Origin of the sequence: Pseudomonas quebecensis, assembly GCF_026410085.1 — a bacterium.
GTDB classification, from domain to species: domain Bacteria; phylum Pseudomonadota; class Gammaproteobacteria; order Pseudomonadales; family Pseudomonadaceae; genus Aquipseudomonas; species Aquipseudomonas quebecensis.
Genome location: NZ_CP112866.1, coordinates 2046379 through 2159759 on the forward strand (window position 1 = coordinate 2046379; position 113381 = coordinate 2159759).

105 protein-coding genes, 1 tRNA gene and 3 pseudogenes (2 of these 109 only partly in view) are annotated in these 113381 nt (G+C 61.8%); 61 read left to right on the forward strand and 48 right to left on the reverse strand.

Features of this window, described 5'->3' with window-relative positions; genetic code table 11:
- Positions 1 to 209 carry the 5' end (the start) of a DUF2062 domain-containing protein gene (locus OSC50_RS09630; protein WP_181076681.1) on the reverse strand. Its footprint begins 307 nt before the window's first position, so only the first 209 of its 516 coding nucleotides appear in the window; the start codon lies at positions 207 to 209; the stop codon falls past the left edge of the window.
- Between the two features lie 135 nt (positions 210 to 344).
- Between OSC50_RS09630 and OSC50_RS09635 the strand changes: the two genes are divergently transcribed.
- The 8 genes from OSC50_RS09635 to murB all read left to right on the forward strand — a co-directional run bounded on the left by OSC50_RS09635 (position 345) and on the right by murB (position 7191).
- On the forward strand, positions 345 to 2570 hold the full coding sequence (locus tag OSC50_RS09635; protein WP_266247797.1) for a DNA internalization-related competence protein ComEC/Rec2: 2226 nt from the start codon (positions 345 to 347) through the stop codon (positions 2568 to 2570).
- A 99-nt stretch (positions 2571 to 2669) separates the two neighbouring features.
- Positions 2670 to 3305, forward strand: a complete 636-nt coding sequence (locus tag OSC50_RS09640) for a MotA/TolQ/ExbB proton channel family protein (RefSeq protein ID WP_159936015.1) — start codon at positions 2670 to 2672, stop codon at positions 3303 to 3305.
- Complete coding sequence (locus OSC50_RS09645; protein ID WP_181076685.1) at positions 3302 to 3730, forward strand: ExbD/TolR family protein; 429 nt, start codon at positions 3302 to 3304, stop codon at positions 3728 to 3730. The genes OSC50_RS09640 and OSC50_RS09645 overlap by 4 nt, the downstream gene beginning before the upstream one ends.
- Positions 3730 to 4740 carry a tetraacyldisaccharide 4'-kinase gene (lpxK, locus tag OSC50_RS09650; RefSeq protein WP_181076686.1) on the forward strand — a complete coding sequence of 337 codons (1011 nt, stop codon included), beginning with the start codon at positions 3730 to 3732 and terminating at the stop codon, positions 4738 to 4740. The genes OSC50_RS09645 and lpxK overlap by 1 nt, the downstream gene beginning before the upstream one ends.
- 24 nt (positions 4741 to 4764) lie before the next feature.
- Positions 4765 to 4950 carry a Trm112 family protein gene (locus OSC50_RS09655; protein WP_003174668.1) on the forward strand — a complete coding sequence of 62 codons (186 nt, stop codon included), beginning with the start codon at positions 4765 to 4767 and terminating at the stop codon, positions 4948 to 4950.
- Positions 4947 to 5711, forward strand: a complete 765-nt coding sequence (kdsB, locus tag OSC50_RS09660; RefSeq protein ID WP_181076688.1) for a 3-deoxy-manno-octulosonate cytidylyltransferase — start codon at positions 4947 to 4949, stop codon at positions 5709 to 5711. The genes OSC50_RS09655 and kdsB overlap by 4 nt, the downstream gene beginning before the upstream one ends.
- The gene (locus OSC50_RS09665) at positions 5711 to 6175 is read left to right on the forward strand and encodes a low molecular weight protein-tyrosine-phosphatase (protein WP_266247801.1); all 465 of its coding nucleotides are present in this window, start codon (positions 5711 to 5713) and stop codon (positions 6173 to 6175) included. Before kdsB ends, OSC50_RS09665 begins: the two co-directional genes overlap by 1 nt.
- Positions 6172 to 7191 (forward strand): UDP-N-acetylmuramate dehydrogenase, encoded by a 1020-nt coding sequence (gene murB, locus OSC50_RS09670; RefSeq protein WP_266247803.1) that lies wholly within the window; start codon positions 6172 to 6174, stop codon positions 7189 to 7191. The genes OSC50_RS09665 and murB overlap by 4 nt, the downstream gene beginning before the upstream one ends.
- 61 nt (positions 7192 to 7252) lie before the next feature.
- Here murB and OSC50_RS09675 read toward each other — a convergent pair whose 3' ends face one another.
- Positions 7253 to 7924, reverse strand: coding sequence for a Bax inhibitor-1/YccA family protein (locus tag OSC50_RS09675; protein WP_003174664.1), 672 nt, complete (start codon positions 7922 to 7924; stop codon positions 7253 to 7255).
- Positions 7925 to 8076: 152 nt separating this feature from the next.
- Between OSC50_RS09675 and OSC50_RS09680 the strand changes: the two genes are divergently transcribed.
- The 7 genes and pseudogenes from OSC50_RS09680 to OSC50_RS26155 form a co-directional block, all read left to right on the forward strand.
- Positions 8077 to 8167: transfer RNA gene (locus tag OSC50_RS09680), tRNA-Ser, on the forward strand.
- Positions 8168 to 8407: 240 nt separating this feature from the next.
- A complete protein-coding gene (locus OSC50_RS09685) occupies positions 8408 to 8851 on the forward strand; it encodes a GNAT family N-acetyltransferase (RefSeq protein ID WP_253508184.1) in 444 nt (147 codons plus the stop codon).
- 304 nt (positions 8852 to 9155) lie between these two features.
- Positions 9156 to 9776, forward strand: coding sequence for a hypothetical protein (locus tag OSC50_RS09690; RefSeq protein WP_253508182.1), 621 nt, complete (start codon positions 9156 to 9158; stop codon positions 9774 to 9776).
- A gap of 1755 nt (positions 9777 to 11531) precedes the next feature.
- Positions 11532 to 12260: a hypothetical protein gene (locus OSC50_RS09695; protein WP_266247809.1), complete on the forward strand. Its 729-nt coding sequence runs from the start codon at positions 11532 to 11534 to the stop codon at positions 12258 to 12260.
- 132 nt (positions 12261 to 12392) lie between these two features.
- Positions 12393 to 12662 (forward strand): hypothetical protein, encoded by a 270-nt coding sequence (locus tag OSC50_RS09700; protein WP_181076734.1) that lies wholly within the window; start codon positions 12393 to 12395, stop codon positions 12660 to 12662.
- Positions 12663 to 12800: 138 nt separating this feature from the next.
- Positions 12801 to 13565: pseudogene (locus OSC50_RS26150) on the forward strand (PAS domain-containing protein); the annotation flags it as partial.
- A gap of 111 nt (positions 13566 to 13676) precedes the next feature.
- Positions 13677 to 14114: pseudogene (locus OSC50_RS26155) on the forward strand (methyl-accepting chemotaxis protein); the annotation flags it as partial.
- A gap of 59 nt (positions 14115 to 14173) precedes the next feature.
- On the opposite strand, the gene OSC50_RS09710 reads toward OSC50_RS26155, so the two are convergent.
- Positions 14174 to 14455 carry a hypothetical protein gene (locus tag OSC50_RS09710; RefSeq protein ID WP_181076738.1) on the reverse strand — a complete coding sequence of 94 codons (282 nt, stop codon included), beginning with the start codon at positions 14453 to 14455 and terminating at the stop codon, positions 14174 to 14176.
- 225 nt (positions 14456 to 14680) lie between these two features.
- On the opposite strand from OSC50_RS09710, the gene OSC50_RS09715 reads away from it, so the two are divergent.
- The gene (locus OSC50_RS09715) at positions 14681 to 16798 is read left to right on the forward strand and encodes a TonB-dependent receptor family protein (RefSeq protein ID WP_266247813.1); all 2118 of its coding nucleotides are present in this window, start codon (positions 14681 to 14683) and stop codon (positions 16796 to 16798) included.
- 87 nt (positions 16799 to 16885) lie between these two features.
- On the opposite strand, the gene OSC50_RS09720 is transcribed toward OSC50_RS09715, so the two are convergent.
- Positions 16886 to 18715, reverse strand: a complete 1830-nt coding sequence (locus OSC50_RS09720) for a sigma-54-dependent Fis family transcriptional regulator (protein WP_253508173.1) — start codon at positions 18713 to 18715, stop codon at positions 16886 to 16888.
- A gap of 277 nt (positions 18716 to 18992) precedes the next feature.
- Between OSC50_RS09720 and OSC50_RS09725 the strand changes: the two genes are divergently transcribed.
- From OSC50_RS09725 to OSC50_RS09760, 8 genes are all read left to right on the forward strand, one after another.
- The gene (locus OSC50_RS09725) at positions 18993 to 20087 is read left to right on the forward strand and encodes an ABC transporter ATP-binding protein (protein ID WP_181076741.1); all 1095 of its coding nucleotides are present in this window, start codon (positions 18993 to 18995) and stop codon (positions 20085 to 20087) included.
- Positions 20087 to 21184 (forward strand): ABC transporter ATP-binding protein, encoded by a 1098-nt coding sequence (locus tag OSC50_RS09730; protein WP_181076742.1) that lies wholly within the window; start codon positions 20087 to 20089, stop codon positions 21182 to 21184. The genes OSC50_RS09725 and OSC50_RS09730 overlap by 1 nt, the downstream gene beginning before the upstream one ends.
- On the forward strand, positions 21181 to 22047 hold the full coding sequence (locus OSC50_RS09735; protein ID WP_034098582.1) for a carbohydrate ABC transporter permease: 867 nt from the start codon (positions 21181 to 21183) through the stop codon (positions 22045 to 22047). The genes OSC50_RS09730 and OSC50_RS09735 overlap by 4 nt, the downstream gene beginning before the upstream one ends.
- Positions 22048 to 22057: 10 nt before the next feature.
- The gene (locus OSC50_RS09740; protein ID WP_266247821.1) at positions 22058 to 22858 is read left to right on the forward strand and encodes a carbohydrate ABC transporter permease; all 801 of its coding nucleotides are present in this window, start codon (positions 22058 to 22060) and stop codon (positions 22856 to 22858) included.
- Between the two features lie 11 nt (positions 22859 to 22869).
- On the forward strand, positions 22870 to 23142 hold the full coding sequence (locus tag OSC50_RS09745; protein WP_003232363.1) for a DUF2160 domain-containing protein: 273 nt from the start codon (positions 22870 to 22872) through the stop codon (positions 23140 to 23142).
- A 33-nt stretch (positions 23143 to 23175) separates the two neighbouring features.
- Entirely contained in the window at positions 23176 to 24918 is a 1743-nt protein-coding gene (locus OSC50_RS09750) for an ABC transporter substrate-binding protein (RefSeq protein WP_034114134.1), read from the forward strand.
- 349 nt (positions 24919 to 25267) lie between these two features.
- Positions 25268 to 26647: an iron-containing redox enzyme family protein gene (locus tag OSC50_RS09755; RefSeq protein WP_181076745.1), complete on the forward strand. Its 1380-nt coding sequence runs from the start codon at positions 25268 to 25270 to the stop codon at positions 26645 to 26647.
- Positions 26648 to 26658: 11 nt separating this feature from the next.
- Complete coding sequence (locus OSC50_RS09760) at positions 26659 to 27603, forward strand: methyltransferase (protein WP_253508166.1); 945 nt, start codon at positions 26659 to 26661, stop codon at positions 27601 to 27603.
- Positions 27604 to 27610: 7 nt separating this feature from the next.
- On the opposite strand, the pseudogene OSC50_RS09765 reads toward OSC50_RS09760, so the two are convergent.
- The 4 genes and pseudogenes from OSC50_RS09765 to OSC50_RS09780 all read right to left on the reverse strand — a co-directional run.
- Positions 27611 to 28195 (reverse strand): annotated as a pseudogene (locus OSC50_RS09765) (amino acid permease); the annotation flags it as partial.
- A gap of 81 nt (positions 28196 to 28276) precedes the next feature.
- Complete coding sequence (locus OSC50_RS09770) at positions 28277 to 31510, reverse strand: DEAD/DEAH box helicase (RefSeq protein WP_266247824.1); 3234 nt, start codon at positions 31508 to 31510, stop codon at positions 28277 to 28279.
- A 62-nt stretch (positions 31511 to 31572) separates the two neighbouring features.
- Entirely contained in the window at positions 31573 to 32001 is a 429-nt protein-coding gene (locus tag OSC50_RS09775) for a hypothetical protein (protein ID WP_253508162.1), read from the reverse strand.
- Positions 32002 to 32074: 73 nt separating this feature from the next.
- Entirely contained in the window at positions 32075 to 33313 is a 1239-nt protein-coding gene (locus OSC50_RS09780) for an MFS transporter (RefSeq protein ID WP_253508160.1), read from the reverse strand.
- A 70-nt stretch (positions 33314 to 33383) separates the two neighbouring features.
- Between OSC50_RS09780 and OSC50_RS09785 the strand changes: the two genes are divergently transcribed.
- A complete protein-coding gene (locus OSC50_RS09785; RefSeq protein ID WP_253508158.1) occupies positions 33384 to 34073 on the forward strand; it encodes a helix-turn-helix domain-containing protein in 690 nt (229 codons plus the stop codon).
- Positions 34074 to 34081: 8 nt separating this feature from the next.
- On the opposite strand, the gene OSC50_RS09790 is transcribed toward OSC50_RS09785, so the two are convergent.
- The gene (locus OSC50_RS09790; RefSeq protein WP_181076755.1) at positions 34082 to 34870 is read right to left on the reverse strand and encodes an AraC family transcriptional regulator; all 789 of its coding nucleotides are present in this window, start codon (positions 34868 to 34870) and stop codon (positions 34082 to 34084) included.
- 85 nt (positions 34871 to 34955) lie between these two features.
- Between OSC50_RS09790 and OSC50_RS09795 the strand changes: the two genes are divergently transcribed.
- The 3 genes from OSC50_RS09795 (at position 34956) to OSC50_RS09805 (ending at position 37700) form a co-directional block, all read left to right on the forward strand.
- On the forward strand, positions 34956 to 35954 hold the full coding sequence (locus tag OSC50_RS09795; protein ID WP_181076757.1) for a bile acid:sodium symporter family protein: 999 nt from the start codon (positions 34956 to 34958) through the stop codon (positions 35952 to 35954).
- A gap of 204 nt (positions 35955 to 36158) precedes the next feature.
- Entirely contained in the window at positions 36159 to 36401 is a 243-nt protein-coding gene (locus OSC50_RS09800; RefSeq protein WP_409567469.1) for a hypothetical protein, read from the forward strand.
- Positions 36402 to 36512: 111 nt separating this feature from the next.
- On the forward strand, positions 36513 to 37700 hold the full coding sequence (locus tag OSC50_RS09805) for a sugar transporter (protein WP_266247825.1): 1188 nt from the start codon (positions 36513 to 36515) through the stop codon (positions 37698 to 37700).
- A 27-nt stretch (positions 37701 to 37727) separates the two neighbouring features.
- Here the strand turns inward: OSC50_RS09805 and OSC50_RS09810 are convergent, their stop codons facing one another.
- A complete protein-coding gene (locus OSC50_RS09810) occupies positions 37728 to 38342 on the reverse strand; it encodes a hypothetical protein (protein ID WP_266247826.1) in 615 nt (204 codons plus the stop codon).
- Positions 38343 to 38386: 44 nt separating this feature from the next.
- The gene (locus OSC50_RS09815; RefSeq protein WP_080758750.1) at positions 38387 to 38797 is read right to left on the reverse strand and encodes a hypothetical protein; all 411 of its coding nucleotides are present in this window, start codon (positions 38795 to 38797) and stop codon (positions 38387 to 38389) included.
- Positions 38798 to 39027: 230 nt separating this feature from the next.
- Between OSC50_RS09815 and OSC50_RS09820 the strand changes: the two genes are divergently transcribed.
- Both OSC50_RS09820 and glsB read left to right on the forward strand, forming a co-directional pair.
- Entirely contained in the window at positions 39028 to 39372 is a 345-nt protein-coding gene (locus tag OSC50_RS09820) for a hypothetical protein (RefSeq protein WP_253508150.1), read from the forward strand.
- Between the two features lie 55 nt (positions 39373 to 39427).
- Positions 39428 to 40336, forward strand: a complete 909-nt coding sequence (glsB, locus tag OSC50_RS09825) for a glutaminase B (RefSeq protein WP_032889526.1) — start codon at positions 39428 to 39430, stop codon at positions 40334 to 40336.
- Between the two features lie 37 nt (positions 40337 to 40373).
- Here the strand turns inward: glsB and OSC50_RS09830 are convergent, their stop codons facing one another.
- From OSC50_RS09830 to OSC50_RS09855, 6 genes are all read right to left on the reverse strand, one after another.
- Entirely contained in the window at positions 40374 to 40613 is a 240-nt protein-coding gene (locus tag OSC50_RS09830; RefSeq protein WP_181076765.1) for a DUF6124 family protein, read from the reverse strand.
- A 475-nt stretch (positions 40614 to 41088) separates the two neighbouring features.
- On the reverse strand, positions 41089 to 41856 hold the full coding sequence (gene mddA, locus OSC50_RS09835; protein ID WP_266247827.1) for a methanethiol S-methyltransferase: 768 nt from the start codon (positions 41854 to 41856) through the stop codon (positions 41089 to 41091).
- Positions 41857 to 42075: 219 nt separating this feature from the next.
- Positions 42076 to 43320, reverse strand: a complete 1245-nt coding sequence (locus OSC50_RS09840; protein ID WP_181076769.1) for a saccharopine dehydrogenase family protein — start codon at positions 43318 to 43320, stop codon at positions 42076 to 42078.
- Between the two features lie 28 nt (positions 43321 to 43348).
- Positions 43349 to 44446, reverse strand: coding sequence for a carboxynorspermidine decarboxylase (locus tag OSC50_RS09845; RefSeq protein WP_181076771.1), 1098 nt, complete (start codon positions 44444 to 44446; stop codon positions 43349 to 43351).
- 227 nt (positions 44447 to 44673) lie between these two features.
- Positions 44674 to 45144 carry a GNAT family N-acetyltransferase gene (locus tag OSC50_RS09850; protein WP_266247828.1) on the reverse strand — a complete coding sequence of 157 codons (471 nt, stop codon included), beginning with the start codon at positions 45142 to 45144 and terminating at the stop codon, positions 44674 to 44676.
- Positions 45145 to 45164: 20 nt separating this feature from the next.
- On the reverse strand, positions 45165 to 46808 hold the full coding sequence (locus tag OSC50_RS09855; protein ID WP_253508142.1) for a sensor domain-containing diguanylate cyclase: 1644 nt from the start codon (positions 46806 to 46808) through the stop codon (positions 45165 to 45167).
- A 190-nt stretch (positions 46809 to 46998) separates the two neighbouring features.
- Here OSC50_RS09855 and metE point away from each other — a divergent pair, with 190 nt between their 5' ends.
- The gene (gene metE / locus OSC50_RS09860) at positions 46999 to 49287 is read left to right on the forward strand and encodes a 5-methyltetrahydropteroyltriglutamate--homocysteine S-methyltransferase (protein WP_266247829.1); all 2289 of its coding nucleotides are present in this window, start codon (positions 46999 to 47001) and stop codon (positions 49285 to 49287) included.
- Positions 49288 to 49361: 74 nt separating this feature from the next.
- On the opposite strand, the gene OSC50_RS09865 is transcribed toward metE, so the two are convergent.
- Complete coding sequence (locus OSC50_RS09865) at positions 49362 to 50516, reverse strand: acetyltransferase domain-containing protein (protein WP_266247830.1); 1155 nt, start codon at positions 50514 to 50516, stop codon at positions 49362 to 49364.
- A 111-nt stretch (positions 50517 to 50627) separates the two neighbouring features.
- Here OSC50_RS09865 and OSC50_RS09870 point away from each other — a divergent pair, with 111 nt between their 5' ends.
- Both OSC50_RS09870 and yfcF read left to right on the forward strand, forming a co-directional pair.
- The gene (locus tag OSC50_RS09870; RefSeq protein WP_266247831.1) at positions 50628 to 51188 is read left to right on the forward strand and encodes a DUF924 family protein; all 561 of its coding nucleotides are present in this window, start codon (positions 50628 to 50630) and stop codon (positions 51186 to 51188) included.
- Between the two features lie 95 nt (positions 51189 to 51283).
- The gene (gene yfcF, locus OSC50_RS09875; RefSeq protein ID WP_266247832.1) at positions 51284 to 51916 is read left to right on the forward strand and encodes a glutathione transferase; all 633 of its coding nucleotides are present in this window, start codon (positions 51284 to 51286) and stop codon (positions 51914 to 51916) included.
- On the opposite strand, the gene OSC50_RS09880 is transcribed toward yfcF, so the two are convergent.
- Complete coding sequence (locus OSC50_RS09880) at positions 51891 to 52163, reverse strand: hypothetical protein (RefSeq protein WP_181076782.1); 273 nt, start codon at positions 52161 to 52163, stop codon at positions 51891 to 51893. The two genes, yfcF and OSC50_RS09880, sit on opposite strands and share 26 nt — an antisense overlap.
- Positions 52164 to 52293: 130 nt before the next feature.
- Between OSC50_RS09880 and OSC50_RS09885 the strand changes: the two genes are divergently transcribed.
- Together OSC50_RS09885 and OSC50_RS09890 are read left to right on the forward strand one after the other, a co-directional pair.
- Complete coding sequence (locus tag OSC50_RS09885; RefSeq protein ID WP_266247833.1) at positions 52294 to 52938, forward strand: ATPase; 645 nt, start codon at positions 52294 to 52296, stop codon at positions 52936 to 52938.
- Between the two features lie 34 nt (positions 52939 to 52972).
- On the forward strand, positions 52973 to 53314 hold the full coding sequence (locus tag OSC50_RS09890; RefSeq protein ID WP_181076785.1) for a hypothetical protein: 342 nt from the start codon (positions 52973 to 52975) through the stop codon (positions 53312 to 53314).
- A gap of 48 nt (positions 53315 to 53362) precedes the next feature.
- On the opposite strand, the gene OSC50_RS09895 is transcribed toward OSC50_RS09890, so the two are convergent.
- On the reverse strand, positions 53363 to 54109 hold the full coding sequence (locus OSC50_RS09895) for a creatininase family protein (RefSeq protein WP_181076787.1): 747 nt from the start codon (positions 54107 to 54109) through the stop codon (positions 53363 to 53365).
- 30 nt (positions 54110 to 54139) lie between these two features.
- Positions 54140 to 54853 (reverse strand): murein L,D-transpeptidase catalytic domain family protein, encoded by a 714-nt coding sequence (locus OSC50_RS09900; protein WP_181076789.1) that lies wholly within the window; start codon positions 54851 to 54853, stop codon positions 54140 to 54142.
- Positions 54854 to 54892: 39 nt separating this feature from the next.
- Between OSC50_RS09900 and OSC50_RS09905 the strand changes: the two genes are divergently transcribed.
- A complete protein-coding gene (locus tag OSC50_RS09905) occupies positions 54893 to 56494 on the forward strand; it encodes a L,D-transpeptidase family protein (protein WP_181076790.1) in 1602 nt (533 codons plus the stop codon).
- A 167-nt stretch (positions 56495 to 56661) separates the two neighbouring features.
- On the opposite strand, the gene OSC50_RS09910 is transcribed toward OSC50_RS09905, so the two are convergent.
- The 3 genes from OSC50_RS09910 to OSC50_RS09920 are packed head-to-tail and all read right to left on the reverse strand — an operon-like array spanning position 56662 to position 59143.
- On the reverse strand, positions 56662 to 57162 hold the full coding sequence (locus OSC50_RS09910) for a P-loop nucleotide/nucleoside kinase family protein (protein ID WP_253508128.1): 501 nt from the start codon (positions 57160 to 57162) through the stop codon (positions 56662 to 56664).
- Between the two features lie 33 nt (positions 57163 to 57195).
- Complete coding sequence (locus OSC50_RS09915; protein ID WP_266247834.1) at positions 57196 to 58338, reverse strand: PAS domain-containing sensor histidine kinase; 1143 nt, start codon at positions 58336 to 58338, stop codon at positions 57196 to 57198.
- Positions 58328 to 59143: an alpha/beta fold hydrolase gene (locus OSC50_RS09920; RefSeq protein WP_266247835.1), complete on the reverse strand. Its 816-nt coding sequence runs from the start codon at positions 59141 to 59143 to the stop codon at positions 58328 to 58330. The genes OSC50_RS09915 and OSC50_RS09920 overlap by 11 nt, the downstream gene beginning before the upstream one ends.
- A 129-nt stretch (positions 59144 to 59272) precedes the next feature.
- Here OSC50_RS09920 and OSC50_RS09925 point away from each other — a divergent pair, with 129 nt between their 5' ends.
- Positions 59273 to 60472: a TPM domain-containing protein gene (locus tag OSC50_RS09925; RefSeq protein ID WP_266247836.1), complete on the forward strand. Its 1200-nt coding sequence runs from the start codon at positions 59273 to 59275 to the stop codon at positions 60470 to 60472.
- Between the two features lie 57 nt (positions 60473 to 60529).
- Here OSC50_RS09925 and OSC50_RS09930 read toward each other — a convergent pair whose 3' ends face one another.
- Positions 60530 to 61021 (reverse strand): GNAT family N-acetyltransferase, encoded by a 492-nt coding sequence (locus OSC50_RS09930; RefSeq protein WP_181076798.1) that lies wholly within the window; start codon positions 61019 to 61021, stop codon positions 60530 to 60532.
- 356 nt (positions 61022 to 61377) lie between these two features.
- On the opposite strand from OSC50_RS09930, the gene OSC50_RS09940 reads away from it, so the two are divergent.
- Together OSC50_RS09940 and OSC50_RS09945 are read left to right on the forward strand one after the other, a co-directional pair.
- Positions 61378 to 61845 (forward strand): GNAT family N-acetyltransferase, encoded by a 468-nt coding sequence (locus tag OSC50_RS09940; RefSeq protein ID WP_253508116.1) that lies wholly within the window; start codon positions 61378 to 61380, stop codon positions 61843 to 61845.
- A gap of 150 nt (positions 61846 to 61995) precedes the next feature.
- Positions 61996 to 62472, forward strand: a complete 477-nt coding sequence (locus tag OSC50_RS09945) for a DUF488 domain-containing protein (protein WP_181076800.1) — start codon at positions 61996 to 61998, stop codon at positions 62470 to 62472.
- Here the strand turns inward: OSC50_RS09945 and OSC50_RS09950 are convergent.
- Together OSC50_RS09950 and OSC50_RS26345 are read right to left on the reverse strand one after the other, a co-directional pair.
- Positions 62429 to 63190, reverse strand: coding sequence for a DUF8757 domain-containing protein (locus OSC50_RS09950; RefSeq protein ID WP_266247837.1), 762 nt, complete (start codon positions 63188 to 63190; stop codon positions 62429 to 62431). The genes OSC50_RS09945 and OSC50_RS09950 overlap by 44 nt on opposite strands.
- Positions 63105 to 63326, reverse strand: coding sequence for a DUF8758 domain-containing protein (locus tag OSC50_RS26345; protein WP_491568566.1), 222 nt, complete (start codon positions 63324 to 63326; stop codon positions 63105 to 63107). Before OSC50_RS26345 ends, OSC50_RS09950 begins: the two co-directional genes overlap by 86 nt.
- A gap of 295 nt (positions 63327 to 63621) precedes the next feature.
- Between OSC50_RS26345 and OSC50_RS09955 the strand changes: the two genes are divergently transcribed.
- A complete protein-coding gene (locus tag OSC50_RS09955; protein WP_181076801.1) occupies positions 63622 to 63951 on the forward strand; it encodes a DHCW motif cupin fold protein in 330 nt (109 codons plus the stop codon).
- Positions 63952 to 63993: 42 nt separating this feature from the next.
- On the opposite strand, the gene OSC50_RS09960 is transcribed toward OSC50_RS09955, so the two are convergent.
- Together OSC50_RS09960 and OSC50_RS09965 are read right to left on the reverse strand one after the other, a co-directional pair.
- Positions 63994 to 64461, reverse strand: a complete 468-nt coding sequence (locus OSC50_RS09960; protein ID WP_266247838.1) for a copper chaperone PCu(A)C — start codon at positions 64459 to 64461, stop codon at positions 63994 to 63996.
- Positions 64461 to 65066 carry an SCO family protein gene (locus OSC50_RS09965; RefSeq protein WP_181076803.1) on the reverse strand — a complete coding sequence of 202 codons (606 nt, stop codon included), beginning with the start codon at positions 65064 to 65066 and terminating at the stop codon, positions 64461 to 64463. Before OSC50_RS09965 ends, OSC50_RS09960 begins: the two co-directional genes overlap by 1 nt.
- Positions 65067 to 65260: 194 nt before the next feature.
- Between OSC50_RS09965 and OSC50_RS09970 the strand changes: the two genes are divergently transcribed.
- Both OSC50_RS09970 and OSC50_RS09975 read left to right on the forward strand, forming a co-directional pair.
- Positions 65261 to 65644 carry a DUF2946 domain-containing protein gene (locus tag OSC50_RS09970; RefSeq protein WP_266247839.1) on the forward strand — a complete coding sequence of 128 codons (384 nt, stop codon included), beginning with the start codon at positions 65261 to 65263 and terminating at the stop codon, positions 65642 to 65644.
- 62 nt (positions 65645 to 65706) lie between these two features.
- The gene (locus OSC50_RS09975; RefSeq protein ID WP_253508107.1) at positions 65707 to 66228 is read left to right on the forward strand and encodes a putative natural product biosynthesis protein; all 522 of its coding nucleotides are present in this window, start codon (positions 65707 to 65709) and stop codon (positions 66226 to 66228) included.
- 33 nt (positions 66229 to 66261) lie between these two features.
- On the opposite strand, the gene OSC50_RS09980 is transcribed toward OSC50_RS09975, so the two are convergent.
- The 4 genes from OSC50_RS09980 to OSC50_RS09995 all read right to left on the reverse strand — a co-directional run bounded on the left by OSC50_RS09980 (position 66262) and on the right by OSC50_RS09995 (position 72367).
- Positions 66262 to 70605 (reverse strand): dermonecrotic toxin domain-containing protein, encoded by a 4344-nt coding sequence (locus OSC50_RS09980; RefSeq protein WP_266247840.1) that lies wholly within the window; start codon positions 70603 to 70605, stop codon positions 66262 to 66264.
- Entirely contained in the window at positions 70514 to 71125 is a 612-nt protein-coding gene (locus OSC50_RS09985; protein WP_266247841.1) for a hypothetical protein, read from the reverse strand. The genes OSC50_RS09980 and OSC50_RS09985 overlap by 92 nt, the downstream gene beginning before the upstream one ends.
- Before the next feature lie 423 nt (positions 71126 to 71548).
- Positions 71549 to 71824 carry a hypothetical protein gene (locus OSC50_RS09990; RefSeq protein ID WP_253508103.1) on the reverse strand — a complete coding sequence of 92 codons (276 nt, stop codon included), beginning with the start codon at positions 71822 to 71824 and terminating at the stop codon, positions 71549 to 71551.
- Between the two features lie 69 nt (positions 71825 to 71893).
- Positions 71894 to 72367: a PA2171 family ribosome-binding persister protein gene (locus OSC50_RS09995; protein ID WP_181076811.1), complete on the reverse strand. Its 474-nt coding sequence runs from the start codon at positions 72365 to 72367 to the stop codon at positions 71894 to 71896.
- 293 nt (positions 72368 to 72660) lie between these two features.
- Here OSC50_RS09995 and OSC50_RS10000 point away from each other — a divergent pair, with 293 nt between their 5' ends.
- Complete coding sequence (locus OSC50_RS10000) at positions 72661 to 72867, forward strand: PLD nuclease N-terminal domain-containing protein (protein ID WP_181076813.1); 207 nt, start codon at positions 72661 to 72663, stop codon at positions 72865 to 72867.
- 61 nt (positions 72868 to 72928) lie between these two features.
- Here the strand turns inward: OSC50_RS10000 and OSC50_RS10005 are convergent, their stop codons facing one another.
- Both OSC50_RS10005 and OSC50_RS10010 read right to left on the reverse strand, forming a co-directional pair.
- Entirely contained in the window at positions 72929 to 73489 is a 561-nt protein-coding gene (locus OSC50_RS10005; RefSeq protein ID WP_181076814.1) for a type 1 glutamine amidotransferase domain-containing protein, read from the reverse strand.
- 86 nt (positions 73490 to 73575) lie between these two features.
- Positions 73576 to 74079, reverse strand: a complete 504-nt coding sequence (locus OSC50_RS10010) for a DUF4142 domain-containing protein (RefSeq protein ID WP_266247842.1) — start codon at positions 74077 to 74079, stop codon at positions 73576 to 73578.
- A gap of 195 nt (positions 74080 to 74274) precedes the next feature.
- Here OSC50_RS10010 and OSC50_RS10015 point away from each other — a divergent pair, with 195 nt between their 5' ends.
- From OSC50_RS10015 to OSC50_RS10025, 3 genes are read left to right on the forward strand one after another with little or no spacing between them, the layout of a single operon-like run.
- The gene (locus tag OSC50_RS10015) at positions 74275 to 74499 is read left to right on the forward strand and encodes a hypothetical protein (protein WP_253508101.1); all 225 of its coding nucleotides are present in this window, start codon (positions 74275 to 74277) and stop codon (positions 74497 to 74499) included.
- A 2-nt stretch (positions 74500 to 74501) separates the two neighbouring features.
- Entirely contained in the window at positions 74502 to 74933 is a 432-nt protein-coding gene (locus OSC50_RS10020; protein WP_253508099.1) for a DNA methylase, read from the forward strand.
- A complete protein-coding gene (locus OSC50_RS10025) occupies positions 74930 to 75670 on the forward strand; it encodes a DUF72 domain-containing protein (RefSeq protein WP_266247843.1) in 741 nt (246 codons plus the stop codon). Before OSC50_RS10020 ends, OSC50_RS10025 begins: the two co-directional genes overlap by 4 nt.
- Positions 75671 to 75937: 267 nt before the next feature.
- Here the strand turns inward: OSC50_RS10025 and OSC50_RS10030 are convergent, their stop codons facing one another.
- Complete coding sequence (locus OSC50_RS10030) at positions 75938 to 76864, reverse strand: alpha/beta hydrolase (protein ID WP_181076822.1); 927 nt, start codon at positions 76862 to 76864, stop codon at positions 75938 to 75940.
- Between the two features lie 141 nt (positions 76865 to 77005).
- Here OSC50_RS10030 and OSC50_RS10035 point away from each other — a divergent pair, with 141 nt between their 5' ends.
- The 5 genes from OSC50_RS10035 (at position 77006) to OSC50_RS10055 (ending at position 81756) form a co-directional block, all read left to right on the forward strand.
- Positions 77006 to 77593 (forward strand): NUDIX domain-containing protein, encoded by a 588-nt coding sequence (locus OSC50_RS10035; protein ID WP_266247844.1) that lies wholly within the window; start codon positions 77006 to 77008, stop codon positions 77591 to 77593.
- 96 nt (positions 77594 to 77689) lie between these two features.
- Positions 77690 to 78280, forward strand: coding sequence for an antibiotic biosynthesis monooxygenase (locus tag OSC50_RS10040; RefSeq protein WP_266247845.1), 591 nt, complete (start codon positions 77690 to 77692; stop codon positions 78278 to 78280).
- Positions 78277 to 80115, forward strand: a complete 1839-nt coding sequence (locus OSC50_RS10045) for an amidohydrolase (RefSeq protein WP_266247846.1) — start codon at positions 78277 to 78279, stop codon at positions 80113 to 80115. The genes OSC50_RS10040 and OSC50_RS10045 overlap by 4 nt, the downstream gene beginning before the upstream one ends.
- A 22-nt stretch (positions 80116 to 80137) precedes the next feature.
- The gene (ycaC, locus tag OSC50_RS10050) at positions 80138 to 80755 is read left to right on the forward strand and encodes an isochorismate family cysteine hydrolase YcaC (RefSeq protein WP_181076830.1); all 618 of its coding nucleotides are present in this window, start codon (positions 80138 to 80140) and stop codon (positions 80753 to 80755) included.
- Between the two features lie 119 nt (positions 80756 to 80874).
- Positions 80875 to 81756 carry a LysR family transcriptional regulator gene (locus OSC50_RS10055; protein ID WP_266247847.1) on the forward strand — a complete coding sequence of 294 codons (882 nt, stop codon included), beginning with the start codon at positions 80875 to 80877 and terminating at the stop codon, positions 81754 to 81756.
- Here OSC50_RS10055 and OSC50_RS10060 read toward each other — a convergent pair.
- Positions 81743 to 82780 (reverse strand): AraC family transcriptional regulator, encoded by a 1038-nt coding sequence (locus OSC50_RS10060; protein ID WP_266247848.1) that lies wholly within the window; start codon positions 82778 to 82780, stop codon positions 81743 to 81745. The two genes, OSC50_RS10055 and OSC50_RS10060, sit on opposite strands and share 14 nt — an antisense overlap.
- 1 nt (position 82781) lies before the next feature.
- A complete protein-coding gene (locus OSC50_RS10065) occupies positions 82782 to 83696 on the reverse strand; it encodes a GGDEF domain-containing protein (RefSeq protein ID WP_266247849.1) in 915 nt (304 codons plus the stop codon).
- Positions 83697 to 84243: 547 nt separating this feature from the next.
- Between OSC50_RS10065 and OSC50_RS10070 the strand changes: the two genes are divergently transcribed.
- The 5 genes from OSC50_RS10070 to OSC50_RS10090 all read left to right on the forward strand — a co-directional run bounded on the left by OSC50_RS10070 (position 84244) and on the right by OSC50_RS10090 (position 90737).
- Complete coding sequence (locus OSC50_RS10070; RefSeq protein WP_266247850.1) at positions 84244 to 86757, forward strand: TonB-dependent receptor; 2514 nt, start codon at positions 84244 to 84246, stop codon at positions 86755 to 86757.
- 130 nt (positions 86758 to 86887) lie between these two features.
- Positions 86888 to 88753, forward strand: coding sequence for a phytase (locus tag OSC50_RS10075; RefSeq protein ID WP_266247851.1), 1866 nt, complete (start codon positions 86888 to 86890; stop codon positions 88751 to 88753).
- 63 nt (positions 88754 to 88816) lie between these two features.
- Positions 88817 to 89509: a protein TolQ gene (tolQ, locus tag OSC50_RS10080; protein WP_253508086.1), complete on the forward strand. Its 693-nt coding sequence runs from the start codon at positions 88817 to 88819 to the stop codon at positions 89507 to 89509.
- Positions 89510 to 89523: 14 nt separating this feature from the next.
- Entirely contained in the window at positions 89524 to 89970 is a 447-nt protein-coding gene (gene tolR / locus OSC50_RS10085; RefSeq protein ID WP_181076844.1) for a protein TolR, read from the forward strand.
- Entirely contained in the window at positions 89967 to 90737 is a 771-nt protein-coding gene (locus OSC50_RS10090) for an energy transducer TonB (protein ID WP_181076846.1), read from the forward strand. The genes tolR and OSC50_RS10090 overlap by 4 nt, the downstream gene beginning before the upstream one ends.
- A gap of 931 nt (positions 90738 to 91668) precedes the next feature.
- On the opposite strand, the gene OSC50_RS10095 is transcribed toward OSC50_RS10090, so the two are convergent.
- From OSC50_RS10095 to OSC50_RS10105, 3 genes are all read right to left on the reverse strand, one after another.
- Positions 91669 to 92214 (reverse strand): thioesterase family protein, encoded by a 546-nt coding sequence (locus OSC50_RS10095; protein ID WP_181076848.1) that lies wholly within the window; start codon positions 92212 to 92214, stop codon positions 91669 to 91671.
- A gap of 176 nt (positions 92215 to 92390) precedes the next feature.
- On the reverse strand, positions 92391 to 92777 hold the full coding sequence (locus OSC50_RS10100; RefSeq protein ID WP_266247852.1) for a hypothetical protein: 387 nt from the start codon (positions 92775 to 92777) through the stop codon (positions 92391 to 92393).
- A gap of 145 nt (positions 92778 to 92922) precedes the next feature.
- Entirely contained in the window at positions 92923 to 93645 is a 723-nt protein-coding gene (locus OSC50_RS10105; RefSeq protein ID WP_266247853.1) for a pirin family protein, read from the reverse strand.
- Positions 93646 to 93824: 179 nt separating this feature from the next.
- On the opposite strand from OSC50_RS10105, the gene OSC50_RS10110 reads away from it, so the two are divergent.
- Together OSC50_RS10110 and OSC50_RS10115 are read left to right on the forward strand one after the other, a co-directional pair.
- Positions 93825 to 94775: a GlxA family transcriptional regulator gene (locus tag OSC50_RS10110; RefSeq protein ID WP_253508080.1), complete on the forward strand. Its 951-nt coding sequence runs from the start codon at positions 93825 to 93827 to the stop codon at positions 94773 to 94775.
- 150 nt (positions 94776 to 94925) lie between these two features.
- Positions 94926 to 96398 carry an ATP-binding protein gene (locus OSC50_RS10115; protein WP_266247854.1) on the forward strand — a complete coding sequence of 491 codons (1473 nt, stop codon included), beginning with the start codon at positions 94926 to 94928 and terminating at the stop codon, positions 96396 to 96398.
- Here the strand turns inward: OSC50_RS10115 and OSC50_RS10120 are convergent.
- Both OSC50_RS10120 and OSC50_RS10125 read right to left on the reverse strand, forming a co-directional pair.
- Positions 96345 to 99116, reverse strand: coding sequence for an ATP-binding protein (locus OSC50_RS10120; protein WP_266247855.1), 2772 nt, complete (start codon positions 99114 to 99116; stop codon positions 96345 to 96347). The two genes, OSC50_RS10115 and OSC50_RS10120, sit on opposite strands and share 54 nt — an antisense overlap.
- A gap of 58 nt (positions 99117 to 99174) precedes the next feature.
- Entirely contained in the window at positions 99175 to 99573 is a 399-nt protein-coding gene (locus OSC50_RS10125; protein ID WP_181076857.1) for a helix-turn-helix domain-containing protein, read from the reverse strand.
- Between the two features lie 214 nt (positions 99574 to 99787).
- Between OSC50_RS10125 and OSC50_RS10130 the strand changes: the two genes are divergently transcribed.
- The gene (locus OSC50_RS10130) at positions 99788 to 100696 is read left to right on the forward strand and encodes a LysR family transcriptional regulator (RefSeq protein WP_253508074.1); all 909 of its coding nucleotides are present in this window, start codon (positions 99788 to 99790) and stop codon (positions 100694 to 100696) included.
- A gap of 87 nt (positions 100697 to 100783) precedes the next feature.
- Here OSC50_RS10130 and tkt read toward each other — a convergent pair whose 3' ends face one another.
- Positions 100784 to 102838, reverse strand: a complete 2055-nt coding sequence (gene tkt, locus OSC50_RS10135) for a transketolase (RefSeq protein WP_266247856.1) — start codon at positions 102836 to 102838, stop codon at positions 100784 to 100786.
- Positions 102839 to 103013: 175 nt separating this feature from the next.
- On the opposite strand from tkt, the gene OSC50_RS10140 reads away from it, so the two are divergent.
- Positions 103014 to 103238, forward strand: coding sequence for a DUF465 domain-containing protein (locus OSC50_RS10140; protein WP_253508070.1), 225 nt, complete (start codon positions 103014 to 103016; stop codon positions 103236 to 103238).
- 74 nt (positions 103239 to 103312) lie between these two features.
- On the opposite strand, the gene hglS is transcribed toward OSC50_RS10140, so the two are convergent.
- On the reverse strand, positions 103313 to 104689 hold the full coding sequence (hglS, locus tag OSC50_RS10145; RefSeq protein WP_266247857.1) for a 2-oxoadipate dioxygenase/decarboxylase HglS: 1377 nt from the start codon (positions 104687 to 104689) through the stop codon (positions 103313 to 103315).
- A gap of 196 nt (positions 104690 to 104885) precedes the next feature.
- Between hglS and OSC50_RS10150 the strand changes: the two genes are divergently transcribed.
- Entirely contained in the window at positions 104886 to 107549 is a 2664-nt protein-coding gene (locus tag OSC50_RS10150) for an MGH1-like glycoside hydrolase domain-containing protein (RefSeq protein WP_409567592.1), read from the forward strand.
- Positions 107550 to 107615: 66 nt separating this feature from the next.
- Here the strand turns inward: OSC50_RS10150 and OSC50_RS10155 are convergent, their stop codons facing one another.
- From OSC50_RS10155 to OSC50_RS10165, 3 genes are all read right to left on the reverse strand, one after another.
- On the reverse strand, positions 107616 to 107930 hold the full coding sequence (locus OSC50_RS10155) for an SCP2 sterol-binding domain-containing protein (RefSeq protein ID WP_253508067.1): 315 nt from the start codon (positions 107928 to 107930) through the stop codon (positions 107616 to 107618).
- A 56-nt stretch (positions 107931 to 107986) separates the two neighbouring features.
- A complete protein-coding gene (locus OSC50_RS10160) occupies positions 107987 to 108697 on the reverse strand; it encodes a histidine phosphatase family protein (RefSeq protein ID WP_181076867.1) in 711 nt (236 codons plus the stop codon).
- Between the two features lie 134 nt (positions 108698 to 108831).
- A protein-coding gene (locus tag OSC50_RS10165) for a hemagglutinin repeat-containing protein (RefSeq protein WP_266247858.1) crosses the window boundary here: on the reverse strand, positions 108832 to 113381 show its 3' portion. Its footprint extends 130 nt past the window's final position; 4550 of the gene's 4680 nt are visible here — the last part of the coding sequence; its start codon lies off the right edge, out of view — the gene reads right to left on this strand; the stop codon is at positions 108832 to 108834.

Below are 113381 nucleotides of genomic sequence, written 5' to 3' on the forward strand. Positions count from 1 at the left end.
GTGATGGCGAGGATCGCTGCGAGCAGCATCTGCAAGGGAATCGGAATGAACGCCGCGAACAGGCCCACGGCCATGGCCCGCGCCACCGAGTGTCGGTTGAGGTGCCAGAGGTTCGGATCATGCAGCAACGTACCGAGAAACTGTAATGACTTGTGTTCCCTGATACTGGTGGGGTCGGGCATGTACCGTTTGAATAAGCGCCGAGGCATAAGGGGTCCAGGTCGGTTCGAGGGGCAAGTATGCCCGCATTCTATAAACAGGAAATTCAGACTTTGTGACAAAACATCATAGGCCTTGTCGCAGGCCCGTCTAAGACTGAGTGGATCACTTGAAAAGGATGATTCATGAGGACAGGGATGTGTGCGCTTGCGTTGGGGCTGCTGGCGGTGGTGTTCCTACCCACGCTGCCTGCCACGGGATGGCTGATAGGCATGCTGGCGCTGGCGTTGATGCTGTTGCCATTTCGAACCTACCCACTGGCGTTTTTCCTGCTGGGACTGAGTTGGGCGTGTATCGGCGCGCAGTGGGCCCTGAATGACCGGCTGTCGCCGGCGCTGGATGGGCAGACCCGTTGGGTAGAAGGCCGGGTGACGGGGTTGCCGCAACAAACCGAAGAGGCGGTGCGTTTCGAACTGACCGACGGACGGTCGCGGGCGGGTCGATTACCCAAGCGTATTCGCGTGTCCTGGCGTGACGGCCCGCCGGTACGCAGCGGCGAACGATGGCGTTTGGCAATTACCTTGAAACGGCCTGCCGGTCTGCTGAATTTCCATGGCTTTGACCGCGAAGCCTGGCTGCTGGCCCAGCGTGTCGGTGCGACCGGTTCGGTGAAAGACGGCCAACGCCTGGCGCCAGCGCACAATGCCTGGCGCGACGGCGTGCGCCAGCGGCTGCTGGCGGTGGATGCCCATGGTCGCGAGGCGGGCCTGGCCGCTCTGGTGCTGGGCGATGGCTCCGGCCTCACCACTGAGGACTGGCAGGTCTTGCAGGACACCGGCACGGTGCATCTGTTGGTGATTTCCGGGCAACACATCGGCCTGCTGGCAGGCCTGATCTACGGGCTGATCGCCGGGCTGGCGCGTCGGGGCGCCTGGCCGCGAGGCTGGCCGTGGCTGCCATGGGCCTGTGGCCTGGCGTTTGCCGCCGCCCTGGGTTACGGATTGCTGGCCGGCTTCGGCGTGCCGGTGCAGCGTGCGTGTGTGATGGTAGGGCTGGTGCTGTTGTGGCGTTTGCGTTTTCGTCACCTGGGCGTGTGGTGGCCATTGTTGCTGGCATTCAATGGGGTGTTGATCCTGGAGCCGTTGGCCAGCCTGCAGGCAGGTTTCTGGCTGTCGTTTGCGGCGGTGGCGGTGCTGATCCTGGCGTTCAGCGGGCGTCTGGGGCCGTGGAGCCTCTGGCAGGTATGGACGCGGCCGCAATGCGCGATCGCCGTTGGGCTGTTTCCGGTACTGCTGGTGCTGGGGTTGCCCATCAGCCTGAGTGCGCCGCTCGCCAATCTGGTGGCCGTGCCGTGGATCAGCCTGGTCGTACTGCCATTGGCGCTGTTGGGCACCGCCCTGTTGAGCGTGCCAGTTGTAGGGGAAGGGCTGTTGTGGCTCGCGGGCGGCGCATTGGATGGGTTGTTCGTCGGCCTGGCCTGGCTCGCAGGGCACATGCCCGCCTGGCTGCCGGCCCAAGTGCCGTGGGCTGCCTGGCTGGTCAGCCTGCTCGGCGCGGTGGTGCTGTTATTGCCCCGCGGCGTGCCGCTGCGGGGGCTGGGTTGGCCGATGCTGCTGCTGGCGGTATTCCCTCCGCGCGCGCCGGTGCCCCACGGTCAGGTCGATGTGTTGCAACTGGATGTAGGGCAAGGGCAAGCGCTGATTCTGCGTACCCGCAATCACACGTTGCTCTACGACGCCGGGCCGCGTGCGGGAGCGTTCGACCTGGGCGCGCGCGTGGTGCTGCCGTCGTTGAAGAAACTTGGCGTCGCCAAACTGGACCTGCTGCTGCTCAGCCATGCCGATGCCGACCATGCGGGCGGCGCGGTGGCGATCGCGCGAGGCATGCCGGTTGACCGCGTGATCAGCGGAGAAACGCAAAGGCTGCCGGCCCTGCTCGGCGCGCAGGCGTGTGTCAGTGGCCGGCAGTGGGTATGGGACGGGGTGGCTTTTGAATTATGGCAATGGCCTGAGGCTATCAGCGGCAACGCGAAATCCTGTGTCCTGCAAGTGCAGGCCAACGGGGAGCGCCTATTGCTGACCGGCGATATCGATCACGCCGCCGAGCGGGCGCTGCTCGACTCGCCGCTGGCGGTGCCGACCGACTGGCTGCAAGCGCCGCATCATGGCAGCCACAGCTCGTCCTCCTGGGCCTTTCTGGAGCGCCTTGCGCCCCGTTCGGTGCTGATCTCGCGCGGGCGCGGCAACGCGTTCGGACATCCCCATCCGCAGGTCATGGAGCGCTATCGGGCCCTGGGCAGCCGGGTCTACGACAGCGCCGAGCAAGGCGCCGTGCGTCTGCAATTGGGCGCTTTTGCGACCCCGGAGGTTGCGCGCGGTCAACGGCGTTTCTGGCGCGAACGGTTACCCTGACCCGGTATGCGCGACGAGCCTGGGCAATGCCAGGGTCGACGAGCCCCGCTGTCGAACCTATATGGTAAAGTGGCGCACTTTTTCGAGGGGACATTCACTGTGTGGGAATTGGTCAAATCCGGCGGCTGGATGATGTTGCCGATCATCTTGAGCTCCATCGCCGCACTCGGCATCGTCGCCGAACGCCTGTGGACCCTGCGCGCGAGCCGTGTCACCCCCGAGCATCTGCTGGGGCAGGTGTGGGGCTGGATCAAGAACAAACAGCTGGACAAGGAAAAGCTCAAGGCACTGCGCGCCGATTCACCGCTGGGTGAAATCCTCGCCGCCGGCCTGGCCAACTCCAAGCACGGCCGCGAGATCATGAAAGAGTGCATCGAAGAGGCCGCCGCGCGGGTGATCCACGAACTGGAGCGTTATATCAACGCTCTCGGCACCATCGCCGCCATGGCGCCGCTGCTCGGTTTGCTGGGTACGGTGCTGGGCATGATCGATATTTTCAGCTCGTTCATGGGCGCGGGTATGACCACCAACGCGGCGGTGCTGGCCGGCGGCATTTCCAAGGCACTGATTACCACCGCGGCAGGCTTGATGGTGGGGATTCCCTCGGTGTTCTTCCATCGTTTCCTGCAGCGCCGCATCGATGAACTGGTCGTGGGCATGGAACAGGAAGCCATCAAATTGGTGGAAGTGGTGCAGGGCGATCGCGACGTGGATCTGGTTGGAGGCAAAGCGTGAAATTTCGCCGCAAGCAACGGGAAAATGTCGATATCAACCTGGCGTCTTTGATCGACGTAGTGTTCATCCTGCTGCTGTTTTTTGTCGTCACCACCACGTTTACCCGGCAGACCGAGTTGCGGGTCGACTTGCCCGAAGCGGTCAGCGGTTCGCCGGCCGAAGACCAGCAGGTCAAGCAGTTGGAGATCGCCATCAGCGCCGAGGGCGTGTTTTCGGTGAATAACCAGGTGCTGGAGAAAAACGACCTCAACAGTCTTATGGACGCGTTGCAGAAAGAATCCGGCGGCGATACGAAAATGCCGTTGTCCATCAGCGCCGATGGCAAGACCCAGCACCAGGCCGTGGTCACCGCGATGGATGCCGCCGGCAAGCTGGGCTTCAGTCATTTGCGCATGAGCACCGTCGAGGCGGCGAGCCAACCCTGATGGCCATGTCCGATCGATTGCTCAAAGGCTGGTATGAAGGTCATCCGGCTCTGCTGTTGCTGCGGCCGCTGGAAGCCCTGTATCGCCGGGTGGTGCAGCGCAAGCGTGCGCGCTTCCTGGCGGGCGAGGGCGAAATTTATCGGGCGCCCGTGCCAGTGGTGGTGGTCGGTAATATCACCGTCGGCGGCACCGGCAAGACGCCGTTGATCCTATGGCTGATTGAGCACTGCCGTCGCAGCGGCCTGCGTGTAGGCGTGGTCAGCCGAGGCTATGGCGCCAGGCCGCCGCAATTGCCGTGGCGGGTCGAGGCCAGCCACAGCGCCGAGACGGCGGGTGACGAACCCCTGCTGATCGTGCAGCGCTGCGGCGTACCCCTGATGATCGATCCGGACCGCGGCCGTGCGGTCAAGGCGCTGCTGGACAGCGAACCCCTGGACCTGATCCTTTCCGACGACGGTTTGCAACACTACCGCCTGGCCCGTGACCTGGAGTTGGTACTGATCGATGCCGCGCGTGGCCTGGGCAATCGCCGCTGCCTGCCTGCCGGGCCTCTGCGCGAGCCGGCGGAGCGACTGCTGAGCGTCGACGCGCTGCTCTACAACGGTGCCCCCGATGATCGGGACGGTGGCTTTGCCTTCAGCCTGCAACCCACCACGCTGGTCAACCTGCAGACCGGTGAGCGCCTGCCGGTGGATCACTTTGCCAAGGGCCAGGCCGTGCATGCGGTCGCGGGCATCGGCAACCCGCAACGTTTCTTCAACACCCTTGAAACGCTACACTGGCGGCCGATACCCCATGCGTTTGCCGACCATGCGTCGTACAGCGCTGAAGTCTTGAGTTTTACACCGTCGTTGCCGCTGGTCATGACTGAGAAAGACGCGGTGAAGTGCCGCGCCTTCGCCCAGCCCGACTGGTGGTACCTTGCGGTGGATGCGCGGCCATCGCCGGCATTTGTCGCCTGGTTCGACAACCAGTTGATGCGCCTGCTGCCCGCCCGTTTTTTGCCTTAAAACGCTTCTTTCCAGGACATATTCATGGACACCAAACTGCTCGATATCCTCGCTTGCCCGATCTGCAAAGGCCCGCTCAAGCTCAGTGCCGACAAAACCGAGCTGATCAGCAAAGGCGCCGGCCTGGCATATCCGATCCGTGATGGCATCCCTGTGATGCTGGAGAGTGAAGCCCGCACCCTGACCACCGACGAGCGTCTGGATAAATGACCACTGCCTTTACCGTTGTCATTCCCTCGCGCTATGCCTCGACCCGCTTGCCCGGTAAGCCGCTGCAACTGATCGGCGACAAACCGATGATTCAGCTGGTGTGGGAACAGGCCTGTAAAAGCAGCGCCGAGCGGGTGGTCGTGGCCACCGACGACCCGCGGATCATCGAGGCCTGCAAGGGTTTCGGTGCCGAAGCGGTGCTGACGCGAGAAGACCACAACTCCGGCACCGATCGCCTGGCGGAAGTGGCCACGCAACTGGGCCTGGCACCCGACGCCATCGTCGTTAACGTGCAAGGCGACGAGCCACTGATTCCGCCGAGCGTGATCGACCAGGTGGCCGCCAACCTGGCCGCCCATGCCGAAGCGCGCATGGCGACCCTGGCCGAACCGATCGAAGACATCGAGACCCTACTCAACCCGAACGTGGTCAAGGTGGTCAGCGACATCAATGGCCTGGCCCTGACGTTCAGCCGTTCCACGTTGCCGTGGGCGCGTGACGCGTTTGCCAAGCGGCCTGACGTATTGCCGGAAGGCGTGCCTTATCGCCGTCACATCGGTATCTACGCCTATCGCGCCGGTTTCCTGCATGACTTCGTCGGTTGGGGCCCGTGCTGGTTGGAAAACACCGAATCCCTGGAGCAACTGCGGGCCCTGTGGCATGGCGTGCGCATTCATGTGGGCGATGCCCTCGAAGCGCCGCCGGCCGGTGTCGATACCCAGGAAGACCTTGAGCGCGTTCGTCGTTTGCTGGGGGCTTGATGGAAGTTTTGTTCGTCTGCCTGGGCAATATCTGCCGTTCGCCGACTGCCGAAGGTGTGCTGCGCCATAAATTGCGTGAGGCCGGGCTGGCGGGACAGGTCGAGGTGGCGTCGGCCGGCACCGGCGACTGGCACGTCGGCAACCCGCCCGACCAACGCAGCCAGCGGGCCGCGCTGCGGCGTGAGTATGACCTGTCGGCCCAGCGCGCCCAACAGGTGTCGCGCGCCGATTTTGCCCGCTACGATCTGATCCTGGCCATGGACCACAGCAACCTGCGCAACCTCAAGGCGATGCAGCCCGCGCAGGGCAAGGCTGAACTGGACCTGTTCCTGCGTCGCTACGAAGGGGTGGTGGATGAAGTGCCAGACCCTTATTACGAAGGTGAACAAGGCTTTGAGCGGGTCCTGGACTTGATCGAGACCGCCTGCGATTTACTGGTGATCGAATTGAAGGGGCGCTTATGACCTTGCATATGCGAGCGCAGGCGTCGCTCAAGCCATTCAACAGCTTTGGCATTGATGTGCGTGCTCAGCTGTTTGCCGAAGCCCGCAGCGATGATGATGTGCGCGAAGCGCTGGCCTATGCCGCGACGCACGCGCTGCCACTGCTGGTGATTGGCGGCGGTAGTAACCTGCTGTTGACCCGGGATATTCCAGCGCTGGTGCTGCGCATGGCCACCCAAGGTATCCGGGTATTGCACGATGATGGTATGCAGGTGGTGGTCGAGGCCGAGGCAGGCGAGGCCTGGCACCCCTTTGTGCTGTGGACCCTCGCACACGGCTTTGGCGGCCTGGAAAACCTCAGCCTGATCCCTGGCACCGTCGGTGCGGCACCCATGCAGAACATCGGCGCCTATGGCGTAGAGATCAAGGACGTGTTCGCCGGCTTGACCGCCCTGGATCGCCACACGGGTGAGTTGCGCGACTTCAGTCTGGAGGAGTGCCGCTTCGCCTACCGCGACAGTGTGTTCAAGCACGAGACCGGTCGTTGGCTGATCCTGCGCGTGCGCTTCGCCCTCAGCCGTGCCAGCCACCTCAAACTCTATTACGGCCCGGTTCAGCAGCGCCTGGCCGGGCAAGGCATCACCGAAGCCACGCCGAGTGATGTGAGCCGCGCAATCTGCAGCATTCGCCAGGAAAAACTACCGGACCCGGCAGTGCTGGGCAATGCCGGCAGCTTCTTCAAGAACCCGCTGGTGTCCAAGGCGCTGGCAGAGGAACTCAAGGCGTTGTATCCGGATCTGGTGGCATATCCACAAGCCGATGGGCAAATGAAGCTCGCCGCCGGCTGGCTGATCGACAAGGCCGGCTGGAAGGGCTTCCGGGATGGCGACGCAGGCGTGCACGCGCTGCAGGCGCTGGTGCTGGTCAACTATGGCGGCGCCTCAGGGCACGACATCGCCAACCTGGCCCAGCGCATCCAGCATGATATCGCTGAGCGCTTCAAGGTTGAGCTGGAAATGGAACCCAACCAGTATTGAACCCCTGAAAACAAAAATGCCCCGCATCTTTCGATACGGGGCATTTTTTTTCCGCTGTGAATCAGTCGTCGCGGCTCATGATGCCGAAGATCTGCAACAGGCTGATGAACAGGTTGTAGATCGATACATACAGGCTCACGGTCGCCATGATGTAGTTACGCTCACCGCCGTGGATGATGGCGCTGGTCTGAAACAGGATGCACACCGAGGAGAACAGCACGAAACCGGCGCTGATCGCTAGCTGCAAGCCGCTGATCTGGAAGAACATGCCTGCGACCACAGCCGCCAGCAACACGAAGAAACCAGCGGTGATAAAGCCGCCCAGGAAGCTCATGTCCTTACGGGTAATGAGAACGTAGGCCGACAAACCACCAAATACCAGCGCGGTCATCGCAAACGCCGAACTGACCACTTCCGCCCCGCCGGCCATGCCGAGGTAACGGTTGAGGATCGGGCCGAGGATAAAGCCCATGAAGCCGGTCAGGGCAAACGCCGACACCAGGCCCCAGGCCGAGTCGCGCAGCTTGTTGGTGAGGAAGAACAGGCCATAGAAACCGATCAGCACCACGAAGATATTCGGGTAGCCCACACGCATTTGCTGCGCTACGAACGCCATCACGCCACTGAAGGCGAGGGTGAGGGCGAGCAGGCCATAGGTGTTGCGCAACACGCGGCTGACTTCAAGCTGCTCAGCCTGCGCGTTGCCATTCACTGCGTAATTCTGTTCGCGCATGGCGACACTCCTTGGGTTTTGAAACGTTCAGTCGCAAAGATCATAACAGACGCTCTGTAACAAGCGATGGCGAGAGTTTGACAGTGTGTTTCATTCGGGTATTATGGCGCCCGCTGAGACGGGATGGGCTATTATCATCCGTTATCGCACAAGGGAAATTGGCAGAGTGGTTGAATGCACCGGTCTTGAAAACCGGCGGACGTTAATAGCGTCTCCAGGGTTCGAATCCCTGGTTTCCCGCCAAGATTCACACGAAAGCCCCGCTATTGCGGGGCTTTTGCGTTTCTGGGGTTTGGGTCGATAACGCCGGTTTTTGATAGGCGTTCCGAAACGTTGAGGTAGGGTTTCCGAAAACTTGTCTATTTTGACGGCAGTGGCGCCCATCTTTGATGTGCAGCAGTCGCTCAGCGCAGTGGTTCGCGAGCTTTGCGAAAGGCCAGGTGCGCCATATCATCCGGTCTCGTTCAATCAGGGGCTAATGGAATGGCAATACGACTAAGGCAAGCACGCGTGACTGATATCCCAGCGATCTACCGAGGCGAGGAAAGCTATATTCGGTGTTGGGAGCCAGAGCATGAAATTGCGTGGCGCTTGCAGCTGGAGCGACATCTGACGTGCTGGGTGGAAAATTTTGAACGGCTTACAATTGCTCTCATAGGTGATGACTTCGCTGGATACTCGCTTTGGGCGCCGTGTCAAAACCACGCGGAACTTAGCACCATTCACGTAGTGGCGGAGCATAGACGTAGCGGCGTAGGAATGGCGCTTCTGGAGGCGTGCGCGTTGGACGCGGCAGGACAGGGATTCACTCAAATGCATTTAAGTGTACGACCTGACAACCCTGCGAAGTTTATGTACCAGAAAGCGGGTTTTTTTTGCACCGGGACGGGAGCGCATGGATACCTCACGTATGAGCGGCATGCTTGATGGCGCGTCGGTAACGCGCCAGAAGCCGGTAGCCGCCCATGGCATACGATGGCGTCGAGTGCAGATACAGGCGAAAGCCGGGTTACCACCAGCTGAGTTCTCCCTATCCTTGGGGGTGCGAAACCATTGCCGAAATTGTGGTCACGCTGTCAAAGCTAGATCCAGAAATAGGTAAGCGTCCAATCAAGTCATTTACCGATCCGGCTACAAGCACGAGCATGACTGTTTGCCGCCCATGCCGTAAGGTTCGCTACCAAAATCACCACAGCGTTCAAGTGGTGGCATACAGCAAGGAGAGCGAACAATGAACACCTTCAAATCATCAATCCAAAACGTAGCTGCGGCCATAGGCTTCATCGCGGCGTTGACAGTCGGGGGATGCGTGATGATCCCTTACGACACGCCGGAATCAAAAGCCCAAATCCAGCGCGATCTGAAAATCGCACCATCGGATATTCAAGCCGTGTCGGAAACGAACTGGTGCTTGTTCCCATATGGAAGCGAAGGCAGCTGCAGAGCCACTCAAGGCTTGGGAGTGTTGACCAGCAAAGGCCTGATCCTCAGCCTCTACAACAACCACACCTACACTGAAACCGCACGCATCCTCCCAGAGCAAGTGCAATGCGTGAAGACGGTTGGTGGTCGCACTGGGGTCGAGCCGTTCGTTGTTTTCACCAAAGACCGAGCGATCATGCTCGCCGTCATTACGCCGGGTGGGCAAATGAATTTGCCTGTGAAAGTCAGTTTTTTTGATTATCTGACGAAGCCGGGGCAGCACGTCTTCACTGGAACGGATGGCGGCTATGTACGCAAGTCGGGTCGACAGCAAACCGTAGGCGGAATGGTGTCAGGCACTGCCATCCCGTGGCATACAACGGTCGACGTAACCGAGGTTTTTAACCCTTGCCCGCAGGTTACAGATTAACGAGGAGTGGTGCGTTCCCTCGCAAGCGCTGTGCGCAGGTCGAAGCCCTTATGCGTGAAGGATGAATGCCCGAAGGGTGGTGCCGCCCCGGCGGCTCGGCTCGCGACGGCCGCCCTCAAAGAGGCACACCCTCAGAAAGCATGTACAGGCTTTCAGCATCCACTCGAGCATCTGATGTCTCAGGTCGACAGTTGCGCTACCCATTGACAATAAGTGGCAAGAGAACCAGATCCGGCTCTGGGCGTTGGAGTGCAAGAACTGGCTCTTGACAGGGTCGCTACGCGACGGCGAGCAGTCGGATATTGGGCGCGAGTGGTGGAAGTTGGGGTTTGAAGAGTATCTGAAGAGCAAGTCGCTATTTAGCTAATAATCAAGCGCTTCAGGCGGTGTTATGGGGTCCGGCGCGAAACTGCAGTGGATCGAGCTTGGGTATCTGCTCGGCGTTTTTTCGACGACTGACGTGTCTGGATCAACGGTTCTGGGGTTTTTTGGGTTGTCACCTGCGCATTTGGCGACTACCCTGAAAATGTATGAATTGTTACGAACAATTTCGGAAGCGCCTTTTTTCAGGTGCGTTACTTCAGGACGAGGAACGAAAAAATGTTTTCACACGAAGGTCCCGCGCTAGAGCTGTTGATGGGCGTTTTTGCATTTTCGGCACTGCTTCTGATCGTCTGGTGTGTTCATCACCAATACGAGAGAAAGAATCGAAAAAATGTAAAAAAACCACAAAATCTCGGAAACGGGCAGTCAACCTAACGCGACTCCTGCCTCATTGCTTCGAGCCAGTCATTCGCGGCTGGCTCCATCCAATACATCGGGCGTGGATAAGCACCAGTGCCATCTAGGGAATGGGAAGGGAAGAGGTGCCGACGACCGGCCATCGAGCCAGGCCGTCAGCAGAATGGAGTTACTCTACGATACAAATCCAGCGATGATTACGCCGATAAGGTGCGCGCGTGAAGTGCACATCCGACACTAGATTAAGGCCACGTTTCTGCAGTGCTTCGGTCAGTTGTACGAGTGTCTCTGCTTGGATAGTCATTGCTGTTACCTCATCAGATTACTGCGTTCATAATTCTTGACCCGATGGACAACCGGCTAATTCAAATTTTCTACGGTGGTGATAGATGACGGTGGGAAGTGGCGTTTTATTCGCGCGCCTCAGCGATTAACTTGAACTGCTGTTCGCTGCAGCAACCCAAGTCATAACCACCCAGAGGATGCGTCCATGACTGACGAAAAGCAGAAAAAACCCGAGCAGGAAACACCAGCGCACGCTACTGAAGAGGAGCGCGAGCGTTTGAAAGATTTCAATAAGGACGGCATTCCGCCAGGCGCATGCTGATCAGATAGGCTGAGCGTCGCCGTACTCAGCCACGGGCGACGCTTTCCTTTATTCGACACCTTTGCGTCGCTGTGATGCCAACGTGTAGGGCAGCCTGGTTACTTTCCAATCAACAAAAAAGCTGAGCCACCGATAGCAGGCAAATCATCTGCACAACCATTTGAGCTCGAATGGGATGTCTCATTGTTGTGACCCTCGATTACAGTGACCGCTTATGTACGTCGCTGGTCCTGCAAGTATAGATCGTGAAACGAATTATTCACGGCTCTACCGCCTATTTGTCATAACAATCTGGACACCTGCGCCGCACTTTTTCACATTTTCCCGCTCTATCGATGTCCCAACTACGCCGATTCACGCGTGGGCAGACTATTCAGTATCGGGTGCCGATGAATCTCAGATTATCAATGCCAGTCAATTGCCGGGCGCGCTTGCCATTGCTGCTGGCGGTAGTTTGGGTCTTGGTCACCGGCTGCAGCCAGCAGCAGGGTCGCGATATCACCCGGCAATTAAGCAACGGCAAACCCGATGAGTTTTTTCAGACCAGTGTCGATCGCATGGCCACGTTGAGCATGCGTGACAACCTGCAAAGCCTTTATTTGCTGATGGGCAAGCTGTATCTGCGCAACCCCAACCAATGGCGGCAGTCGGGCTACCCGGACGCGGTGAGCGCCGAGCGGGAAATTCGCCAGGCCATCGAACAGCGTCGTCCACTGGCGGCCCTGGGCGAGCGCCGCGACCTGGTGGCGCTGAGTTATTCCCTGAGTCCGGAGTTCAAGGGCGATCGTGTCGGTGCGTTCATCTATGCGGTCGGCAGCATGATCGTGACGGCTCACGGCGGGCGCACGGAGTTCTACCTGACCGATTCGATCAACCCGCAGTTCGTCAGCAACGCTGCACGCAATATCGAGAAGGCCACCTGGCTGCTTAGCCAGCGCCAGGATGCCAATGGCGTTTTACTGCTGTTTTCCAACGAAATATCGGAGGAGGGCAGCAACCTCAGTTTTGCGGTGGAGTTCGGCAAGATCGTGGCGCGTCTCGACTTGCTTACCCAAATGCTTGATGAACGCTACCGACGTATCGGCCTGAACTATGCACAAAGTCTGCTGTTGATGAACTTTCTGCCCGTGCAATGAGCCGACTGCCGCACTGCCTGGTGCGGTGTTTCCCTTTCCCCTGTAGGAAGCGGCCTATCTTGCCTGCCGGTGCTTGAAACACCCCGGCCTGGGCAATAGCCTCGGACTTTTCCGAAAAAACGAGGCCCTACCTTGGGTAAGCGAAAAACGGTTTGGCCTACTGATCGTGAAATACGCCTGCGCTTCATGCTCTTTGCGTTGATCGATGCCGCGACGGTGGAGGGTGTGCCTGCCGATGTGTTGCTGCCGGCCCACAGGTTACTGCGCGATTCGCCGAACGAGGCGCAACTGCTGGGGGCGCTCAAGGACATACTCGGCACTGACGAGATGGCAGGCTTCAGGTTTGCGCCGGGCTCGGAGGCCGACGAGTTGATGCAGACCCTGACGGTGTCCACTCCCTAGGTTTCCCGGGCCCAGGACCGGGAAAAAGCGGCCTGGCGCGTCTTCAACCGGGAGCTATCATGACAGTTCGTCGACCTGTGTTTAAAGCATTGGGCGACTGAGCCGATGCAGTGATGAAAACCCTCAGTGGACGCCAACATGTTTAATCGACGCTTGAAGAAGGACCTTCTGGACCAGGACGATGAACTCTTCCTGCTACGTCAACTCGTCGCGCAGAGTGACCGAGGCATGATTTCCATACGCTTGGATGCCGACTTTCGCATCGCTGCCGTCAATGAGGGCTTTGCACGGGCCCTCGGCTATTCCCGCGAACAAGTGGAGGGGCGCTTGTTGAGTGAGATAGTCCCTGCCTACGTCAAGGATCTACCCTGCTTTCGTAACTTCAACGCCGCGGTCGCGCGCTGTGAACCGGTCAACGATGATTACCGCTACCTGCGCAGCGATGGCAGCCTGGCCTGGTTCCACCTGACCTGGCTGCCCATCAAAGGGCGCGATGGCCAGCTGTCATATGTTCAGGCCTATGGTGCCGAAGTCACCCGCGCCATCGAAATCGGTAAGGAAAACGAAGCGTTCATCAACGCGCTGCTGCGCTCGACGGCGGTGATTCAGTTCAAGCTGGATGGCACCGTGGTCACTGCCAATAAACAATTTCTCGACGCCATGGGCTACACGCTCGAGCAGATCGTGGGCAAGAAGCACAGCATGTTCTGTACCCCGCAGGAGGCCGCGTCGCCCGCATACAGCCAATTCTGGCAGACGCTTAATCGCGGGGAATATGTAGCCAGTCGCTTCAAGCGCGTGGACAGCCGCGGGCATGAAGTGTGGCTCGAAGCTACCTATAACCCCGTGCACGATGCCGAAGGCAACCTGTGCAAAGTGGTCAAGTTTGCCAGTGTGGTGACCGACCAGGTCTTGAGGGAATCCGAGGTCAAGGAAGCCGCAGGAGTGGCCTATGAAGTGTCACAGCAGACCGATGTGACCGCCGAACGTGGGGCGGCGGTCGTGCAGAACACCGTGCAGACCATGCAGAACATCGCCGCGCAGATGCAGTCGGCGACCAGCAGCATCGAGGCGCTGGGCAAGCAATCGCTGCTGATCAGCGCCATCGTGCAAACCATCGGTGGCATCGCCGCGCAAACCAATCTGCTGGCGCTCAACGCGGCGATTGAGGCTGCGCGGGCGGGCGAACAGGGGCGGGGGTTTGCGGTGGTCGCCGATGAGGTCCGGCAACTGGCCAGTCGTACCAGTGCCGCGACCGAAGAGATCGTCAGCGTGGTTCAGCAGAACCAGCGGCTGGCCGATGAAGCCATCGCCGAGATGTTCAGCAGCCGCGAACAGGCCGAGCAGGGCCTGACCCTTGCCAACCAGGCCGGTGCGGTGATTACTGAGATTCAGGGCGGCGCCAAGCAAGTGGTCAGTGCGGTGGGCCGTTTCGCTAACGAGCTGCAATAACCGCCAGCACCCTGCTGGCGGTGTTCTACAGCCGGGCCTGCCTGCCCGGCTGACGGTTTTCAGTCATCCAGGCTGAACGTCAGCCAATGCGCGCCTTCGGCTTCCCGATTGATCTCGACGATCACCCCTTTGATTTCCCGTCCGTTGGGCAGCGTCACCGTGACGTGATTGGCGTGCCCCGGCCATTGCAGCGGGCCGTCCACTTCCAGGCGGGCAATGGTCGGCGTACCTTGCTCCGTCAGTCTGATAGTCACCGATGGGTTGGGGCATTCCTCAGGTTCGGCGCCGAGATGGCGCGATGCCAGGAGTACATCGGCAGTACCTTCGTGTGTCAGCGACATGGGCGTTTCCTTTTCAATGCAACGCGATGAGTTAGGCAGTGGACCTCAACCAAGGCGTAGAGGTTTCGTCGGTGTTGTGGCCCCAAGCCTACGACGCCGTCCGATGTGAGCGTGGGAGGGGTCCGGTTGGTCACTTAGGCGTGACTTGCCGGGTGCCGCTGCCTTCCCAACACTGCCAGCGTGCTCGGCCACGCCGTTCACGCCCCCGAACTCCAAGGATTACCCATGCTGTCGCGTCAACCTGCGTTTCTTTTTGCTGCACTGACTCTGACTTCCTTTGCGCATGCCGATGCGCTGCAATTGGCGCCGGTCGAAGTCACCGGCGGTGAGCCCAGCGCTGGCGAAGTGGCCCGGGCGCAATTGCGCGACGTGCCTGGCGGTACCCATTACATTGACATGGACAGCGTGCAGCAGGGCCGGGTCAGCACCAACGAAGATGTGTTCAAGTACCAGGCCGGGGTGTATGCCAAGGCGGCCAACAACGAAGGGGTCAAGCTGTCGATACGCGGCTCGGGCCTCAATCGCGGCCCCGGCGCCCATGCCTCCGGCCTCTACGAAATGCTCGACGGCCTGCCACTGACCGGCCCCGGCGGCACACCTTACGAGCTCAAGGACCCGCTATGGCAAAGCCGGGTTGAAGTGCTGCGCGGCGCCAATGGCTTCGATCAGGGCGCGCTGGCGCTGGGCGGCGCGGTCAACTATGTGACCCGCACCGGCTACGACGCGCCCAAGCTGCAATTGCGCTATGAGCTGGGCAGTCGGGGCTATGGCCAGCGCGAGATCAGTTCCGGCCAGGTCTCGGGCGATGCCGATTACTACATCAGCCTCACCGATTCCGAGTCCGACGGCTATCAGCACCAGAGTGCCGGCTCGGGCAAGGGGGTTGCCGCCAACTTCGGCTACCGGTTCAACCCGGACCTGGAAACGCGTTTCTACCTGCGTTATCGCGAAACCACTAACGACACCCCCGGCAAACTCACGCGCAATCAGATCAGCCATGATCCCGAGGCAGCCAATACGCTCAATGTCGCTCGCGACTCCAAGCGCCTGCAACCCGGCTCCACCTGGCTGGCCAACAAGACCACCTTGCAGTTGGATGACAACAGTCGGCTCGAAGCAGGCCTGGCATACCACGATTACCCGATGGACCTGCGCGAAGGCACCAATCGCCTGAAAGTGGCCTATACCGATATCAGCGGCACCCTCAATTACATCCGCCAGGACACGCTGTTCGGCCACGACAGCAAAACCACGGTCGGCCTGCGCACCACCCAGGCGATGCCCAACAACGGCACGTCGGAATACGTGCGTACGCCGGCCGGCAATACCGCCTCCTACGCGCCCGGCACCAAGACCCGCGACTACAGCTACCTGGGCTCCGACACCGTACTGCACGTAGGCAACGACCTGGAATTGATGCCGGACTTGTGGCTGACCACCGGTCTGGCGGCGATTTACACCCGTCGCGAAACCGAAGTGACCTACCCGGATACCGGCACGCCGGTCAGTCAGCATGATTGGGACTACGCGCCGCGCATCGGCCTGCGTTACGACTTCACACCGCAGTTGCAGGTGTACGGCAACCTGAGCCGCTCGGTCGAGCCGCCGCACGCATGGTCGATGATTTGGGGTTCCAATAAATATTTCCCCCAAGGCAGCGGCCCGGCCACTGGCCTGCAACGCGAAGGCGTAAAACTGAAAAACCAGACCGCCACCACCCTGGAAATCGGTGGGCGCGGCGAGCAGTGGTTTGGTGAATGGGACCTGGCGCTGTACCGCTCCCAAGTGCGCCACGAGTTGCTCAGTGTAGAGACGCAGGCGCAAACACCGACCAGCAATGCCGTGATCGCCGAATCCAACGCCAGCCCCACCGTGCACCAAGGGCTGGAACTGAACCTGCTCAGCCCGCTTTGGGATGGCGGCCGCAACGGCCGGCTCGCCCTGCGCCAGGCTTACACGTTCAGCGACTTTCACTACCGTGACGACGACCGTTTCGGCGACAACACGTTGCCGGGCATCCCCAGGCATTATTACCAGGCACAACTGCGCTACAGCCACCCGGCAGGCTTTTACAGCAGCCTCAACACCGAGCGTTCGTCGCGGGTAGCGGTGGACTATGCCAATTCCTACTACGCCGCGTCATACACCATCCTGGGTGCAACCCTCGGCTACGACGCCCCCAAGGGCGACTGGCAGGCCTGGGTCGATCTGCGCAATCTGACCAATCGACGCTACGCCAACACCGTTACGCCGGGCTATGACGACAAAGGTTTGGATATGGCGCGCTCTACGCCGGCGCAGGGGCGCGGCGTCTACACAGGTGTGTCGTGGAGCTGGCGTTGAGCCACAGCAGTCTGATCCACATGCCCAGCGCGCATCACAAAAAGCGCGTGATCGTTCTGGGCAGCGAGCTTCTCCGCGCTTAAAACGTCAGTGCTGGCGCAGACGTTTGTACAAGGTATTGCGGCTTACTCCCAGTTCCCGCGCCAAGTGGGAAATATTTCCGCCAGCGGCTTTCAGGCGTTGGTTCAGGTCGCCACTGTCTTCCAGCCCGTCATTGGCCGGCGGTGGCGCTGCCCGGCCCAAGTCGACAAAAAAGTCGTCCGGCAAATGCTCCGCGCGGATCGGCTGTTCTTCAGCCATCGCCAGCGCCACCTGCAGCACACTGCTGACCTGGCGCAGGTTACCTGGCCAGGGGTGTTGCTCGAACAGGGCCAGCACCTCGGCGCTCAAACCGGCCCATTGCGTCGGCTCGCGATGCCGTTGCCACAGTTGCTGGAACAGCGCCTGTTTGTCATGACGTTCACGCAGCGGTGGCAGTTCCAGGGTCAGGCCACCGATGCGGTAGTACAAATCTTCACGAAAGCGCCCGGCCTGTACCAGCTCGCGCAAGGCCCGGTTGGTGGCGGAGATGATGCGCAGATCCACCGGGAACACGTCGCTGCTGCCCACCGGTTGCACGCAGCGCTCCTGCAACACCCTCAGCAGCCGCGCCTGAGTCGGCAGCGGCATGTCGCCGATTTCGTCGAGAAACAGCGTGCCTTTGTCGGCCTTGCGAATCAGGCCGATGCTGCCTTTCTGATTGGCGCCGGTGAACGCGCCTTTTTCGTAGCCGAACAGTTCCGATTCCACCAACTCGGCGGGAATGGCCGCACAGTTCACCGCGATAAACGCCTGGCGGCTGCGGGAACTGGCCTGGTGCAGGGCTTTGACGAATACTTCTTTACCCACGCCGGTTTCGCCGTGGATCAGCAGGGGAATGTCTTTTTCCAGCAGGCGCTCGGCCTGGCGCACGGCTTTTTCCACGCGTGGGTCGCCGAAATGCAGGGTATTAAGCCCGATTGACGCCGGTGGCGGGGGCGCGGGTGGTTCGCTGGTCTTGGGCTCGGTAAACACGCGAGCCTGCACCGGCTGCTGGAGGGGGCGCTTGAGCAGGCACTGGAAGCGGTTGCGCCCGGCCGCCTGCAACGAAAACGGCAAGCCTTCGGGCTGGTTGAGCAACTCCAGCAACGACACCTTGAACAGGCTGTCGATCATCACCCGCGACAAACTGATGCCCAGCAGGTTGTCGGCGCGACGGTTGGCCGACAGTACCTGGCCGCTTTCATCGAAAATCAGCAGCCCCGCCCATTGGCTGTCGAGGTTGCTCAATCCGGTGTTGAAGGTCAGCTGGAAGTGTTCGCCGCGAAACAGGTTGAGGATCAACCGGTTCTCCACGGTCTGGCTCATCATCTTGACCATGCCGAGGGTATGGGAGGGCGGCAGGTAGCTGTCGCTGGACACATCCAGCACGGCGATAATTTCGCGCTGGGCATCGAAGATCGGCGCCGCCGAGCCGGTCATGAAGCGGTTGGCCTTGAGGAAGTGCTCGTCATGCTCGATATGCACCGCCTGGGCACAGGCCAGCGCGGTGCCGATGGCGTTGGTACCGCTGGCGCGTTCCAGCCAGCTGGCGCCGGCGCTGAAACCACGGGCGAGCTTGGGTTCGATAAAACGCTGGGTGCCCCATGACGTCAGGACCTGGCCCTGGTTATCGGCCAGCATGATCAGGCAGTTGGAATTGCTGAGGATATTTTCGTAGTAGGGCAGTACTTCCTGGTGAGTGGTCTGCACCAGGGAGTGCTGGCTCTCCAGCAGTTGGCTGATGCCCTCGGCGGGCAACTGGTCAAAGCTGGGCGTACTTTGGTGGTCCAGGCCAAAGGCGCGGCAACGGCGCCAGGAGTCCTGGATGATGGTGTCGTGAGCCAAGGGTTCGGCCATGGGGTGACCTTCTTTTTATTGTTTTGGGGTCTTGCACGATCTACCTGACGCCACCGGGCCACCTTGGACCTGTGTGTTGAACAGTCAGTCGGGTTCAAAGAGTGTTGTTCAGAACTGTTCACTGTCAACCCCCAAGCTGTTCACTTGTTCAGCCAAATTGTTCACTCCTGAACATCACCTTGAGGCCATTTGCTTGTGAATCAAGCACCTGCATTTTTGGCACGAAACTCGCTCTGACGAATGGCCAGATTCATTCCAATAATAAAAAGGTCGTGTCATGTCATTGACCCTGGAACATGTCTCCCGCGTTGTAGAAGGCCAGACTTGGATCGACGACGCCAACCTGCGTTTCGAGCCGGGTTCGTTCAACGTTCTGCTTGGCCGGACGCTGTCCGGCAAGACCAGCCTGATGCGCCTGATGGCCGGCCTGGACAAGCCCGACAGCGGCCGCATCCTGATGAACGGCGCGGACGTCACCCATAAACCGGTGCGCCTGCGCAACGTGTCGATGGTCTATCAGCAGTTCATCAACTACCCGACCATGACCGTGTTCGAGAACATCGCCTCGCCCTTGCGCCAGGCCGGCGTGAGCGACGAGCTGATCCAAAGCAAGGTGCTGGAAACCGCCCGGATGCTGCGCATCGAGAAATTCCTGCAACGGCACCCGCTGGAGTTGTCCGGTGGGCAACAACAGCGCACCGCCATGGCGCGCGCCTTGGTAAAGGACGCCGAGCTGATCCTGTTCGATGAGCCGCTGGTGAACCTGGACTACAAACTGCGCGAAGAGCTGCGTCAGGAAATGCGCGAGCTGTTCGCCGCGCGTCACACCATCGCCATCTACGCCACCACCGAGCCTAATGAAGCGCTGGCGCTGGGTGGCACCACCACCATCCTTCATGAAGGCCGGGTGATCCAGAGCGGCAAGGCCGCCGAGGTGTATCACCAGCCGCAAACGGTGCTGGCCGCCGAGCTGTTTTCCGAACCGCCGATCAACTTGATGCCCGGGCGGATCAGCGGCAACGAAGTCAGCTTCGCCAACTTTGTGCACTTCCCGCTGAATGTCGACCTGCGCCCCATTGGTGAGGGCGAGTTCCGCTTCGGTGTGCGCCCCAGCCACATCAGCCTGGTGCCGAGCAACGACGACGACCTGGAGTTGGCCGTGACCGTGGAGGTGGCTGAGATCAGCGGCTCGGAGACCTTCCTGCATGTGCGCAGCGAGCACTTTCTGCTGGTGCTGCACTTGCCGGGAGTGCACGAGTACGACGTCGACGCGCCGATCCGCGTGTATATCCCCACCCATAAACTGTTTGTGTTCGATGGCCAGGGCCGTTTGGTCCAGGCCCCCGGGCGCCGTGTCGCGAGGGTTGCCTGATGGCCGAGATCCATTTGCAGAACCTGGCGCACAGCTACAGCCCTACGCCCAAAGGGCCTGAAGACTACGCGATCCGGGAAATGAACCATGTGTGGGAGCAGGGCGGCGCCTACGCGTTGCTCGGCCCATCGGGCTGCGGCAAGTCGACCCTGCTCAATATCATCTCCGGGTTGCTCAGCCCGTCCGAAGGCCAGGTGCTGTTCGACACCCAAGTGGTCAACGACCTGACTCCGGAGAAACGCAACATTGCCCAGGTGTTCCAGTTCCCGGTGGTCTACGACACCATGACGGTATTCGACAACCTGGCATTCCCGTTGCGCAACCAGGGCATGGCCGAGGCGAAAATTCATAGCAAAGTGCAGGAAATTGCTGAAGTCCTCGACCTGCAAAACCTGCTGAACAAAAAAGCCCGCAACCTCACCGCCGACGAAAAGCAGAAAGTCTCCATGGGCCGTGGCCTGGTGCGTGACGACGTGTCGGCGATCCTGTTCGACGAACCGCTGACGGTGATCGACCCGCACCTGAAGTGGAAACTGCGGCGCAAGCTCAAGCAGATCCACGAGCAGTTCAATATCACCATGGTCTACGTCACCCACGACCAGTTGGAAGCGTCGACCTTCGCCGACAAGATCGCGGTGATGTACGGCGGGCAGATCGTGCAGTTCGGCACACCACGTGAGTTATTCGAACGGCCCAGCCACACCTTTGTCGGCTATTTCATCGGCAGCCCTGGGATGAATCTGATTGAGGTGCAGGCCGAGGCGGGCGGTGTACGCTTTGCCGGCACGCACCTGCCGCTGTCCGGCGCATTGCAGCAACGCATTGCCGAGTCGAACTGCCAAAAGCTCCAGGTAGGTATTCGTCCGGAATTTATCCATGTATGGGACGAGTACAACCCTGACGCCCTGCAAGCCGATATCACTCATCTGGAAGACCTCGGCACCTACAAGATCATGACCCTCAACCTCGACGGTGCAACGCTTAAGGTGCGCCTGGCCGAAGACAAACCGGTGCCGCAACGCCAGGCGTCCATCAGTTTTCCCGCGCAATGGCTGATGCTTTATGCCGACGATTACCTGCTGGAGGTGCAGCCATGAACAAGGTGCAGAACAACAAAGCCTGGTGGCTGGTACTGCCGGTGTTCCTGCTGGTAGCGTTCAGTGCGGTGATCCCGATGATGACCGTGGTCAACTACTCGGTGCAGGACATTTTCGACCAGTCCAGCCGCTACTTCGTCGGCGCCGACTGGTACAAGCAAGTACTGCTCGACCCGCGCCTGCACGACTCGCTGCTGCGCCAGTTCATCTATTCGGCCTGCGTGCTGCTGATCGAAATCCCCCTGGGCATCGCCATCGCCCTGACCATGCCGACCAAGGGCCGGTGGTCTTCGCTGGTGTTGATTATTCTGGCGATCCCGTTGCTGATTCCCTGGAACGTAGTGGGCACCATCTGGCAGATCTTCGGCCGCGCCGACATCGGCCTGCTGGGCTCGACCCTCAACGCCCTGGGCATCAACTACAACTACGCGGCCAACACCATGGACGCCTGGGTCACGGTGCTGGTGATGGACGTATGGCACTGGACCTCATTGGTGGCGCTGCTGTGTTATTCCGGCCTACGGGCGATTCCGGATGTGTACTACCAGGCCGCACGTATCGATCGGGCCTCAGCCTGGGCGGTTTTCCGGCATATCCAGTTGCCCAAGATGAAGAGCGTGCTGCTGATCGCGGTAATGCTGCGCTTTATGGACAGCTTCATGATCTACACCGAACCCTTCGTACTGACCGGCGGCGGGCCAGGTAACGCCACCACGTTTCTGAGTCAGACCTTGACCCAGATGGCCGTAGGTCAATTCGACCTCGGCCCGGCGGCGGCGTTTTCCCTGGTGTACTTCCTGATCATCCTGTTGGTGTCCTGGCTGTTCTACACCGCCATGACCCACTCCGACGCCAACCGCTGAGGCCGCCAACATGAGCAAACGCAAGCTGATTCCGCTGCTGGTGTACATCCTGTTCCTGCTGGTGCCGATCTACTGGCTGCTGAATATGTCCTTCAAGAGCAACACCGAAATCCTCGGTGGGCTGACCCTGTTTCCGCAGGATTTCACCCTGGCTAACTACAAGGTGATCTTCACCGACCCGAGCTGGTACACCGGTTACCTCAACTCGCTGTACTACGTGAGCCTGAACACAGTGATTTCCCTGAGCGTGGCGTTGCCGGCAGCCTATGCCTTCTCGCGCTATCGCTTCCTGGGCGACAAGCACCTGTTCTTCTGGCTGCTGACCAACCGCATGGCGCCGCCGGCGGTATTTCTGTTGCCGTTTTTCCAGCTGTATTCGTCCATTGGCCTGTTCGATACGCACATCGCCGTGGCGCTGGCCCATTGCCTGTTCAACGTGCCGTTGGCGGTGTGGATTCTGGAAGGTTTTATGTCCGGCGTGCCCAAGGAAATCGACGAAACCGCCTACATCGACGGCTACTCGTTTCCTAAGTTCTTCGTGAAAATCTTTGTTCCGCTGATCGGCTCCGGCATCGGGGTGACGGCATTTTTCTGCTTTATGTTTTCCTGGGTCGATCTGCTGCTGGCGCGCACCCTCACGTCGGTCAATGCCAAGCCCATTGCGGCGGTGATGACCCGCACCGTTTCGGCCTCCGGTATCGACTGGGGCGTGCTGGCAGCGGCGGGGGTGCTGACTATCCTGCCGGGCATGCTGGTGATCTGGTTTGTTCGTAACCACGTGGCCAAGGGCTTTGCCCTGGGCCGGGTCTAGAGGATTCGATGATGGAATGGATGGCCTGGACCACCCCCACCGCGCTGTTCTTCGGCGGCATCGCCCTGATTCTGGCGGGCATGACCACTTGGGAGCTGCGCTCGCCGAGCATCCCTCGACGCGGTTTTCTGCCGATCAGCACCACCCGTGGTGATCGCTTGTTTATCGGTCTTCTCGGCAGCGCCTACCTGCATTTGCTGGTGATCGGCGTTACCGACTGGAGCATCTGGGTAGCGTCCGCGCTGTCCCTGGTATGGCTGTTGAGTGTGATGCGCTGGGGCTGATGCCCTTATGAAATAAACAACCAGGAGGTCTCTATGTTGAATAAGAACAATAAGCTGCGACATAGCATTTCATTGGCCGCCGTACTGGCCCTAAGCGGTTTGAGCGCGTCGGCCTGGGCCGATGCCTACGAAGATGCCGCGAAAAAATGGATCGGCAGCGAGTTCAAACCGTCCACCCTCACCGAAGCCCAGCAGCTCGAAGAGTTGAAGTGGTTTATCAAGGCCGCAGAGCCGTTCCGTGGGATGAAGATCAACGTGGTGTCGGAAACCCTAACCACCCATGAGTACGAATCCAAGGTGCTGGCCAAGGCCTTCAGTGAGATTACCGGCATCAAGCTGACCCACGACCTGCTGCAGGAAGGCGACGTGGTGGAAAAACTGCAGACCCAGATGCAGTCCGACAAGAACATCTACGACGGCTGGGTTAACGATTCCGACTTGATCGGTACCCATGTTCGCTACGGCAAGACCGAGTCGATCACCGACCTGATGGCCAACGAAGGCAAGGACTTCACCTCGCCGACCCTGGACCTCAAGGACTTTATCGGCCTGTCGTTCACCACCGGCCCGGACGGCAAGCTGTACCAATTGCCCGACCAGCAGTTCGCCAACCTCTACTGGTTCCGTGCCGACTGGTTCGAGCGTCCGGAGCTGAAAGCCAAGTTCAAGGAAAAGTACGGCTATGAACTCGGTGTGCCGGTGAACTGGTCGGCCTACGAAGACATCGCCAAATTCTTCAGCGAAGACGTCAAGGAAATCGACGGCAAGCGCATCTATGGGCACATGGACTACGGCAAGAAAGACCCGTCCCTGGGGTGGCGTTTCACCGACGCCTGGTTCTCCATGGCCGGCGGCGGCGACAAAGGCCTGCCGAACGGCTTACCGGTGGACGAGTGGGGTATTCGTGTGGAGGACTGCCACCCGGTAGGCTCCAGCGTGACGCGTGGCGGCGACACCAACGGCCCGGCGGCGGTATTCGCCACCCAGAAATACGTGGACTGGATGAAAGCCTACGCGCCGCCGGAAGCGGCGGGCATGACCTTCTCCGAATCCGGCCCGGTGCCGTCCCAGGGCAATATCGCCCAGCAGATCTTCTGGTACACCGCGTTTACCGCCGACATGACCAAACCGGGCCTGCCGGTGGTAAATGCCGATGGCACGCCGAAATGGCGCATGGCGCCGTCGCCGGTAGGGCCTTACTGGGAAAAGGGCATGAAAAAGGGCTATCAGGACGTAGGTTCCTGGACGTTCCTCAAGTCCACTCCCGAGAAGCAGAAACTGGCGGCCTGGCTCTATGCGCAGTTCGTCACCTCGAAAACCGTGTCACTGAAAAAAACCATCGTCGGCCTGACGCCGATTCGCGAGTCCGACATCAACTCCCAGGCCATGACCGACATGGCGCCGAAACTGGGCGGCCTGGTGGAGTTCTACCGCAGCCCGGCCCGCGTGGAGTGGACCCCGACCGGTACCAACGTGCCGGACTACCCACGCCTGGCGCAGCTGTGGTGGAGCAATATCGCCGCCGCCGCCAGCGGCGAGAAAACCCCGCAGCAGGCGTTGGACAACCTGGCCAAGGAACAGGACGCGATCATGACGCGCCTGGAACGTTCCAAGGTGCAACCGGTGTGCGGCCCGAAAATGAACCCCGAGCGCGACGCGCAATACTGGTTCGACCAGCCGGGCGCACCCAAGCCGAAACTGGCCAACGAAAAGCCCAAGGGCGAAACCGTCGGCTACAACGACCTGCTTAAACAATGGGAGGCGGCGCGCAAGTAAGCGCCCTTTGTAGTGAGCGGGCTTGCCCCACGCTGGGCTGCGTATCAGCCCTTCTTAAGGCACCTCGGTGTGTCAGATGGAACACATCGCCTGAAAAGGGGCTGCTTCGCAGCCCAGCGCGGGACAAGCCCGCTCGCCACAGAAAGCCCATCCACCCCATAAGCCCTGCCAAGCCATGCAGGCCCACTGCGCGCCAAATCAATCGACCGCTGGTCCAGCCCATCTGAACCCAATTTGAATTTTCTGCACACTCCGACGCTCTGCATTCTAGACACGCGTATTTCAGCGCGCTCACGGGGCCGCCTTGTCGGCAGGCCTGGTTGTTTAGGACTTTGCGGACACTGCCATCATGACGTTCCTCACTGCGCTCTCAGGCCAGCCGGCCTCGATGCTTCTTTCGGCTCACGGTCGTTATCAACACCTGTATCAGCAGTTGTACAGCGAAGTCGAGGGCGCCGAAGAGGTCGCGCGCGACTTCGTGCAGGCGCAATTGACCCTGGCGCGCGAGCTGCCCGGCGATCTGCCCGAAGTGCCTGAACATCTTACGGCGTGGGTGGAGCAGCGCTGCGCCGAAGTCGCCCAGGCCTACGCCGAGTACCTGGAACAACGCCAGCAAGGTCGGCCCCGGCGCTTTTTCCAGAACAAGGCCCATGCCTTGTATTGCCTGCAGCGCGTAGCACCGACCAAACAGGTCGACGGCGCCTGGTTGTACGGGCTGCTGGCCCACTGGCACGACCCGCGTTTCGACGGCTTGCTCACCACCTACCTGGAAGAGTTGGGCGACGGTCAGGCCGCGCAAAATCATGTGGTGATCTACCGCAAGCTGCTCAGCGATCACGACGCCGCCAGCGAAGCCGGCCTGGACGACGACCATTACCTGCAAGGCGCTCTGCAAATGGCGCTGGGCCTGTGCGGCGAGGACTTCCTGCCGGAAATCATCGGCTACAACCTTGGCTACGAACAGTTGCCCCTGCACCTGCTCATCACCTCGTACGAGCTGAGCGAGCTGGGCATCGACCCTTATTACTTCACCCTGCATGTAACCATCGACAATGCCAGCACCGGCCACGCCTGCAAGGCGGCGCAATCGGTGATCGATCTATTGCCGCTGGGCGAGGGCAGGGCGGACTTTTACCGACGTGTCGCCGAGGGCTATCGCCTCAATGACCTGGGCCCGGGCACCAACGCCGTCATCGACAGCTTCAACCTGCATGACGAAGTGGTGGCCATGCTGGAGCGCAAGCGCACGTTCGGCCAGCACATGCATTCGGATTACTGCCGCTTCGAAGGCAAGACCGTCAACCAGTGGCTGGCCAAGCCCGGGCAGATCGGCGCATTTCTCCAGGCTCTGGAAGACAAGGGCTGGATCAAACGCAATCAGGACCCAACCGAGAGCCGTTTCTGGCAACTGATCGAAGGCGCCGGCGCGGCGATGTTCGGCGTGTTCAGCGGCTATGAAAAGCAGGTGCTGCACGACTGGATCGCCGGTGACTGGATCAGCGCCGAGCGTGTGCCGGCGGTGCGGCCTGGACGCGGCAGACCCTTGGCCCGCGACTCGCACCGTCCAACGGACCCGGACACTCAGTCCCTGGTCGAATCGCTGAGCAACCTGACCGATGAACAGCAGCTCACGGCGCTGATTCCCTGGCTGTCGGCCCGCCGCCATTGCACTCCTGCGGGGCTGTATGCCACGCGGCGCTTTATCCAACTGCGTGCGCGCCTGCGCTAAGGAACCCGCTTATGTCCGCACAACAACTCGCCGACCGCGCCTTGCTGGACCTGGGCCGAGGGTTGAAACACGACGGCTATCACTTCATCACCCCCACGCCGCTGACCCATGACCGCGTCTATCGTCGCCTCGCGACCCCGCTGGCGATGAACCTGCGCGACGTGTTCGGCTGGTCGATGCCGTTCGACCGCGACCTGTTGCCTGACAGCGTGCGCGAAGCGTTGCAGCATGCCGACGTGGTCGAAGAGCACGATTCGCTGTGGCGCAGTACGGTGCGCTGGTCGAGCCTGGATGATCTGTTGATCGCCCATTCGGCGTACCCCACCACCCAATCGGACGCGGTGTTTTTCGGGCCTGACAGCTACCGCTTCGCGCAATTGATCGAGGCCCACCTGCAACAGCGTTTCGAGCCGATCAAACGCGCGGTGGACATAGGTTGCGGCGCCGGCGTCGGCGCGCTGGTGATCGCCCGGGCGCGCCACGACGCCGAAGTGCTCGCGGTGGACATCAACCCCCGCGCCCTGCGCCTGACTGCCGTGAACGCGGAGCTGGCCGGCCTGGGCAACGTCAGCGCCTATCACAGTAATGTGCTGGACAGCGTCGAAGGCGAATTCGACCTGATTGTCGCCAACCCGCCCTATATGAACGACGACCGCCAGCGCGCCTACCGGCACGGCGGCGGTGCCCTGGGCGAGCAACTGTCGGTGCGGATTGTCAGCGAGGCCCTCGGTCGCCTGGCCGTGGGCGGCACCCTGGTGCTGTACACCGGTGCGGCGATTGTCGCCGGTGAGGACCCCTTCCTCGCCGCAGTCAAGCCGTTGCTCGGCAGCGATGACTACGGCTGGACCTACCGCGAACTGGACCCGGACGTGTTCGGCGAGGAGTTGGAAAAACCGGGTTACGAGCGCGTGGAGCGGATTGCCGTGGTCGCATTGGCAGTGACCCGTTTGCGCTGAGGCCGGCTTAGCAACTCTCGGCCCGCCCATCGCCGACGAAGCGTTTAGCCAGAAAACCATACAGCACGTAACCGAACGCCAGCACCAACATCGCGCCAAACACCGCCTCTGCGCCGCAGGCGTGGATCGCATACAGCGAATACGCCGTAGCCACTAGCACCGCCAGCGTATTGCGTACCTGCACGGCTTCCTTGTGCATCATCACCATCAGCCCGGTGAGGGCGGTGACGTAGGGCGCCAGGTTGGTCACCACCGCCAGGCTGACCAATTTGCTGAACTGCGCTGAGGCGGTGGTCGAGATCGTCGACAAGGCGATCAGGCTTTGCAGCGCGGCGCAGGCCAACAGGCCCAGGAGTGGCGCGTTGGCTTGGGTGATCCGGCTGAAAAAACGCGGAAACATGCGTTGATCCGCCGACATCTTGGCCGTCTGGGCCAGGGTGAACTGCCAGCCCACCAATGAACCGATACAGGCCACCACCGCCAGCGCGATGATCACGTTGCCGACCCACGGCGCGAACATCTGGGCATACACCACCGCGAAGGGCGCGGAGGCGTGCGCCAGTTCGGCGTTTGGCACGATGCCCTGGATCACAGCTCATCTTTTTGCCTGGCGTGGTCATCGAGTACTCCGTTGAGCCTGTGGGCCGGTATGACCGTCAGCAATAGCGCGGATTCAGGCGTTTGTCTCGCTGGGGCGACCAGGGGCCAGCGCCTGATGCGGCAGCAACGTCATCACATCGCAGAACAACGCACGCTTTTGCCAGTCGTTGCGGTCGCCGATCACGTACAAGCGACGCTTGGCCCGGGTGGCGGCCACGTTCAGCAGGTTCGGCTCGCTGACCACCCAGTCCCGCGCACCGGCGTTTTCGCTGCTGCCGCCTAGCACCATGATCACCACGGGTGCCTCCTTGCCCTGCATGGTGTGAATGGTGCCGTAGAGCATTTTGCGCGGCAGCAGCTCTTTAAGGCGATCACGCACCGCCTGGAAGGGCGTGACTACGGCAATGTCGGCGATCTTCACTCCGTCCTGGCGCAGCATCGCCAACAGGCGCATCAGGGCATCGCCTTCGGCCGCAACCCAGTTGCCGGATGAAGGGCCATGGGCTTCGACCCAGCCGGTGGCCAGGCTGGCCGGTGTTTCTTTGGCCGGGGAGGGCGGCACGGTGCCGAAGACCATGGCGCCGTCGTAGGCGATGCGGTTCGCCAGCGCGTACATCGGACGGTCGCAGCGACGATGCACCACCAGCGGCAAGCCGACCCAGCGCTTGGCCTGCGGCGGCCCCATCATTCGGCCCCAGCGGGTGGCTTCGTCGGCCAGGGTTTGCGCAGACTGGCGCGTCGGCAGCCAGTATTCGTCGACGCCGTAGCGGGTGCGCATATGTTCCAGCACCGCTTCCGACACGGTGACGATTGGCTTGAGTTGCAGCGGATCGCCCACCAGCACGGCGCGGCGTGCGCGCCATAGAGCACCGACCGCCGCTTGCGGGGTGGCCTGGCCGGCTTCGTCCACCAGCAGCCAGCCTATTTCACCGACGCCCAGGGAGCCGAACGAGCGCGCGAACGAGGCAAAGGTGCTGCTCAACACCGGCACGAGCATAAATAACGACGCCCAGCTCGAACGGATCGCCGCGCGCGAGACGCCCTGGAAGCGCCCGCCCTGTAACACACGGTTGATGAAATACAGATTGGCGCGAACGCGCTTGGCTTCCAGCTCGAAGAAGCATTGGTGCAACTTCAGGGCCTGGATAAACACTCGGGCGCGGGCCTGGCGCCAACCTTTTATCGACCACGGTTCAATCAGCTCAATGGCCTCGCCGCGTCCGATAATGCCGTGGCGCAGCCAGGCCAGCAGGTGCTCTGCCTTGCACGCCTTGGCCAGGGTGGTGATTTGCTCGATCTGCTGGCGCTGACGCTCGCGCAAACCTCCCAGAGCCTGCTGGTGTTCCGCGCTCAGGTTATTGAGCGCCTTGCTCTCGCCGGTCAGGCGCGCGGCGCTGCGTTTGACCTGTTCAAAGCTATCCTCGGCCAGGGTGTGCCGGCTGCGGATAACACCTTGTACTTCATTCCAACGTCGCTGCGTGCCCCACAGGCTCAGGAGGTTGGCAAAGAACCCGGGCTTGGCCGCCAGATGCTGCTGCACCTCGTTCAGGCTGTGTTGCAGAGCGTCATGGGCGGGCTTGAACTCGCGCTCGTCGAGTTGCGCGATACGCGCATCGGTCTCTTTGATCGTGTGGGTCAAGCGCTTGAGTGCTTCCTCTTGCTCAACGATTTGCGCGCGCAACGCGCTGACAGTCTGCAAATGGTCGTTGATGCGCTGGGCATCGGCGCTCAAGTGTTCGGCGTGAGCCTTGGCCGCCTGATAATCCGCCACTGCCTGCTGCCAGGTGCTCAGGCGTTGCGCGGAGGTGCGGCTGATATCGGCCTGGGTTCCGAGCCAGCCGAGGAAGCCACGGCGCGCCTGATCTGGGCTGTCTTCGCCGGGCTCGTCTTCTTCTTCCTGGTCGTCGTCCAGTTCCTCGGCCTCCAAGGCCGACAGCCAGTCGTGCGCCTGTTCTTCGAGGTCGCTGGCCTTGGGTTTGCGTGGTGGCTGGCCGTAGAAGTAGCGGCTGATAAAGGTGCGGCGCCGCGCCTTGCTGCCCAGCGCTGCGGAGATCAGGCCCCAGGCGGGTTTGCCGCTGACCAGTTCACCCAGTTCGCCGAAATAGTCAGCATCCGGCAGCCAACTGGGGTCGATCTTGTCGCGCTGCGGCAGCTCCAAGGTGACGTTCTCGACGGCGCCGTTATTGGACGATGCAATCACCATCTCAAAGCCGAACAATGCCGGGTTGAGCGCATGCACCGTTTGGAAGTCCGTGCCGTCGCTCACCCGTTCGGGCGTGCCGTCGACAAAAGCGGCAGACGCGCGGGGCAGTGTGGTAAGGGCATCGGCGCGCTGGGTGACCACGGCGGCCAGCAGATCGCGCAACAGGGTGGTTTTGCCGGTGCCGGGCGGGCCGTTGATGCCCAGCACCCCTTCGCCATCGCTCAAGGTATGCAGCAGGGTATTCACCGCCAATTGCTGGGAATGCACCAGCCCCAGGTGATGCTCGGCCGGCCAGCAGCCCAACGGGTAGTGCTTGGGCGCCAGACGCTCGATTAACGCCAGGGACGCATCGTCATCGTCGACGTGCAAGCGCTGTTCCGGGGCATGTCGCGCCAGGTACTGCGCCAGCGGTGCGCTGGTGATGCCATTGCGCAGGCTGTCCGCCACGTCGGCCAAGTCGGCGAGCAGAAAGCTGTTGAGCGGGTCGTCTTCCTGGGCTGGGTTCTTGATCTTGATGGGCGTGGAGCGCCAGCGGTGGTTGTAGCGCTCAGGGGCGCTGAAGAAGTCGTCCAGGCCGAGGAAATTTCGAATCTTCTCGGTCAGCTCGACCAACATCGCCGCATCGACTGGGCCGCCCATCAGCGACTTGATGTCCTCGCGCAGATAGTTTTGCTCCTCGTCGAAGCCGCGGGTCCAATCCCTGTTTGCCAGGGCGCGGCCGAGGAACCAGGCTTCGCTGGAGAGCACCAGACTGTCTTGCACCATCAGGCCCTGCTCGGTGAACTTCAGCGCGAAAAGCGCGGATTCGCGGGTTTTCGGCGGCTCTTTGTAGCCTTGGTCGGCACCGTACAGCTGCTTAAGGCTTTCGGCCACCCGGCGGCTGTCATACAGGTGGGCGAAGAGGGTGTGGCTCCAGACCCGGTCTTTAGGTTTTTGCTGGCCGTGCGCCGGGCTGCCGGCAGCCCATGGCATCACCGGACGCGCCGCATTGCAGTCATGCAGGAACGATGCAAACAGACTGTCGCGCTTTTCGATTTTGGGGGCCGACTGCGGTTGCAGCAGCTCCACGGCGTGCCAGTAGCGGGTAATGCTATCTCGGGTCATCAATCTCAATCCTTTGCGTAAAACGCCGGTTCATCCCGGTTCGGCGCGTATTGCGGGGGGCTTTAAGCCAGCTGGGGCAACAGGTTCAAGTGACCGTCTACCTCGCTGGCCAGGCCGCTGGCCAAAAACAATGGCGCCAGGCGTTTGTGCAGTTGCGGCTCGACAAATTCTTTTACCGTATCGAGGGCCAACACGCCGCTCGCGGGCAGCTCTGCCTTGGTATACGACAACCAGGCCTTTTTCAATGCCTGCAACACATCGCTGCCCGCCGTTGAAGCAAAGCGGCGATGCGTGGGTTTACCGTCGAAACCGAAGGTGTGCTGGAACTCATAGCCGTTTTCGTCGCCACCACTGGCCGTGCAGCGAATGCAGGTGCACAGGCCGTCGCCAAATGCGCTGCGCAGGTAAGCGTTAAACTCCACCACCGGTTTGAGTGACAGGCGCTTATCGACCTCGAACAGGTCTCCGGTCATTTTTTCGTCAGTGTTCAACGTCCGTTTCCTCGCAGTGGCATGGCAGCTTTTCAAAGCGCCGCACAATAACAGCCGAGGGCGGGTTTGGGCACTATTTGCGCTCGCGGGTGGATGAGTTGCGACAGAACGACAGCATCGCCAGCAATTGAACGGCCACCGTCGCGCCCACCATCGCCATGATCGTGTGGCCGGGGTCGTCGAAGAAGGAGCGGATCAACCCGAAAAACGCCGGCGCACAGGCGTAAGTGGCCTGACTGACGGCCACCATCAGGGCGATGACCTTGGCAGTGTGCGCGCGATTGAATTCAACCTGTGCAATCAGCGGCGGCAGCGAAGTCGCATTGCCGATGCCCGAGCCGATCAGCAGCACGGCGGCCCATGCGAATGCCGGATGCAGGTCCAGACCCAGCAGCATCAAGGTCCCCAGCAACTGCACCGCGTACCCCAGGCAAGCGAGGTGGCGACGGTTGAAGCCGCCGATCATCAAATGGGCGGCAACGTAGCGACCGCCCATCGCACTGGCGGTGGCCAGCGCCATGGCCAGGGAGGCTTCATAACTGCCCAGACGTGTGCTGAGCAGGGAATACAAATGCGCGATCAGGCCGATCTGGGCGAACAGGCCCAGTGACATGCCGGCGGCCAACGAGCGGAACGAACCTGACCTGAACGCCTGTGCGGTGGTCCAGGGCGAATCGGCCTGGGAGACGCTCGCCGGTTCCGCCTGGGCTTGGTTATCCGGATGTTGCCCGAGATCACGCGGCGTCCGGTTGAAGACCCGCAGCGAGAACCCGGCGATGACGACCACGGCGACCAGGCTCACCATCAGCGCAGCCACGGCAAAGCCGAAGCGCTCGATCAGCACGACCCACAACGGCGAAAAAATCACCCCGCCCAGGCTGGCGCCGTTGTAAGCCTTACCCAAGGCTTTTGGCCGCTCCTTGACGTACCAGGGCGCGATCAAAGTGTTCACCGCAGTGGCGCCCAGGGTCACCCAGCCGATACCCGAGCAGATCGCGCCCAGGTACAGCACCTGCACGGTGTCGGCCCGGGCCCAGATATTCACACCGATGCCCAGCATCACGCAGCCCGCGAGTGTGATCGCCGGCACGCCGAACCGTGCGTACAGGCGGGGCAGATTGGCAATCACCAGCGTGCCGCTGAGGAAGTGCAGGGTGACGGCGCCCGACACTTGAGCGATTGGCCAGCCCGTGCGCTCCATCACCGCCTGCAGATAAATCGGCGGGCCGTAAAAGCCGATGCCCCATCCGAGCATCGCCAGAATGAATGTGCACCTGAGCACTGTATGTCCGAAAAAATGCTTGTCACGCATGGCTATCTCCTTTTGGTGGACGCACAGGCTATGCTTGCGCCCTGTCGTTCACTTCGAGGAGCATCGAACAATGGATGTTGAGCAGTCCGAGCTGCGACTGGCCAGTGTCGCCGCCGCCATCGCCGACCCCGCCAGGGCGCGTATGCTCTGCTGCCTGCTGGACGGCCGCGCGCGCACGGCGACCGAATTGGCGGTAGTGGCGCAAAAGAGCCCGTCGACCGCCTCCAGCCATTTCCAGAAACTGCTGGAACAGGGGCTGGTGACCCTGGTCACTCAAGGCAAGCATCGCTACTTTCAATTGGTCAGTGCCGATGTCGCCAGGGCGCTGGAAGGCTTGCTTTCGATCAGTTCATTCGACGCGCCGGCCTTCAAACCCTCGACGCCTTGCCACCTGCGCCACGCTCGCAGTTGCTACGACCACCTGGCCGGAGAACTTGGCGTCCAAGTGCACGATGCGTTGTTGCGCAAGCAGTGGATGTGCCTGCAGGACAGCGGATATCAACTGACCGCCACAGGCACCGAACGGCTGACGGCGCTGGGGCTGCAGGCAGTTCCGGACAGCTCGGCGCGCCGCCGATTTGCTTATCCCTGCCTGGACTGGAGCCAGCGTTGCTCGCACCTGGGCGGTGCGTTGGGCGCGCAGTTGCTGACGCATATGCTGCATGACCGCTGGCTGATGCGCACGCTCGATACCCGCGCGTTAACGCTCACCCCCAAAGGCCGCAAGCGCCTGGCTGCTGTATTTGATATTTCATCCTGACGCTGGAATCAGCGGAAAAACTCCCCCGGCGTGGCATCGAACTGCTGGCGAAACGCATTGATGAACGCCGATGTCGATTCATACCCGCTGGCCAGCGCCACGTCCGTGACCCGTTCGCCATGTTCGAGGGCAGGCAGGGCGCTGAGCAGGCGCAGGCGTTGGCGCCAGGCGCGGAAAGTCAGGCCGGTATCGCGCAGGAACAGGCGGCTGAGGGTTTTTTCGCTGACCCCCAGTTTGTCGCTCCATTGCCCCAGGGTGGTCTGCTGTTCCGGGCGCTGGTTGAGGCTGCGGTAGATCTGGCGCAGGCGCGGGTCCATCGGCAGCGGCAGCATCAGGTCGACCTGCGGCGCGGCGGCGAGTTGGTCGAGGATCACCTGGGCCAGGCGCCCGTCGGGGCCGTCCTCGGCGTATTCCACCGGCAGTTCGCTGAAGCGGCGGATCAGCTCGCGCAGCAGGTTGCTCACCTCCAGTACGTGACAATGCCCGGCCGCCCATGGGGTGACGCTGCAATCGAGGTACAGGCTGCGCATCTCGGTGTGGGGCGTGCTGTACACCCGGTGCGGCATGCCCGCCGGAATCCACACGGCCCGCTGTGGCGGCGCGACGAAGCGGCCGGCGCTGGTCTGGATCTCCAGCACCCCGGAAATCGCGTAGGACAATTGCACCCACGGGTGACTGTGGCGACGGGTCAACGCGCGATTGGGCAGCGATTCGGTGCGCCCGTACACCGGCCGTGGCAGGCTGGAAAGCCCCGGAATGCTACGGCGCACGGTGTTGGCATGTCCTTTAGGCGGCATTTACTGGCTCGTTGGCGTTAGTCGGTAACAAGGCGTTACGTTAGAGTCGCGGTGACGCTCTTGGCAACCCCTGGAAGACTTCACTATGACCCGGCCCCGCTTTCTGCCCGACAACTTCACCCTCACGCTGATCGCCACGGTGATCCTCGCCTCCCTATTGCCCGCCAGCGGCCAGACCGCCGTGGCATTCGGCTGGGTCACCAACCTGGCCATCGCGCTGCTGTTTTTCCTGCACGGCGCCAAGCTTTCGCGCCAGGCCATCGTGGCCGGCGCCGGCCATTGGCGCCTGCACTTGCTGGTGTTCAGCCTGACCTTTGTGCTGTTCCCGTTGCTGGGGCTGGCGCTCAAGCCGGTGCTGTCGCCGTTGATCGGCAAAGACCTGTACATGGGCATGCTTTATCTCTGCGCGTTGCCGGCCACGGTGCAGTCGGCCATCGCTTTCACTTCCCTGGCGCGGGGCAATATCCCGGCGGCGATCTGCAGCGCAGCGGCGTCGAGCCTGTTTGGGATCTTCCTCACACCGTTGCTGGTGACCCTCTTACTCAACGTGCATGGCGAGGGCGGCTCCACCGTCGATGCCATCGTGAAAATCAGCGTGCAATTGCTGCTGCCGTTTATCGCCGGGCAGATCGCGCGGCGCTGGATCGGCGAGTGGGTAGGGCGCAACAAGGCGTGGCTGAAGTTCGTCGACCAGGGTTCGATCCTGCTGGTGGTGTACGGCGCGTTCAGCGAAGCGGTGAATGAAGGCATCTGGCACCAGATCCCGCTGTGGGAACTGGGCGGGCTGGTGGTGGCCTGCTGCGTGCTGCTGGCGCTGGTGCTGATGGCGTCCACCGTGTTGGGCAAGGCCTTTGGGTTTAACCAGGAGGACCGCATCACCATCCTGTTCTGCGGCTCGAAGAAAAGCCTTGCGACCGGTGTGCCGATGGCTCAGGTGCTGTTTGCCGGGGCGAGCATGGGCGTATTGATTCTGCCGTTGATGCTGTTTCACCAGATCCAGCTGATGGTGTGTGCGGCGCTGGCGCAGCGTTATGCCAAACGCGCGGAGAGTGTTGCGGAGTTGATGGCGCAGGTGGATCCGTAACATTTTGTTGCTCTGCGACGATTAACCTCAAGTTAGTACCTGTGCTGACGACTTACTTCTTAATCACCAGGAAGGAGTATCAGCATGCGTATCAACGGTTTTTCGGCAGCGACAGGTCTCCTTTGCCTCTGGGCAAGCGCATGCGGCGCGGCGCACCCGGCAAGTCAGGGCACCATCAGGTTTACCGGGAGTATCGTTGAGCCGATGTGTGCGACAAATGCGCACAGTGGCACGCAGTTGGACGTGACGGGGTGCCCCAGCGCCAGCCGAGGTAACCAGTTCACGGTCCGCAGCGTGGCACCTGTGGCCAGCGTCAACGGGGCCAGTCTGCGGCTGGTGGCGGACAGCGGCAGCGGGCGTTTTTACGATCAGCGCTACCTGTTGGTGGACGGACGCGGTCAGCCGGTCAAATCGGGTAGGTACGTGGTGACGCTGACCGCGCCCTGATTCTGCGCCGCGGATGAGCGTCAACAGCCGCCCGAGAAACCTATAGAATGCTCGGCGGCGGCGCTTGTCCTGGGTGGCCGCTCGATCACCGTCAGAGTACCTCGCCCGTCAATGAGCCTTTCAACCGCAACTCCCCAGCCAAACTGGCAACCGGTCATCGCCCTGGCGCTGGCCGCTTTTGTGTTCAACACCACCGAATTCGTACCCGTCGGGCTGCTCAGCGCGATTGGCGAAAGCTTCGACATGCCCATCGCCAGCGTTGGCCTGATGCTCACCATTTATGCGTGGGTCGTCTCGCTGACCTCGTTGCCGGTGATGTTGCTGACCCGCAACGTCGAGCGACGAAAGTTGCTGATCGTGCTGTTCGGGCTGTTTATCGCCAGCCATATTCTGTCCAGCGTGGCCACCAGCTTCGGCCTGTTGATGGTCAGCCGTATCGGCATCGCCTTGTCCCATGCGCTGTTCTGGTCGATCACCGCATCTCTCGCCGTGCGCCTGGCGCCGCAGGGCAAGCAGGTGCAGGCCCTGGGCTTGCTGGCCACCGGCACGTCCCTGGCGATGGTGCTGGGCATCCCTCTGGGGCGCCTGCTCGGTGAAGCCATGGGCTGGCGCACCACCTTCCTGGTGATCGCCGCGTTTGCGGGCGGGCTGGTGTTCTGGCTGGCGCGTACCTTGCCGCCGCTGCCGAGCCAGAACTCCGGCTCCCTGCGCAGCCTGCCACTGCTGTTCAAACGCCCGGCGCTGGTGGCGTTGTACATGCTCACGGCGATGACCGTCACCGCGCAATTCACCGCCTACAGCTACATCGAACCCTTCGTCGAAGGCGTGGCGGGCATGGGCGGCGGCGCCGTGACCCTGATCCTGCTGGTGTTCGGCGGCGCGGGCATTATCGGCTCGCTGCTGTTCAGCCTGGTGCACCGCTTCAATCCGCATCTGTTCGTGGTCGGTACTGTGTTCCTGCTGGCGGCCTGTCTGGCGCTGTTGCTGCCATTGAGTGGCGCCCAATCCTACCTGGTGGGCTTGAGCGTGTTCTGGGGCATGGCGATCATGGGCTTCGGGCTGGCCATGCAATCCAAGGTGCTGGTGCTGGCTCCCGACGCCACGGATGTGGCCATGGCGATGTTCTCCGGTATCTACAACATCGGCATCGGCGGCGGCGCCCTGATGGGCAGTTGGGTCGGCAGCCACTTCGGCTTCGCCTGGATTGGCGCGGCGGGTGGGCTGCTAGCGGCGCTGGCGTTGGTGGGGTATTGCCTGGCGATTCGGCAGTTTGGGACGGGGGTGGGGCCGCGGGAGTAGCCAACCAATTGGCTACCCAGGGTTTTGTCAGCGAGGGACGTGGTTGCGTCCATACATCATCAGGAATCGATCCAGTTCAGAAAAGCTGCGCTGAGGCATGGCTACCAGGACCTGCGACATAAAGTCTTTGAGCACTTGAATGTCATTCCAGCTGGATGGCCGTTTCTTGCGTTTCTGGGGCGGGCGCACTGGCTCGAACAGGGCGTTCATCGCGCGAAAGTTGTGCTGGTCGATAATGGGCAGGGGCGCGCTGTGATGTACAAGGTGCGTGATGTACGCCGACGTGATGTAGGTCGTTTGCCGTTTGAACTGCGCCTGCCACCACTGGAAGGTTTGGTCTGGCGCTTGAGCGCAACCGGAACCGATGAACCGTGGCCAGAGCCCCTCTACCTCTGCAATCAGGTTGCGATGGCGTTGTGGGTAGTTCGGTTTGCCCCAATGGCCCCACTTCCACAGCAGCGAATCTGCAATCCGTGGGTTCTGGGCCGTTCGCGCTGAGTAAGAGGTCTTGAATGCTTGGTAATGGGCTGCCGGATACTTGAGGAAGTCGTACTCGTTCAGCACTGCGTCAAACACGGGAGCAATCCGAGCAGCGATCAGTGTGGCTTCTGAAGGTGTGGTTTTCGAAAACAATGGAGTCATGTCTTAAGTGCTTGCCTAGTCAATGATGTGTGCGGAATGTGCAATCAGCTGTGATTGCACGCCGGGTACCTTCCCCATGTGCATACATATTCCCAGAGTAGCTTGCGCTCCAAATGCTTGATGTAGGCGGTGGTGTAAGGCATGCCCATACTCACCGGGCAAGTAGACACCCAGATATGTTCGGCGGGCGTTGTTTCAAGCAGCGTCAGCCTGAAGGTGTTCCCTCCCGAGTGTCCGGCCCGTTCGCTGAAAGCCGATACATTGAATTGACGCAGCCGATCAGCCAGGCTCTGACCGGTGGTCTCACCGATATAGATAGTCGCATCGCAATTTCGATGAGTATCTGGTTTGTGTTTGCTGCGCGCGATGAAATACACCCCGGGTAAGTGTTTACCGGGCAGTTCGCCACGGTCGGACCACGGGTGCCACTCTGAAAAACCTACTTCGCCTGACATATGTGTTCATCGTCCTTGTTGAGGTCAAGGGCGCTGATCCTATCTCAAGAAATGGCTATGAGCCATCATTCTTGGCTGGCGGTCGTTTTGCTGGCGATAGTCTTGGAATGCACCTATCTGGGAGCTTGCGCTAGGGTCAACCTGGCGCCTATCTAAGTTCATGGGACGGTGCAGCACCTGGGCATTTGAACTACTTTGATTGACGACCGATTCCTGCCCGGTGATGACTGATGCGTACGTTCTGGAAGCGATATGTGGCCCTGCTGGAAAACGACTTGAGTGCGCAGATTTTCGACAATGTGAAAAACCTGCTGGTGTGTGCGCTGTTATTCGCCGCCGGTACCAACACGTTGCTGGGCCAGCAGCCGCTGTTTATTGGCGTGTTTGCCTCGACTGTGGCGGGGTGGGGGCTGATTGTGTTGTCGAGCATGCTGATGCTGTTGAACGTCAGTGATGGCATCCGCCGCCTCGCCAGGTTGCGCTATCACCTGGCGCTGCAAGTGCTGTTGATCCTGGTGTATCTGGTGGTGGCCGAGCGAGTGGTAGAGATTGTGTGGGGCTTTCGCGCCCACTGAAGTATCCTGCGCGCCCCGTTTACCACTGATTCAAACCACGATGACAGGACAAGACATGCAGGCGTTGCTGGAGTCGATCCTCGACGAAGTGCGCCCTCTGATCGGCCTCGGCAAAGTCGCCGATTACATCCCCGCGCTGGCCGATGTGCCGGCCAACCAACTTGGCATTGCGGTGTACGGCAACGACGGCTCGGCTTACCGCGCCGGCGACGCCGACACGCTGTTCTCGGTGCAGAGTATTTCCAAGGTGTTCAGCCTGGTGCAGGCGATCGACCATGGCGGCGAAAGCATCTGGGAACGCCTGGGCCACGAGCCTTCGGGGCAGCCGTTCAACTCCCTGGTGCAGCTGGAGTTCGAACGCGGCCGTCCGCGCAACCCGTTCATCAACGCCGGCGCCCTGGTGATCTGCGACATCAACCAGTCGCGCTTCGCCGTGCCGATCCTGTCGATGCGCGATTTCGTGCGGCGCCTGTCGGGCAACCCGCAGATCCTGGTCAACAGCGTCGTCGCCGACTCCGAGGCCCAGCACGGCGCACGCAACGCAGCCATGGCCTACCTGATGAAATCCTTCGGCAACTTCCACAATGACGTGGACGCGGTGCTGCACAGCTACTTCAACTACTGCGCCCTGCAGATGAGCTGCCTGGACCTGGCCAAGGCGTTCAGCTTCCTGGCCAACGAGGGCACGAGCGCCCACAGCGGCGAGCAGATCCTCACGGCTCGCCAGACCAAGCAAGTCAACTCGATCATGGCCACCAGCGGGCTGTATGACGAGGCGGGCAACTTTGCCTATCGCGTGGGCTTGCCGGGCAAGAGCGGTGTGGGCGGCGGCATCGTCGCGGTGGTGCCGGGGCAATTTACCGTATGCGTATGGTCGCCGGAGTTGAACGCAGCGGGGAATTCGCTGGCTGGGATCAAGGCGTTGGAGTTGTTGAGTGAGCGGATTGGGTGGTCGGTGTTTTGAGATCGTTCCCACGCGCGTGGGAACGATTACCTGAGTGTCATGCCGCTGGATGGGCGTCATCCAATGCTTTGTCTACCAACAGTTGGACACCTTCCAGCATTCGGCAGATGCCCAGCGCGACATTGCGTTGTGCACCGTCGATTTCAAAGGCCAGGTGCGTGGCGATGTCGGTGATGGAGGATAGATCCTGGGATGCGTTGACCAGCAGGGTTTCTGTGCCCAGGTTGGGGCGTACTGTGAAGAGTCTATCTGGGGGATTTGGGGTGTCTTTGATCATGGTGAAGCTCCTTTGTAAATAGGGCTGCCACGATTCGCGGTCAATCGAAGAGGGTGGCAGCTGTACGCGGGTTGACCGACCGGCCCAAAGAACAAAACCGGCATACCCTAAGGTATCCCGCGTACAGCTGCCGCGACACGATACATCAGACGTAAAAAAACGCCTAAGCTCGGTGGTGGCGCAGTTGCTCTTTGAAGTCGGACGGTCAAATCCGGTCGCTGAATTGGCAGCGACGGAGGAGAGGTTAGTCAGCGAAGTTCCGAGCGACAACCTGAAAGCCTTGTCGGAAAAATCCGAGAAGAGCAAACGCGGAAAGTGAATGCCACGCTGCCGTCGCAGGCCAGGATTTTTCTCGTTGTGCTGCAGAACGAAGTGCGAGGTACTCAAGCCGTGCACCGTTTGGCGGGACGCGGAGCGTCCCGGGCGGCATTCCCACGCAGAGCGTGGGAACGATCAGCCCGCTCGTCACAAAGGTTTATTCAGCGTCTTTTTTGCGTGACTTCGCCCACGGCAAAATCATGCCCACCTCCTGCTGGTAACGCCGATACCGCTCACCAAACAACGCCACCAGATCCTTTTCTTCAAAGCTGGCGCCAATGAAGATGTAAACCGTCATCCCCATCGAAAACAACAGGTGCCCAGCGGTCATGTGCGGTGTTGCCCAAAAGGCGATCAGGAAACCCAGGTACAGCGGGTGACGCACGATCTTGTAAAACAATGGCGTTCTGAATTCTGGCGCCTGTGGCGTGGCCCTGCGCCATCGGTCGATGGGCTGCTTGAGCCCGAACAGTTCGAAGTGGCCGATTAAAAAGGTTGCCAGTAAAGCGATGCCCCAGCCCAACCAGAACAGGCCAATCAATAGGCCCTTGGCCCACGTCGTTTCAACTTCCCAAACGGTGAGCGTCATCGGTTGCCACAGCCAGAACATCAGTACAAGCACCAAGCTGCTGAGCAGTACATACGTGGAGCGTTCAACGGACGTCGGAATGACTGCCGCCAGCCACCGCTTGAAGCCTTTGCGTGCCATGACCGTGTGCTGGACGCCGAACAACAGGATCAGTGCGCAGTTGATCAGCACGGCGAGTGGCCAAGCGAGGAGGGGGCCATCGTTGATGTTTTTGGGCACCGCCACACTGCCGACGAAGCCGATCAAATATAAGAATGTGATTAGGAACACAACGTAACAGCAGGCGCTGTACACCAGTGCGATGGCACGGGCGGCGCGGTTGTTGTTGAGGTTCATGAGTCTGCCCTACCCACAGGATGAATGGGCAGCAAACCTGCAGGTCAGCCACTCCATGGTTAAGCCTAGCGGGTATTGCGTGCGCGGTAACCTGTGAGAATTGACAGTGCTCGGTGTGGCTGGTCGTCGCAATTGCAATGTGGTTTGGAGATAGGTATCCGCCCAAATAAAAAATGCGCCCCTTCGAGCGCATTTTTTTGTTCGGTCCGCTATCGCCTATCAGGCCATTGCATCCCAGGCCCGATCACCGTGCTCGTCCTTGATCCGAGTCGGCAGGCCCATCACGTCCAGCGCCTTCAGGAACGGTTCTGCCGGCAGTTCCTCGACGTTGGCCATGCGCTGCACGTCCCATTCACCACGGGCTACCAGCAGCGCGGCGGCTACCGGTGGTACGCCGGCGGTGTAGGAGATGCCCTGGCTGTCGGTTTCGGCGAAGGCTTCTTCGTGGTCGGCGACGTTGTAGATGAACACCTCACGCGGCTGGCCGTTCTTGGTGCCTTTGACCAGGTCACCGATGCAGGTCTTGCCGGTGTAGCCAGGGGCGAGCGAAGACGGGTCGGGCAGTACGGCCTTGACCACTTTCAACGGCACCACTTCCAGGCCTTCGGCGGTTTTGACCGGCTTTTCGGACAGCAGTCCGAGGTTGTTGAGCACGGTGAACACGTTGATGTAGTGCTCGCCAAAGCTCATCCAGAAACGCACGTTGGGCACGTCGAGGTTTTTCGACAGCGAGTGCACTTCATCGTGGCCGGTCAGGTACAGATTCTGCGAACCGACTACCGGCAGGTCGTCGGTGCGTTTGACTTCGAACATGGTGTTGCTGGTCCACTGGCTGTTCTGCCAGCTCCACACCTGTCCGGTGAATTCGCGGAAGTTGATTTCCGGGTCGAAATTGGTGGCGAAGTATTTGCCATGGGAGCCGGCATTGACGTCGAGGATATCGATCGAATCAATGCGGTCGAAATGCTGTTGCTGCGCCAGCGCGGCATACGCGTTGACGACACCCGGGTCGAAGCCCACGCCGAGGATGGCGGTGATGTTCTTCTGTTTGCACTCTTCCAGGTGGTTCCATTCGTAGTTGCCGTACCACGGCGGGGTCTCGCAGACCTTGCCCGGCTCTTCGTGGATGGCGGTGTCGAGGTACGCTACGCCCGTGTCGATGCAGGCCCGCAGGACCGACATGTTGAGGAACGCGGACCCCACGTTGATGACGATCTGCGAGCCGGTCTCGCGGATCAGGGCCTTGGTCGCTTCCACGTCCAGGGCGTTCAGCGCGAAGGCTTGGATATCGGCGGGTACCTTGAGGCTACCCTTGGCCTTGACGCTGTCGATGATGGCCTGGCATTTGGAGATGTTGCGCGACGCGATAGCAATACGACCGAGCTCGTCGTTGTGCTGCGCGCACTTGTGGGCCACCACCTTGGCGACACCTCCTGCACCAATGATAAGAACGTTCTTTTTCAATTGCTTTATCTCTCCTTTATCCGCCAGCTTACGAAAGGCTGGACAGGTAGTCTTCGTAACCAAATTCACGAACCACCTCGACTGTACCGTCGAGTTGTTTCACTACGATGGACGGCATTTTCAGGCCGTTGAACCAGTTTTTCTTGACCATGGTGTAGCCCGCGGTGTCGATGAACGACAACCGATCGCCGATGGCCAGCGGACGATCGAATTGATATTCGCCGAAGATATCCCCGGCCAGGCAGGATTTGCCGCACACCATATAGGTGTGTTCGCCTTCGCTCGGTGCCAGCTTGGCGTTGAGGCGGTAGATCAGCAGGTCCAGCAGGTGGGCCTCGATGGAGCTGTCGACGACGGCGAGGTTTTTGCCGTTGTAGAGGGTGTCGAGCACGGTGACTTCCAGGGAGGCACTGTTGGTGATCGCCGCTTCACCCGGTTCCAGGTAGACCTGCACGCCGTACTTCTCGGAGAACGCCTTCAAGCGCGCGCAAAAGGCGTCCAGCGCATAGCCTTCGCCGGTGAAGTGGATGCCACCGCCGAGGCTGACCCACTTGACCTTGTGCAGCAGTTCGCCGAAACGCTCTTCGATGGTGCCGAGCATCTTGTCGAACAGGCTGAAATCGCCGTTCTCACAGTTGTTATGGAACATGAAGCCGCTGATCTGCTCGATCACGCCTTCGATTTTCACCGGGTCCCATTCGCCCAGGCGGCTGAACGGACGCGCAGGGTCGGCCAGCAGATAGTCGGAGCTGCTCACCTGCGGGTTCACACGCAGGCCACGGGTCTTGCCTTCGCTGCGTTCGGCAAAGCGCTGCAGTTGGCTGATGGAGTTGAAGATGATCTTGTCGCAGTTCTCCAGCATCTCTTCGATTTCATCGTCGGCCCAGGCCACGCTGTAGGCGTGCGCTTCACCTTCGAACTTCTGGCGACCGAGCTTCAACTCATACAGCGACGACGAGGTGGTGCCGTCCATGTATTGCTGCATCAAGTCGAACACCGACCAAGTGGCAAAGCACTTGAGCGCCAGCAGCGCCTTGGCGCCGGACTGCTCGCGCACATAGGCAATCTTCTGCATATTGACTAGAAGCTTCTGTTTATCGATGAGGTAGTACGGCGTTTTGATCATTTTTGAGAGCCTGCGGCGGTGCCTGCCAAAAAAGGACACGCATTGTGCCCGCACTTGGAACAGATCGAAAGGTTCGTGGGCGGATTTTGCTGCGCCACTTTTAATCTGGCCTGCCAATGTGACAGGCCGTCAGTATGATGGGCCACTCTGACGCCGGGATTTCGCTTAGCTTGCCTTCCCCAGCATGACTGAGGGGCGTCCAGACTGTCACGCACGCGCTCCCACAATCAGCCGGCTCGCTTGAGTTTGATCGCGTGGGTGGCCGTGGCATCGTTGATTCGATGAAAGCCGCAGCGCAGATAAAACGCTGCAGCGTCAGGTGTATCGGTAGACAGGCGCACGGTGCGAAAGCTGGGCGTTGCGAACTCCAGCAGCGCCTGCACCAGTGCCTTGCCCACTTTGCGGTCACGCATTGCGCGCGTCACATATACCCGGCGTAGCCGTCCCACTGCTGGGCCTGTATAGGGGTCGATGGACAGACCGCCGACGGCAATCAATTGGCCTTGGTAGAACACGCCCAGCAGGCACTCTCCGGGTCGTTCGAATCGCGCGGTGCGATGCTCCCACTCATTGATCAGTCGCGTCACAAAACGAAAGCCCTCGGCCACTGCTTCGGCTTCCAGCGCACGAATCGGTTCCGCAAGTGCCTGGAGTCTGCGTATTGAAAAGCCTGGGTCGGCCTGAAGAATCTGGTCCATCCGTACACCTGCCCCTAAGCTCACGCCACTTTATTCCTACCCGCCGCCTTGGCCTCATACAACCGCAGATCCGCGCGTTTGAGCAGTGCCAGGGAATCGCGGTCGGCGGGTTCGGCCACGCCGATGCCGATGCTTACCGTCATCTGGCCTACCGTAGGAAACACTGCCGCTGCCACGGCGGCGCGGATCTTTTCGGCGACCACTTCGGGGCTGTCGGGTTCGTCCACCTCCGGCAGCAGCACCGCGAATTCTTCACCGCCGTAACGGGCGACGAAATCGGTGGCGCGGGTCGTTTTTTCGATCACCGAGGCCAGGTGCGCAAGCACCTCGTCCCCGATAGCGTGGCCGTAGGTGTCGTTGATGCGCTTGAAGTAGTCGGCGTCGATCAGCAGCAGGGCGAAGGTGCGGCCGGTGCGCTGAAACAGCAGGCTGTTTTCCGCGAGTTTTTCGTCGAAGCGGCGGCGGTTATAAACGCCGGTAAGGGCATCGTGCGTGGCCAGTTTAAGCAGTTCGGCATTGGCCTGGGTGAGGTCGGCGGTGCGCTGGGCGACGGTGGCCTCCAGGGACGCGTTGGCTTCCTGCAGTTCGCGCTCCTTGCTCAACAGCGATTGGGTCATGCCGGCCAGCGAGCGGCCCAGTTGGGCGATCTCCAGCACCGCGTGTTCCTGGGGAAACACCGCGCCGGGTTGCTGGTCCTGCACCTGCTTGGCTGACTTGGCCAGCCGTTCGATCGGACGGCTGAGGGTCGACGCCAGATAATAGGCAACCAGCCCGAACACCACTGCGGCGAGTACGCCCAGTATCAGCAGTTTGTACAGCAACTCGCGCGCCGGTTGCAGGGCGATATCCAGCGGTTGGCGCAGTACGATGTACCACGACAGCTGGGCATTGGACGGGCTCGGCACCGCCACCGATGCCGTCACGTAGCCGTTGCCGGAGGTCCAGCCGGAGGGGCTGTTCAGGTGGGTTGGGGGTATCTGTTGGCCGGCGAGTGCCTCGGGGTAGAGCACCTTGCCATCGCCGTCGATGATCAGCGCTTGCAGGTCCGGCACGGCGTCTTTTTGCTGGGTGGCCGACTCGACGATATGGGTGACCCAGCTCCAATGCGCGTGGGCTCCAAGCACGCCGATCGTCTCGCCCTGGGCGTTGCGGATCGGCGCGGCAAAGTCGATGAAGCGCAACGGCTCACCACTGGGCGACCCCGGCATCAGCTTGGCCAGCAACACCGCTTCGTGGGGATCGCCGGTGTACTCGCCGCGCATGCCGGCCTGGAACCAGGGGCGTTGCTGCACCGATTGATTGACCAACAGCCCGTTGACCGCCTGATGCACACGCCCCTGGGTGTCGGCCACGCCCATCCATGCATACTCGGCGCGCGATTGGCTGCGCAATTCCATCAGTGTAAGGATATCCGGCGCGTCCAGGTTGCCCAGGCGCATCAACGGCGCCTTGCTCAGCAGCGACACTTCCAGTTGGCGTTCGCGCAGTTGCATGGCCAGCAGCGCAGCGGTGGAACGAGCAGCGCCGAGCAAGGCATTACCGCTGGCCTGACGCACCTGGCCGGTGGCGATATGGCCCACATAGAATCCGACACTCAACAGCGTGAGCAATGACAAACCGGCAAACCACAGGGTCAAGTGACTACGCAGACTGGTTTTGATCATGAATGCTCAAATGAGTAATTATTTTGACGCATGGTATGCCCGATGCAGGGGTGGCCGCCAGCCAGGACTTGCCCGACTTTGGGGTTAACATGAGCGAATCTTGTGTTCATCTAAAATAAAATGAGTTTGTCTCACTCTGATCACCTGCCGACAATAGCCGCCATTACCACTTGTATTGGAGTTGCACGTCATGGCAGTCGCTCATTCCCTCGGGTTTCCACGCATTGGACGCGACCGAGAATTGAAAAAAGCCCAGGAAGCCTTCTGGAAGGGCGAACTCGATGAAGCCGGCCTGCGTGCCGTGGGCCGTGAGCTGCGCCAGGCACATTGGGCGCTGCAGAAACAGGCGGGTATCGAGTTGTTGCCGGCCGGTGATTTTGCCTGGTACGACCAAGTGCTGACCCACTCGCTGATGTTCGGCGTGGTCCCCGAGCGTTTTCGCCCAGCCGATGGCCAGGCCACGCTGCATACTCTGTTCGCCATGGCCCGAGGGGTCAGCGCCCCCTGCTGCGGCGGTGCCCATGCCCAGGAAATGACCAAGTGGTTCGACACCAATTATCACTACCTCGTACCTGAGTTCAGCGCCGACCAGCACTTCCATCTCGGTTGGGACCAACTGTTCGATGAGGTCAGGGAAGCCCGCGACCTGGGGCACACCGTCAAGCCGGTGATCATTGGCCCGCTGACTTACTTGTGGCTGGGCAAAGTCAAGGGTGGCGAGTTCGACAAGCTCGATTTACTCGATCGCCTGTTGCCACTGTACGGTCAGATCTTCCAGCGCCTGGCGGAACTGGGGGTGGAATGGGTGCAGATCGACGAACCGATCCTGGTGCTCGACCTGCCGCAGGCGTGGAAGAACGCGTTTGAACGCGCCTACAACCAAATCCAGCGCGATCCGCTGAAAAAACTGCTCGCCACCTACTTCGGTGGCCTGGAGGAAAACCTCGGCCTGGCCGCCAACCTGCCGGTGGACGGCCTGCATATCGACCTGGTGCGCGCGCCGGACCAGTACCCGACCATCCTCGACCGTTTGCCCGCCTACAAAGTGTTGTCGCTGGGCGTGGTCAACGGCCGCAACGTCTGGCGCTGCGACCTGGAAAAGGCGTTGGCGACCCTGCAGCACGCGCATGAGCGCCTTGGCGATCGGCTGTGGGTGGCGCCGTCGTGTTCGTTGCTGCACAGCCCAGTGGACCTCGGTCGTGAAGACCAGCTCGACGCCGAGCTGAAAAGTTGGTTGGCGTTTGCCGTACAGAAATGCGCCGAAGTGGTGCTGTTGGCCCAGGCGGTCGATCAGCCAGACGCCGCCAATGTGCGCGCCGCACTCACTGAAAGCCGCACCGTGCAGGCAGCTCGCGCGGGTTCGCCACGTATCCACAAACCGGCGGTGCAGGCGCGCGTAGCCGCCATCACGGCCGAGGACAGCCAGCGCCAGTCGCCATTTGCCCAGCGCATCGAGCGGCAGCGCGCCGGCCTTGATCTGCCGCTGTTTCCCACGACCACCATCGGCTCATTCCCGCAGACCGCGTCGATCCGCCTGGCGCGTCAATCCTACAAGCAAGGCAAGTTGAGTGAGGCCGAATACGTTGAAGCCATGCACAGCGAGATCCGCCACGCAGTCGAGGTGCAGGAGCACCTCGGGCTGGACGTACTGGTACACGGCGAAGCCGAACGTAACGACATGGTCGAGTATTTTGCCGAGCAACTGGACGGCTATGCGTTTACCCGGTTCGGCTGGGTACAGAGCTACGGTTCGCGTTGCGTGAAACCGGCGGTGATTGTCGGCGATCTGAGCCGTCCGCACCCCATGACCGTCGAGTGGATCCGCTACGCCCAGGGCCTGACCCGCAAGGTCATGAAAGGCATGCTGACCGGCCCGGTGACCCTGTTGATGTGGTCATTCCCGCGCGAAGACGTGAGCCGCGAAGCGCAGGCCCGGCAATTGGCCCTGGCGGTTCGGGATGAAGTGCTGGACCTGGAGGCCGCGGGCATCCGCATCGTGCAGATTGACGAAGCGGCATTCCGTGAAGGCTTGCCGTTGCGTCAGGCGCAGTGGCAGTCGTACCTGGACTGGGCCACCGAAGCGTTCCGACTGTGCGCCGCTGGCGTGCGCGATGAAACCCAGATCCATACGCACATGTGCTACAGCGAGTTCAACGACGTGATCGAGTCCATCGCGGCCATGGATGCCGATGTGATTACCATCGAAACCTCGCGCTCGGACATGCAGTTGCTGGAGGCCTTCGAAGCGTTCGATTACCCCAACGACATCGGCCCGGGCGTCTATGACATTCACTCGCCTCGTGTGCCGGATGCCTCGGAGATGGCCAACCTGCTGCGTAAGGCCACCCGGCGCATCCCCGCCGAGCGCTTATGGGTGAACCCGGATTGCGGGTTGAAGACACGCGCCTGGCCGGAGACGGAAGCGGCGTTGATTCATATGGTCACCGCCGCCCGCCAACTGCGCGCCGAGCTGGCTTGACACGGTAAAAAGTGCGGAGGGGATTTGTTGTGGTGAGGAGATTTGCCCCCTCCCACAACTGGATCGGTGTCAGCTCAAAGGTATTTGAGCCAGGCCAGGTCGCGGCGACGGTTTTTGAGCGTGGCGAACCAGCGCACGGGCGGGTACAGCGCCAAGGGCAACACCAGCGCCAGCAGCCAGACCGCACCGATAGTGTCGAAGCCGAAGTAGTTGCCATGGTTCAGGCCGAACAGCGCGACACAGGCGACATACAGCACTTTCAATACATAAAGATGCAGCAGATAAAAGAACATCGGCGCGCTACCCAGCACCGCCAACACGCCAATCCAGCGTCGATGCCCCGCGCGTTCAAACGCCAGCAACAGCAACAGCCCAATCCCCAGTGTCAGCATCAGGAACAACAGCGAAGGCGGGTACTTGGTCACATTAAAAAAGCTCATCAACGTTTGCACGCCGCTGTCATACGCCTGCCAGGGTTTTTCGCCATAGCCATTGGCTGCGCGCAGCCCCACAAACCCCACCAGCGCACTTACGCCGGCCCACAACAGATAACGCTGGCGTACGCTTGGGGAGGTCATCTGCGCAAACCACGGGCCGAGGCTGTAGCCCAGGGCAATCACACCGATCCACGGCAACACTGGGTAGGTGACGCGCAGGCGCAGGTTCTCGCTGAGGTCTATCCAGCTGCGTTCATGCGCAATCGCCCATAGGTGTTGCAGCGCCGACCCGTTTGCGACGTGCACGCCGTCAAGCAGGTTGTGGCCGGCAATGAGCAGCAGCGCCAGCCCGATCAGCAACGCGCGCGGCAGCCACACCAGCGCGGCCAGGGCGAGCATGCTCACGCCGATGGCCCAGATTACCTGCAGGTAGATCACACTGGGCGGTAACTGGAAGGTCCAGGCGAAGTTGACCAGGGTAAATTCCAGCACCACCAGAAACAGCCCGCGCTTGAACAGAAATGCCGACACATCGCGCCGCCCTTGGTGTTTTTGACCATACAGCCAGGCCGAGAGCCCGGTGAGTAATACGAACACCGGTGCGCAGAGATGGGCGAGCGTGCGGCTGATAAACAGCGCCGGCTCCGTGCTGTCAATGTTCATCGGGTCGCTGACCTGGCGGTGCAGCAGGAAGGTCTCGCGCACATGGTCGAGCAGCATGAACAGAATCACCAGGCCACGCAGGGCGTCGATGGAGAGCAGTCGTTGGCGCGCAGGGGCAGCGTCGGTCATGGGCGAGGGTCACAGGGCAGGTTGAGAAGGAGTGTTATCCTATAACATTCGAGTGTGTCGTGCCGTGCTTCTGATACCGTTATTGTTTAAGCCTTACTGGAGTCCGCCACCGTGATCCCCCATGACGCCACAGCCAGTCACACCGCCCAGGACGTTCTCGATTTCTGGAAAACCGCCGGCCCCAAGCGCTGGTTCGCCAAGAGCGAAGCCTTCGACGCCACTTTCCGGGACACGTTCTACGCCACCCATCTGCAAGCCGCCCGCCGCGAGCTGGAGGGTTGGCTGGACTCGGCGCAAGGCGCGCTGGCCCTGCTGATCCTGCTGGACCAATTCCCGCGCAACGCCTTTCGCGGCACCGCGCATATGTTCGCCACCGACCCGCTGGCGCGGCTGTATGCGCAGCGCATGCTCGACGCCGGGCTGGACCAGCAGGTTGAACCGGCGTTGCGCGCCTTCTGCTACCTGCCATTCGAGCACTCCGAAGAACGCGCCGACCAGCAACGCTCCCTGCAACTCAATCAGACGCTGGACGCGAACACCTTTCGTTGGGCCAAGGAACATGCGCGCATCATCGAACGATTTGGGCGCTTCCCCCATCGCAATAAAGTGCTGGCGCGGATCACCACGGCAGAGGAGCAGGCGTTCCTGGACACCGGAGGCTTTGCCGGGTAACGGCTATTCCTGCCGGGAATGCCCCCATAAAAAGCCTGCATTGTCTTTATCGTCGTCGATCTCGTAGCGTAGGGCTTCATTTCAAGGAGATCGCCATGCACCACAAACCGTTGCGTCTTTACGTCGACTCGCTCTACACCAGCCCTTACGCAATGTCGGTTTTCGTCGCCCTGCAAGAAAAAGGCCTGGCGTTCGATACGATCCCCCTGGACCTGGAGGCAGGGCAAAACCAGGCGGTCGACTATGCGCGGCTGTCGCTGACACAACGGGTGCCGACGCTGATCGAGGGGGATTTTGCCTTGTCGGAGTCCTCCGCGATCACCGAGTACCTGGAGCAGGTTTACCCGTCTATCCCGGTGTATCCCACCGACCCGAAGCAGCGTGCCAAAGCGCGCCAAGTACAGGCCTGGTTACGCAGTGATTTGCTGCCGATCCGCCAGGAGCGCTCGACGCTGGTGGTGTTCTGCGGGCAGAAAATGCCGCCGTTGTCGCCAGTGGCCGAAGCGGCCGCCGCTAAATTGATTGCGGCGGCCCAGGCACTGCTGTCGGATAACCCGGTTCACCTGTGCGGCGAGTGGTCGATTGCCGATGTAGACCTGGCGGTGATGCTTAACCGCTTGATCCTCAATGGCGACGCAGTGCCTGCCGAGCTGGTGGCGTATGCGCAGCGCCAGTGGCAGCGGCCGTCGGTGCAGGCGTGGGTCAATCAGCCACGTCCGGCGCTGTAGCCGGCTCGGCCAGTTGCGCGGCACGCCGGTCGAGGTCTTCCCAATCGGCCATGCCCAGTACCCGCGTGGTGTTCAAACCGCGCAGGTAGCCGCGCAACTGCTGCGCGCTGGCCTGGAACCGGTCGGCGTCCACCGTCTTATCCTGCAGCACCTGCTCATACTCGGCCAGGTAATCGGCGACCCGATCGCGAAACTCCGGCAGGACGGCTTCGCGGATGCGGTCGAAGGTTTTCTGGTGGGGCTTCATGGCGTGGTCCTTATAGTTTTAGCGGTGCACTATCGCTTCAGATAATAGTCACCATCACGTAACGCAAGTTCTGTTTTTGCCGCATAAGCGCAAAATTGCCTCATCGACACGCCGTTCAGGGAAATGCGCGATGAGAACGTTTATTCAATTGTGTTCAATCATTCTGATGCTGGGGACAGCTGCGCTCAATAACGCGGCAATTGCCGGCGATCTGCGTGCAGGCCATTTGCTACCTATCGTCGGTAGCGTAGACTCTCTGCAGCCTACGCAATCGGTGGGTGTGTTGCTGAGCGACAACACCCGCGACAATCTCAGCTACCTTGAACGCTACCACGACATGGCCTTGAACGGCGCCAAGGATGCCCTCGATTCACGCATCCGCGCAGCGTTCGTCAACAGCTCCGACCCGGAACTTGCCATGGACTGGTTGATGCATTCGCTGCAGGGCAGCTTCGTCTCGGTCACCGTCTACGACAACCTGGATGCCCTGGTGCGAGCGCATCCGGATGTGGTGGTGATGCTCGACACTCACAACCAGTTGCTGACCCCGCGTAATGACCAGGTCCAAGCGCGGTTTGTGGCGCGGTTCTATGATGCCGACCTGCAATACATCGCCAAGGCCGAGGGCTCGGTACACCGTCATGTGCCGTCGGTGTGGGTGCGCGACAAGGCTGCGCCGGAGATTGCGGCGCAGATCGAACAGCAGCGCGATGTACAGCTCGACGCCTTGAAGCAGTTCGATGCATCGCTCAAGGCGCTGATGCGTGCGGGTTGATATGAACTTTTACTTTTATCGTCAGGATGTTTTCATGCGCTCTTTTTTCGTACCGGCCACGGCCTTCGCTTCTTTGTTGCTGGCCGGTTGCGTCTCTGCCCCTAACACTCCGAGCTTGACCCTGCAGACCACCAAAACCCCTGAAGGCTATGTGCAGTGCGTGCTGCCCAAGCTGGAAAAACACGCTATCTCCTCCACGGTGACGCAAAACTCGCGTCACGCCAAAGTGCTGTTGACCAGCCGGATTGCCGCCGACGATGTGCTCGAAGCCTACAAGGCCGGGGAGGGCGCCAAGGTGTTTTTGTATGAGCGCAAGCCGCTGGCGTCGACTATTACGCCGTCACGCCTGGAGATAGCGGCCAAGGAATGCCAATAACGCGATGCGCTGATAGGAGAGGGGCCTGGCCCCTCCCGCCAAGCGGATTTACGGTTTAACTTCGTCAGCGAAGTGACGCACTGTTTTGATCAGCCCCTGAGCGGCCAACGCCACCAGTTCCCCGCCTTTTTCCACCGTCGCCAGCGCCGGGTCGGAACCCATGCGCCCATCGGGGAAGCGTGCGCGGAAGTCCAGCGCTTCGCGGATCGGCCCGGTGTTGGCGATCTGCGGCGAATAGTCGGCTGTCTTGATTGCATCCGGGTAAGCCCATTGCGTCACTGCGATTTCCGACGGCGTGGCGTGGCTGCCATGACCCACAGGGAACTGACGATGGGCCAGCTCATTGACACCCTCCAGATCCCACCAGTTCACCAGTTTCAGCGCGAACCCGGCCGGACGCCGGGCGAAGCTGGCTTCGGCGTACAACTCGGAAAACGCCGCTTCAATCGTGGCGATATTGCCGCCATGGCCGTTCAGGAACAGGATCTTCTCGAAGCCATGCCCGGCCAGCGAGCGCACCCAATCGCCAATCGCGGCGATAAAAGTGGAGGGGCGCAGGGAGATGGTGCCGGGAAACCCCAGATGATGCTGGGCCATGCCGATATTGAACGTGGGGCCGATCAGCAGGTCGGCGTGCCGTTGTGCCTCATGGGCGATGATTTCCGGGCACATCCAGTCGGTGCCCAGCAGACCGGTCGGGCCGTGCTGCTCGTTGGAACCGATGGGCACCACCACCGTGCGGCTGCGCTGCAGAAACTGCTCGATCTCGATCCAGGTGGACTTATGTAGAAGCATGGGGTGCTCTCTTTAATCGGTGGGGACAGGCTAACCGCCACGGATTGTACGACTACTGGCGACCTGTTGGGGCTTGCAATTGAGGTAAGTGGAAGACTTCAACCAGCGCTGGTCGGGATACCACGAAAACATGAACTGGCCGTCCTTGAGCTTGTCCACCACTTGACGCGCCACTTGCGGGCGCACGGCCGGGCAACCCTGGCTGCGGCCAATACGGCCTTCGCGCTTGCTCCACAGTGGGCTGACGTAATCGGCGGCATGAATCACAATAGCGCGGTCGCGGGCCGAGTCATTGAACCCCGGCTCCAGCCCGTCCATGCGCAGTGAATAACCATGGGTGCCCAGGTAACTTTCCTGGGTGCGGAACAGGCCAAGGCTGGACTGGTGGCTGCCTTCAAGGTTGGAGAACTGGGTGGCGAAGTTTTCCCCGGACTTGGCGCCGTGGGCCACCAGGTCGCGCAGCACCAGGGTTTTCTTGCGCAGGTCGAAGATCCACAGGCGACGGGCGGTCGAAGGTTGGGAATAATCGATCACGGCCAGGCGTTCGGAGCGTTCTTCGCCGTTGCTGACTGCACATTGCACCGCGTTAAGGGCGCTTTTGAGCACAGTGGGATTGAGTTCTGGAGCCGATCGCGCCAGGCTGTTATACAAGGAAGGCACGTTGCCATTGGCGGCGAGCACAGAGTTACTCAACGCAGCCAGGCTTGCGGCCATCAGGCCGAGGCGGCACAGGAAAGTCAGCATCTACAGTACAACCCCCCACTGTGGATTGGAGCTAAAGCATTGTTCAAAAAACACGCATGTTACTTGAGCATTTGCTTGCTCGTTGCACCATTGGTCGCCACGGCCGACGCGCTGCCGGTCGAGCCCTTGCCGGTGACGACGCCGGCACCGGTCGACCTGGCGCCCGTGCAGCAGGCGCTGGCGCAGTTGCCCAGTGTCTGCCCCGGCCTTGCGCCGCAGATCGACGCCGCCGCACAGGGGCGCCTGCAAGCCTTTTATCAGCAGCAAGGTGATGTCGCGTTGTGGTCCGACGAAGCCCGTCGCCAAGCCTTGCACGCCCAACTGCAACTGCTCGCCGACGACGGCCTGGACCCTTCCCACTATAGCCTGCCTGCCGTGGATGCCACGGCTAACGTGCTGTGCAGCGATATCGACAGCAGCCGCCACTACCTGCAGGCCCTGCAGGACCTGCACTACGGACGATTGCAGCAATCACGCTTCGAACCGCTGTGGCATTCCCAGCCGCCTGCCCGCGACCCCGACGTTGAAGTGCTCGCCCTTGCTGCGGTGGGCCTGCAGGACATGGCCCAGGCGTTCGATCAAGCGCGCCCCGGCGCCGATCTGTATCGCAGCCTGCGTAATGCCTATGCGAGCGTGCGCCTGCAACCGTTGCCGCATTGGGACGCCGTGGGCAGTGGCCCGTTGTTGCGCCCCGGCATGGAAGACACGCGGGTGCCGCAGCTGGCACGGCGTCTCTACGACGGCGGCTACCTGGCCGCTGAGCCCCAGGGCGTCGGCAAGCAATACCGCGCTGAGCTGGTAGATGCGGTCAAAGCCTTTCAGCTCAGCCATTCATTGCAGGCCGATGGCGTGATCGGTGCCGGCACGGTAGCCGAGCTTAATATCAGCCCGGCGGTGCGTCGCGAGCAGTTGCGCATCAACCTCGAACGCTTCCGCTGGCTGGCCCAGGACCTGGAGCCCGAAGGCGTGCTGGTCAACGTCGCCGCGGCACAACTGAGCGTCTATCAGAGCGGCATCCCCGTGTGGCAAACCCGTCTGCAAGTGGGCCGCGCCGAGCGCCAGACACCGTTGCTCAAATCGCGCATCACCCGGCTGACGCTCAACCCCACCTGGACCATCCCGCCCACGATTATGCGCGAGGACAAACTTCCGGCCATTCGCCTCAATCCCGAATACCTGCGCCAGCAGAACCTGCAGGTGCTCGACGCCCAAGGCCAGCCGCTGGCCCCGGAACAGATCGACTGGGCACACCCCGGCAACATCCTGCTGCGCCAGGAAGCCGGCCCACGCAATCCGCTGGGCAAAATCGTGATGCGCTTTCCCAACCCCTACTCGGTGTACCTGCACGACACCCCCAGCCAGCCGCTGTTCACCAAGGGCCCGCGCGCGTTCAGCTCCGGCTGCGTGCGGGTTGAACAACCGTTGCTGCTGCGCGACCTGCTGGTCAGTCCTGCCGAGCGCGCTCGCACCGACGAACTGCTGGCCACCGGCGTGACCCATGAATTCCGCCTGGCTACCCCGGTGCCGGTACTGCTGGGCTATTGGACAGTGGAAGTGGACCGCCAGGGCGGCCTGGTGTACGCGCCGGATATCTACGGGCGGGACCTGGTGCTGATGAAGGCGATGGGCAGCGTGCTCTGAATATAGGGCCGCTTCGCGCCCCAGCGCGGGAGGTGCGACGATGCGACAAGCCCGCTCATCACCTAAAAGCTCACTGCAAAAGCGTGCTCAGGGTGGCTATAAGTGGTGAGCGGGCTTGCCCCGCGCCGGGGCGCGAAGCGGCCCCAAAAACACCACCGCGATTCCACTTATCGCCCTAGATGAGCGAGCAGCGTTTCAACCGCCTCGGTCGCGGACAGCGTAGCCGTGTCGACGGTCAACGGCGCTTGCGCCCAGGCTTCATACTCATGGGTCATCACCGAGTGCCAAGTGGGTGGCGTCAGGCCGGGGATATCCCCGGTGCGCCTTTCAACCCGGCCTTGATGTGCCTGCCGATCGGAGCAAATCACCTGTACATCCACTAACTTAACGCCCGCCGCCAGGGCCACCGCCTGCCACGCCGCACGACTTTCCCGCACTGGATTGACGCCGTCGGCGATCACCCGATGCCCTAACAGAAGATTGCTCAGCGCGACGGCATTGGCCACGCCGTAACCGCTGGCCCCCACATCACCCGCCAGCACCTCGGCATCGCGAATGGCCTGCTCGATCACATCGATCCGCAGGTAAACCGCGTTGAGCCGCCGCGCCAGTTCATGGGCGATGGTGGTTTTGCCGGTGCCGGGCAATCCGCTGAAGACGATGAGCATGGTGTGGTCCTTGGATAGTTCAGTGGCCAGCGCCTACGTGTTCTGAAACGTCACCGTAAACGTAGTGCCGGCGGCCGCGCAGGAATTCACCGCCACATCCCCGCCGTGCACCTTGGCCAATTCGCGCACGATGTACAACCCCAGGCCCACGCTGCGTACATCGCTGCCCTGGTCGGTGCCGCGGGTCATGGGTTCGAACAGCCCTTCGAGCAAGGCCTGCGGGATGGGGGCGCCGTGGTTATGCACCGACACCGCACCTGCGTTGTCGCCAAGATGCGAGGTAATGGTGATGGGCTCCTGCAGATCGCCATACGCCACGCTGTTGGCCACCAGGTTGCCGATAATCTGCTGCACGCGGTCGGCGTCCAGGCACGCTTGGCCGCTGCCTTCGGCGCAATGCAACAGGGTGGCCTTGGGGAAGGCCACGCGCAGTTCCTCCACCGCGCGCTGAATCACGTGGTGCAGGTCCAGTGGCGCGGCTTTGATCACGATGCCGTGGCCGACCCGCGCCTGGGTGAAGTCCAGCAGGTCGGCGATCATGCGCTGGGCACGTTCGGAGGATTGGCCGATATGCCCCAGCAGCTGACGCTCCTTGGCGGTGCGTTCGCTGCGGCTGAGAAAGTCCGAGGCCATGCGGATCGCGGTCAGCGGGTTTTTCAGGTCGTGGCTGACGATTGCCATCATCTGCTCGGCGAACACCGCGCGGCGCTGGGAGATGGCATAGGCCGCGTTCAACTCGGCCTGGGCGTTCTGCAGCGCCAGCTCTGTGGCGGTTTTTTCCTGCAGCAGCGCTTCGGCCAGGTTGCGGGCGTTCAGCAGTTCGCGCTCGTACTTGTCACGGTCGGTGGTGCCGAACAGGGCCAGGTCGTACACCACCGTATCGGCCTGCACGCGTTTATTTCCGTTGAGCAGCACGGTCACCTTGTGGCCGTCGCGGTGCAGGATGTCCAGTTTCACTTCGGTGATGCTGCCGTGCATGCGCAGCATCGGTGCCAGGTGGGTCTGATGGAAGATTCGCCCGCCCATGGTCAGCAGGTCCTGAAACCTGCGCGCACACAGCTCGGCGGTGCTGAACCCCAGCCAATCGCCGAAGCGCGCATTGGCCTTGAGGATCGTGCCATCTTCGCCGGTAACGGCCAGGGCGCAGGCGGCGCTGTCGAACACGTCAGCCGGCACGGGTGGCCGTCCACCGCTCCAGGAAACCGTGCATGGCCGCCGCGCATGCCTGGGGTGCGCTCATGTGCGGGCAGTGGCCGACGTTGTCCACCAGGCAGTACGTGCTGTTGGGCAACACACGGTGCAGGTATTCGCCCACGGCCACCGGGGCGATGAGGTCGTCGCTCGATTGCAGGATCAACACCGGGGTAGCCAGGCCGATTACGTCCTGGCGGTTGTCCGAGGTAAACGTCACCCGCGCAAAGTGTTTGGCGATCTCCGGCTCGGTGCGGCAGAAACTGTCGGTCAGGGCGTCGCTGAGCGCCGGTTGCTCAGGTGCGCCCATGATCACGGGGGCCATGGCGCTGGACCAGCCCAGGTAGTTGCTGTCGAGGGTGTCGAGCAGTTCATCGATGTCGCTGCGCTTGAATCCACCGATGTAACCCTCGTCATCGATATAGCGCGGCGACGGCCCGATCATCACATGGGCTGCGATACGTCCTGGCGCCAGGCGGTCGGCGAGGGTGCCGATCATCGCACTGACCGAATGCCCGACCAGAATCACCGGGCCTTCGGCATAGGCGTCGATAATCTCGTTCAAGTCGCGGGCGTAGCCGTCCAGCGTGGCGTACCGGGTTTTGTCGAACGCGCTGAGGTCCGACAGGCCCGCGCCCACCAGGTCGTACAGCACCACGCGAAAGTGCTCTAGAAACGCCGGCACCAGATCGTTCCACATGGCCTGGTTGCAGCCAAAACCATGGGAGAACACCAGGGTCGAGGTCCCGTTGCCCATGACGTTGACGTTATTGCGGTGACGTAAATCCATGGGCATCTCGAAAATTATGGCGTATTGCTATTGGCGGCCAGTTTAGATAGTCAAACGCTTTGGGTCACGCGTTATAGCGCCGATAGAGTAAAGTCGGCGCCTTCAGGAAGAAACCTCGGGTAACAAATTATGATGCGTCGGTTGCGGCAATCCGCCTTGAGTCTGCTGTTGCTTGTGTGCGCCAGCCTGTTGCCGACGGCTCACGCCCAGACGTCGGCCATTGGTGTCGCCCTGGACCAGCGGGTGATCGACCTTACCCATACGCTTGACGCCTCCACCACCGTGCGTCTCAAACAGCAACTGGCCGATCTGGAACAACGCAAAGGCGCGCAAGTCGCCGTGCTGTTGATACCCACGCTCGGCGGCGCGGACCTTGAGGATTACACCAACCAACTGTTCCGCGCCTGGAAGCTGGGGCGCAAGGACGTCAACGACGGCATCCTGCTGCTGGTGGCCAAAGATGACCGCAAGGTGCGCATCGAAGTGGGCTATGGCCTTGAGGGCACCGTCACCGATCTGCTGGCGCACCGCATCATCGAGGAGCACATCACCCCGGCGTTTCGTCAGGGCGACTATGCGGGTGGGATACAGCAGGCGGTCGATGACCTGACCACGCTGGTGGACGGTGGTGACCTGCCGGCGCTCGAAAATCCGTTGGTTGCTCCCGGCGCCATCGCGGTATTGCTGGCGTTCATCCTGGGGGCCATCGGTGGCGTGCTGATCGCGGCCCGCAAGCTGGGTTGGCGCGCCGCACTGGTCGCTACTCTGGTGATCACACTGGGACTGACGATTGTTGCCGGCGGCCACGAATGGCCGGTGTACCTGCTGGTTGTGCCGCTGACCCTGCTGACCGGCGGCGCTACGTTCGGCGCGTTGTGGCTGGTGCGTACGGCGTTCTATGGCGTGCTTGGGCTTTTCGCCTACATCGTCGCGGTCGTGGTCGCCAACCGCTTTGTGGACGTCAGTTATGTCCGCTGGCTGGCGTGGCCGCTGGGTGCTCTGGTAGTCCTGGGACTGTATTTGCTGTTGTTTCTGCTGATCAAAGCGTCCTGGAAAAACAGCCCGAGCGGGTTCCTCCTGCGAGCGTTCGTGGTGGCGGCGATCTACGGGGCGGCGGGGCTGCTGCTGGGGCACGGCGCGCAGGGTTGGCTGATCGCGGTGCCGATCGCGTCGTTTCTGGCGCTGTTTGTGTTTATCCCGACTCGCGTGGGAGCGGGGTCCAGCGACGGGTCCAGTTCAGATTCCAGCCATTCCGATTCGAGTTCCAGCAGCAGTTCATCGGGCGGCGGTGGTTCCAGTGGCGGTGGCGGGGCGTCGGGGAGCTGGTAGCGCCAATGGGCACGCTGATTCAATGCGCGTGACGGTCAACGCCCGATGCTCCTTGGATTACAGCACCATCACCATCTCATGCCACGCCATGCCGCCATGGTCCGACGGCGATGGCTGCACATAGGTGTAGCCCATGCGCGTGTACAACGGCACATGCTGCTCCTTGCACATCAGGTGAATCGTCTGTTTGCCCAAGGCGCGCATGCGCTGCACGAAGTCGCTCATCAACACCTTGGCGTAGCCCTTGCCTTGATATGCCGGGTCGACCACCACCGACATGATCACCACATTCGGCGCCTCGGCCGAATGCCCCACCAGTTCCTTGAACGCCTCGTCCGACATCACCACTTCATGGGCGCAGCCGCCGTTGATAAAACCCACTATTTCGCCGTCGGCTTCCAGGATCAAAAAGCCTTGCGGGTATAGCGCAATGCGCGTGGCGATCTTTTCCAGGGTCGCGGCTTCGTCACCTTCGTAGGCGGTGATTTCAATTGCATAGCAGCGAGCGGCGTCAGTGGGCATGGCGTTGCGCAGGGTGAGGGCGGGCATCGGTGTTCCTGGGGCGTTGAGCGGAAGGCCACATCATAGCGGCCTCGCTGGGACTCTGCGTTGAACACGGCTCAAAAAATGGGAATGGGCTTGTTCGCGTCAGGCATCGTAGCGGATACTTTTTCGACAATTTTGGCCATGGTCATCGACGTCAAGGGCAGTGTGAAAATCTGACGGTAACCGGGATACCAATGTGGGAGGGGGCTTGCCCCCGATGGCGGCGTGTCGGTCAGCGCATCTATAACTGAACCCGCGCCGCATATCATTGGCGAAACCAGGATTGGCAATTACGCACGGACAGGGACCGTTATTCATTCACCCGAGCGGGTAATGAAAACGCATAAAGGGAAGGATCAATGCTGGAAATAAAACGCGCGACCCTCAACGACGCAGTCGCTGCTTTTGACATCCGCCGCGAAGCCATCCGCAGCCAATGCGTCGGCGCCTACACCGCTGAACAAATGGCACTCTGGACGCGTGGCAAAGCCGAGGACGGCTACAGCGCACTGATGGACAAATCGTTTTATCTGGGTTGGCTTAACGATGAGCCTGTAGCCACCGGCATGCTTGACCTGGACAACAACGAAATCGGTGCGCTGTTCGTGTTGCCCGCATTCACCGGACGCGGGTATGGCAAGGCCATGCTGGATCACCTTGAAAGTCTCGCGCGGGAACTGGCGATTGAAGAGGTGGTGCTGGATGCGACGTTGAACGCCGCGAGTTTTTATCGAGCGTGTGGTTATGTCGGGGATGAGCAGGCCATTTACCACTCACCGTCGGGGTTGCAGTTGGCGTGTATCCCGATGAAGAAGCGGGTTGGCTGAACCGATGGCCTGATGAGCGAGGGCCATAGGTTTGTTACGCAATAATTGGCTCCGCTCGTCACTCGCATCGGCTCGTCAATTTCAGCCGATGTTATAGTCCCGGCGTTTTTTTACCATTTGATCGCGCCGGCAGGCCTTGGGAGAATCTGCATGAACCTCTACACCGCAGGCTACGAGGGACTGACCATCGACGCATTCATTGCACAACTCAAGCAGGCCGGGATCGACAGAGTGCTGGATGTGCGTGAATACCCGTTATCGCGAAAAAAAGGTTTTTCCAAAAATGCATTTGCCCGGGATCTGGCCGCACAGGGGATCGCTTATGAGCATAACCGGTCGCTCGGCTGCCCAAAGCCCATACGCAAGCAGTACAAGGAAGACGGTGATTGGACAACCTATGCGCGCGAGTTCAGGACTTATATCCGCACCCAAGGCACGGTGTTGAACGAGCTGGTTTGCAATGCAGCCCAGCAGCGGATTTGTATGGTCTGTTATGAGGCGGACGCCCGTTTTTGCCACCGCAGTTTGATCGCTGAAGCCGCGCAGGAGTTGACGCCCTCGCTCGACATTCAACACCTACCCTTCAAAACAACGCTATTTGATGATCGTCTTCTTTCTGTCGCTTAGGCGGATAAATCAGGCTTACGATCAACCACTGGCTGGGGAAACGATGAATCGTGCCCATCAAGAGCATGAGCTCTTTGCTCGGTAGATGGGTTTCCAGCTTTTGCCGAAAGGGGAGTTCCCAGCCCTTTGCCCCGTGTTTGCGATAGACGTTCCTATAGAGCTGGCTGACTTCCCAGTCGACAATTTTATGAATATGGGTTCTCAATTCTCCGTCGGTCACACACTCATAAACGTAATGAAAGTCAAAGGGCACTTTTTCAAGGCGCTTGATGCTGGCGTGTTCTTGCTCTTCAAACAGGCTGGGTTGGCGCTGCATTGATTGCAGCTTGTCAATTTCCTCCGAAGTCCATCCTTGCGAGGCTGATTTCTGAATGCGAAGTGCGGTGACGCGTGCAGGTTTGATCAGGCCTAGCGTGACGTTATGCTCAGTCCTGGCTTTATCCAATGCGTCAAAATTCTCATAAATTTTCAGCCTGTCCAGCAACACCCGCCGCTCGCACCAATCACCTGCGGGCAAAACTTTTCCCGCACAAATGCTGTCCACACCGATCTTATGGCTTTCTGGCCTGCGGTCCGCAGGGCTTCGTTCGATGGAGGCTTCGATCCATTGCCACTTGGCAAACTGCTGATCGCTAGTGATCAAGCGGAACGGTACTGGATACAGCCTTATAAGATTTGCCTTCCTCATCCATCCCTGCGACGCAGGACGTTTCGGCATATTTTGCGCTTGGGGAAGGGTAGGTTTTGCATAGGATCAATATCCGAACTTTGCGTTTCATGCAGGCCATATTCAGATGTCTTTTTTGAACTGTATCCAGAGATGGGAAAACTGCCAGATAGACGTGTAACCGCATATGCAGATCGCCTGCATCACCGCTATGTCAGTCCACGCAAAGGTCGGTATCAGGGCGCATACAGGCGCGCAGGCAGTCGAGACCTGCGCGACGGACGGTCCTTGAATCGCCGGCGGGGTCGGTCTCAAACAAGACGTAAGCGGGGTCGATCAGCATCAGCATGCCTCCTCGGAGATGGGGGAGCAGAATAACAAGCACGGTTGCCTGTATGCCGCAAAACTACTCCATCTGTGTCTACCGCCCCCCTTGTCAGCCCATTAGCCTCAAGCCCCCTTAACTCACACCCGAGCCCCCCATGGATCTTACCGCCGTCCCGTTTTGCACCACCGATTGGTCCAGCGTTGAACCCGTCATCTATCCCGGCGTAACGGGCAGTGCCACCTGGCGCACCGGGCACTTTGGCACGACTCGCGTGCGCATGGTGGAGTACAGCGCCGGTTACCTGGCGGATCATTGGTGCACGCGCGGTCATGTGCTGTTGTGTCTGGAAGGCGAGTTGCACACCGAGCTGGCGGATGGGCGTCGGTTTACGTTGACGGCCGGGATGAGTTATCAGGTGGGCAATGATATGGAAGCGCACCGTTCATCGACGCTGGACGGTGCGAAGCTGTTTATCGTGGATTGATGGACGGGTTGAGGTGAGCCAACCCGAACCAAGCAGCTGCAATCAGTGCTTATGGCTAGGGTCCATGCCGTCTACGCCTCGGGCGATGGCCTTGACTTCAATCGCCTGCTGTTCGCCCTTGGCATTTTCCACGGTCAGGGTCAGCGGCACCGGGTCACCTTCCTTGATCTGCCCGGTCAGGCCCATCAGCATCACGTGGTAACCATTGGGGTCGAGGGTCACGGCTTTGCCGGCAGGCAGGGCCACCGAATCCACGGGGCCCATGCGCATGACGTCGTCCTTCATGCTCATCTCATGGATCTGCACGTCCTTGGCCACCGGCGAGGCTACACGCAGCAGCTTGCTGTCGACGTCGGCGGTGACGGTCATGAACGCGCCGCTGGAGGGCTGGCCCGCAACGGTCGCGCGAACCCAGGCATCGCTGACCTGCACCTGGGCGCTGGCGTGAGCGGCGAGGCCCAGCAGGGTCAGGCCAAGGGTGAGGCGCTTGAGGTGTTGAACGGCAGTCATTAGCAGACCTCCATGACGGTGAGCAGGTCTTCTGCGCACTCTTGAGCGGTGAGGGATGCCTGGAGCCCCAGGCGCAGGTTGCCACGGGTGTCGAAGACAAAACTGGTGGCGGTGTGGGACAGGGTGTAGGTGTCGCCAGCGGGGATCTTTTCATAAAAGATCCCGAATTCCTTGGCGGCCACGGCGATTTCTTCCGGCGTGCCGTACAGCGCTTCAAAGCTGGGGTCGAAGGCCTTGACGTACTTGTCGAGAATCTCCGGCGTGTCGCGCTCCGGGTCCAGGGTGATGAAGATCACTTGCATGATTTCACCGTCGCGGCCCATCAGCTTCTTGGCCTGGGCGGCGCGGGCGAGGGTAGTAGGGCACACCGCCGGGCACTGGGTGAAGCCGAAGAACACCACCGGCATCAGGCCACGGTAGGAACTGAGGGTGACGGTGTCGCCCTCGGTGTTCTTGAGCTTGAACGTGCGGCCCATGATCTTGTCGCTCAAGTCCTTGCCGTACTTGAAGTTCAGTTTGGGGCTGTTGTCACAACCGGCCAGCAGGCCCAGGCCCATCAGGCCCATACCGGCCAGGACCTTGCGGCGGGTGAATAACGTACTCATCAACTGTGCATCCTGTAAAACGCCTGCATTGCGCCGGGTCTAGCCGTCAGGCTGGGAAAAGCAGGCATTTGAAGTAAGAAACGCGAAGGGCGCCAAGTCTACCAACCCCTACCCGCCTGCGTAATCTGCGACGTTCTGCCACAGGGGCGCGTCGCGCTTCATCCGTTGGCGGCGGTGATGGTAGAGTCGCCGCCATGAAATTGAGCCTGCCCGACCGTTCCCTGATCGCCTGGACCCTGTACTGCTGCGTGCTGATGAACCTGTTCGTGTGCGGTTTGAGCCATGGTCAGATGCTCGGCCAGCAGCTCAACGGGATCGGCGGGGCGTTCTGTTCAGTGGACGGCAAACCCGCGCCACTTTCCGATAAAGGGTCGGGTGACGCGGCTTCCAGCAACATTTCGAACTACATTGCCTGCCCGGTGTGCGCAGCCCTGAACGTGGCCCTGGTGTTCCTGATCGGCCTGGCCTGGCTCCTGGGCCTGGGTCAAACCCCGCGCCCGGCCCATGCCCATCGCAACAAAGCGCCGCCGCGCTACGCCTGGCCCTCGGCCAACCCTCGCGCTTCTCCCGCCTTCTGACGTGTGCCTTGGGCCTCCTGTGACCAGGGGGCATTCTATCGTCACGACTGTGAGTGCGTTTCATGAGCTATCCATCGCCAACCGGCGCCGTTCGCCTGCGCGCAGCACCGGCGCCTGCGCAATACCCCAGCAATGCCCGTTGTTTCGTCCACCTGGACGCCCGTTTGTTGCCCTATTGGCACAGCCTGTTCGACATCTGCCCGGCGCTGCTCAAACTCGACCCGCCCGAAGGCCTGAACCTGTTTCGCAGCTTTATGACCTGGGCCTACCGCAACCAGCCGGCCGGGGATTGGACCTACCACCTGAACGTGTGCCGTTGGTTGCTCGGCTCGGCCTACCGCACGCGCATCAATGAGGAACCCGTTGAAGCGTTCATGGCCGCCGCTGCGGCAGGCTGGATCAATACCGATCACAGCCGGGCCGAAGGTATCGTGCTGGCGTGGCGCACGCTGCGGGTATTCGATTGGAAAGCCACGCCGCCCGTCACCGTTGAACAACCGCCTTTGCCGCCGCCCGGTTGGGATTTCGCCTGGAGCGCGCTGACCCGGCGCGGTGAGTTCCGCGGCTGGCAGGCGCTGACTTGATCTGACTCAGTTGTTCGCGGCGCTGACCTGTCTTCAGTCGATGAAATCCAAGACCTCCTTGATTTTGTCCGGTCTGAAGACACCTTCCGTGCCGCCGTCTGTGACCAGGGTAAAGGTCCCGTCCGGCTTCACATCGATGGCGGTCGCGCTGGCCAGGGTCATTGTCACACCGGGTTTTTGCACAATCGAGAGCAGAGGTTTGCGACCGTCTACTTCCTGACCCAACACACTGGCCATGCCCACAACGGATTTTGAGTTGCTGCCGCCGACGAAAATGACCTTGCCGCCGCCGTCCAATGATTGTTCCAGGGCCTCCAGTTCAGTGGCCGCGTGTCCATGGCTCAAGCCCATCGCCACGTTACTGCCGGTCAGGTGCATCAAGGTGCGTTTGCCATAGACGCCGTTCTTAAGATCCGTCAGTACCACCAGCGCTGAGCAGTCCGACAGACCTCGGGTGGACAACACCGTATCGCTGTCATCGAGCGTGCGGCTGAACCCCATTTCCACCTCTTCGCGGGGGGCCGTCCGGGGAGAGATGACCTCGGCGAGGGTGCCTGGCGCGGTGGGCGTCTCATAGCTGTGGTCGTAAGGAGCCTTGGGCTGTTCGATCAGCTCGTCCAGCCACTTTGGATCGGTGGGGCTCATAACCCCGGTGGGGCCATTCAGTATTTTCCGCCCACCGGCCTGCCATTCGGTCATTACCGCTTTGAGCCGGCTCGTGTACTCACGGGCCGGGCAGGCAATACCGGCCCAGGGATCGACGATCCATGCATCCCGCCATATAGCCTCGGAAAAATCACGGGTTGCCGGCGGGCGCTCCACAGGGCCTCCGATCACGGTGAACGCATGAGCGTTACCCGCCGACCATTCATAAGCCCGGCCACCGCTTTTGGTGACGATGTCCTTCGACAGCTGGCTCATTTCGCCACAGTTGCCGGCTCCGGCCTTCAGGATCATGTCCCCTCGATTCGGTGCATGGGGGTTGGTGGTACGGCGCATCCACTCCACGGTGGTGGCGGCCGCTTCGGCGCGTGCAAGATCGCTGGCTGAATGCACCTGGTTACCCGGCCCCAGGCCTGTCGCCTTGAGCCCGCGACTGAACGAGTCCTGCGTGCCTTTAGCGTAGAAGGCGTTTTTTTGCTCGGCCGTCAACGTGCTGAATCGAGCGGGTTTGGTCAATGGGCGCACACGTGCCGGCTTGAGGGCAATATCCGGCTTTTCGATGGCGTGGCGGCTTTGCAGTTGGTACACCACTTCGCGTTTTTGCTCGGCGGTCATACCTGAAACGCTGGCTTTGAGGTCCTGGATCTGGGCCTTTGTGTAGCCATTTTTTCGCAACTGTTTCAGGGCCTTGTCCAGCGGTGGCAGCGCAATCAAGTCGGCGTCGAAAGGCACCGCGGCAGTGCCTTGGCGCTGGGTCAGTTCACTGCGGTAGTGCTTGACCAGATCCAGATCCGCCGCGGTGGCTTCGCAGCGAATGAAGTTCACTTTGCCGGTCTGCCCATCCGTAATCAGCGCTTTGTAGAACGCTGCGGTGTCTGCTTCGACGATCAGGTACTTGCGGGTGTCGGCGGGGTTGGAACTGGAAACCACAACGCCACGGACTTCACGGGAATCATTGCAAGCGTCGCTGATTCGGCCAAGTTTCACCGCATAGGTGCGCTCGCGCAGGAACGCGCTGTCGCTGTTGTCGTACATGCCGAATCGAGCGTTTTTGCTGATGTCGCCTTTGACCACGGTTTTGTATCGGACGTGCGCTTTACCGGGCAGCGGCACCAGCTTGCTCCCCAGTTCGGTATCCACCACTCGATTGATGCGCTTTTCGAAAATCACTTCCCGGTCGCCGTTGAACAAGGATTTGCGCGCAGCGGGGAACAGCCGAACGTGCTCCAGCGATTGCAGCTCTTTGCCCGCCAAGTCGGTGACGGGCTCCAGGGCTTTGGTGAAGCACCTATCATTGGCGCCGCGTTTGGCCCTGCGCGACAGGGCAGTCGGCGCCGGACAAACATCCTCGAACCGGTCGAGGCGGTCCGTGCGTTCGGTGGACTCCAGATCACTCAACAGCCCAGGCTGGTCGGCATCGTAGCGATAGACCTTTTCGCCCTCTACCAGATCGAAGCCGCTGGAGCGGGCAATGGTGTAAGCGTCGGACGAAACAGGCCGTTCGAGCATCAGCGGCGCGGCACCGTCGGCGAAGCGTTGCCGGCCGACTGCTGTACCTGTGGCCGCCTCCTCGCGGGAGACAGAGAAGGGATCTTCGGGCCGCTCGGCGGCGCCTATGGAGAACAACGTATTGAGCAAACCGTCGAGGGCCTTTGCTGCGCCGTCGCGGCGTTCGGCCTCGGTGTCGCCTGAAAGGGATTTTTGCGCCCCCAGGACGCTTTCGCCGAGGCCTGCCAGAAACGCCAGCGCCGCCACCGGTTCGGCGATGGGGGCCAGTTTGCCCAGCAGGCCGGCTGCCACACAAAGGTCGTTGAGCCAGGTGTCGCGCGTCACTTCATCGTTGGACTTGATGGTGACCTCTGCATCACGGCTCATCCGCTGGCAGGTCGCCCGCATGATGCTGTCGAATACATCGCCGGTGATGCGTAGGTTGCCGCTGTCGATCACGGTGCCCTCCAGACGATCCCAGGCGCCGGTGCTCAAGTTGCGCAGGGCGGTGTCGACGCCTTTCTCCGGGCGATCCTTGAGAAGCTGGTCACCAAACGGAATCAGCGCCTTGAAGAGGCTCACGACAGCGCTGCTGGAAGTGTCCTGGCGGTCGGACAGGCTGAAGTGCGATGCCAACGCTGTGCGCCTGTTCGGGTCCTTGCATTCATCGGCGATCCATTTGTCCATGCTTTCGAGCGAGGCGAACTTCAGGAACTCTGGCGTGCGGCCTGGGATGTAGAGGATCTGCCGACCGTCACGACGGCCTTTGAGGTAGAGGTACCGGCCGTCGTCCTGCTCGGTGAATCGCAGGATGTCCGTGGATCTGAAACCATTGATATCGAATGCATGCACGCGGACCTTGCCCTTGACCGGTGCGCGTGCCTGCAGTGCTTGGAGCGGCACCGGTTGCTCGGGACCCACCGGCACATTAGAGACGGCCTTCATGACCCACTCATAGTCGCTGCGGGTAAATTGTTCTGCGGCCGGGATTCGGGCACGTTCGGCAGGGGAGGCTCGTTCGTACGCATTCAACTGGCTGCGGGCGCTGTAGATAAACTGGCCTTTAAGGATGTCGCGATACTCGTCGGCGTGGTCCGTCCAGAAACTGTCCAGCTTGTCGTTCATGTGTTTCTGGAAGTCGGTGGACCAGGCTTCGTGCATGATCTTTGAGGGGGGCAGGGGGAATTCGTTATGTTTGCCGTAGCCTCCGGCATGACTTTTACCGGGGCCGTCGAAGTAGAGGCCGGCTTCGAAATCCAGGTTGTTGGGCACCGCGTCGTGTTCCGAAAAATTCTTGAGCAAGGCATCGGGCAAGCGCAGTGAAGACTTCGGTTCCTTGCCCATGTGCTCCCATCCTGTCTGGGTGTCCGCGCTTTGGGAGCCGTCGAATCGGTTCAGATAGATTGTGTCGGCATCGAAGGGCTTGCCGGTCAACTTGAGGATGATTGCTTCGGCCCACTTTTTCGCTTCCTGACGAACATTCGGCAGCGCTCGATTGACATTGAGCAGGCGGGTAGCGAAATCACGTTTGTCGGCCCTGGACTGTGCCAATGCCGCGAACTGCGCCTGAGCCTGGGTGCCGAGGTTGCCAAGGGCTACGTAAGATCGGGTGTCGGCAGACCGCAGTGGGTCGTTTGGTGCAATCGGATCAAAGGCCCGCTGTGCGTTCAGGTGCTGGATACGCGCGCGTTGGGCGGCGCTGTCGGCCTGGGGCGGTTCGCCCTGGAAGTCGGCAACCACGCCCAGTGGCGTGGCAATGAAACCGTTGCCTGGAACGATCTGCAGCGACTGATCGGGTGAAGGCGCGATCACCCTGGCCACCGTCATGATCGGGCCGGCGATAGCCCCCCAGCCGGATTCGTCGGTCGGTGTAAACACCGCGACATCATCGGCTTTTTTGACCAACAGCGTACCGGTGGACGGGTTCAGTTCCAGTTGTGCCAGGTCGAGCCCCTTGACCTGCATCCACTCCCGCACCGCTGGATGGTCGAACAGGCTGCGATACAGCTCCAGCCATTGGCCTAACCCCGTTTGGGCGGGCACGCGCACCCAGGCAGGCTCCTCGCCCCGGTTCGCCTTGCTTAGCTCGTCGGTGAAGGCGGTGACCAGGCGTTGCTCATACGCGTCGCGAGGCTTACTCGACAGCGATTGCTGCACAACCGACCACGCTACGCCGAACATGGACGCCGCTGCGGGGCCGAGGGTGCCGGATAAGGAGTCGACCATGTGTTTGCGGTTTTGTGTGACGCGTTGGTAGTCCGATGGTTGATAGCTCGCATCCGTCGCCAGGGGTACCTGCAGGGAAGGGACGTCGCGTGATGGCTTCAGGCCGTTGCTTGCAAGCGAGGTCGTGGGGCAGGTCGGTGGCGCCACGGGCCGCATAAAAGTTGCTGATGATGTTCAGGGGGGCACTGCGCGCGCCGGTGTATTCGAAGGCGCCCGGCAAGGTTGGCATCAGCTCGCGCGTTGCGGCGAGCAGGTCGCCGGATACCTGGTTCCAGGCTGGGTTGTTACGGGTGAGCTTCATCCGTACGCCATTGCTGACCCATTCGATCCGACCCTCTGACGGGAGCACGCTGAAGTGCGTGAGGTTGATCTTTTTATTGCGCGCGAACGAAGCAAACGGCTCTTGCTTGAGCGTTTCGGTAAACCGTGCCAATGCCTGGCCGAAGGTTGAGTTGGCCGGGATGTTGTCGATGGTTGCGGCGGGTGGGGCGTTTGTCGGGTTGGCTTGCAGTGCAATCACTCTGTCCAGGAGGGCGGCGGAGCACGAGCGGCTCAGTAAGTCGTCCGCCTCCTTTACCGAGTCGCCCGGTGCCGCGCGTGTCGATCGGCCACTGTTGGACGTTTCGCCGGGCCCAAGGCTGTCTACATTCTGCGGGTTTTGCCGCGCAAAGGCCGAGGCTGGAAAGCGACTCGCGGGAGATTGAGCTGTACGCATGCAGGTGTCTTCACTGTGAAGGGAGATTCACCTGTGTGGACAATGCATGCCGAGGGTTCCAATGGCGGTGCTGCGCTCGAACCTGTGAGAGGGCGGTGCGACTTGCGCCGATAACCACGGAGTTATTTTTCAGGTCAGGTTTTCACCGAAGCTCTGTAGACACCTATGGTTAACGCAAGCAAATCGCACCCCTCACATTTGAATCGCCCTACAACCGCAGATAACCCGTCAGTTACCTGAACGCGCTTTGTCCTTGCGCTCTTTGGAAGTTTCGGCAGGTTTAGAGGCTTTTTTCTGAGGCTGTTTGCGGGGGCTGTCGTCGGTGTGTTTGCTGTCGCTGTTGCCAGTGCTGGAGGCGCTGCTGGGACTGCTGGGGTAGTTGCCCGGCGGCAGTGCCGAACCGGCTGCGCTGTTGTTATCGCCGAATGCCGCAAGGACGGGGCCGGCGAGCAGCGCCGACAGGCAGACGGAAAGTGCGATCCTGCGGGACGTGGTGGTCTTCATGACGCGATCCCCTTATGTCATTGCACAAACCCCGGGCCCCTGGAGGGTGGCCCGTGGTCCGGCCGGCGGTTAGGCGGCCATCGGCTTGGTCATGGTTTTTTTATAGTCGGCTTTCATGGCCTCCATCGCGGCGCCGAGCTCTTCCAGCTGCGCCTTGCCCAGCAGCTTGCGGGCCTGGGGGAACATCTCGGTTTCCTCTTCTTCGATATGGTGCTCCAGCAGTTCCTTGACCACTTTCACACGCCCGGAAAATTCGGTGGTGGACGGCTCGGTCTGCTTCAGATCAGGCAGCACCAGGCTGTCGACGGTGCGGTGCTCTTCCTTGGCTTCGTGGTACATGATGTCCTGCTCTTTGCCACCCGCTTTGCGGAAGGCCGGGTAGAGAATTTCCTCTTCAAGCTTGGTGTGCAGGGTGATCTCCATTTCGAGCTTGGCCAGCAGCTCAGTACGCTTTTTCACGCCGCGCTCGGTGGATTCGCTCAGCTGGGTCAGCAGTGCCTTGACGCGTTCGTGGTCGGCTTTGAGCAGGTCGATGGCATTCATGGTGAAACCTCACGGATAGGATTCGGGCGCGTCGAAGTGCGCGCCTCGTCCGTCAGGCTGTTGCATCAGCCGTACCAACTTAGGCTTTTGCATAAAGATGTTTTTAATCAGCAAGTTAGACGACATCAACGCGAGGCGCGATCGTGCAGCTTGCATGGTCCGGCACCGGTTACCTTGCATTACGCCGCACCGAACCGAGAGGCGCGTGCGGGGTGCTGGAGGCACGCATAAAAATCCGATGGAACCCTGGGCGCAACCGGTTGACCTAAGCCTTAGACCTCAGGAGGTGAAACATGCAATTAGAATATGTCTGGATCGGGTTGGCGGTGGTTGTGCTGCTGTTGGAATTGTGGGCGATCAATGCCGTGCTGCGCAGCACCAGCGGCTGGGAAACCAAGGGGTTGTGGCTGATCATCCTGATCTTCGTGCCGTTGCTGGGGTTGATTGCGTGGGCAATGTTCGGGCCTAAGCGCGAGATGCCGCAGCAGGATAAACACTGAGCATCCGCTGTACAGCAAACAGGCGCCCCATGGGGCGCCTGTTTTTTTAACGATCCACTGATCAGCCGGCCAATGCCTTGGCAATCGCGTCGTTGAAGGCCGGCAGATCATCCGGCGTGCGCGAGGTGATCAGGGTCCAGCCATTGGCCGTGCATTGTTTGACCTGCTCATCCACCCAGCCTGCCGCACCGGCGTTTTCCAGGTCGATGCGCACGCTCTTGTAGGAGGTGAGGGTTTTACCTTTGATCACGCCCGCGTCGATCAGCGTCCACGGGCCGTGGCAGATGGCGGCGATGGTCTTGCCGGCGTCGGCAAAGTCCTTGATCAGTCGTAGCGCTGCCGCGTCCTGGCGCAGGGTGTCGGCGTTGACCGTGCCGCCGGGAATCACCAGCGCATCGAAATCCTGGCTGACCACATCCGACAGTTGCGCATCGGACTCTACCGTCTTGTCCTTTTCGGTGTCGCCTACAAATGTCTGGGTGGTGCCACCCTTGCTGGAGGCGTGAGTGACATTGGCGCCGAAACCGCGCAACGCTTCCAGCGGCTTGACCAGTTCGTCGCGTTCAATACCGGTATTGGAGGTGATGATAAGGATGTTCTTACCGTTGAGTGATGTACTCATGATCGCGTGTCTCCTGTCTGAGGGGCATCAATATCCGCACGTAAAAAGCCCCGCGCCGTATTCATGCGCAGGGCTGATCGCGCCCTTTATTTGGCGTATTTGCTTTGCAGCTCCTTGGCCATTTGCAGGTGTTTTTCCAGGGTCGGCAGCTTCTCGGTGGCGAAAGCTTTCAGCTCGGCATTGTCAGACGAGCTCGCCTCTTTCTTGAACAGCTCCACGGCTTCTTCATGGGCGTTCACCTGGTTATTGGCGTAGGCCTTGTCGAAGGACTCGTCACGCATTTCCAGGATGGCTTTCTTGGCCTTGTCCATCAGTGCGGCGTCGTCCGGCACTTCCAGGTCATGCTTTTTGGCCAGGGCCATCAGCTGCTGGTTGGCTTTGGTGTGATCATCCACCATGTGCTGGGCGAAGGTTTTGATGTCAGCCGAGCTGCTTTTCTGCAAGGCCAGTTTGCCGGCTTCGACTTCGGTGATACCGCTTTGCGCAGCGTCGTCCACGAAGTCGTTGGAGGTGGCGGCGAAGGCAACGGACATCGAACCGGCAACCAGCGCAAAAGTCAGGCCCATCTGTTTCATCAGCTTGGTAGTCATGGTGTCTCTCCTTGTGAATGACGAGTGTCGCTACCTGGGTGTTGAGCCGGCACGCACGCAAAAGGTTTAAATTTTTTTGCGCTTTTTTCACCAACGGTTTGGCTGGGCAATTTCCTTGAACTATCGAAATTACCCAGGCTCTGCTGAATGAGTCCGGCGCGCGATGCCGGCTCTTCAATCTCAGGAGAATTCCCCATGACCGACCTTAAAAACGCCGACAAAACCCCCACCCCCGTCAGCTCCGAAGAGGCGCAGAAAGGTACGGACACTCCCGTCAAGGGACAGACCCTGGAGCGCCCCAATCCCAACACCGAAAAGGTCGACAAGGTGCTCACGCCCACCTCGATCAAAGATACCGAGCGCCAGACCGATGCGATCAATGAGCAGGCCGCCAAGGCTGAGCGCAAATTGGGCCACTGAGCATGGCCAAAGCGATCAGCGCGGCCGAGCTGGGCATCGACCTCAAGCCTGAGGATGACGCCAGCCTGTTCAAGTGGTTTGTCGCCAGCTTTCTGATGGGCAAGCGAATCCAGGCGCCCATTGCGGCGCAGGCGTACAAGGTGATCGTCGAGGAGCACGGGCGTGACACGCCGCGCAAGTTGCAGCACTGCACGTCGCGCGAGCTGGTGTCGATGCTTGGGCGTGCCCACTACGTGCGATATGACGAGAGCACGGCCCAGCGCCTGCTGGACCTGAGCGCCAAGCTCAACGCCGAGTACGCCGGCAGGATCACGCATATCCGCCGTGCCAGCGCCGACCGCCATGGGTTCGAAAAGCGCTTGGGCGAGTTCGAGGGCGTAGGGCCCAAGACCATTGAAATTTTTATGCGCGATGCCGCCAAGGTGCTGTTTTGACGGCGCCGTTGTACATCGGCTGCGCCGGCTGGAGCCTGCCGCGCGAACAGTGGCCGGCGTTTGCCGCCCAAGGCACACATTTACAACGCTATGCCTCGCGCTTCAATGCGGTGGAAATCAACAGTTCGTTTTACCGCGCACACCTGCCCGCGACCTACGCGCGCTGGGCGCAGTCCGTGCCGCCTACGTTTCGGTTTGCGGTGAAAGTACCCAAGCTCATCACCCATGAGCTGCGCCTTGCGCACTGCGAAACCGCGCTGGACGAATTTCTCGCGCAGTGCCAGCGACTGGGCGACACGTTGGGCTGTCTGTTGGTGCAATTGCCGCCGTCGCTGGCGTACGAGCCGGTGACGGCCGCAGTGTTTTTTCGTGCCCTGCGTCAACGCTATCTCGGCGCGGTGGTGCTGGAACCTCGCCATTGCAGTTGGCTTGAAGCCGAGGGCTTACTGCAGGACCTGCACATCGCTCGGGTCGCCGCCGACCCGCTGGTACTGGAAGGTGGCGAGGCGCCCGGCGGCTGGCAGGGTGTGCGCTACTGGCGCCTGCACGGCTCGCCACGCATCTACCACAGCGCATATGGACCCGAACGGGTGCGCGCGTATGCGCAACGTCTGGCTCAGTCCATCGAGGACGGTATTCCCACGTGGTGCATCTTCGATAACACCGCCAGTGGCCACGCGCTGGATGATGCCTTGTACTTGCTTGAGCAAGAGCGGGCAGGGTTCAGCGCGCGATAGACCTGTCAGATCTGACAGTAGCTACTTTGCGCACGGTGGATAAGCCGCTGGACATCATTCCTAAAGTGCCACACCGCACAAAAAAATCGTAAAAAAATAAAAAGAGTTGTCCACGAAAACCGTGGGTATCTCTGTGGATAACTTTGCCGGACCCCGGCGGGGTTGGCGATTTCGCCGAAGGTCATTATTTGATCAACCGGTGGTTTGGCCCAGCATGGCCAGGGTTTGCGCTTGACAGGCCTGTTCGAACCCAGTGCCGAAAAGCGCTCAAGAGTCGCCGTCACGGCTTGTGGAGTGGGTAATGGCCTGGGTCGGCATCTTCGATTGCATCAGGTGATCAAGGGCCTCACGGTATGTGCGGCCGGCCAGGCTCATGCTGTTGTTATGGCTGGCACCCGGCACCAGCAACAGGCGCTTGGGTTGCTGGGCGGCGGCGAACAATTGCTCGCTGAAGCGCGGCGGTACATAGCGGTCGTCCAGGCCGTGCACCACCAGCAGCGGCATGCGAATGTCGGCGATCTTGTCGATGGAGTCGAACTTCTGCGACAGCAGCCAGCGCACCGGCAACGACGTATCGGCGACGGCCGTAGCCACATCGGCCAGGGAGGTGAAGGTCGATTCGATCACCAGCCCGCGTACCGGCACGGGTGACTGCCGGCCCAGTTCCGCCGCCAGGTCGATGGCCACCGCGCCGCCAAGCGAGTGCCCGTAGATCAGGCGTTTGCGTGGATCGGGTTGCAGCACCTGGAAGCGTTCCCAGGCGATGCGTGCGTCCTCATATACCGTGGTTTCGGACGGCAGGTCGCCGTGACTTTGGCCAAAGCCCCGGTAGTCGATGGCCAGCACCGAAAAACCCAGGGCATGCAATTGCTCGATGCGAAACAGTTGCCCGGTCAGGTTCCAGCGCACGCCGTGCAGGTAGAGGATCGCCGGCGCGTCCTTGCTGGCCGCCGGGTACCACCAGGCGTGAATGTTCTGCCCCGCTTTGAAGCTGGCCGGCTTGAGTTCGAATTCCTGCACTGCCTTGGGCAGGCCGCTGTACCAACTGGCGGTGCCCGGCTCGATGCGAAACACCAGCTCGCGCTCCTTGTGTTGCAGCAGACTGCAGCCCACCGGCAGGCCCACGATCAATAACGCCATGCACAGCAGGGGAAACCAGCGCAGGCCCAGGCGAGACAGCAAACGAGACGACATGAACGTTCCAGGTCAACGGATCAAGCAGGGTTTTTACCAGATGCTCCCCAACGGCAGGAACTATTTCGACCATCGTAGGCCGGCTTGACGCTGGCAACAGCTGCGGGACATGCTCCTGCTCTTTTGAGCAAAGGCCCGATCATGGACAGCAGCCCCGTACGCATCACCGCCGAAGAAACGCTCTCGGACAACTGGTACAACCTCAAGAAATACAGCTTCGACCTGCGCCGTCGCGATGGCAGCTGGCAGGCCCAGACACGCGAGGTGTACGACCGTGGCAATGGCGCGACCATCCTGTTGTACAACCGTGCGCAACGCACCGTGTTGCTGATCCGCCAGTTTCGCATGCCCACATTCGTTAATGACTACCATGGCTACCTGATCGAAACAGCGGCCGGCCTGCTCGACAATGCCAGCCCCGAAGAACGCATCCGCCTGGAAGCCGAGGAGGAAACCGGCTACCGCGTCGGGCATGTCGAGAAGGTGTACGCGGCATTCATGAGCCCCGGCTCGGTGACCGAGCGCATCCACTTTTTCATCGGCGAATACCAACCCGCCGACCAGGTCGGCCAGGGCGGTGGCCTGGAAGAAGAGGGCGAAGACATCGAAGTGCTGGAGCTGGGTTTCGAACACGCATTGGCGATGGTGCAAAGCGGCGAGATCATGGATGGCAAGACCATCATGCTGCTGCAGCACCTAGAGTTGCGGATGTTGAAAGAAGGCTGGTAGGCCACCTCATCCACACAGCACGTATATCCAATTTTCCCAAGTCCGCCCCCGGCAAACTCCCCTCATCGCTGAAATCTCGAAGCAGAGGGGCACGCCATGGAACCAGCACCCAAGACAGGGCCCGACGAAATCGTCACCCTGGTGGTCAAACACCGCATCAAACCCGGCCTTGAGGCGGACTACGAAGCCTGGCTGCGGCGCATCGTGCGCATTGCCGGCGAACGGCCCGGGCACCTGGGCGTCGACGTGGTACGCGGCAAGCAGGACGGCCTCGCGCTGTTTACCTGCGTGCTGCGCTACCGCTCCACTGATGACCTGGAACGTTGGCTCGACTCCCCCCAACGCAAGGCGCTGATCGACGAAGCCGCACCGATACTGGCCGATGGCGACCAGACCGAAATCGGCGCCGCCAATGAATTCTGGTTCACCCCGCTGGCCGACAGCGCCGCCAAGCCACCGCGCTGGAAGCAGGCCGTGGTGACGCTTTGCGTCATCCTGCCGCTGACCTTGCTGGTGCCGATCGTCTGGGGCCCGGTGCTACGCCTGCATCCTTTGCTCTCCAACTATGTGGTGTCCACGTTCCTGGTCACCGTGACCATCGTGGTGCTGGTGGTGTACCTGCTGATGCCGGCCGCCACACGCCTGTTCGCTCCCTGGCTCGAAGCCTCTGTAAAGGAAACCCTATGAACGCCGATCTGATCCTGTTCAATGGCCAGTTCCACACCGTGGACCGTGAAAACCCGCGTGCGACCGCCGTCGCCATTCACCAGGGGCGCTTTGTCGCCGTCGGCACCGACGGTGAAGCCCTGGCGCTGCGCGGCAGCGCAACGCAGGTTATCGACCTCAAGGGGCGCACGGTCATCCCCGGCCTCAACGACTCGCACCTGCACCTGATCCGTGGCGGCCTGAACTACAACCTCGAACTGCGCTGGGAAGGCGTGCCGTCCCTGGCCGATGCCCTGCGCATGCTCAAGGACCAGGCCGACCGCACCCCGACGCCGCAGTGGGTGCGGGTGGTGGGCGGCTGGAACGAATTCCAGTTCGCCGAAAAACGCATGCCGACCCTGGAAGAACTCAACCAGGCCGCGCCGGACACCCCGGTGTTCGTGCTGCACCTGTACGACCGCGCCTTGCTCAACCGAGCGGCTCTGCGCGTGGCTGGCTACACCAAGGACACGCCGAACCCGCCGGGTGGCGAGATCGTGCGCGACAGCAATGGCAACCCCACCGGCATGCTGGTGGCGCGGCCCAATGCGATGATCCTGTATTCGACCCTGGCCAAAGGCCCGAAACTGCCGTTGGAATACCAGGTCAATTCGACTCGCCAGTTCATGCGCGAACTCAATCGCCTGGGCCTGACCAGTGCCATCGATGCCGGCGGCGGTTTCCAGAACTATCCCGATGACTACGCCGTGATCGAGCAATTGGCTAAGGACCAGCAACTGACGGTGCGCATCGCCTACAACCTGTTCACCCAGAAGCCGAAGGAAGAACTCAGCGACTTCAAGAACTGGACCGGCAGCGTCACCCTGCATCAGGGCGATGACTACCTGCGCCACAACGGTGCCGGTGAAATGCTGGTGTTCTCCGCCGCCGACTTCGAAGACTTCCTCGAACCGCGCCCCGATCTGCCGCTGACCATGGAGCAGGAACTGGAACCGGTGGTGCGTCACCTGGTGGAGCAGCGCTGGCCGTTTCGCCTGCACGCCACCTACGACGAATCGATCTCGCGCATGCTCGACGTGTTCGAGAAGGTCAACCGCGATATTCCGTTCAATGGCCTGCCGTGGTTCTTCGACCACGCCGAGACCATCACCCCGAAAAACATCGAACGCGTACGCGCCCTGGGCGGCGGTATCGCGATCCAGGACCGCATGGCGTTCCAAGGCGAATATTTCGTGGAGCGCTACGGCGCCAAAGCGGCCGAAGCCACGCCGCCGATCAAGCGCATGCTGGCAGAAGGCGTACCGGTAGGGGCCGGCACCGATGCCACGCGGGTCTCGAGTTACAACCCGTGGACCTCGCTGTACTGGATGGTCAGCGGTCGCACCGTCGGCGGCCTGGAACTGCACGCCGAAGGTCTGCCGCGTCTCACCGCGCTGGAACTGTTTACCCATGGCAGCGCCTGGTTCTCCTCGGAGCAGGGCAAGAAGGGCCAGATCAAGGTCGGCCAATTGGCGGACGTCGCCGCGCTGTCGGCGGATTTTTTCAGCGTCGATGAAGAAGCCATCAAGTGGATCGAGTCGGTGTTGACCGTGGTCGGCGGCAAGGTGGTGTATGGCGCCGGCGACTTCGACGATTACGCACCGCCGCGCGTGCCGGTGCTGCCGGACTGGTCGCCGGTGGTCAAGGTGCCGGGGCACTGGCGCCCCAGCTCGCCGTTGCAGGCCCAGGTTCATCAATGCAGCGGCCCGTGCGGCGTGCATGCCCACAGCCATGAAAAGGCGCGCCTTTCCAGTGTGCCGGTCAGCGACTTCCAGGGTTTCTGGGGCGCGTTCGGCTGCTCGTGCTTTGCCTTCTAATCCCAACCCAAGGAGTTAACCCATGACGTACAAGCGCTTGAACAAAGATGACGCAGTGGTGCTGTTGGTGGATCACCAGACCGGCCTGATTTCCCTGGTGCAGGATTTCTCCCCCAACGAGTTCAAGAACAACGTGCTGGCCCTGGCCGATGTCGCCAAGTTCTTCAACCTGCCGACCATCCTCACCACCAGCTTCGAAAGCGGCCCCAACGGCCCGCTGGTGCCGGAGCTCAAGGCACTGTTCCCGGACGCGCCGTACATCGCCCGGCCTGGCCAGATCAACGCCTGGGACAATGAAGACTTCGTCAAGGCCGTCAAGGCGACCGGTCGCAAGCAGATCATCATTGCCGGTGTGGTGACGGATGTGTGCGTAGCGTTCCCGACCCTGTGCGCCCTCGACGAAGGCTTCGACGTGTTCGTGGTCACCGACGCGTCCGGCACCTTCAACGAAACCGTGCAACAGGCCGCCTGGGCACGCATGACCGCCGCCGGCGCGCAACTGGTCAACTGGTTCGCCGTGGCCTGCGAGCTGCAGGTTGACTGGCGCAACGACATGGAAGGCCTGGCCAACCTGCTGTCGCCGCGTATCCCCAACTACCGCAACCTGATGAACAGCTACTCGGCGTTCACGGCCAAGTAAGCGGTTTTCAAGTCTGTAGGTCATCAATGTGGGAGGGGGCTTACCCCCTCCCACATTTTATTTGTGGTGTTGCGACCGTCCGGTTATAAAACCCTTCAAATGTCCACCGAGAAGCGACAATGAACCCCTTCGAAGACATGCGCCTGTTCTGCCAGGTCATGGAATCCGGCAGCTTTACCGCCGCCGCCGAGCAACTGGGCCTGTCCAAGCAGTTTGTCAGCCGTCGCCTGATCCAGCTGGAAGACCGACTGGGCGTGCGCTTGCTCAATCGCTCCACGCGCCGCCTGGATGTCACGCCCCTGGGGCAGAGCTATTACGAATCCGCCTTGCGCCTGCTCAGTGAAGTCGAGCAGGTCGAACAGGGCATCGCCGGGCAAAACAGCGAGCCGCGCGGGACCATTCGCCTCAGCGCGCCGTTGTCGTTTGCCATTGCCCACCTGGGTTGCCTGTTGCCATTGTTCCTGCAGCGTTATCCGCAGGTCACGGTGGAGGTGGACCTCAGCGACCGTCCCGTGGACCTGATCGGCGAGGGCTACGACCTGGTGCTGCGCATCGGCACCCTGGAGGACTCCACATTGATCGCGCGGCGCATCGCCAGTGTCGCGCGGGTCTATTGCGCCAGCCCGGATTACCTGGCGCTGCGCGGCACGCCGCTGAAACCCGAAGAACTGGTCGACCACGACTGCCTGCCCTACGGCCACGGCCGCCAAGTGCAATGGCGCTTCAAAGGCAAGGTGCAGGCGCTGAGTGTCAGCGGGCGCATGCGCGTGAACAACGGCGATTTACTGCGCGACACCGCGATTGCCGGGTTGGGCGTCACCTACCTGCCCACTTTTATCGTCGCCGAGGCCCTGCAGGACGGGCGGCTGGTCACCGTCCTGGATGCGTTCGCCCCCGAGGCCTTGACGCTCTCGGCGGTGTATCCGCAGCACCGGCAAAGCTCACGGCCGGTCCAGGCGCTGGTGGAGTTTTTGCGCGAGCGCCTGGCTAGCGGCTGTTGAACAACTGACGGATCAAGCTCGGCGTGCTGCCGGTCCAGCGCTTGAAGGCGCGGCGGAAATTGGCCGCGTCGTTGAAGTTCAGATACGCCGCCACCTCATCGTTGCTATAACCCTTGACCTGATACAGGTGCAAGGCCACCTGTTTGCGCACGCGGTCGACCTGTTCCTGAAAACCGGTGGCGTGTTTGTGCAGTTTGCGCTTGAGGGTCGCCGGGCTCATGGCGAACGCCTGCGCCGCCTGTTCCAGGTTGGGCGGCTGGCGCACCTGATCGCGTAGATAATCGTAGAGGCAGTCGAGAAAACTGTCGGCGAAGCCCAGCTGGTCGATCTGTGCGCGGGCCTGTTGACGCGCAACCTGAGCGGCGGTGGCCGAGGCGCCGGGCCAGGCCTGCGCCAGGTACTCGCGGGGGATGCACAGCATGTCCAGGGGGCGTGCGAAGCGGGTGTCTTCGCCCAGGTGCACCCAATACTGCTCGACGTAGCGCGGCTCGTCGTGGCTCAAACTGCAGGCCCAGGGCAGGCGCTGGCCGCTGAGCCATTGGCTCATGGCAACCAGCGAAGTCATGCTGGCCTCGAGCAGAAAGCGCCAGTGCTCGCCCGCCCCGCAATTGTCCTTCCAGTACAGGTAGGCATGGTGTTCGTCCAACTCCAGATGCAGCGCTACCAGCGGGCTGAGCAGCACCTGCAACTGGATCAGTACCTCCAGCGCCTGGTGCAGGTTCTGCGCATGGCCCAGGGCGTGGCTGGCGGCGCCGTAGTAACCGGGCAACAGGCGTTGGCCGAACAGAAAACTGCTGTCGTCGGCGTCGAGCAACCTGCGGCTGTTGCCGATCAATCCCAGAAACTGCTGCGGGCTCAAACGCGCGTTGCCGGCCAGGATGTCTTCGTGAAACAAGCCGGTGCCGCGCAGCAGGCGATGGCTGTCGATGTCCCGCGACAAAGCCAGGTCGATCAGCGTGGCGGGTTGATAGTGCCCAGGGATGAAGCGGCTGTCGCTTTCATACCAGCGTGTTTTGATCGCCATGTCAGGCACTTTTCGCCAGGGGTTGCTTGGCCTTGGCCAAGGCCAGGTTAAGGCGTTTGAGCAGGTCGTGGGGCGGCTCGTCCAGGGCCATCACCACCGCCGTGGAGGCCGCCAGCTGCAGGCGCTCGCCCTGTTGGCGGGTCTTGTGGGCCAGGCCACGCACCGCTTGCTGCAATTCCAGGGCAATGTCCTTGGCCTGGCGCTCGCCGGTATTGGGCAGCAGCACCACAAAGCGGTCGCCGGCCAGTCGGCACAGCAGGTCCTGGCGACGCAGGTTGAGCAACAGCAACTGGCTGAGGGCCTGCAACACCGCATCGCCTTCGGCATGCCCATAGGCCTGGTTGATGGCCGCGAAGTTATCCAGGTCCAGGGCCAGCAGCGACAGCGGTTGGACCTGCTCGCGGCTGTCCTGCAGGCTCTCGGCCAACTGACGCTTGAGGTAGTCGGCACCGCCCAGGGGCGTGAGCTTGTCGAACAGCCGATGTTCGCGGAACACCCGCTCGCGTTTCTCCATTTGTGCGCTGATCGCCAGTTGCTCGCGGTGCCAGTGGTAGATGCCGAGGGTCAGCAGGATCATGCCGACCGGCATCGGCCCGGACTCCAGCCAATGGTCCCAGGTGACGCTGTCGGGCAAGCGGATAAATTCGTCCAGACTGTCGATCCACCAGGAAAAGAAGATGCACGACAGGCCCAGTACCAGGTAATTGGTGACCCGTCCGGCGGGGCGGCTTTTCAGCACCAGGCCCAGCCAAACCAGCGCCAGCAGGGCCGAGCCGCCTTCGCCGACGATATCCAGCCATTCCCATTCGCTGACGCTTTTGAGCTCGCCACAGGCCAGGTGCAGCATCAGCCCCAGGTTGGCGGCAAGCAGCAGCAGGGCGAGTTTCCAGCGGTGGGGTTTGAGCACGGAGAACATGGCCGCGAGTCCTTGGGCAAAGAAGCGAAGGGCGCCAGCACAGCAGATGGATGTGACGGTTGGATGACAACGGGGAAAGGTCGAATCAGCTCACCACAAACACGCTGCGCCACAAAAAGCGGGCTTGTTGTGGTGAGCAGGCTTGCCCTGCGCTGGGCTGCGAAGCGGCCCCAAATCCAGGCGCCTCGGTGTATCAGCTAAAACCACATCGCGTGGAATGGGGCCGCTTCGCAGCCCAGCGCAGGGCAAGCCTGCTCACCACAACAAACTCATTTTCTCATGCTATGTAGATACCAATTCCCCTGATGGCGGTGGGGCAGCTGGCATATCTGTCGGCTGCTAGACAGCCATCGGGGGCAAGCCCCCTCCCACAGCGGAGATTTGCAGGTCATATCAGCTCATTTCATCTCAGTTCATGGCTGAAAGCCGCGGTTTACAGGGCTTTACGCCGATCGCTGTCACAGAACCGTCATCCCCCACCCCTAGCGTGCCCTCCCAGTTGCCGGGCCTTTTGCCTGGCGCCGAACGGATTCTTGGGGAGGATTGCATGTACAAGCGCACCGGGCTCGTCAGCTTCACGCTTACTGCCTTGGCCCTGGCGATAGCCAGCGAGCGGCTCTATGCGGCTGACGCGGCCGCCACCGAGCATGTCGACGTGGTCGGCCAGGCCGCCGCCATCAGCCAGGCGCTCAAGGAGCAGCGTAGCGCCGACAGCATCAAGAGCGTGGTGCACGCCGACGGCGTGGCCCAGTTGCCGGACGAGAACGTCGCCGAAGCGGCGCAGCGTCTGCCTGGCGTCAGTGTAGAGCGCGACCAGGGCGAAGGGCGCTTCGTCAGCGTGCGCGGCCTGGGCCCGGACCTCAACAGCGTGACCATCAACGGCACGTTGGTGCCATCCCCGGAAAGCGCCCGCCGCGCCGTGGCCCTGGACGTGTTGCCATCGGAGCTGGTGCAGTCGCTGTCGGTAATCAAGACCCTCACCCCGGACATGGACGCCAATTCCCTGGGCGGCACCGTCGACGTACAAAGCCTGTCGGCCTTCGATCACAAGGGCCTGTTCTACACCGGCAGCAGCGAAGCCAGCTACGACAAGAACACCCGTCAGACCAGCCCCAAATTCTCCGGGGCCGCCAGTAACCGCTTCAGCCTCGGCGATGGCATCGACAACTTCGGCGTGGCCGCGGCGCTGAGCTGGCAGAAGCGTGATTTCGGCTCGGACAACGTCGAGACCGGTGGCGCCTGGGACTTCACCGACGGTGCGCGGCTCAACGAGTTCGAGCAGCGCGACTACGACATCAGCCGCGAACGCGCCGGCGGTGGCCTTAACTTCGACTACAAGCCCGATGACCTGAGCAGCTACTACCTGCGCACCCTCTACAGCCGCTATACGGACACCGAAACCCGCAACTCCACCAGCCTGGAATTTGCCGACCCACAGGCGCCGGGCCAGTTGGGCGATGCCGAGGGCAAACGCAAGCTCAAGAACCGCGAAGAGACCCAGGAGATCCAGTCCTACGTGTTCGGCGGCGAACGCATGCTCGGCCTGTGGACCCTCAGCGGCCAGGCCGGCTACAGCCAGTCCAGCGAAGACAGCCCGGCGCACATTGCCGGCGCCACCTTCGACGGCGGCGACTTCGCCGACAGCGGTTTCTACGACAAAGACAAACCGCGCCCGATCATCGGCAGCGCGTTCTACGACCCGGCCAACTTCACCCTCGACAAAGTCGACTGGGAAAAACAGAACACCAAAGACACCGAGAAAAACCTGCGCCTGGACCTGGCCCGCGACTACGACCTGAGCGGCTACGCGTCCCAGGTCAAATTCGGCGGCAAGGTCAGCCGGCGCAACAAGGACAACGACCTGCAAGCCTGGGTCTACAAGGATTTCGACAGCCTGGGCTTTACCGACCAGCAGCTCAACCTGACGCAGTTCCAGAAGGGCAACGTCGACTATCGCCTGGGCAACTACGGCCCTGGCATCAGCGCCAGCGGCATCAAGCAGTTGATCGGCGGCCTCAACCGCGCGGACTTCTACGACGAGACCGAATCACGGGTCAACGACTTCACCCTGCATGAAGACATCAACGCCGGCTACCTGATGAACACGATCGATATCGACGACTGGCGCTTTATCGCCGGCCTGCGCTACGAAGGCACCGAGTTCGAAGCCAAGGGCACCGGCGCCACCGACGGGCAATTCACCGCCACCGACACCCGGCGCCGCTACCATCACTGGCTGCCGGGCCTGCACGCGCGCTATCAGATCGACAAGAACACCCAAGTGCGCGCGGCCTGGACCAAATCCGTGGTGCGCGCGACTTTCGGCCAACTGGCGCCGGGGTTTGTGATCGACGATGACGAAGCCACCTTCGGCAACCCGGACCTCAAACCCCTGGAGTCGAGCAACCTGGACCTGGGCATCGAGCATTTCATGGGGCGTGCCGGCACCGTCTCGGCGTTCGTGTTCTACAAGGACATCCAGAACTTCGTCTACAACACCGACCTGGCCGGCAGCGGGGCCTGGGCCAACTTCGCCGAGGCCCACACCTACGCCAATGGCGACAGCGCCAAGCTGTATGGCCTGGAGCTGGCCTACTCGCAGAAATTCGACTGGCTGCCCGCGCCGTGGAACGGCCTGCTGGTGGGCGCCAACAGCACGTTCAGCCGCTCCAGCGCGGACATCGAAGGTTTCGACGCTGCCAGCGGCACTAATCGCAAACGCAACATCAGCCTGCCCAGCCAGTCGGACACCGTCGGCAACCTGATGCTTGGTTGGGAAGACGACAAGCTCAGCCTGCGCCTGTCGGCCAACTATAAATCGGCCTACCTGTATGAGCTGGCGTCGATCAACGACAAGGCCCACGACCTGCATGTCGACGCGCAGACCTTCGTCGATTTCAGCGCGCGCTATTCCCTCAGCAAGAACCTGCAAGTCAGCTTCGAGGCCCAGAACCTGACCGATGAGTCGTACTTCGTCTACACCGGCCACCGCGGCTACAACGGCCAGTACGAAGAGTACGGCCCCACCTACAAAGTGGGCCTGACCTTCACGCATTTCTAACTCACTCAATTCCAATGTGGGAGGGGGCTTGCCCCCGATGAGGGCCTGGCAATTGACGCATCAGTAGCTGACCCACTGCAGCCCCCAAGCCCACAGCGTTCTGCATTTTTGTCGAAGGATTTGTTCGTTCATGAGAATTTCCAAGCTGTACCTGCTGATCGCCCTGGCCACCAGCGGCCATGTCTCTGCCGCCGACCTGGCCCTGACCCCCTGGGCACCCAGCCTTAAGGCCGAAGCCGTGGCCTTCCTGCCCAATGGTCAGACGCGCCTCACCGCCAGCCCGCGTGACGGTCTGCAGATGCTCGACAGCCAGGGCGCCGAACTGGCGCGTTTCAACGGTCACTTCAGCAGCCTCGATACACGTGCCATCGGCACCCAGGCAGTGGTCGCCAGCCTCGACAACGACCGCCAGCAGGCACTGCTGGTCAACCTCGATACCGCCGCCAAAACTTGGAGCCAGCCGCTGTACCTGCCGCCTCGCGACTTCCCTGTGAACGGTCTTTGCCTGTATCGCGACGCGGCAGCCAACCTGTTTGTGTTCCTGGTCGGGGAGGAGGGCAAGGGCGAGCAGTGGCTGGTAGGCAACGGCTCGACACTGCTTGCTGAAGCCCGCCGTGTGCGTGGGGTGCCGCTGCCGCCATCGGCGCAGTTCTGCCAGGTGGACGACGCCACGCAGCAACTGGTGGTGAACGAAGAAAACGTCGGGTGGTGGGCCTACTCGGCGCATCCCGAGGCAGCGGTCAAACGCACGCCGGTGGCGCTGTTCGATGATCCCAAGCGTGAAGCCGGGGCCATGGCGCTCGTGCCGGGGGGGATGGTTGCGCTGGACCCGAAAACCGCGCAACTGCATCTGTTCCAGCACACCGGCACGCGCTGGGTGGAGCAACCGAGCCTGCGCCTGCCCGGCCTCAAGGAGCCTGAGCAACTGGCAATCAACGGTCGGCAATTGCTGGCACGTGATGACGACAACGGCCAGCTGTACCAAGGCACCCTCGACTGGCAGGCCAAACCCGTGCCGGTCGCGCCGGTACTGCCGGAGGTCGCCGCGCTGCGCCAGAGCGAACCGGTGGGGCGCCAGGGCGATGCGGCGGATGACCCGGCGATCTGGGTTCACCCCGAACACCCAGGGCAGAGCCGCGTTCTGGGCACCAACAAAAAACAGGGCCTGCTGGCCTACGATCTTGACGGCAAGTTGCTGCAGGAGCTGGCGGTGGGGCGTTTGAACAATGTCGACGTGCGCCCGCGTTTCAAGCTCGGCCGGCAAACGGTTGACCTGGCCGTGGCGAGTAATCGCGATCGCAACAGCCTGAGCCTGTTCAGCATCGACCGGCAGACCGGCGAGTTGCGCGAGGCCGGTGAGGTGCCGACGCCGCTCAAGGAGATCTACGGCATGTGCCTGTTCCAGCCTGCCGGCGGTGAGCTTTATGCGATTGCCAACGGCAAGGACGGCACCTTCCTGCAATACCGCCTCAGCGCCCCGGACGGCCAAGTGCGGGGCGAGTTGGTGCGCCAGTTCAAGGTCGACAGCCAACCTGAAGGCTGCGTCGCCGACGATCAGCGCCAGCGCTTGTTTATCGGCGAGGAAGACGTAGGCGTGTGGGCCGTGGATGCCCGCGCCGATCAACCGGCGACATTGACCAGTGTGATCAAGGTCGGCGCGCACCTGCAGGCGGACGTCGAGGGCCTGGCGCTGTACCAGAGCGCGCAGCATGACTACCTGGTGATCTCCAGCCAGGGCAATGACAGCTACCTGGTGCTGGATGCCGAACCGCCGTTCGCCAGTCGCGGTGCCTTCCGGGTCGGCCTGAATGCCGCTGCCGGTATCGATGGCGCGTCGGAAACCGATGGCCTGGAAGCGACTGCCGTCAACCTCGGCGGGCCGTGGAGCCAGGGCATGCTGGTGGTGCAGGACGGGCGCAAGCGCATGCCTGAGCAAACCCAGAACTTCAAGTTTGTGCCCTGGGCCGATGTGACCCGCACGTTGAAACTGCCCTGAGCTGTCATCAGCCAGTCATGACTTTTTAATCACTGCACGTTAAACCGATAGAGGACATTCACCATGCACGCGACGATGGAACATATGACGATCTGGGGCCTGATCAGTGACGCCAGCCTGTTGGTCAAGGCGGTGATGATTACTTTGCTGCTGGCCTCGTTGTGCAGCTGGTACCTGATTATTCAGCGCGGCACGGTGCTGCGGCGTCTGGAGCGGCAGTTGAACGGGTTTGTGCAACGCTTTCGCGCGGCACCGGATTTGCCGGGGCTTTACCGCGACACCCTGCAGGCGGGCGAGGGTGGAGTGGCGCCGATCTTCATCGCTGGGGTCCAGGAATACCAGCACCTGCACAGTCATGATCCGGCAGTGCTCGAAGGCGTGGAGCGGGCCTTGCAGGTGGCGATCACCGCGCAGGAAATCGAACTGGAAAAGGGCTTGCAGTTCCTGGCCACCGTGGGCTCGGTGAGCCCGTATATCGGCTTGTTCGGCACCGTGTGGGGCATCATGAATTCGTTCCTCGGCTTGTCCCAGGTGCAGCAGGCCACGCTGTCCACGGTGGCACCGGGGATTGCCGAGGCGTTGATCGCCACGGCCATCGGCCTGTTTGCGGCGATTCCGGCGGTGATTGCCTATAACCGTTTTTCGGCGCGCAGCCAGACCTTGCTCACCCGCTATTACGCCTTTGGCAACGAGCTGCAAGTGCGGTTGCATCGCACCTTGCGCGGTACGCCAATCAACCTGGCCGTGGCCGCCTGAGCAGGAGCACTCCGATGTTAGTCAGGCCACAACGCAAGCACGGGCCCAAGGCCGAAATGAACGTGGTGCCGTATATCGACGTGATGCTGGTGCTGCTGGTGATCTTTATGGTCACCGCGCCGATGCTGACCCAGGGCGTGAAGATCGAACTGCCCAAGGTTGCCGCCGAGGCGCTGGCCACCGACACCCGCCAGCAAATCCTCACCTTGTCGGTGCAGGCCGACGGCGGTTACTACTGGAACCTCGGCGAGGAACTGGACACCCGGCACCAGACCGACAGCGCAGTGAGCCTGGAAGAAATGGGCGCCAAGGTCGCGCAGGTGGTGGCGGCGCGCAGTGACACCCAGGTGTATATCCGTGCCGACGACAATGCCGGTTATGGCCGTGTGGTGGCTGCCATGGCGGTGTTGCAGAAGGGCGGTGTCAGTAACCTGGGGCTGGTGACCGAGGCCCCGCAATGACGGCGATGATCATGCACAGTCCCACCTTGCCGATGGCCTCCGCGGCGCCTTCGGGCTTCTGGCGCAACAGCCTGGCCGCCGGCCTGGCGGTGGCCTTGCATGTGATTGTGCTGGCGCTGTTGATGCTGGGCTGGGCGCCACAACCGCCCACGCCGGAGGCCCCGAGCGTGATGCACACCCAACTGGTGATGCTGCCCCCGGCGCCGGTCCCAGTACCGGCCCCCGAACCGGTTGCGGTAACGCCGCCAGCGCCGGAACCGGTGGTACTGCCAACGCCGGTCAAACCCGCAGTCGATCCTCGTGTGCAAGCACAAAAGTTCGAAAAAGCCGCCCTGGCGCGCAAGCGTGTCGAAGAAAAGAAAGCAGAGCAGCAACAACAGCAGCGCTTGGCCAGCGAACAGCGCGAGCGTGAACAGGAACAGCAACGCCAGGCCCAACAACGCCAGGCCGCCGAAACAGCCCGCGCCGCCGTACCTGCTTCGGCTCCGGCGTTCGACAGCCGCCAATACATGCCATTGAGCAAGGAAGCCCCGGAATACCCCGAACGGGCCCTGGACAAAAACATCGAGGGCGACTGCTCGGTGGAGTACACCGTCAACCCCCAGGGCCGCGTGGAAAACCCCAAAGTACTGGACGGCTGCCACCCGTTGTTTATCCGCCCATCATTGGCGGCGGCCAACACCTTCCGCTACCAGCCGAGGATCGTTGATGGCAAGGCCGTGGCCGTGCCGGCGGTGCGCAATACCTTTCACTACCGCATCAAATGACCGACCGGGCCTTGCGCCAGTCCTAAGACCAGCGGTAACCCAAGGTGGGATGGGGCTTGGCCGATAGCGGTGGGTCAGCAACACAGGTATCGACTGAGCAGGCCCCATCGGGGGCAAGCCCCCTCCCACAGGTTTGACGGCGTTGACTTGAGCACAGTGGTCCCCGGCTCGGTCGTCAGGTGTTACACCCATCCAAAGGCCAGCGGTAACCAGAGTGGGAGGGGGCTTGCCCCCGATGGCGGTGGGTCAGCAACACAGGTATCGACTGAGCAGGCCCCATCGGGGGCAAGCCCCCTCCCACAGTTTTTGACGGTGTTCACCTGAGCACAGTGATCCCCGGCTCGGTCGCCAGGTATTACAGCTATCCAGAGGCCAGCGGTAACCCAAGGTGGGAGTGTTGTACACCCCTCCCACAGTTTTGACGGTGTTCACCTGAGCACAGTGGTCCCCGGCTCGGTCGCCAGGTATTACAGCCATCCAAAGGCCAGCGGTAACCCAAGGTGGGAGGGTTGTACACCCCTCCCACAGTTTTGACGGTGTTCACCTGAGCACAGTGGTCCCCGGCTCGGTCGCCAGGTATTACAGCCATCCAAAGGCCAGCGGTAATCCAAGGTGGGAGGGTTGTACACCCCTGCCACAGTTTTTGACGATGTTCACTTGAGCACAGTGGTCCCCGGCTCGGTCGCCAGGTATTACAGCCATCCAGAGGCCAGCGGTAATCCAAGGTGGGAGGGTTCTACACCCCTCCCACAGTTTTGACGGTGTTCACTTGAGCACAGTGGTCTCCGGCTCGGTCGCCAGGTATTACAGCCATCCAGAGGCCAGCGGTAATCCAAGGTGGGAGGGGGCTTGCCCCCGATAGCGGTGGGTCAGCAGCGCAGGTATCGATTGACCGAGCGCCTTCCACCGGGTTTGTGTCACGAAAAAATGCCTAGGGGATCTGCTCTTCAGTGCGAAGTTGCACACTCATTTCATCGCAGCTGCGTGCCCAGTCCTGCAGCCACTGCGGCATGGGCGGCGAAGCTTCGTCCAGTCCCAGTTCCCGGACAAACTCGCTTGGCGGCAAGGTGCCCTTGGCCGAGCGGAACAACCCGCGCATGACCACCACTCCAACCACGCGGCCGCGACTGACGAAACGATGTTCCATCAGGCTCCACTTAGCGTCCCAGCCGAGCATGCGGGTGTGCACTTCGAAGGCTTCGAACAGCTTTAATTCACGGCGGAATTTACCCCAGGTATCACCCACGATCGGCAGCGCTTTGTGCCGCAGTGCGACGCGAAACGCCCCGGTGCGCAGCACGAAATCCATGCGCGCCACGTCCGCCAGGGAAAAGTAGCGGCCATTAGTGACATGCCGGTTGATGTCCAGGTCCAGGGGCCATACGCGCATACGCACCACCGTAGTGGCCAGGCCATGGGCAGGTTTGCGCCAGGGACGACGGCACAGCAGATACAGCAAGCGAAACCACAGATTCATCAGCCCATCCGAGTCTTGATCAAAGGGTGGCACTTTAATGAGGGGGCGAGGGCTGGGGTAGGTCTGCAAATGACTGATTTCAGGCAAACCGTGCGATTGGGTGAATCGGCGCTATTACACGCGAAAAAAAACCGGCTGATCAGGCCGGTTTGGGGTACCTCGCAAACAGCGAGGGGTCAAGCATGGTTGTCCAGCAGACGATCCGCACCGCCTTCAGCCAGGCCGCGTTCCTGCAGACGATCCGCACCGCCTTCAGCCAGGCCGCGTTCCTGCAGACGATCCGCACCGCCTTCAGCCAGGCCGCGTTCCTGCAGACGATCCGCACCGCCTTCAGCCAGGCCGCGTTCCTGCAGACGATCCGCACCGCCTTCAGCCAGGCCGCGCTCCTGCAGACGATCCGCACCGCCTTCAGCCAGGCCACGTTCCTGCAGACGGTCCGCGCCACCTTCGGCAACACGTGTTTCGATCAGACGATCCGCGCCGCCTTCGGCCACGACGGGGTGAGCAAAAGCGCTGGTAGCGAGTACCGAGAAAGCGAGGCTAAGCAGGAGTTGGCGTTTCATGAGTGTGTGCTCCGAGTCATTAAATTGGGGTGTTGCCGGGTATGGGTTGAATGTTACGCCTTGCATTTTTGAAGAGAACTTCATTGGGCTGATGGTGACTATCGACGCCAGCGATGGCCCGTTGTCCGGGTCACCCCACGGTCGGTCATGGCATCTGCGGTAAGTCATGCGGGCGCAGGTCGAACACCAGCACCTCGGCGTCCTCGCCCTGGCTGAGGCGAATCTGACGTTCATCCCGCACGCGGGCACCGTCGCCTTCCTGCAAGCGTTGGCCATTGATTTGCACGCTGCCCCGGGCGACATGAATGTACGCATGGCGGTCTGGCGGCAGGTCGAGGGTGGCGGTTTCATCGCCGTTGAACAGCCCGGCATACACCCGCGCGTCCTGGCGCACGCTCAAGGAACCGTCGGCGCCGTCCGGCGAGATGATCAACTGCAGACGCCCACGTTTCTGCGCTTCGCTGAAGTGCTCCTGCTGATAGCGCGGCTCGGCGCCGGCCACCGAGGGCACGATCCAGATTTGCAGGAAGTGCACGCCACGGGTCTGGCTATGGTTGAACTCGCTGTGGGCCACGCCGCGGCCGGCACTCATCAGTTGCACATCGCCGGGGCGGATCACTGAACCGGTGCCCAGGGTGTCCTTGTGTTCCAGAGCACCTTCCAGCACGTAGGAGAAAATCTCCATGTCGCGGTGCGGGTGCTGGCCGAAGCCTTTGCCGGCGGCGACGCGGTCATCGTTGATTACCAGCAGGTCGGAAAAGCCCTGCTCGGCGGGGTTCCAGTAGTTGGCGAACGAGAAGGTATGGAACGACTTCAACCAACCGTGATTGGCGGCGCCGCGTTCGGAAGCTTTGCGAAGGGTCAGCATGGTCTTGTCCTCAAGTAAGCGCGGGCTGCGACATGCAGGGCGCTGGCGTTGAGAAGAAGGTTACTGGTTGTCGTAGAATTCATTAAGAAGATCAAAACTGAATAACTGTCCACTTGTGGTTGACAGTTGCCGGCGTGCCATAATGCCCGCCGCATTTCCTTCTCTGGAGCTTTCGCTGTATGAAAACCGTGGCCATGGCGCTGTTCCCGGACTTCCTTCTGCTCGACATGGCCGGTCCGCTTGAAGTGTTTTCCATTGCCAACCGCTACCTGCCGCCCGCGCAGCATTATCGGATCCTTACTCTGGGCACAGAGCCCGGCCCGTTGCGCGCCTCCAATGGCGTGATGGTGCAGGCCGACCTGTTGCTGGAGCAGGCCGAAGATGCCTACGACCTGCTGCTGGTGCCCGGTGGGCCGGGGGCCTACAACGAGTGCCATCCGGCGTTGCTGCCGTGGCTCAGGGCGGCGGTGCCACGGGCGCGACGCTACGGCTCGATCTGCACGGGTGCCTTTGTGCTGGGGTACGCCGGGCTGTTGGACGGCCATCGCGTGACCACCCACTGGCACTACACCGAGCGATTGATCAAGGCCTTTCCCGAGGCCATCGTCGAGACCGATCGCATCTACTTGCAGGATGGTCGCCTGATCACCTCCGGCGGGGTCACGGCGGGGATCGACCTGGCGCTGTCGGTGGTCGCCCAGGACCATGGCAAACAGGTCGCGGTGGAAGTAGCCAAGGTGCTGCTGGTGGTGATGAAGCGCCAGGGCGGCCAGGCCCAGTTCAGCCCCATGACCTCAGCCGTGGCGCCTCAGGAAACCCCAATCACCCGCGTGCAGAACCATGTCCTGGCGCACCTGGAACAGTCTTTCACCATCGAATCCATGGCCGCGCTGGCCGGTATGAGCGCACGCCACTTTGCACGGCTGTTCGCCAAGGACGTGCAGATGACGCCCATGGCTTTTCTGCAGGGCGCGCGCATCGACCGCGCCCGGCATCTGCTGGAAACCACCGAGCTGCCGCTCAAGACCGTGGCGTTCCACGCCGGGTTCGGCAGCGTGCGGCATATGCGCTTTCTCTTCAGTGAAAAACTCGGCCTGACCCCGACCCAATACCGACAACAGTTCAGTTAACGACAGCGTGTCCGTCTGGCGCACCGGATTGTCCGTATCGCTCCCTGTGCCAGCATTGTCCCGTCATGGCCAGCTGGCAAGATAGCGCCAGGCCCACGGAAAAGGATGCGCGAACGCCCAAGACCGGGTGTTCCAGCGCGATGACGAGACATGAACAACCTTCAGTCGATGGACGCTGATGGCACGCTGCGCTTCGGTGCTTATGTCTTCCACCGCCAGCAACGCCTGGTCAGCAAGGCGGGTTGGCCCGTGCCCCTGGGCGGGCGGGCGCTGGATATTCTTGCAGTGCTGCTCGAGGCACCAGGGCAATTCGTCGATAAGGCGACCTTGATCGAGCGCGTCTGGCCGTGCAGCGTGGTGGAAGAAAACAACCTGCGCGTGCACATCGCCGCCTTGCGCCGTGCCTTCGATGGGCAGCGCTACATCCTCAATGATCCTCAACGCGGCTACTGCTTTGCGGCCGTGGTACAGGGTGCGCCGCTGCTGGCTGCGGCGCCGCGGCACAACCTCGGCGCCCGACTCAGCCCGGTGATCGGGCGCGACGAGCTGCTGGGCATGCTGGCCCGACGCTTGTCCGGGCAGCGCCTGATCACCCTCAGCGGGTACGCCGGCGTGGGCAAGAGCACCTTGGCCCTGGCGCTGGCCGAACGCGTCCTGCCGCGCTACCGCGACGGTGTGTGGTGGGTGGACCTGGCCACGGTGAAGGCGCCGAGGGCGATGTTCGAGCAAGTGGCGGCGGTGTTGCAGCTGCAACCCCCAGGCACGCCCGACGAGCTGGCGCGTCAATTGGCGTCGCGTCAGTTGCTGCTGGTGCTCGATGGCGCCGACCTGCTGCTGAGCGCTTGCCGCCAGTGGCTGCGAGCAATACGCGCGTACGCGCCACGGGTCAGCGTCCTGATCAGCAGCCGTGAACCGTTGCACCTCCCCGGCGAATGGGTGCAGCAGGTGCCGCGCCTGGCGGTGCCGGCGCCGGCCGCGCTGGGCAGTGTCGAACAGGCGCTGGTCTGCCCGGCGGTGCAGTTGTTCGTGGCGCGCGCACGCGCCGGTCAGCAAGGCTTTGTGTTGCGCCCCCAGGATCTGGCGCCGTTGCGCGATATCGTATGGCGCCTTGACGGCCTGCCTTTGGCGCTGGAATTGGCGGCGGCGCAGGTGGACGCCCTGGGCATGCGTGGTGTGCAGGCGCAACTGCGCAAAGGCCTGCAGGTATTGACCCGAGGGCGCCGCACCGCAGTGGAACGTCACCGGTCCCTCATGGCCGCACTCGATTGGACCTATGAGCGCCTGAGCCTGCCGGAACGCTGGTTGTTCCTGCAATTGGGCCTGTTCAAACAGGCGGTGGACCTGCCGACATTGAGCGCGCTGGTCACCGGCACCGAACTGGAACATGCCGACCTGTCATACGTGCTGGCGCGCCTGGTGAATGTCTCGCTGCTCAGCGTCCAGCCCGGCCCAGGCGCCCGTCGCTATCGCCTGCTTAACTGCCTGCGCAGCTACGCCCTGGCGCAATTGCGCGACCCGCGCCAGGTGGAGCGCCTGCAGCACGGCTACACGCATTACCTGGGGACGTTCTCAGGCCGGCCGTTTGTCCTGCAGCTGGTCGAGCAGGCGGCGAGCGTCGACTAGATCCGCCGTGGCGAAACCTTCGCTGAAACGCTCATACACGGCCTTGAGCATGTCCCGTGCAGCATCCGCGCGGCCCTGGCCCTGCCATACCCGCGCCAATGACACAACGCTGCGCAGCTCCCAGGCCAGCGCACCTTGGCGCCGCGCCAGCTCGATCGCCTCCTGCAGCAGGGTTTCGGCGGCCAGCGTGTCGCCGTGGCGCAGCCGTTGTTCGGCGCTCACTCGCAGAACCTCCGGCGCACACCAGCCTGCGGCACCGCTGCGGGCGCGGGCCTCGCCGTGCTCATCGACGTCGCTGGCGCCCAGGGTGATCAGGATGTCATCGATCAATCCCAGGCCCTGCAGGTCGTTGCCGGTCAGGATCCCCGCGTAATGCGCGGCCCAGGTCTGGAACAGCTGCACGCCATGCTTGTGCGACTGCTCCAGCAGCAGCGCCTGCAGCGACTGCGCCGCGGCCTGGTCGCCGTTATAGCGGGCAATTACCACGCCCGCCAGGGCCAGGGTGTAGCAGATCGACGTGCCGTGGTTGATTTGCTGTGCCAGCTCCAAGGCCTGGCGGGCGGTGCGCCAGGCGCGTTCGGCATGGCCTTGCAGCCACAGGATGCGCGCCAGCACGGTCAGCGAGGCGACACACTGGTCGTATTGCACACCAATGCCGTGGGCGAACCGGTTCAAGTGGCCGCTGTGGGCCATGCGCTGGAGCACCTGCTCGGCATTCTGGCGGGCCAGAATCTGGTTGCCCGTGTAGTGCTGCGCCAGCACTTGCAGGCGTTGATTGCTCACGCCCAGCAAGGGGTCGGTGCGCGGGTCCAGGCGGTCGAACTGCTGGCTCTGCGCCAACGCTTCGCCATAGCGACCGCTACACAGATTCACCGCCAAATGCCCGGAGATCGCACGCAACTGCCCGCTCAGGTCCTGGCATTGCTCCGCCAGGCGCCTGGCATCGTCGAACGCCGCGCCGCTCTGAAAGGCGCCGCCCACGGCATGGTATGACAGGCTGCCGAGGGCCAGTTGCAGCTGCATGGCCAACTGCGGGCAGGGCACATCGGTATTGGCCATCAGGTCCAGGGCCTTGCCCACGTACAAACCGTGTTCGCGCAGCAGTGACAACTCCTGCCACAGCGGCATCGTGCTGACGGTCAGGCGGATGGCCAGCGCGTGCGCGCCTTTTTCGCCCAGGCCCCAGTCGAGCGCGGCGCGGATATCCTCGCGCAGCGGTGCGTAGCGATCGATCCACGGCTGCGTGGCCAACGATGACCAATCGGCCTGCGCCTGTTCCATCAGCGCCAGGCAGCGCTCGGCGTGGCGCTCGCGGGTCGCGTCGAGTTCCTGGGCGAGGCTGAGTTTTTCCAGGGCGTAGGCGCGTGTGATATCCAGCAGGCGATAGACCATGTCGTCATCGCCGGGCTCGACGTTCAGCAGCGATTTGCCCACCAGTTGGGTGATCGCGCCGGGCACCTGCGCCGCCGAAAGCGCTTGGCCGGCGATGACTGCTGTGGCGCTGGCCAAACTGAAGCCATCGCGAAACACCGCCAGACGGCGCAGGCAGATCTGCTCGTCGGCGCCCAGCAGGTTGAAGCTCCAGTCCAGCGTGGCGCGCAGGGTGTGATGGCGGGGCAGGGCATTGTCCCGGCCACGGTTGAGCAGGCCGGGATTGTCGTCCAGTTGCGTCAGCAGTCCCGGCAGGCCGAAGCGCTCGATCTGCGCCGCCACCAGCTCGATGGCCAGGGGAATACCGTCGAGGCGTTGGCAGATATCGATCGCCAGGGGCAGCTCGGTTTCGCTGAGTTCAAAGTGCTCCTGATGCGCCATGGCCCGTTCGATCAGCAGTTGCAGGGCCGGGTAGCCAAGGGCCTGGGCGCGGTTGACGCTGGCGGGTGGGCAGGCCAGCGGGTCCAGGCGCTGCACGTACTCACCCTCGGCGCGCAGCGCTTCGCGGCTGGTGGCCAGAATGTGCACGTGAGGGGCGTGGCGCAGCAGGGTTTCGCTGATCAGCGCGATGTCGTCCAGCAGGTGCTCGCAGTTGTCGATCACCAACAGCAGCTGACGCTCCTGCAGGCTGCACGCGAAGGTCACCAGCGGCCCGTGTGCGGCCGGTGCGAGGTCGAGCAGGGCGGCGAGGTTGGGCAGAATCAGCGACGGTGTGCTCAGGGGCGCCAGGTCCAGCAGGTGAATCCCGTCGCGGTAATGGCCGATCAGCAATTCCGCCACGCGCAGCGCCACGGTGGTCTTGCCGATGCCGCCGGCGCCGGTCAGGGTGACAAAGCGTTGTGCGGGCAACTGCTGCACCAGGCTGTCGATCAGCGCATGGCGCCCGATCATGCGAGTGCGGCGCAGGGGCAGGTTGTGGCATGGACGCTGGGGAACACCATCGCTGGGCAGGCTCATCGGTTCAATGCTCAGTGGCGCAACAAAACTGTAGCCGCGCTGGGCCACCGTGACGATATAACGCTGCCCGGCCTGGCCATCGCCCAATGCCTTGCGCAGCGCCGCCATGTGCACCCGCAGGTTGCCGTCTTCCACCACGCTTTTAGGCCAGACCCGCGCGATCAGTTCCTGCTTGCTCACCACATTGCCGGCCTGCTCCAGCAGGATCAGCAGAATATCCACCGCCCGCCGGCCCAGGCGCAGGGGGCGATCGGCCTCCAGCACCAGGCGTTGGCGTGGGTGGACGCGGTAGGGGCCGAACTGCACGGCCTGATCACGAAGGTCACTCATGGGTGGCCATGCTCTGGGAACGGTAGGCGGCCAGCATAGGCCAGGCGCGTGCATACCACTAGGCGGCGATCACCTGCGACTTGTGACGCAGTTGGTGATTTCGCCAGGTCATCGGGTTGACCCCTTCGCTGCGGGTGAACATATGGCAGAAGTGCGCCTGGTCGCAGAACCCGCACTCCAGGCTGATTTGCGTCAGGCTCAGGGAAGACGAAATGATCAGCTCTTTGGCGCGCTGGATGCGTTGTTGACGAATCCATTCCTGGGGCGACAATCCGGTGGTGCATTTGAACGCCCGGGAGAAATGGCTGCGCGACAGCGCGCAGGCCTGGGCCAGGTCGGCGATGGCCAGGCTTTCGCCCAGGTTGGCCAGGATCAGTTGTTTGGCGATACGTTCGCGCCGGGGGCAGAGGCCGCCGGTGGCGGGCAGGCGGGGCGCACAGTACTCAAGTCGGGCCATGACAGTTATCCGCAGTCGATGGGAACGTTCCCGGTGAATGGATGCAGTGTAGACCGCTGCATTCTTGGCGCCGGAGCCTGTGCCTGACGAGTTAATCGTTGTTAATTTTGCCAGGTGCGGCCGCCTGGATCGGCGAAAAAGACAGCACAGGCATGCAACCCGCAACACGCTGAATGTGCTTAGCTGGCGGCCTGATAACCGTCTGGATAGCGCCATGAACCGCAATGACCTGCGCCGCGTCGACATGAACCTGCTGGTGATTTTCGAAGCCTTGATGTTCGAGAAGAACCTGACCCGGGTCGCCGAAAAACTGTTTATGGGGCAACCGGCGGTAAGCGCGGCGCTGGGGCGTCTGCGCGACCTGTTCGACGATCCGCTGCTGCTGCGCAATGGGCGGGGCATGGAGCCTACGCCACGGGCGGTGGCGATCCTCAAGGAGCTGCAACCGGCCATGGACACCATTTCCGGAGCGGTCAGCCGCGCCAAGGATTTCGATCCTTCCACCAGCTGCGCGGTATTTCGCATCGGCCTGTCCGACGACGCCGAATTCGGCCTGTTCCCGCCCTTGCTCAGCCAACTGCGCGAAGAAGCACCGGGGATTATCGTGGTGGTACGCCGGGCCAATTACCTGCTGATGTCATCGTTGCTGGCCAGTGGCGAGATCTCGGTGGGCGTCAGTTACACCACCGAACTGCCGGCGAATGCCAAGCGCAGGAAGCTGCGGGATATCCCGTGCAAGGTCCTGCGCGGCGACGACGGCGCAGCGCCGCTGAGCCTGGACGACTATTGCGAGCGGCCCCATGCGATGGTGTCGTTTTCCGGGGACTTGAGCGGCAATATCGACCTGGACCTGGCGCGCATCGGTCGGGCGCGGCGAGTGGTGCTGGCGGTGCCGCAGTTCAGTGGCCTGCGAGCCTTGCTGGCCGGCACGCAGATCATCGCCACCGTGCCGGACTACGCGGCATGCGCGCTGACCGAGGGCACGTCATTGCGCGCCGAAGACCCGCCGTTCGCGATTGATGCGGCAGAGTTATCGATGGTGTGGAGCGGGGTCCATGACAATGACCCGGCGGAGCGCTGGTTGCGCGCGCGGATTGCCGAGCATATGGCGCGCAAAGTGTGAAATCGGCGCTAGGTCGTAGTCGCAAAAAGAGCTGAGGGAGCCCGATTCAATCGAGCTCCCCGCGCCGCCCTGGCAAAGAGGTGACTGTCAGTGGGTTGCCAGTCGAATCTGGGCCTTGGCTTCTTTCACCACATGCTCAACCGTGAATCCGAACTTCGCCTGGAGTTTGCTCAGCGGTGCCGAAGCACCAAAACTGTTCATCACCACCTTGGCGCCCGTCTGGCCCACATACCGATCCCAGCCCAAGGGGCCGGCCTGTTCGACTACCACTCGGGCGGTCAGCGCCGGGGGCAGCACGCTGTCGCGGTAGGCCTGGTCCTGATCCTCGAACAGCTCCCAGCTGGGCATGGACACCACTCGCGCGCCGATCCCGTCAGCCTTGAGCTGTTCATAGGCCGCCACGGCCAGGCTGACCTCACTGCCCGTCGCGATCAGGATGACTGCAGGCGCGTCAGCGCCTGCCAACACATAGGCGCCCCTGGCGGCACCGCAAGCCGGCGCGTACAGCGTGCGGTCCAGCGTCGGCAGCGGTTGGCGTGACAGCACCATGCAGCTTGGCCGATGGGTCTGGGCCAGGGCGACCTTCCACAGTTCCAGGGTTTCATTGGCGTCGCCAGGCCGCAGGGTGAGCAATCCGGGGGTGGCGCGCAGTTGGGTCAGGTGCTCGATGGGTTGGTGTGTCGGTCCGTCTTCACCGACGCCAATCGAGTCGTGGGTAAACACGAACACCACCGGCAATTCCATGATTGCCGCAAGGCGGATCGGCGGTTTCATGTAGTCGCTGAACACCAGGAACGTCGAGGTGTACGGCCGCAGGTAGGACAATGCCAAACCATTGGCAATCGCGCCCATGGCATGTTCGCGGATGCCGAAGTGCAGGTTGCGACCACTGTAGTCGTCGGCGCTGAAACGCCCGGCGCCGTCGAACGTCAGGTTAGTCTTAGTCGACGGCGACAAGTCCGCCGAGCCACCGAGCAACCACGGGATCTGCTGGGCGAAGGCGTTCAGCACCTCACCACCGGAGGCGCGGCTGGCGACGCCTTTGGCATCCGCTGCAAAGCTGGGCAATTGTGTCTGCCAATGCTCGGGCATCAAGCCTGCGCGCATGCGGCGTAACTCATCGGCGCGCTGCGGGTCGAGGCCGGCCAACGCCTGGTTCCACGCTTGGAATAACGGCTCGGCGCGCTCGTACAGCGCATCGCGCAGGGCCGTGCGCGCGGCGTCGGGCACCAGGAAACTGGCATCCTGCGGCCAGCCGTACGCGGCCTTGGTCAGGCGTATTTCCTCGTCGCCCAACGGCTCGCCATGGGCGGCGGCGGTGTTGTGCTTGTGAGGCGAACCGTAGCCGATCACGCTGTCGACCACGATCAACGTGGGCGCGCCGGTATTGGTTTGGAATGTTTGCAGGGCGTGGCTCAACGCGGCCAGATCGTTGGCATCGGTGACGTGCAACGTGTGCCAGCCATAGGCCTGGAAGCGCTTGATCACATCCTCACTGAACGCAAGCTCAGTGTGGCCTTCGATGCTGATGGTGTTGTTGTCGTAGATCCAGCACAGGTTATCCAGCTTCAAGTGCCCGGCCATGGACGCCGCTTCGCTGCTGATGCCTTCCATCATGTCGCCGTCGCCGCACAGGGTGTAGACGTTGTAGTCGAACACCACCTGGCCGTCGTGGTTGAAGCGCTCGGCCAGCCAGCGTTCGGCCATCGCCATGCCGACGCTGTTGGCGCACCCCTGGCCGAGCGGGCCGGTGGTGGTTTCCACACCGGTGGTCATGCGGTATTCCGGGTGGCCGGGCGTCTTGGAGTCCGCTTGGCGGAACTGCTTGATATCGTCCAGGCTGATCGCCGGCTCGCCGGTGCGTTGGCCATGAGCGTCGATCTCCACCACACCGGCCAGGTGCAGCAGCGAGTACAGCAGCATCGAGGCATGGCCCACCGACAACACAAAGCGGTCTCGGTTAGGCCAGTCGGGTTGCTCCGGGTGGTAGCGCAGAAACCGGCTCCACAACGTATACCCCACCGGCGCCAGGCCCATGGGCGTGCCGGGATGGCCGGAATTGGCCTTCTGCACGGCGTCCATCGCCAGGGTGCGAAGGGTGTTGATGCATTGGGTGTCGACAGCAGTGGCTGGGTGAGTCATGAACCGGTCTCCCTCGGTGTGCGATCTGCAGTGGAGGGCAGGACGGCGCAAAAGGTTTGATCTCATCTCCCCTGCCGCGACGAACGGGGCGAGATTGATCCTGGACATGACAAGACCCCGGTCAATGGTCTAGCTTCAAGGGCGTCAGCCATTGATCAACATGCGGAGGTACGCCATGCCAGTGAAACACGACCTGTATCAGGATTTGGGGTTGAGCAAGGAAGCCGTTCACGAACGCAGGGCAAGCGATAAACGTCTGGACTCGCTGCTCAGCCAATACGACGCCGCCGATGCGGACGTAGTGAAGGCCGAAGGAGCAAGTGCCAGCGATGAGGACGTGGAAAAACTGAAGAAAAAACGCTTATTGGTGAAAGACAAGATCGTGGCGCAATTGGGCTGAGCACAACCTGGGAGCGAGTAAGCTCGCTCCCACTCAAAGGGCAGTTTTATCCAGGACTGCATGAACGGTAGCGTTCAGGCCAACAACACCCGCAAACACTCCTCCATCGATCGCTGTTGCGTCTCTGCATACAACTTCAATTCATCAAGGGTCGGGCTGCCCAGGGCCTGCTCGAACTCGGCCTGGTTCGAGTTGGCCGAGTAGTGACTTTGCGCAGCGTCCCCCAGGTTCGACTGGAAGATTCCGGCTGCGCTCACTGGCAGGAAGTCCTCATAGACCAATGGTTCTACATCGATGTGTCCTGCGTCGATCAGCGCCGGCAGGGTGCGGGGTTGGTCGGCCTGGCCGCGGGCTGCCATGCCTGTGTGCGTGGCGAAGTAGCGAAAGTACGCCAGGCCCTGTTCGCGCATGTGCGTGTAGTTATCGGGGAACGCCTGGAAGTGCTGCGCCATCAACTGCGTGTAGCGCGCGGCGTTGCTCTCGTTGGGGAAGGTGCCCAACTCATCACGGGCGGCATTCAGCAGGCGGTCATACAGCGCGCGGCCCTTGGGCGTGAGTGCGACGCCGCGGTGTTCGATTTCGCCGAAACGTGCGCTGTGGCTGCCTTGGGCGTCGGTGAATGCGATGGGTTCGTCGAGGGCCTTGAAGCTGGTCTGGCGCAGCAGGATCGGACACTGGCGGCGGGGCGGGCCTTCGATCACGGCCTTGGGCGTGATGCCTTTACTGGGCATGGCGGCTTGTACTTGGTCGATGTCCAGGGTGCGCGGGGTGAGGTGGTTGATATGCGGGCCCTTGAAGGCCACCACGTCGGCGATCAGGCGATGCTGGTCGCTGAGTTGCCGGTATTGCGTGGCGGTAACCGTGGCAGTGTGGTGCCAGCGGAACGTTTCCAGGGCCTGGCGAATAAATTCATCGGCGGCCGCTGCGTTGAGGCCGCCGTCTCGCTCCGCCTGCTCGATCAACGCCAGGGCGCCCTGGGTGAAGATCGAGCGTTTGGCCAGGGCGGTTTCGGCGAAGACGCGCAGTTCGGGGTCTTCGATCAGTTCCAGGCGCAGCAGCGACGTGAATACGCGAAACGGGCTGGCTTGCAGCGCGCTTTCATGCACCGCGCGGAACGCGGTGGAATGCACCGGTACGCCCGCCGGGGTCAGGTCGTAATAGCCCACCGGCTGCATGCCCATGACCGCGAACAAACGGCGGATGGTAGCCAGCTCGGCGGCCGTGCCCAGGCGAATGGCGCCATGACGTTCCATGTCCAGGCGCTGGATTTCGCCGGTGCGTTGCAGCTGTTGCGCCAGTACCGGGTCGGCCTCAAGCGCCTGTGCGTTGACCTGCGCCACCAGTTCCATCAGCGCGCCATACAGCGGGACTTCCTCGCGGTACATCTCGGACATGGCCTTGGAAAAGCCCTTGCGAATCTCGTCTGGGCTGACAGGTGCGCTGGCTGGCATAGAAAAATTCCTGATGACAATGGAAGAGGGCGTGAGCGTTGGCTGGATTTTGTTGAGCCCTGGGGCGGCTTGCAAACGAAGAATCCTCTGGACTTCATTCTGCAAACGAATGAGTCAAGGTAAAACCGAGTTCATGTGCATTGATACGCGCAGGGGTTCTACACTGGCCGCCACCCATTGCCTGATGGAGGATCGGATGAGCGCGTCTATTCTGCAAACGATCGAGGGCCGGCGCCTGCTTGGTGAGTGCGCCGACGCCTGGCGCGCGTGGGGGCCCTATCTGAGCGAACGCCAGTGGGGCACGGTGCGCGAGGACTACAGCGCCGACGGCGATGCCTGGCGCTACTTTCCCCACGATCACGCGCGCAGCCGTGCCTATCGCTGGGGCGAGGATGGCCTGGCCGGTTTCAGCGACAAGGCGCAACACTGGTGCCTGGGCCTGGCGCTGTGGAACGAGCGCGACGCGATCATCAAGGAGCGTCTGTTCGGCCTGAACAACGCCGAGGGCAACCACGGGGAGGACGTCAAGGAGCTGTACTTTTTCGTCGACGGTGTACCGAGCCATGCCTACATGCGCATGCTGTACAAGTACCCGCACGCCGCGTTCCCCTATGACGACCTGGTCGCCGAGAACGCCCGGCGCAGCTTGAGCGATGCCGAGTATGAAATCCTCGATACCGGGGTGTTCGAGGACAACCGTTATTGCGATGTCAGCGTCGAATACGCCAAGCACCAGCCCGACGATATTTTCATGCGTATCACCGTGCACAACCGCTCGCAGCAGCCCACGCGCCTGCAGGTGCTGCCGCAATTGTGGGCGCGCAATGACTGGAGCTGGACATTCGATGCACCCAAGCCACGGCTGAGCCTGGACGGCGAGCAGGTGTTGGCGCGTCATCCTGAGCTGGCGGATCGCCGTCTCAGCGCCTGGGGCCAGGACGGGCTGGAATGGGTGTTCTGTGAAAACGAAAGCAATGTCGTTCGGTTGAACGGGCAGGCAGCGCCGGGTCCGTTCAAAGATGGCATCAACGATTACCTGGTGAGCGGCGTTGATTCGGCGATTCGTCGCGACGCCGGCACCAAGGTCGCCGCGCGTTTCATCCTCGATCTGGCGGGGCTGGCCAGCCAGACCCTGTACGTGCGCTTCGCGCCGTTGGCAGCGCCCCAGGTCAATGCGCGCAAGCTGTTCGAGCAGCGTCGCCAGGAGGCGGATGATTTCTATACGGCGTTGCAACACGGCATCAGCGACGCGGACGCGCGCAATGTCCAGCGCCAGGCTCTGGCTGGCTTGCTGTGGTCCAAGCAGCTGTACTACTTCGACGTCAACCAATGGCTCGACGGCGATCCCACCCAGCCTGCGCCGCCACCCGAGCGCCTGCATCTGCGCAATAGCCATTGGCGGCACCTGTCCAATTTCGACATCTTGACCATGCCCGACACCTGGGAATACCCGTGGTATGCCTCCTGGGACCAAGGGTTCCAGGCCGTTGCCATGGCGCTGATCGATCCGGGGTATGCCAAGCATCAGTTGTTGCTGCTGGTGAAAGATCGCTTCATGCACCCCAACGGCCAACTGCCGGCGTACGAATGGCGTTTCGACGACGCCAACCCGCCGGTGCACGCATGGGCCAGTTGGCGGGTGTATCAGCAGGACAAGGCGCTCACCGGTATCGGCGATTTGGATTTTCTTGAGCGGATCTTCCACAAGCTGCTGTTGAATTTTTCCTGGTGGGTCAACCGCAAGGACGCCGAGGGGCGCAACCTGTTCCAGGGCGGTTTCCTGGGCCTGGACAATATTGCGTTGTTCGATCGCTCGGCCGCGCTGCCGCCGGGCTATCAGCTCGATCAGGCCGACGGCACGGCGTGGGTGGCGGCGTATGCCCTGGACCTGATGCGTATCGCTCTGGAGTTGGCCAAGCGCAATGCCGTATATGTCGATATCGCGGTGAAGTTTTTCGAGCACTTCCTGTATATCGCGGGCGCCATTAACCGGGTCGACGACAGCGCCGAAGGCCTGTGGGACGAGCAGGACCTGTTCTTTTACGACGTACTGCACCGTCCCGACGGCCAGAACGAGCCGGTGCGCCTGCGCTCCATTGTCGGCCTGATGCCGCTGTTTGCCGTGCTGGTGCTGGAACAGCGCGAACACGAAGGGCTGGCGGGGTTGCGTGAACGGCTGTTGGGTTTCATGCATCACCGGCCGGACCTTGCCAAGCTGGTGTCGCGCTGGAACGAACCGGGCCAGGGCAATCGCCTGCTACTCGCGCTGTTGCGTGGCGAGCGTACGAAGGATTTGCTGCGGCGGATGCTCGATGCCGACGAATTCCTCTCGGCCTTTGGCGTGCGCTCCCTGTCCAAGGCGTTCGCCGAGCAGCCACTGGCGCTGAAGATGAATGGCGATACCCTGTGCGCCCGTTACCAGCCGGGTGAATCCGACTCGCGCCTGTACGGCGGCAATTCCAACTGGCGCGGGCCATTGTGGATGCCGGTGAACTACATGCTGATCGAATCGTTGCGCGAATTTCAGCGTTACTACGCGGATAATTTCTCGGTGGAGTACCCGGTGGGCAGCGGCTACCTGGCGTCGCTGGGGGAAGTGGCCGACAGCCTCAGCCAGCGGATGACCCGCCTGTTTCTGCGGGATGAAAACGGTTCACGACCGTCGATGGCAGGGTATGCACAATTGGAGGCAGACCCGGCCAGTCGTGACCTGGTGTTGTTCCATGAGTATTTCCATGGCGAGACGGGGCGGGGGTTGGGGGCTTCACACCAAACGGGTTGGAGTGCGCTGGTGGCGTTGTTGCTGCAGTCCCAATGTGGGAGGGGGCTTGCCCCCGATAGCGGTGGATCAGTCAACTGATGAAGCGACTGACAACCCGCCATCGGGAGCAAGCCCCCCTCACAGAGACTCAGGGTCGCCCGCGAATCAGGACGGAAACAGTTCGCTCAGCTTCATCGCCAGCATCATGTCGCCTTCGGTGCGCAGCTTGCCGCCCATGAAGGCCTGCATGCCATCGGTCTCGCCGCTGACGATGCCTTCCAGGGTTTCGCTGTCCATCACCAGGGTGACCTGAGCGTCTGGGTTTTCGCCTTCCTGCAGTTCGCAGGTCTTGTCCTTGACGATCAGGGAGAAGTTCTTGGTGTCGTCGATACGGAAACCGAACACCAGGTCCAGGCCTTCGGCGGCGCTTGGGTTGAATTTGGCTTTCATTGCTTCTACAGCTTTGGCTACGTCAGTCATGGTTTCGATCCTTAAGGGTAGAGTCCAGTGACCTTGGGGTCACGGTTGGCCGCGGTTCATCGGAAGGTGATGAGCTGCGGCGCCTTCAACAGTTGCAAGTGGGTATGGCTGTTGAAGGAAGCCAGGGCCACCTCGCGGCCGCGGAATTTCAGCTGGTTGAGCGAGGTGTTTACAATTTGCCAGTTCAGTTCGAAGGCCTGGGCGGCGGGCATTCGGGTGATCAGATGGAGTAGGGCGGTGATGGTGCCGCCGGAGGTGAACACCGCAATTTTGTGCGAGTTGCTCGCCGCGTCCAGGATGCGTTGCAGGCCGCCTTGCACCCGTTCGATGAACCCCAGCCAGCTCTCCAGCCCCGGCGGGTCGTAGGTGCCGGCCAGCCAGCGCTCGATGATCAGGGCGAAGATGCGTTGGAATTCACTGCGGTTCTGCGCGGCATTGCGCAGGATGTCCAGGGCTTCGGGCTCGCTGGTCAGCAGGTCGGGGAGCAGGGCGCGGATGATGGCGTCGGCGTCGAACTCGTTGAAGGCGCTGTCGGTTTCCAGGGCTGGTATCGGCAGGCCGAGCGCGCTGTACTGGTCGAAGGCGGCCGTCGCGGTGTGCTGCTGGCGGCGCAGGTCGCCGGCGATGCAGCGGTCGAACACCAGGCCCATGTCCGCCAGGTGGCGACCGAGTACTTGCGCTTGTTCCACGCCGATGGGCGACAGCACGTCGTAGTCGTCTGCACCGAAAGAGGCCTGGCCATGTCGAATCAAATAGATGCTGCCCACGTCCGTCACCCGGTACGTTGAAAGTCTGGCGAGGTTATGAGGATGCCGGGGAGCTGTCAATGAAAAAACATACGCTTGTTTTAAAAGCTCCTTAGAGTCCGCTCAAGGGCCCCGCCGTGCGGGGCCGGTGCACTTCAGCGCAGGCGTTGATCGATCCCGCTGGTCAACCATTGGCTTTGGTCATGGCCGCCACCGCGCAGCAGGCCCAGGTTGAATTGTTCATCGCGCTGGCGCTGTGGATCAGCGCTGTCGGTGAATTGCGCGTACAAGGCCTTGCTCAGCTGCTCGGGGGAGGTGGAGACATTCAGCGAGAAGTCCGTACGGGTGTCACGGCCTCGCACATCGTGGGTAGTGACGTTCGCGCCACCCAGCGTCACGCCGCCATCACTGGAACGGATGCGAGCCCCGGTCAGCTCGACCTCGCCGCCCACCTGCAGGGCCACGCCGTCGCGGCCGCTGATGCCGGACGCCTGGGCGACTGTGTCATTGCTCAACCGGGTGACATCTACCAGCAGCGTCGGGGTGGTGCTGCGATGGGCGGGGTTCTGGAACAACAGATTTTTCAACGCGGAGCCGCTATCGGCAGCACCGCTTGCGGGGCTGCCCGAGGGCGCGGCGGCGGTTCTGCCGGTCAGCTTGTCCTTGAGCGTACGCGCCTTGTCGGCGGTTTTTTCATAGAGATTTTTGCTGCCGCTCTTGAGCTTGCCGGCCAGGGGGCCGCTGGCCACGCTGAGTTTATCCACGGTGCCGGCCGGGTTCTTCTCGGTGGTCAATTGCGTATCCACCTGCACTTTCAAACCGGTTACCTGGTCTTGCCGACTCTGCACGATCAGGTCGCCGCCGACAGTGCCGCTGACGTCGTGCGCCGTGACCACAGCGCCCAGCAGCCGCGTATCGCCCCGGCTGTCGAGCTGAATGCGATCGGCCTGCAGGCGCGTATTGGTGTGGGTCTGGCTATTGAGTGTATCGACCCCACCCTTGGCCCGGGCGAACAGCCCGGCGCCGTTGCTGGCTGCGTCCGAACCGCGGCTGCCGCTGAGCCCCAGGCCACCGGCGATGGAGCGGTTGTTGCGCTGTTCGTGGGTCAGCGCGGACTCCAGCAACAGCTGGCCTTGCGTCGCGGCCAGCTCGAATGCCCGCGCCTGGCCCTGGACGCCTTGCAGTCGCACGCTGCCGGCCTGCAGGCGCACACGCCCGGAGCTGTCGAGGGAGCCGCTGCGCTGCACGGTGCTGCGTTCATTGACATCGGCCAGGCTGAACTGGGCACCGGCACTGCCGCTTTTGCTGTTGGCCGTGTCACTGCGAGAGCCTTTGACGCTGGCGCGACCGCCGCCGCCGAGGCTGTTACCGTCGGCCGTGTGGGTATCGATGCCGGCCAGGAACTCAAGGCGGTTGCCGGCCGTGAGGCTAACGTTGCCGCCGTCCGCCGCGCCGACTTGCGTACCGTGCAAGGTCAAGTCCTGCCCGGCGCTGATCTCGGTCAGCCCTGCGGCGACCAGGCTGGCTGCGCGGCCCTGGGAGTCCTCTACGGTCAGCTCGGCCTTATCCAACTGCCCGCCGGCGTTGGCTTTTTTACTGCTGGCGGGGCTGCTGCCCACTTCGAGCCAACCGAAACCGCTCAAGGTGCCTTCGCCGGAGCGCTGCCAGTTACGGGCTTCATCAAAGGTCAGCGAGCCCGGCGTGTGCACCTTCAGGTCACCCAGCCCGGCGTTGAAACGGGTGCCCTCATAGCGCCCGTCGCTGCCCAATTGCACGCTGATGCCGTGTGTCGCTTCAAGGCTGCCTGGCACTGCGGTGCCGGTGGCGCCCGCCAGATCAAAACTGCCGCCCACACCGAGGATTCGCCCGTTGATGTCTCGGCCAGTGGTGGTGTAGAGCCGCAGTGAAACATCGGCGTCGGTGCCGGTGTCCCGTTGCCAGGTGCGGTTTTCGGCGGCCGTGAACGCGTGGCTGTCGGCGTTGATCGAGACGCTGCCGGCGTTCGCCACATAGCGAGTGCCGGTGTCCACCAGCGCCCCGTCGACCTGCACCTTCACCGAGGCACCTTCGAGCGTCGTAACCACCGCCGTGCTGACGCCTTTTTCGGCGCCGGTTTCCAGCGCATTGAACGCCAGGTCGACGCCCAGGTTGGGTGGGTCAAGCGCATCCAGCACCGAGGGCTGGTAGAACTTGCTCTGATCCACCCCGTCGACGACTTTCTGCACCGGCCGTGTGACGTCTTTGTATTCCACATTGCCGCCGATGCTGGCGGTCCAGCGGCTGACCTGCTCGGTTTCGACCGTGCTGTCGGACACCGCGCGGTTCTCCACGCTGCCGGCGTTGATTGTCAGGTCCTGGCCGGCTTTGAGCTGCGCCGCTTCGGTGACAACCTGCCCGGCGACGAGCGTGAGATCGCCCGCGCTGTCCAATTGGCTTGTCTTGACGGTATTGGTGGTCTGGGTTTGCACCCCTTGCTCCTTGCCGACGGTGTAACCGCCGCCCGCACGGTCCATGCCACCGGTGGCGTAATAGCCAAGGGCAAACTTGTCGTTTTCATGGGTCTGCGTGGTCTGGTCGGCGGCGCTGAGCAACTCAATGGATGAGGCGCTCAGGTTCAAGTCGCCGTGGGTTGCGCTGACGTCAGAGGCCGTGACGCGCAGCTTATCGCCTGCGGTAAGGTCCACCGTGCCGCCTTTGAGTTGACTGCCCTCATGGGTCAGCCGCTCCAGGGTGGTGGTGTTCTGCTGTTGAGTGTAATTGACGCCCGCCTGGAACTGATTGGAGTCCTTGATGCCGGGGGCTTGCTGTTTGGTCTCGCTGGTGGAGGGGGAAAAACCATTGCGCACGGTCTGGGTGACGGTGGTCTCGCGCTGGGTGGCTGCCAGCACATTGATATCTGCGGCGGCGCTCAACGCCAGTTCGGCCTTTGCCTGGACATCGGAGCCGATCACGTTCAGGTCTTTGGCGCTTTGCAGGTGCAGGTTGCTGTGCGATTGCACCTGGCTGCGCACCTGAGTACTGGTGTCTTTTCGCTCGCCGGTGTGATCCTTGAGCAAGCCGAACAGTTTGCTGTCGGTATTGGATTTGTCCGAGCTCACCCGGCTCTCGGCACCGTCAATCGTCAAGGCGCCGCTGTTGCTGATCAGCAGCGCATCGCGTTGGCCGAGCACCTGGCTGCCGCTGATCAGCACATCCTCGGACTGCACGCGCAGCGTACCTTGGGCGCCGACGCGGCTGCCGACCGCTGTGTCCTGCGAGAGGTTGTCCTTGTTTTTATTGCCGAAGAACGCGCCGGAGACCAGGTCGCCTTCGTAGTTCTGCTCAATGCGCTTGCGGGCGGCCCGTGTTACGCCGATGTTGACCTGTTTCCCGGCCTCGATGGTCAGGTCGCGCCGGCTCTGCACCTGGCTGCCGAGCACGGCAAGGTTTTTGCCACTGCTGAGGGTCATCGCGCCGCCGCTCGAGAGGCTGCTGCCGCGCGCGGTCTCGGTGCCGCGGGTGGTGTCGTAGTCGCCGCGCCACAGGCCTTTGCGGTGCTTGAGCGTTTCGCGTGTGGTCTCAGCGTCGTTCAGTGCGGTCAGGCGCAGGTCCCGGCCGGCCGTGGCGCGCAAGGTGCCGCCGGCGGTCGCGGTGGAGGCGGCCAGCTGCAGGTCTGCGCCGGCCTTGAGCGTCAGGTCGGTGCGCGCCTTGAGGTGGGTGCCGAATTGCTCGACGCGGGTTTTCAGGGTCGTTTTGTCGTAGGTTTCGTGGGTGACGAACAGCACCTTCTTTTTCCAGGACTCACGTTTCTCGTCCCGGCTAGTGCGGGTTTTCGCGTCAAGCCGCAGGGTGCCCCCGGCGCTCGCATCGATGGCGCGGCCCTGCACGTCTACCGCCGACAAGTTCAGGTCATCCCGAGCCTGCAGCGCAATATCGCCGGAGGTGCTGCTGACCCGCATACGCAGGGGGTCGGGAATGCCGGAGATTTCCAGATTGCCGGCTGAGGTGACCTTGATATCGCCGCGTGCCGTCAGCGGCGCGGCGATCCTGACCCCGGCGCCTTCGGCAGTACTGACCAGCGTGATACGCCCGCCTTGCATGGCGCCCAGCAGTTGCGCATCCACCGGGCGCGTGTTGGCCCGGCGGCTGCTTTCAAGGCTGCTGTCGCTGTAGCGCAGGCGGTTCTGTCCGAGGACCAGGTTGAGGTCGTCTCGTGCGCTGACAGGCCCGGTGGTGTCGATGCGCGGGGCAATCAGGTCGATAGCGCCGGTGCTGTTGTGCACACCTCGCTCGCCGACGTTCAGCGCGTTGACGCTATCGAACGTGGTGAGGCGCTTGAGCGCACCGTTCTCGAACTCCGGGCGTCCCACCACAAAGCTGGCGCGCGGTGTATTGATGAAGCTGGCGCCATTGACGTGGATGCCATTGGGGTTGGCCAGGACGTAGTCGGCGGGGCGGCCGAACACTTCCTGTGCGCCATTGATGCGGGAGGCGTTGCGGCTGACCACTTCATTCAGAATCAAGCGTGCCTCGTGCCCGCGCAACTGTGGGTTGGCCGACAGCCGCCCGGCCAGTTGCGACTGGCCCGCGGTCAATGCGTTGTTCAGCACCAGGCCTGCACGCTGGACGTTGTAGTCGACAAATTTGTTGTGGGAGACCCCGGCCGCGTTGGGCGCGACGATGTTCACCACCGGCACGCCCTGTGCGGTGACAAGCTGCGCATTGC

Bases quoted from the DNA above. Each gene is read 5' to 3' on its own strand.
- OSC50_RS10070 (WP_266247850.1), top strand. From the start codon at position 84,244: ATGTACAAGCGCACCGGGCTCGTCAGCTTCACGCTTACTGCCTTGGCC.
- OSC50_RS09805 (WP_266247825.1), top strand. From the start codon at position 36,513: ATGAGCCTTTCAACCGCAACTCCCCAGCCAAACTGGCAACCGGTCATC.
- OSC50_RS10035 (WP_266247844.1), top strand. From the start codon at position 77,006: ATGGACAGCAGCCCCGTACGCATCACCGCCGAAGAAACGCTCTCGGAC.
- OSC50_RS09750 (WP_034114134.1), top strand. From the start codon at position 23,176: ATGTTGAATAAGAACAATAAGCTGCGACATAGCATTTCATTGGCCGCC.
- OSC50_RS09815 (WP_080758750.1), bottom strand. From the start codon at position 38,797: ATGTCAGGCGAAGTAGGTTTTTCAGAGTGGCACCCGTGGTCCGACCGT.
- OSC50_RS09910 (WP_253508128.1), bottom strand. From the start codon at position 57,162: ATGCTCATCGTCTTCAGCGGATTGCCCGGCACCGGCAAAACCACCATC.
- OSC50_RS10075 (WP_266247851.1), top strand. From the start codon at position 86,888: ATGAGAATTTCCAAGCTGTACCTGCTGATCGCCCTGGCCACCAGCGGC.
- OSC50_RS09710 (WP_181076738.1), bottom strand. From the start codon at position 14,455: ATGTCGCTGACACACGAAGGTACTGCCGATGTACTCCTGGCATCGCGC.
- OSC50_RS09960 (WP_266247838.1), bottom strand. From the start codon at position 64,461: ATGACTGCCGTTCAACACCTCAAGCGCCTCACCCTTGGCCTGACCCTG.
- OSC50_RS09945 (WP_181076800.1), top strand. From the start codon at position 61,996: ATGAACCTCTACACCGCAGGCTACGAGGGACTGACCATCGACGCATTC.
- OSC50_RS09830 (WP_181076765.1), bottom strand. From the start codon at position 40,613: ATGATCAAAGACACCCCAAATCCCCCAGATAGACTCTTCACAGTACGC.
- OSC50_RS09810 (WP_266247826.1), bottom strand. From the start codon at position 38,342: ATGACTCCATTGTTTTCGAAAACCACACCTTCAGAAGCCACACTGATC.
- OSC50_RS09795 (WP_181076757.1), top strand. From the start codon at position 34,956: ATGACCCGGCCCCGCTTTCTGCCCGACAACTTCACCCTCACGCTGATC.
- OSC50_RS09990 (WP_253508103.1), bottom strand. From the start codon at position 71,824: ATGAAGACCACCACGTCCCGCAGGATCGCACTTTCCGTCTGCCTGTCG.
- OSC50_RS10065 (WP_266247849.1), bottom strand. From the start codon at position 83,696: ATGTTCTCCGTGCTCAAACCCCACCGCTGGAAACTCGCCCTGCTGCTG.
- hglS (WP_266247857.1), bottom strand. From the start codon at position 104,689: ATGCCAGCCAGCGCACCTGTCAGCCCAGACGAGATTCGCAAGGGCTTT.
- OSC50_RS10115 (WP_266247854.1), top strand. From the start codon at position 94,926: ATGAACAACCTTCAGTCGATGGACGCTGATGGCACGCTGCGCTTCGGT.
- OSC50_RS09975 (WP_253508107.1), top strand. From the start codon at position 65,707: ATGAGCTATCCATCGCCAACCGGCGCCGTTCGCCTGCGCGCAGCACCG.
- OSC50_RS10130 (WP_253508074.1), top strand. From the start codon at position 99,788: ATGAACCGCAATGACCTGCGCCGCGTCGACATGAACCTGCTGGTGATT.
- OSC50_RS09655 (WP_003174668.1), top strand. From the start codon at position 4,765: ATGGACACCAAACTGCTCGATATCCTCGCTTGCCCGATCTGCAAAGGC.
- OSC50_RS10045 (WP_266247846.1), top strand. From the start codon at position 78,277: ATGAACGCCGATCTGATCCTGTTCAATGGCCAGTTCCACACCGTGGAC.
- OSC50_RS10040 (WP_266247845.1), top strand. From the start codon at position 77,690: ATGGAACCAGCACCCAAGACAGGGCCCGACGAAATCGTCACCCTGGTG.
- OSC50_RS09865 (WP_266247830.1), bottom strand. From the start codon at position 50,516: ATGACCGACGCTGCCCCTGCGCGCCAACGACTGCTCTCCATCGACGCC.
- OSC50_RS09800 (WP_409567469.1), top strand. From the start codon at position 36,159: ATGTGTGCGACAAATGCGCACAGTGGCACGCAGTTGGACGTGACGGGG.
- lpxK (WP_181076686.1), top strand. From the start codon at position 3,730: ATGGCCATGTCCGATCGATTGCTCAAAGGCTGGTATGAAGGTCATCCG.
- OSC50_RS10105 (WP_266247853.1), bottom strand. From the start codon at position 93,645: ATGCTGACCCTTCGCAAAGCTTCCGAACGCGGCGCCGCCAATCACGGT.
- yfcF (WP_266247832.1), top strand. From the start codon at position 51,284: ATGCACCACAAACCGTTGCGTCTTTACGTCGACTCGCTCTACACCAGC.
- OSC50_RS10030 (WP_181076822.1), bottom strand. From the start codon at position 76,864: ATGTCGTCTCGTTTGCTGTCTCGCCTGGGCCTGCGCTGGTTTCCCCTG.
- tolR (WP_181076844.1), top strand. From the start codon at position 89,524: ATGTTAGTCAGGCCACAACGCAAGCACGGGCCCAAGGCCGAAATGAAC.
- murB (WP_266247803.1), top strand. From the start codon at position 6,172: ATGACCTTGCATATGCGAGCGCAGGCGTCGCTCAAGCCATTCAACAGC.
- OSC50_RS09965 (WP_181076803.1), bottom strand. From the start codon at position 65,066: ATGAGTACGTTATTCACCCGCCGCAAGGTCCTGGCCGGTATGGGCCTG.
- glsB (WP_032889526.1), top strand. From the start codon at position 39,428: ATGCAGGCGTTGCTGGAGTCGATCCTCGACGAAGTGCGCCCTCTGATC.
- OSC50_RS10100 (WP_266247852.1), bottom strand. From the start codon at position 92,777: ATGAAACGCCAACTCCTGCTTAGCCTCGCTTTCTCGGTACTCGCTACC.
- ycaC (WP_181076830.1), top strand. From the start codon at position 80,138: ATGACGTACAAGCGCTTGAACAAAGATGACGCAGTGGTGCTGTTGGTG.
- OSC50_RS09770 (WP_266247824.1), bottom strand. From the start codon at position 31,510: ATGACCCGAGATAGCATTACCCGCTACTGGCACGCCGTGGAGCTGCTG.
- OSC50_RS09785 (WP_253508158.1), top strand. From the start codon at position 33,384: ATGGATGTTGAGCAGTCCGAGCTGCGACTGGCCAGTGTCGCCGCCGCC.
- mddA (WP_266247827.1), bottom strand. From the start codon at position 41,856: ATGAACCTCAACAACAACCGCGCCGCCCGTGCCATCGCACTGGTGTAC.
- OSC50_RS09695 (WP_266247809.1), top strand. From the start codon at position 11,532: ATGCCAGTCAATTGCCGGGCGCGCTTGCCATTGCTGCTGGCGGTAGTT.
- OSC50_RS10000 (WP_181076813.1), top strand. From the start codon at position 72,661: ATGCAATTAGAATATGTCTGGATCGGGTTGGCGGTGGTTGTGCTGCTG.
- OSC50_RS09950 (WP_266247837.1), bottom strand. From the start codon at position 63,190: ATGCCGAAACGTCCTGCGTCGCAGGGATGGATGAGGAAGGCAAATCTT.
- OSC50_RS10095 (WP_181076848.1), bottom strand. From the start codon at position 92,214: ATGAATCTGTGGTTTCGCTTGCTGTATCTGCTGTGCCGTCGTCCCTGG.
- OSC50_RS09635 (WP_266247797.1), top strand. From the start codon at position 345: ATGAGGACAGGGATGTGTGCGCTTGCGTTGGGGCTGCTGGCGGTGGTG.
- kdsB (WP_181076688.1), top strand. From the start codon at position 4,947: ATGACCACTGCCTTTACCGTTGTCATTCCCTCGCGCTATGCCTCGACC.
- OSC50_RS09745 (WP_003232363.1), top strand. From the start codon at position 22,870: ATGGAATGGATGGCCTGGACCACCCCCACCGCGCTGTTCTTCGGCGGC.
- OSC50_RS09730 (WP_181076742.1), top strand. From the start codon at position 20,087: ATGGCCGAGATCCATTTGCAGAACCTGGCGCACAGCTACAGCCCTACG.
- metE (WP_266247829.1), top strand. From the start codon at position 46,999: ATGGCAGTCGCTCATTCCCTCGGGTTTCCACGCATTGGACGCGACCGA.
- OSC50_RS09780 (WP_253508160.1), bottom strand. From the start codon at position 33,313: ATGCGTGACAAGCATTTTTTCGGACATACAGTGCTCAGGTGCACATTC.
- OSC50_RS09955 (WP_181076801.1), top strand. From the start codon at position 63,622: ATGGATCTTACCGCCGTCCCGTTTTGCACCACCGATTGGTCCAGCGTT.
- OSC50_RS10155 (WP_253508067.1), bottom strand. From the start codon at position 107,930: ATGACTGACGTAGCCAAAGCTGTAGAAGCAATGAAAGCCAAATTCAAC.
- OSC50_RS09845 (WP_181076771.1), bottom strand. From the start codon at position 44,446: ATGATCAAAACGCCGTACTACCTCATCGATAAACAGAAGCTTCTAGTC.
- tkt (WP_266247856.1), bottom strand. From the start codon at position 102,838: ATGACTCACCCAGCCACTGCTGTCGACACCCAATGCATCAACACCCTT.
- OSC50_RS10140 (WP_253508070.1), top strand. From the start codon at position 103,014: ATGCCAGTGAAACACGACCTGTATCAGGATTTGGGGTTGAGCAAGGAA.
- OSC50_RS09725 (WP_181076741.1), top strand. From the start codon at position 18,993: ATGTCATTGACCCTGGAACATGTCTCCCGCGTTGTAGAAGGCCAGACT.
- OSC50_RS09720 (WP_253508173.1), bottom strand. From the start codon at position 18,715: ATGGCCGAACCCTTGGCTCACGACACCATCATCCAGGACTCCTGGCGC.
- OSC50_RS09790 (WP_181076755.1), bottom strand. From the start codon at position 34,870: ATGCCGCCTAAAGGACATGCCAACACCGTGCGCCGTAGCATTCCGGGG.
- OSC50_RS09895 (WP_181076787.1), bottom strand. From the start codon at position 54,109: ATGCTTCTACATAAGTCCACCTGGATCGAGATCGAGCAGTTTCTGCAG.
- OSC50_RS09690 (WP_253508182.1), top strand. From the start codon at position 9,156: ATGAACACCTTCAAATCATCAATCCAAAACGTAGCTGCGGCCATAGGC.
- OSC50_RS09980 (WP_266247840.1), bottom strand. From the start codon at position 70,605: ATGGTCGACTCCTTATCCGGCACCCTCGGCCCCGCAGCGGCGTCCATG.
- OSC50_RS10055 (WP_266247847.1), top strand. From the start codon at position 80,875: ATGAACCCCTTCGAAGACATGCGCCTGTTCTGCCAGGTCATGGAATCC.
- OSC50_RS09900 (WP_181076789.1), bottom strand. From the start codon at position 54,853: ATGCTGACTTTCCTGTGCCGCCTCGGCCTGATGGCCGCAAGCCTGGCT.
- OSC50_RS09820 (WP_253508150.1), top strand. From the start codon at position 39,028: ATGCGTACGTTCTGGAAGCGATATGTGGCCCTGCTGGAAAACGACTTG.
- OSC50_RS09880 (WP_181076782.1), bottom strand. From the start codon at position 52,163: ATGAAGCCCCACCAGAAAACCTTCGACCGCATCCGCGAAGCCGTCCTG.
- OSC50_RS09885 (WP_266247833.1), top strand. From the start codon at position 52,294: ATGAGAACGTTTATTCAATTGTGTTCAATCATTCTGATGCTGGGGACA.
- OSC50_RS10005 (WP_181076814.1), bottom strand. From the start codon at position 73,489: ATGAGTACATCACTCAACGGTAAGAACATCCTTATCATCACCTCCAAT.
- OSC50_RS09995 (WP_181076811.1), bottom strand. From the start codon at position 72,367: ATGAATGCCATCGACCTGCTCAAAGCCGACCACGAACGCGTCAAGGCA.
- OSC50_RS10125 (WP_181076857.1), bottom strand. From the start codon at position 99,573: ATGGCCCGACTTGAGTACTGTGCGCCCCGCCTGCCCGCCACCGGCGGC.
- OSC50_RS09890 (WP_181076785.1), top strand. From the start codon at position 52,973: ATGCGCTCTTTTTTCGTACCGGCCACGGCCTTCGCTTCTTTGTTGCTG.
- OSC50_RS09675 (WP_003174664.1), bottom strand. From the start codon at position 7,924: ATGCGCGAACAGAATTACGCAGTGAATGGCAACGCGCAGGCTGAGCAG.
- OSC50_RS09970 (WP_266247839.1), top strand. From the start codon at position 65,261: ATGAAATTGAGCCTGCCCGACCGTTCCCTGATCGCCTGGACCCTGTAC.
- OSC50_RS09755 (WP_181076745.1), top strand. From the start codon at position 25,268: ATGACGTTCCTCACTGCGCTCTCAGGCCAGCCGGCCTCGATGCTTCTT.
- OSC50_RS10060 (WP_266247848.1), bottom strand. From the start codon at position 82,780: ATGGCGATCAAAACACGCTGGTATGAAAGCGACAGCCGCTTCATCCCT.
- OSC50_RS09735 (WP_034098582.1), top strand. From the start codon at position 21,181: ATGAACAAGGTGCAGAACAACAAAGCCTGGTGGCTGGTACTGCCGGTG.
- OSC50_RS09930 (WP_181076798.1), bottom strand. From the start codon at position 61,021: ATGCCCGCCCTCACCCTGCGCAACGCCATGCCCACTGACGCCGCTCGC.
- OSC50_RS10015 (WP_253508101.1), top strand. From the start codon at position 74,275: ATGACCGACCTTAAAAACGCCGACAAAACCCCCACCCCCGTCAGCTCC.
- OSC50_RS10120 (WP_266247855.1), bottom strand. From the start codon at position 99,116: ATGAGTGACCTTCGTGATCAGGCCGTGCAGTTCGGCCCCTACCGCGTC.
- OSC50_RS09855 (WP_253508142.1), bottom strand. From the start codon at position 46,808: ATGATCAAAACCAGTCTGCGTAGTCACTTGACCCTGTGGTTTGCCGGT.
- OSC50_RS26345 (WP_491568566.1), bottom strand. From the start codon at position 63,326: ATGCGGTTACACGTCTATCTGGCAGTTTTCCCATCTCTGGATACAGTT.
- OSC50_RS09760 (WP_253508166.1), top strand. From the start codon at position 26,659: ATGTCCGCACAACAACTCGCCGACCGCGCCTTGCTGGACCTGGGCCGA.
- OSC50_RS09850 (WP_266247828.1), bottom strand. From the start codon at position 45,144: ATGGACCAGATTCTTCAGGCCGACCCAGGCTTTTCAATACGCAGACTC.
- OSC50_RS09665 (WP_266247801.1), top strand. From the start codon at position 5,711: ATGGAAGTTTTGTTCGTCTGCCTGGGCAATATCTGCCGTTCGCCGACT.
- OSC50_RS10090 (WP_181076846.1), top strand. From the start codon at position 89,967: ATGACGGCGATGATCATGCACAGTCCCACCTTGCCGATGGCCTCCGCG.
- OSC50_RS09940 (WP_253508116.1), top strand. From the start codon at position 61,378: ATGCTGGAAATAAAACGCGCGACCCTCAACGACGCAGTCGCTGCTTTT.
- OSC50_RS10150 (WP_409567592.1), top strand. From the start codon at position 104,886: ATGAGCGCGTCTATTCTGCAAACGATCGAGGGCCGGCGCCTGCTTGGT.
- OSC50_RS10020 (WP_253508099.1), top strand. From the start codon at position 74,502: ATGGCCAAAGCGATCAGCGCGGCCGAGCTGGGCATCGACCTCAAGCCT.
- OSC50_RS10110 (WP_253508080.1), top strand. From the start codon at position 93,825: ATGAAAACCGTGGCCATGGCGCTGTTCCCGGACTTCCTTCTGCTCGAC.
- OSC50_RS09925 (WP_266247836.1), top strand. From the start codon at position 59,273: ATGATGCGTCGGTTGCGGCAATCCGCCTTGAGTCTGCTGTTGCTTGTG.
- tolQ (WP_253508086.1), top strand. From the start codon at position 88,817: ATGCACGCGACGATGGAACATATGACGATCTGGGGCCTGATCAGTGAC.
- OSC50_RS09740 (WP_266247821.1), top strand. From the start codon at position 22,058: ATGAGCAAACGCAAGCTGATTCCGCTGCTGGTGTACATCCTGTTCCTG.
- OSC50_RS10010 (WP_266247842.1), bottom strand. From the start codon at position 74,079: ATGACTACCAAGCTGATGAAACAGATGGGCCTGACTTTTGCGCTGGTT.
- OSC50_RS09715 (WP_266247813.1), top strand. From the start codon at position 14,681: ATGCTGTCGCGTCAACCTGCGTTTCTTTTTGCTGCACTGACTCTGACT.
- OSC50_RS09685 (WP_253508184.1), top strand. From the start codon at position 8,408: ATGGCAATACGACTAAGGCAAGCACGCGTGACTGATATCCCAGCGATC.
- OSC50_RS09920 (WP_266247835.1), bottom strand. From the start codon at position 59,143: ATGGATTTACGTCACCGCAATAACGTCAACGTCATGGGCAACGGGACC.